The organism is Mycobacterium sp. IDUB_28, from assembly GCF_055419285.1.
The window spans coordinates 1-115,343 of record NZ_JBVAXK010000010.1; the positions used below are offsets into that span (position 1 = coordinate 1).

The 115,343-nt window shown below is 63.0% G+C and carries 92 protein-coding genes and 6 pseudogenes (1 of these 98 running past the window's edge); 51 read left to right on the forward strand and 47 right to left on the reverse strand.

The genetic code is table 11. From position 1 onward, the window contains the following. Positions 1–156: 156 nt before the first annotated feature. From ACZYZ9_RS20050 to ACZYZ9_RS20065, 4 genes are all read right to left on the reverse strand, one after another. A complete protein-coding gene (locus tag ACZYZ9_RS20050; RefSeq protein WP_463828032.1) occupies positions 157–594 on the reverse strand; it encodes a hypothetical protein in 438 nt (145 codons plus the stop codon). A gap of 56 nt (positions 595–650) precedes the next feature. Further along, positions 651–1,715 (reverse strand): site-specific integrase, encoded by a 1,065-nt coding sequence (locus tag ACZYZ9_RS20055; protein WP_463828033.1) that lies wholly within the window; start codon positions 1,713–1,715, stop codon positions 651–653. Between the two features lie 327 nt (positions 1,716–2,042). Next, positions 2,043–2,681, reverse strand: coding sequence for a Fic/DOC family protein (locus ACZYZ9_RS20060; RefSeq protein WP_463828034.1), 639 nt, complete (start codon positions 2,679–2,681; stop codon positions 2,043–2,045). Positions 2,682–2,692: 11 nt separating this feature from the next. Next, entirely contained in the window at positions 2,693–2,875 is a 183-nt protein-coding gene (locus ACZYZ9_RS20065) for an antitoxin VbhA family protein (protein WP_463828035.1), read from the reverse strand. 261 nt (positions 2,876–3,136) lie between these two features. Here ACZYZ9_RS20065 and ACZYZ9_RS20070 point away from each other — a divergent pair, with 261 nt between their 5' ends. The 4 genes from ACZYZ9_RS20070 to ACZYZ9_RS20085 all read left to right on the forward strand — a co-directional run bounded on the left by ACZYZ9_RS20070 (position 3,137) and on the right by ACZYZ9_RS20085 (position 9,798). Next, on the forward strand, positions 3,137–4,420 hold the full coding sequence (locus ACZYZ9_RS20070; RefSeq protein WP_463828036.1) for a ComEC/Rec2 family competence protein: 1,284 nt from the start codon (positions 3,137–3,139) through the stop codon (positions 4,418–4,420). Continuing rightward, positions 4,417–6,900, forward strand: coding sequence for a ThiF family adenylyltransferase (locus tag ACZYZ9_RS20075; protein ID WP_463828037.1), 2,484 nt, complete (start codon positions 4,417–4,419; stop codon positions 6,898–6,900). Before ACZYZ9_RS20070 ends, ACZYZ9_RS20075 begins: the two co-directional genes overlap by 4 nt. Positions 6,901–6,920: 20 nt before the next feature. Then, positions 6,921–7,973, forward strand: coding sequence for a patatin-like phospholipase family protein (locus ACZYZ9_RS20080; RefSeq protein ID WP_463828038.1), 1,053 nt, complete (start codon positions 6,921–6,923; stop codon positions 7,971–7,973). Between the two features lie 394 nt (positions 7,974–8,367). Continuing rightward, on the forward strand, positions 8,368–9,798 hold the full coding sequence (locus tag ACZYZ9_RS20085; protein ID WP_463828039.1) for a tetratricopeptide repeat protein: 1,431 nt from the start codon (positions 8,368–8,370) through the stop codon (positions 9,796–9,798). A gap of 6 nt (positions 9,799–9,804) precedes the next feature. Here the strand turns inward: ACZYZ9_RS20085 and ACZYZ9_RS20090 are convergent, their stop codons facing one another. The 3 genes from ACZYZ9_RS20090 to ACZYZ9_RS20100 are packed head-to-tail and all read right to left on the reverse strand — an operon-like array spanning position 9,805 to position 11,251. Next, positions 9,805–10,428, reverse strand: coding sequence for a metallophosphoesterase (locus ACZYZ9_RS20090; protein ID WP_463828040.1), 624 nt, complete (start codon positions 10,426–10,428; stop codon positions 9,805–9,807). Further along, positions 10,425–10,835 (reverse strand): hypothetical protein, encoded by a 411-nt coding sequence (locus tag ACZYZ9_RS20095; RefSeq protein WP_463828203.1) that lies wholly within the window; start codon positions 10,833–10,835, stop codon positions 10,425–10,427. The genes ACZYZ9_RS20090 and ACZYZ9_RS20095 overlap by 4 nt, the downstream gene beginning before the upstream one ends. Further along, positions 10,754–11,251: a nucleotidyltransferase domain-containing protein gene (locus ACZYZ9_RS20100; RefSeq protein WP_463828041.1), complete on the reverse strand. Its 498-nt coding sequence runs from the start codon at positions 11,249–11,251 to the stop codon at positions 10,754–10,756. Before ACZYZ9_RS20100 ends, ACZYZ9_RS20095 begins: the two co-directional genes overlap by 82 nt. Positions 11,252–12,022: 771 nt before the next feature. Here ACZYZ9_RS20100 and ACZYZ9_RS20105 point away from each other — a divergent pair. Further along, complete coding sequence (locus ACZYZ9_RS20105; protein WP_463828042.1) at positions 12,023–12,319, forward strand: ANTAR domain-containing protein; 297 nt, start codon at positions 12,023–12,025, stop codon at positions 12,317–12,319. Between the two features lie 301 nt (positions 12,320–12,620). Here the strand turns inward: ACZYZ9_RS20105 and ACZYZ9_RS20110 are convergent, their stop codons facing one another. The 4 genes from ACZYZ9_RS20110 to ACZYZ9_RS20125 all read right to left on the reverse strand — a co-directional run bounded on the left by ACZYZ9_RS20110 (position 12,621) and on the right by ACZYZ9_RS20125 (position 20,199). Beyond that, positions 12,621–16,151 carry a non-ribosomal peptide synthetase gene (locus ACZYZ9_RS20110; RefSeq protein ID WP_463828043.1) on the reverse strand — a complete coding sequence of 1,177 codons (3,531 nt, stop codon included), beginning with the start codon at positions 16,149–16,151 and terminating at the stop codon, positions 12,621–12,623. 609 nt (positions 16,152–16,760) lie between these two features. After that, a complete protein-coding gene (locus ACZYZ9_RS20115; RefSeq protein ID WP_463828044.1) occupies positions 16,761–17,555 on the reverse strand; it encodes a CbtA family protein in 795 nt (264 codons plus the stop codon). Positions 17,556–17,564: 9 nt separating this feature from the next. Beyond that, entirely contained in the window at positions 17,565–17,774 is a 210-nt protein-coding gene (locus tag ACZYZ9_RS20120) for a CbtB domain-containing protein (protein WP_463828045.1), read from the reverse strand. Between the two features lie 1,045 nt (positions 17,775–18,819). Then, positions 18,820–20,199: a SagB family peptide dehydrogenase gene (locus tag ACZYZ9_RS20125; protein WP_463828192.1), complete on the reverse strand. Its 1,380-nt coding sequence runs from the start codon at positions 20,197–20,199 to the stop codon at positions 18,820–18,822. A 499-nt stretch (positions 20,200–20,698) separates the two neighbouring features. Between ACZYZ9_RS20125 and ACZYZ9_RS20130 the strand changes: the two genes are divergently transcribed. Further along, entirely contained in the window at positions 20,699–21,631 is a 933-nt protein-coding gene (locus tag ACZYZ9_RS20130; RefSeq protein ID WP_463828046.1) for an alpha/beta fold hydrolase, read from the forward strand. A gap of 598 nt (positions 21,632–22,229) precedes the next feature. Here the strand turns inward: ACZYZ9_RS20130 and ACZYZ9_RS20135 are convergent. Then, a pseudogene (locus tag ACZYZ9_RS20135) lies at positions 22,230–22,379 on the reverse strand (transposase); the annotation flags it as partial. Between the two features lie 692 nt (positions 22,380–23,071). Between ACZYZ9_RS20135 and ACZYZ9_RS20140 the strand changes: the two are divergent. The 5 genes and pseudogenes from ACZYZ9_RS20140 to ACZYZ9_RS20160 form a co-directional block, all read left to right on the forward strand. Next, complete coding sequence (locus ACZYZ9_RS20140; RefSeq protein WP_463828047.1) at positions 23,072–23,383, forward strand: zf-HC2 domain-containing protein; 312 nt, start codon at positions 23,072–23,074, stop codon at positions 23,381–23,383. Positions 23,384–23,875: 492 nt separating this feature from the next. Continuing rightward, positions 23,876–24,173: pseudogene (locus tag ACZYZ9_RS20145) on the forward strand (hypothetical protein). Between the two features lie 568 nt (positions 24,174–24,741). Continuing rightward, the gene (locus ACZYZ9_RS20150; RefSeq protein WP_463828048.1) at positions 24,742–26,328 is read left to right on the forward strand and encodes a PPE domain-containing protein; all 1,587 of its coding nucleotides are present in this window, start codon (positions 24,742–24,744) and stop codon (positions 26,326–26,328) included. Between the two features lie 437 nt (positions 26,329–26,765). Continuing rightward, entirely contained in the window at positions 26,766–27,230 is a 465-nt protein-coding gene (locus tag ACZYZ9_RS20155) for a hypothetical protein (protein ID WP_463828049.1), read from the forward strand. A gap of 468 nt (positions 27,231–27,698) precedes the next feature. Then, a pseudogene (locus ACZYZ9_RS20160) lies at positions 27,699–28,341 on the forward strand (IS21 family transposase); the annotation flags it as partial. Positions 28,342–28,954: 613 nt separating this feature from the next. Here the strand turns inward: ACZYZ9_RS20160 and lpqS (ACZYZ9_RS20165) are convergent. From lpqS (ACZYZ9_RS20165) to ACZYZ9_RS20185, 5 genes are all read right to left on the reverse strand, one after another. Then, on the reverse strand, positions 28,955–29,518 hold the full coding sequence (gene lpqS / locus ACZYZ9_RS20165; protein WP_463828050.1) for a putative copper homeostasis (lipo)protein LpqS: 564 nt from the start codon (positions 29,516–29,518) through the stop codon (positions 28,955–28,957). Between the two features lie 1,179 nt (positions 29,519–30,697). Next, the gene (locus ACZYZ9_RS20170; RefSeq protein ID WP_463828193.1) at positions 30,698–31,012 is read right to left on the reverse strand and encodes a four-helix bundle copper-binding protein; all 315 of its coding nucleotides are present in this window, start codon (positions 31,010–31,012) and stop codon (positions 30,698–30,700) included. Positions 31,013–31,365: 353 nt separating this feature from the next. Beyond that, positions 31,366–32,199 carry a serine/threonine-protein kinase gene (locus tag ACZYZ9_RS20175; RefSeq protein ID WP_463828051.1) on the reverse strand — a complete coding sequence of 278 codons (834 nt, stop codon included), beginning with the start codon at positions 32,197–32,199 and terminating at the stop codon, positions 31,366–31,368. A gap of 418 nt (positions 32,200–32,617) precedes the next feature. Next, positions 32,618–33,085: a putative copper homeostasis (lipo)protein LpqS gene (gene lpqS, locus ACZYZ9_RS20180; RefSeq protein ID WP_463828052.1), complete on the reverse strand. Its 468-nt coding sequence runs from the start codon at positions 33,083–33,085 to the stop codon at positions 32,618–32,620. A gap of 635 nt (positions 33,086–33,720) precedes the next feature. Then, positions 33,721–34,530, reverse strand: a complete 810-nt coding sequence (locus ACZYZ9_RS20185) for a TetR/AcrR family transcriptional regulator (protein WP_463828053.1) — start codon at positions 34,528–34,530, stop codon at positions 33,721–33,723. Positions 34,531–35,128: 598 nt separating this feature from the next. On the opposite strand from ACZYZ9_RS20185, the gene ACZYZ9_RS20190 reads away from it, so the two are divergent. Continuing rightward, positions 35,129–35,419: a metal-sensitive transcriptional regulator gene (locus tag ACZYZ9_RS20190; RefSeq protein WP_463828054.1), complete on the forward strand. Its 291-nt coding sequence runs from the start codon at positions 35,129–35,131 to the stop codon at positions 35,417–35,419. 1,178 nt (positions 35,420–36,597) lie between these two features. Here ACZYZ9_RS20190 and ACZYZ9_RS20195 read toward each other — a convergent pair. After that, complete coding sequence (locus ACZYZ9_RS20195) at positions 36,598–37,104, reverse strand: STAS domain-containing protein (protein WP_463828055.1); 507 nt, start codon at positions 37,102–37,104, stop codon at positions 36,598–36,600. 1,024 nt (positions 37,105–38,128) lie between these two features. On the opposite strand from ACZYZ9_RS20195, the gene ACZYZ9_RS20200 reads away from it, so the two are divergent. The 5 genes from ACZYZ9_RS20200 to ACZYZ9_RS20220 all read left to right on the forward strand — a co-directional run bounded on the left by ACZYZ9_RS20200 (position 38,129) and on the right by ACZYZ9_RS20220 (position 45,205). Then, entirely contained in the window at positions 38,129–39,166 is a 1,038-nt protein-coding gene (locus tag ACZYZ9_RS20200; RefSeq protein WP_463828056.1) for a L,D-transpeptidase, read from the forward strand. A gap of 301 nt (positions 39,167–39,467) precedes the next feature. Further along, a complete protein-coding gene (gene pstS, locus ACZYZ9_RS20205; RefSeq protein WP_463828057.1) occupies positions 39,468–40,583 on the forward strand; it encodes a phosphate ABC transporter substrate-binding protein PstS in 1,116 nt (371 codons plus the stop codon). A gap of 475 nt (positions 40,584–41,058) precedes the next feature. After that, on the forward strand, positions 41,059–43,098 hold the full coding sequence (locus ACZYZ9_RS20210; protein ID WP_463828058.1) for a serine/threonine-protein kinase PknD: 2,040 nt from the start codon (positions 41,059–41,061) through the stop codon (positions 43,096–43,098). Positions 43,099–43,343: 245 nt separating this feature from the next. Further along, complete coding sequence (locus tag ACZYZ9_RS20215; RefSeq protein WP_074343291.1) at positions 43,344–43,748, forward strand: ArsR/SmtB family transcription factor; 405 nt, start codon at positions 43,344–43,346, stop codon at positions 43,746–43,748. A gap of 113 nt (positions 43,749–43,861) precedes the next feature. Next, positions 43,862–45,205, forward strand: a complete 1,344-nt coding sequence (locus ACZYZ9_RS20220; RefSeq protein WP_074343296.1) for an MFS transporter — start codon at positions 43,862–43,864, stop codon at positions 45,203–45,205. 258 nt (positions 45,206–45,463) lie between these two features. Here the strand turns inward: ACZYZ9_RS20220 and ACZYZ9_RS20225 are convergent, their stop codons facing one another. Continuing rightward, the gene (locus ACZYZ9_RS20225; protein ID WP_074343292.1) at positions 45,464–47,452 is read right to left on the reverse strand and encodes a heavy metal translocating P-type ATPase; all 1,989 of its coding nucleotides are present in this window, start codon (positions 47,450–47,452) and stop codon (positions 45,464–45,466) included. A gap of 94 nt (positions 47,453–47,546) precedes the next feature. On the opposite strand from ACZYZ9_RS20225, the gene ACZYZ9_RS20230 reads away from it, so the two are divergent. Continuing rightward, positions 47,547–47,909: an ArsR/SmtB family transcription factor gene (locus tag ACZYZ9_RS20230; RefSeq protein ID WP_074343297.1), complete on the forward strand. Its 363-nt coding sequence runs from the start codon at positions 47,547–47,549 to the stop codon at positions 47,907–47,909. Positions 47,910–48,105: 196 nt separating this feature from the next. Here the strand turns inward: ACZYZ9_RS20230 and ACZYZ9_RS20235 are convergent, their stop codons facing one another. The 5 genes from ACZYZ9_RS20235 to lpqS (ACZYZ9_RS20255) form a co-directional block, all read right to left on the reverse strand. After that, positions 48,106–49,167, reverse strand: coding sequence for a PLP-dependent cysteine synthase family protein (locus tag ACZYZ9_RS20235; protein ID WP_463828194.1), 1,062 nt, complete (start codon positions 49,165–49,167; stop codon positions 48,106–48,108). 235 nt (positions 49,168–49,402) lie between these two features. Beyond that, positions 49,403–49,717, reverse strand: coding sequence for a putative copper homeostasis (lipo)protein LpqS (gene lpqS, locus ACZYZ9_RS20240; RefSeq protein WP_463828195.1), 315 nt, complete (start codon positions 49,715–49,717; stop codon positions 49,403–49,405). A 380-nt stretch (positions 49,718–50,097) separates the two neighbouring features. Further along, a complete protein-coding gene (locus ACZYZ9_RS20245) occupies positions 50,098–51,249 on the reverse strand; it encodes a PPE family protein (protein WP_463828059.1) in 1,152 nt (383 codons plus the stop codon). Between the two features lie 31 nt (positions 51,250–51,280). After that, the gene (locus ACZYZ9_RS20250; RefSeq protein WP_463828060.1) at positions 51,281–51,580 is read right to left on the reverse strand and encodes a PE family protein; all 300 of its coding nucleotides are present in this window, start codon (positions 51,578–51,580) and stop codon (positions 51,281–51,283) included. A 478-nt stretch (positions 51,581–52,058) separates the two neighbouring features. Continuing rightward, a complete protein-coding gene (gene lpqS / locus ACZYZ9_RS20255; RefSeq protein ID WP_463828061.1) occupies positions 52,059–52,508 on the reverse strand; it encodes a putative copper homeostasis (lipo)protein LpqS in 450 nt (149 codons plus the stop codon). 531 nt (positions 52,509–53,039) lie between these two features. Between lpqS (ACZYZ9_RS20255) and lpqS (ACZYZ9_RS20260) the strand changes: the two genes are divergently transcribed. From lpqS (ACZYZ9_RS20260) to ACZYZ9_RS20280, 5 genes are all read left to right on the forward strand, one after another. Further along, the gene (lpqS, locus tag ACZYZ9_RS20260) at positions 53,040–53,411 is read left to right on the forward strand and encodes a putative copper homeostasis (lipo)protein LpqS (RefSeq protein ID WP_463828062.1); all 372 of its coding nucleotides are present in this window, start codon (positions 53,040–53,042) and stop codon (positions 53,409–53,411) included. A 61-nt stretch (positions 53,412–53,472) separates the two neighbouring features. After that, positions 53,473–54,684, forward strand: coding sequence for a PLP-dependent cysteine synthase family protein (locus ACZYZ9_RS20265; protein WP_463828063.1), 1,212 nt, complete (start codon positions 53,473–53,475; stop codon positions 54,682–54,684). Continuing rightward, positions 54,684–55,985, forward strand: a complete 1,302-nt coding sequence (locus tag ACZYZ9_RS20270; RefSeq protein WP_463828064.1) for an MFS transporter — start codon at positions 54,684–54,686, stop codon at positions 55,983–55,985. The genes ACZYZ9_RS20265 and ACZYZ9_RS20270 overlap by 1 nt, the downstream gene beginning before the upstream one ends. Before the next feature lie 186 nt (positions 55,986–56,171). Further along, positions 56,172–57,683, forward strand: coding sequence for a multicopper oxidase family protein (locus ACZYZ9_RS20275; RefSeq protein WP_463828065.1), 1,512 nt, complete (start codon positions 56,172–56,174; stop codon positions 57,681–57,683). Between the two features lie 347 nt (positions 57,684–58,030). Then, entirely contained in the window at positions 58,031–58,786 is a 756-nt protein-coding gene (locus ACZYZ9_RS20280) for a YoaK family protein (RefSeq protein WP_463828066.1), read from the forward strand. Positions 58,787–59,463: 677 nt separating this feature from the next. Here ACZYZ9_RS20280 and ACZYZ9_RS20285 read toward each other — a convergent pair. From ACZYZ9_RS20285 to ACZYZ9_RS20295, 3 genes are all read right to left on the reverse strand, one after another. Next, positions 59,464–60,123, reverse strand: a complete 660-nt coding sequence (locus tag ACZYZ9_RS20285) for a DUF305 domain-containing protein (RefSeq protein WP_463828067.1) — start codon at positions 60,121–60,123, stop codon at positions 59,464–59,466. A gap of 144 nt (positions 60,124–60,267) precedes the next feature. Continuing rightward, positions 60,268–62,520 carry a heavy metal translocating P-type ATPase gene (locus tag ACZYZ9_RS20290; protein ID WP_463828068.1) on the reverse strand — a complete coding sequence of 751 codons (2,253 nt, stop codon included), beginning with the start codon at positions 62,518–62,520 and terminating at the stop codon, positions 60,268–60,270. 28 nt (positions 62,521–62,548) lie between these two features. After that, positions 62,549–62,755 carry a heavy-metal-associated domain-containing protein gene (locus ACZYZ9_RS20295; protein ID WP_463828069.1) on the reverse strand — a complete coding sequence of 69 codons (207 nt, stop codon included), beginning with the start codon at positions 62,753–62,755 and terminating at the stop codon, positions 62,549–62,551. A gap of 437 nt (positions 62,756–63,192) precedes the next feature. On the opposite strand from ACZYZ9_RS20295, the gene ACZYZ9_RS20300 reads away from it, so the two are divergent. Beyond that, a complete protein-coding gene (locus ACZYZ9_RS20300; RefSeq protein ID WP_463828070.1) occupies positions 63,193–63,537 on the forward strand; it encodes an NADH-quinone oxidoreductase subunit A in 345 nt (114 codons plus the stop codon). Positions 63,538–63,803: 266 nt separating this feature from the next. Here the strand turns inward: ACZYZ9_RS20300 and ACZYZ9_RS20305 are convergent, their stop codons facing one another. Then, positions 63,804–64,046 (reverse strand): hypothetical protein, encoded by a 243-nt coding sequence (locus ACZYZ9_RS20305; RefSeq protein ID WP_463828071.1) that lies wholly within the window; start codon positions 64,044–64,046, stop codon positions 63,804–63,806. A 30-nt stretch (positions 64,047–64,076) separates the two neighbouring features. On the opposite strand from ACZYZ9_RS20305, the gene ACZYZ9_RS20310 reads away from it, so the two are divergent. The 8 genes from ACZYZ9_RS20310 to ACZYZ9_RS20345 all read left to right on the forward strand — a co-directional run bounded on the left by ACZYZ9_RS20310 (position 64,077) and on the right by ACZYZ9_RS20345 (position 72,398). Further along, positions 64,077–64,967: a hypothetical protein gene (locus ACZYZ9_RS20310; protein WP_463828072.1), complete on the forward strand. Its 891-nt coding sequence runs from the start codon at positions 64,077–64,079 to the stop codon at positions 64,965–64,967. Beyond that, positions 64,960–65,895 (forward strand): complex I subunit 1 family protein, encoded by a 936-nt coding sequence (locus tag ACZYZ9_RS20315; protein ID WP_463828073.1) that lies wholly within the window; start codon positions 64,960–64,962, stop codon positions 65,893–65,895. The genes ACZYZ9_RS20310 and ACZYZ9_RS20315 overlap by 8 nt, the downstream gene beginning before the upstream one ends. Positions 65,896–65,898: 3 nt before the next feature. Continuing rightward, positions 65,899–66,462, forward strand: coding sequence for an NADH-quinone oxidoreductase subunit J (locus tag ACZYZ9_RS20320; protein WP_463828074.1), 564 nt, complete (start codon positions 65,899–65,901; stop codon positions 66,460–66,462). Continuing rightward, positions 66,459–66,761: an NADH-quinone oxidoreductase subunit NuoK gene (locus tag ACZYZ9_RS20325; protein WP_463828075.1), complete on the forward strand. Its 303-nt coding sequence runs from the start codon at positions 66,459–66,461 to the stop codon at positions 66,759–66,761. Before ACZYZ9_RS20320 ends, ACZYZ9_RS20325 begins: the two co-directional genes overlap by 4 nt. After that, positions 66,758–68,605, forward strand: a complete 1,848-nt coding sequence (locus ACZYZ9_RS20330; RefSeq protein ID WP_463828076.1) for a proton-conducting transporter transmembrane domain-containing protein — start codon at positions 66,758–66,760, stop codon at positions 68,603–68,605. Before ACZYZ9_RS20325 ends, ACZYZ9_RS20330 begins: the two co-directional genes overlap by 4 nt. 1 nt (position 68,606) lies before the next feature. Beyond that, positions 68,607–70,091, forward strand: coding sequence for a complex I subunit 4 family protein (locus tag ACZYZ9_RS20335; protein ID WP_463828077.1), 1,485 nt, complete (start codon positions 68,607–68,609; stop codon positions 70,089–70,091). 21 nt (positions 70,092–70,112) lie between these two features. After that, positions 70,113–71,510: an NADH-quinone oxidoreductase subunit N gene (locus ACZYZ9_RS20340; protein WP_463828196.1), complete on the forward strand. Its 1,398-nt coding sequence runs from the start codon at positions 70,113–70,115 to the stop codon at positions 71,508–71,510. 480 nt (positions 71,511–71,990) lie between these two features. After that, a complete protein-coding gene (locus tag ACZYZ9_RS20345) occupies positions 71,991–72,398 on the forward strand; it encodes a DUF4189 domain-containing protein (protein ID WP_463828078.1) in 408 nt (135 codons plus the stop codon). Positions 72,399–72,605: 207 nt separating this feature from the next. Here the strand turns inward: ACZYZ9_RS20345 and ACZYZ9_RS20350 are convergent, their stop codons facing one another. Continuing rightward, positions 72,606–72,857: a hypothetical protein gene (locus ACZYZ9_RS20350; protein ID WP_463828079.1), complete on the reverse strand. Its 252-nt coding sequence runs from the start codon at positions 72,855–72,857 to the stop codon at positions 72,606–72,608. An 875-nt stretch (positions 72,858–73,732) separates the two neighbouring features. Between ACZYZ9_RS20350 and ACZYZ9_RS20355 the strand changes: the two genes are divergently transcribed. After that, positions 73,733–74,167, forward strand: coding sequence for an anti-sigma factor antagonist (locus ACZYZ9_RS20355; RefSeq protein ID WP_463828080.1), 435 nt, complete (start codon positions 73,733–73,735; stop codon positions 74,165–74,167). Between the two features lie 300 nt (positions 74,168–74,467). On the opposite strand, the gene ACZYZ9_RS20360 is transcribed toward ACZYZ9_RS20355, so the two are convergent. Continuing rightward, positions 74,468–75,232, reverse strand: a complete 765-nt coding sequence (locus tag ACZYZ9_RS20360; RefSeq protein ID WP_463828081.1) for a Mu transposase domain-containing protein — start codon at positions 75,230–75,232, stop codon at positions 74,468–74,470. A gap of 885 nt (positions 75,233–76,117) precedes the next feature. Between ACZYZ9_RS20360 and ACZYZ9_RS20365 the strand changes: the two genes are divergently transcribed. Continuing rightward, positions 76,118–76,486, forward strand: a complete 369-nt coding sequence (locus ACZYZ9_RS20365; RefSeq protein WP_463828082.1) for a BlaI/MecI/CopY family transcriptional regulator — start codon at positions 76,118–76,120, stop codon at positions 76,484–76,486. Between the two features lie 52 nt (positions 76,487–76,538). Continuing rightward, entirely contained in the window at positions 76,539–77,438 is a 900-nt protein-coding gene (locus ACZYZ9_RS20370; RefSeq protein ID WP_463828083.1) for a M56 family metallopeptidase, read from the forward strand. A 969-nt stretch (positions 77,439–78,407) separates the two neighbouring features. Here the strand turns inward: ACZYZ9_RS20370 and ACZYZ9_RS20375 are convergent. Then, positions 78,408–79,671, reverse strand: a pseudogene (locus tag ACZYZ9_RS20375) (IS256 family transposase). Between the two features lie 676 nt (positions 79,672–80,347). On the opposite strand from ACZYZ9_RS20375, the pseudogene ACZYZ9_RS20380 reads away from it, so the two are divergent. Then, a pseudogene (locus ACZYZ9_RS20380) lies at positions 80,348–81,410 on the forward strand (IS30 family transposase); the annotation flags it as partial. A gap of 447 nt (positions 81,411–81,857) precedes the next feature. Here the strand turns inward: ACZYZ9_RS20380 and ltrA are convergent. The 4 genes from ltrA to ACZYZ9_RS20400 form a co-directional block, all read right to left on the reverse strand. Next, positions 81,858–82,856 carry a group II intron reverse transcriptase/maturase gene (ltrA, locus tag ACZYZ9_RS20385; RefSeq protein WP_463828197.1) on the reverse strand — a complete coding sequence of 333 codons (999 nt, stop codon included), beginning with the start codon at positions 82,854–82,856 and terminating at the stop codon, positions 81,858–81,860. Continuing rightward, a complete protein-coding gene (locus ACZYZ9_RS20390) occupies positions 82,793–83,098 on the reverse strand; it encodes a hypothetical protein (protein ID WP_463828204.1) in 306 nt (101 codons plus the stop codon). The genes ltrA and ACZYZ9_RS20390 overlap by 64 nt, the downstream gene beginning before the upstream one ends. Before the next feature lie 639 nt (positions 83,099–83,737). Then, a complete protein-coding gene (locus ACZYZ9_RS20395) occupies positions 83,738–83,914 on the reverse strand; it encodes a hypothetical protein (protein WP_463828205.1) in 177 nt (58 codons plus the stop codon). Between the two features lie 57 nt (positions 83,915–83,971). Continuing rightward, the gene (locus ACZYZ9_RS20400) at positions 83,972–84,754 is read right to left on the reverse strand and encodes a YoaK family protein (protein WP_463828084.1); all 783 of its coding nucleotides are present in this window, start codon (positions 84,752–84,754) and stop codon (positions 83,972–83,974) included. Positions 84,755–85,425: 671 nt separating this feature from the next. Here ACZYZ9_RS20400 and ACZYZ9_RS20405 point away from each other — a divergent pair. Further along, positions 85,426–86,349, forward strand: coding sequence for a cation diffusion facilitator family transporter (locus tag ACZYZ9_RS20405; protein ID WP_463828198.1), 924 nt, complete (start codon positions 85,426–85,428; stop codon positions 86,347–86,349). Here the strand turns inward: ACZYZ9_RS20405 and ACZYZ9_RS20410 are convergent. The 3 genes from ACZYZ9_RS20410 to ACZYZ9_RS20420 form a co-directional block, all read right to left on the reverse strand. Next, positions 86,280–87,563: a DUF6262 family protein gene (locus tag ACZYZ9_RS20410; protein ID WP_463828085.1), complete on the reverse strand. Its 1,284-nt coding sequence runs from the start codon at positions 87,561–87,563 to the stop codon at positions 86,280–86,282. The genes ACZYZ9_RS20405 and ACZYZ9_RS20410 overlap by 70 nt on opposite strands. Positions 87,564–88,031: 468 nt before the next feature. Continuing rightward, positions 88,032–89,276: a PPE family protein gene (locus ACZYZ9_RS20415; RefSeq protein WP_463828086.1), complete on the reverse strand. Its 1,245-nt coding sequence runs from the start codon at positions 89,274–89,276 to the stop codon at positions 88,032–88,034. Positions 89,277–89,288: 12 nt separating this feature from the next. After that, complete coding sequence (locus ACZYZ9_RS20420) at positions 89,289–89,582, reverse strand: PE domain-containing protein (RefSeq protein WP_463828087.1); 294 nt, start codon at positions 89,580–89,582, stop codon at positions 89,289–89,291. Positions 89,583–90,520: 938 nt separating this feature from the next. Between ACZYZ9_RS20420 and ACZYZ9_RS20425 the strand changes: the two are divergent. The 8 genes and pseudogenes from ACZYZ9_RS20425 to ACZYZ9_RS20460 form a co-directional block, all read left to right on the forward strand. Beyond that, a pseudogene (locus ACZYZ9_RS20425) lies at positions 90,521–91,068 on the forward strand (HAD-IC family P-type ATPase); the annotation flags it as partial. Between the two features lie 189 nt (positions 91,069–91,257). Next, positions 91,258–91,533: a DUF732 domain-containing protein gene (locus ACZYZ9_RS20430; RefSeq protein ID WP_463828199.1), complete on the forward strand. Its 276-nt coding sequence runs from the start codon at positions 91,258–91,260 to the stop codon at positions 91,531–91,533. Positions 91,534–92,138: 605 nt separating this feature from the next. After that, positions 92,139–92,546 (forward strand): hypothetical protein, encoded by a 408-nt coding sequence (locus tag ACZYZ9_RS20435; RefSeq protein WP_463828200.1) that lies wholly within the window; start codon positions 92,139–92,141, stop codon positions 92,544–92,546. Beyond that, the gene (locus tag ACZYZ9_RS20440; RefSeq protein WP_463828088.1) at positions 92,470–92,760 is read left to right on the forward strand and encodes a TFIIB-type zinc ribbon-containing protein; all 291 of its coding nucleotides are present in this window, start codon (positions 92,470–92,472) and stop codon (positions 92,758–92,760) included. The genes ACZYZ9_RS20435 and ACZYZ9_RS20440 overlap by 77 nt, the downstream gene beginning before the upstream one ends. 48 nt (positions 92,761–92,808) lie before the next feature. After that, on the forward strand, positions 92,809–93,189 hold the full coding sequence (locus ACZYZ9_RS20445; RefSeq protein ID WP_463828089.1) for a hypothetical protein: 381 nt from the start codon (positions 92,809–92,811) through the stop codon (positions 93,187–93,189). Between the two features lie 358 nt (positions 93,190–93,547). Continuing rightward, the gene (qcrB, locus tag ACZYZ9_RS20450) at positions 93,548–95,167 is read left to right on the forward strand and encodes a cytochrome bc1 complex cytochrome b subunit (protein WP_463828090.1); all 1,620 of its coding nucleotides are present in this window, start codon (positions 93,548–93,550) and stop codon (positions 95,165–95,167) included. 217 nt (positions 95,168–95,384) lie between these two features. Next, the gene (locus ACZYZ9_RS20455; RefSeq protein WP_463828091.1) at positions 95,385–95,609 is read left to right on the forward strand and encodes a hypothetical protein; all 225 of its coding nucleotides are present in this window, start codon (positions 95,385–95,387) and stop codon (positions 95,607–95,609) included. Between the two features lie 1,724 nt (positions 95,610–97,333). Then, the gene (locus tag ACZYZ9_RS20460) at positions 97,334–97,990 is read left to right on the forward strand and encodes a DUF305 domain-containing protein (protein ID WP_463828092.1); all 657 of its coding nucleotides are present in this window, start codon (positions 97,334–97,336) and stop codon (positions 97,988–97,990) included. A gap of 829 nt (positions 97,991–98,819) precedes the next feature. On the opposite strand, the gene ACZYZ9_RS20465 is transcribed toward ACZYZ9_RS20460, so the two are convergent. The 3 genes from ACZYZ9_RS20465 to ACZYZ9_RS20475 form a co-directional block, all read right to left on the reverse strand. After that, positions 98,820–99,785, reverse strand: coding sequence for a PPE family protein (locus ACZYZ9_RS20465; protein ID WP_463828093.1), 966 nt, complete (start codon positions 99,783–99,785; stop codon positions 98,820–98,822). Between the two features lie 503 nt (positions 99,786–100,288). Beyond that, positions 100,289–100,696: a putative copper homeostasis (lipo)protein LpqS gene (gene lpqS / locus ACZYZ9_RS20470; protein ID WP_463828094.1), complete on the reverse strand. Its 408-nt coding sequence runs from the start codon at positions 100,694–100,696 to the stop codon at positions 100,289–100,291. Positions 100,697–100,878: 182 nt separating this feature from the next. Next, positions 100,879–101,541 carry a hypothetical protein gene (locus tag ACZYZ9_RS20475; protein ID WP_463828095.1) on the reverse strand — a complete coding sequence of 221 codons (663 nt, stop codon included), beginning with the start codon at positions 101,539–101,541 and terminating at the stop codon, positions 100,879–100,881. Positions 101,542–102,354: 813 nt separating this feature from the next. Between ACZYZ9_RS20475 and ACZYZ9_RS20480 the strand changes: the two genes are divergently transcribed. From ACZYZ9_RS20480 to ACZYZ9_RS20495, 4 genes are all read left to right on the forward strand, one after another. Further along, entirely contained in the window at positions 102,355–103,038 is a 684-nt protein-coding gene (locus tag ACZYZ9_RS20480; protein ID WP_463828096.1) for a hypothetical protein, read from the forward strand. Positions 103,039–103,273: 235 nt separating this feature from the next. Beyond that, the gene (locus tag ACZYZ9_RS20485; RefSeq protein ID WP_463828097.1) at positions 103,274–103,483 is read left to right on the forward strand and encodes a CbtB domain-containing protein; all 210 of its coding nucleotides are present in this window, start codon (positions 103,274–103,276) and stop codon (positions 103,481–103,483) included. Between the two features lie 8 nt (positions 103,484–103,491). Further along, entirely contained in the window at positions 103,492–104,280 is a 789-nt protein-coding gene (locus ACZYZ9_RS20490) for a CbtA family protein (RefSeq protein WP_463828098.1), read from the forward strand. After that, positions 104,277–104,834 carry a histidine phosphatase family protein gene (locus tag ACZYZ9_RS20495; RefSeq protein ID WP_463828099.1) on the forward strand — a complete coding sequence of 186 codons (558 nt, stop codon included), beginning with the start codon at positions 104,277–104,279 and terminating at the stop codon, positions 104,832–104,834. Before ACZYZ9_RS20490 ends, ACZYZ9_RS20495 begins: the two co-directional genes overlap by 4 nt. 101 nt (positions 104,835–104,935) lie before the next feature. Here ACZYZ9_RS20495 and ACZYZ9_RS20500 read toward each other — a convergent pair whose 3' ends face one another. Together ACZYZ9_RS20500 and ACZYZ9_RS20505 are read right to left on the reverse strand one after the other, a co-directional pair. Further along, positions 104,936–106,195 carry a L,D-transpeptidase gene (locus ACZYZ9_RS20500; RefSeq protein ID WP_463828100.1) on the reverse strand — a complete coding sequence of 420 codons (1,260 nt, stop codon included), beginning with the start codon at positions 106,193–106,195 and terminating at the stop codon, positions 104,936–104,938. 729 nt (positions 106,196–106,924) lie between these two features. Next, positions 106,925–107,665 carry an FHA domain-containing protein gene (locus ACZYZ9_RS20505; protein ID WP_463828101.1) on the reverse strand — a complete coding sequence of 247 codons (741 nt, stop codon included), beginning with the start codon at positions 107,663–107,665 and terminating at the stop codon, positions 106,925–106,927. Positions 107,666–109,106: 1,441 nt separating this feature from the next. On the opposite strand from ACZYZ9_RS20505, the gene ACZYZ9_RS20510 reads away from it, so the two are divergent. Then, complete coding sequence (locus tag ACZYZ9_RS20510; RefSeq protein WP_463828102.1) at positions 109,107–109,727, forward strand: methyltransferase family protein; 621 nt, start codon at positions 109,107–109,109, stop codon at positions 109,725–109,727. A 344-nt stretch (positions 109,728–110,071) separates the two neighbouring features. Then, positions 110,072–110,701: a sensor domain-containing protein gene (locus ACZYZ9_RS20515; RefSeq protein WP_463828103.1), complete on the forward strand. Its 630-nt coding sequence runs from the start codon at positions 110,072–110,074 to the stop codon at positions 110,699–110,701. A 113-nt stretch (positions 110,702–110,814) separates the two neighbouring features. Here ACZYZ9_RS20515 and ACZYZ9_RS20520 read toward each other — a convergent pair whose 3' ends face one another. From ACZYZ9_RS20520 to ACZYZ9_RS20535, 4 genes are all read right to left on the reverse strand, one after another. After that, the gene (locus ACZYZ9_RS20520; protein WP_463828201.1) at positions 110,815–111,630 is read right to left on the reverse strand and encodes a YoaK family protein; all 816 of its coding nucleotides are present in this window, start codon (positions 111,628–111,630) and stop codon (positions 110,815–110,817) included. Between the two features lie 588 nt (positions 111,631–112,218). Further along, a complete protein-coding gene (locus tag ACZYZ9_RS20525) occupies positions 112,219–112,920 on the reverse strand; it encodes a cation efflux transmembrane domain-containing protein (protein ID WP_463828104.1) in 702 nt (233 codons plus the stop codon). 973 nt (positions 112,921–113,893) lie between these two features. Continuing rightward, the gene (lpqS, locus tag ACZYZ9_RS20530) at positions 113,894–114,292 is read right to left on the reverse strand and encodes a putative copper homeostasis (lipo)protein LpqS (protein WP_463828105.1); all 399 of its coding nucleotides are present in this window, start codon (positions 114,290–114,292) and stop codon (positions 113,894–113,896) included. Positions 114,293–114,465: 173 nt separating this feature from the next. Continuing rightward, a protein-coding gene (locus ACZYZ9_RS20535; RefSeq protein ID WP_463828106.1) for a PPE domain-containing protein crosses the window boundary here: on the reverse strand, positions 114,466–115,343 show its 3' portion. The gene runs 490 nt beyond the window's last position; only the last 878 of its 1,368 coding nucleotides appear in the window; the start codon falls outside the window, past its right edge; it ends in the stop codon at positions 114,466–114,468.

The window sequence follows — 115,343 nt, forward strand, 5'->3', positions numbered from 1 at the left end:
ATGTTCGCGGTAGAGGAATCGTGTCCTAACTTTCACAACGAATAGCGCACGTCCGGAATACGCGCACTCCGCCAGTAGCGTGCCAGCACACCGTCTTCACACCGGCGCGCGGGCCCCAGTGCCGATCACTGAATCTCGATGGGCGTTGAAACCCGGTCAGCAGGAAGTGCGGACGTAAATGTGCCGGCCGTGCTGGACGGCCTGGCGGAACAGCGGCTGCAGCAGCGCCATCACCTCCGCGAGCTCGCCGGCGGTGACTTGTCCGGCGAACTCTTCGATCTGCGACCAAGGCTGCAGTGCGGCGCCGAGTTGCTCGGGGCCGGCGGCCGCGATCAACGCGGTGGTGTTATCGGCGATCCGGTCGACGAACACGTTCCACGGCTCGTCGTCGTGGGCAACGACAACGCCGTGGTCGGGACGGTCCATCAACTGCGAGGTCGTTGTCTCGTGGCCAGACGAATTCATCAGCAGGGCTTCAAGACTGACTAACTCAGTGATCGGACACATCCCGATGACCCCGCGCTCAGCCGAGCCGAGCAGCAACGCCCCCTGCTCATCATCATCGCGCACGAAATATTCATGGACGACTCCCACAGAAACGCAGCCTATCTCCCCAACTGACCAGTGGGGCGCTGCGGTCCTTCGGCGAGCTAACGCTCATCCCCGGATGGGGGAGCGGCGTCGACGAGCTGATACAGCGGGTTTACTGCTGCAGCGGAACGGGTTTCGGCCCCTGCGGCGCTGACGTAGCGCTGGGATGTGGCCATGGATTCGTGTCCGAGAAGCCGCATGAGGGTGTAGACGCTGATGTTGGTGTTGGCCAGCTCGGTGGCGTAGGTGTGGCGCAGGGCGTGCACGAGGGCGCCGGGATTGCGGTGAGCGTCCGGGCCGGCCAATTTGAATGCGCGCAGGATCCGGTATTGCAGTTCCCCGCGAGTGATTCGTTGTCCGTTGACGCCGACGAACAGCGGTGCTGTGGCAGGCCAGCGGCGCAGAACCGGAACGTCGCCGGCCTGCCGGCGGCGGGTGGTGGCGGGGAATCGAGCGCCGCGACTGCCCAGGTAGTCACCTAAGACGTCGAGCAGCGCTGCTTCGATCGGGATAGCGCGGTCCTTATTACCCTTGCCGCGCACGTGGATCACCCCACCCTGGTCGGCGAGGCGGACATCGCCGATGTTGGCGGCGCGCAATTCGCCGGCGCGAAGACCCGTGAGCAGGGTGGTCAAAATGAGGGCGCGGTCGCGTTCGGGCCATTCGTTGCGCAGTTTCGTCTCACCGTGGTCGGCGACGGCATCTACGAGGGCCTTGGCGGCCGCGGCGGGAAGTGACTTCGGGAGATTTTTGGCGACCTTGGGTCTGCCCACGAATTGCATCGGGTTGGCCTCGAGGAGCTCGGCGGTAAACAGATAGCTGCACAGCGTGTTCCACGTCGACCAGCAGCGCCGGATAGACGCCGCCTCACGGGAGGCGGCGAACACCGCGAAGGCCTGGCGCATCGAGTCTTTGGTGATCGCGGCACAGTCCAGCGCGCCCAGGTGTTCGGGGCCGCCGGCCAACACGACGGCGATCGCATCGAAATCACGCCGATACGCCGCCACGGTGTGCGGCGAGGGCTTACGGGTGCTCCGGTCAGCCAGAAACGCACGAAACCACTCCGGGCGGTCGGCGTCAGTGCGGACCGGCGGACCTGGCGAGGGTAATTCAGCGGGTGACATAGTTCATGCATAATAGCGGTTATCCATGAATATGGCGCGTCGCCTGGGCAGGGGAGTGTCCGAGCGTTCTGGGGCCAAGACCCGCGATTCCTCGGGCCTGCGCATCACCACAAGGCCGTCCAGGACTACACTGCCCCGAGCGCGGATCAGAGGCATCTCGATGCCACTCCAATGATCATCACCCTTCGACTTTAAGCTGAAGGGACACAAACAGCGACAACACTTTTCACCGTTCAGCGACGGCCGCCGCGTCGGCCGGCTCCGTGGCGATTGCCGAGGTCCACGAGCGGCGGTCGAGTCAGAACGCTAGGCAGCCGCCCTGTCCGATCAGAAATCGTATGCAGGGTCACCGTCGAGGATTCTCGCGAACATCGCTGTCAGCCCTGCGAGGTCGGATTCGGCTCGCGCGGCGTGGCATGCGCTGTGCAACTCGGTCAGGTCGGTCTTCTGCCAGTCGAGGCCGGCGCCGCGTTCTGAGAGGAGGAGGTCGAAGAACTCGCGGGTGGAGCGGCCGTTGCCCTCGCGGAAGGGATGGGCAAAGTTCGCGTAGTCGTACAGGTAGGCGACGGTGCGGGCGAGCTCAGCCTCGGGAACATCCCTGAGCCGGTCGAGCCGGTGGACCTCAGCGGCGACATGAGTCATCGGCTGGCCGATGCTGCCTGGGGGACAGAATGACTCGCCACCCTTCTCGATGCCGACTGTCCGCAGATCACCCGCCCAGACGTAGACGTCTTGAAAGAGCTGACGGTGGATCGCGCGCAGGTATGGCAAATCATATGTACGGTCACCCAGAATTTCGGGGGCCTCACGAAGTTCGATAACCCGAGCCTCGACGAGATCGTTCTCCGCGTCCCGCAGCGCCTCCGTTGTCTCGGCATCGACACGATTCCTCAGAACGTCCGTGCCAGGAATAAAATAACCTCGCCAATTCCGTTCGAGATCGCCGGTATCCCAGGGAGGCGGCACTCCAGGCTCGGCTACGTCAGGTTGTACCGCCGCCGAACGCGATCGCGCAGCTCAGCGGCGGTGATGGTTCCGCGGGCGTAGGCGACCTGGTCGGCGCGCGTGGCGTTGGTGCTGCGGGAACCTTCAAGTTCGGTGCTACGGCGGATCGCCCGCACCACCTTCACCCGGCGCTTGGCCTTCTGCAGCTCGGTCACTCGGAACACCACCTTCAATGGAGTCCCTCCAGGATAGTCGACGCGGCTGACATCGGATGGAAGCGCGGGTGCGCGCGGATGCGTATTTCGGCCGACAGCGAACACCGGCGAAAGGCAGGGTTTCTCGCCTGAGAACTGTCGGTGCCCTCCGCTAGCCTCAAGCTTTGGGCGGGACGCTGCTTTGGGCGCGGGTCCGGAGTGGCCGGGAAAGTGGGAGGTTGCGTGCGCGAATTGCCGTCGCGGGGTGTCGTATTCTGGCCTGTGGGCACCGGGGACAGCACGACCGTCATCATTGACGACGAGGTTGTGTTGCAGGTCGATCTGCACGATATGGCCAAGGCCGATGACGACACCAACCCGGAAGTCCCGGTGGTCGACAAGCTGGCCGATGCCTTGCCTCAAGTCGACGGAAAGCCCTACCTGGCGGTGTTTGCGCTGACCCATGCCGACAAGGACCATTGCCTAGGATTTGCTGATTTGCTGGACCAGGTGCAGATCGGGGAGTTGTGGTCGACGCCGCGGCTGTGGCGCGAGTTCAACGACCCTGACGCCCCCGATCCCTGCGCGGACGCGATCGCCTTCAGGGATGAGTCCGAACGCCGCATCGAGGCGACCAGGGCCGCCCTGGCTACGGGGCACACGCCGGCCAGTGGGGATCGCATCGTGGTGATCGGCTACGACGACGAGCACGGGGCCCACCCCTACGATGAGCTGCCCGACGAGTACAAGGCCTGGCCCGGGCAGGCGTTGACGGTGCTCGACGGGCATGAGTGCGCCGGGCGCTTCGAGGCGTTCGTCCATGCGCCGTTCAAGGATGACTGCGCCGCGGCGCGCAATGAGACGTCGCTGGCGATGCAGGTGACCTTGACCGATGAATCCGGCATCGACGGGAAGGTGCTGCTTTTCGGCGACCTCGCCCACGACACCTTGATGAAGATCTTCAACTACAGCGAGTATCACAACCGCGAGCAGTATCTGGATTGGAATGTGCTTCTGGCGCCACATCATTGCTCGAAAAGGGCGATGTACGAACGCGACGGGGACGGGCAGGAGCACCTGCAGGTCGACGTGCTCAACGCGTTCGAGCGCCACGCCCGGACCGGTTCGGTGATCGTGGCCAGCAGTGCAGTGATTCCCGCCAGTGACGTCGACGGGGCCAACCCGCCGCACCGGATGGCCGCCGACCGGTACAAGGAGACCGCGGAGGATCAGCTGATCTGCACGATGTCGTGGGGTGATGAGGCGGCGCCGTCGCCGGTGGTGTTCGGCGTCGACGCGCTCGGTTCAACTGTGTTGGACGCCAGCATCGCCACCGATACCAAATCCCTGCGCAGCGCGGCACTGGCCGCCGCCGGTGGCCGTTCGCGCCTGGCGGCCGTGGCCGCGGCCGCGGCCACGGTCGCCGACGAGGTCGTCACCGCGATGCCGGGCCTGTACACCGCCGCGGCCGATTCCCGGTCCGGGCCCGAGCGGGTGCGTGAGGCGATCGAGGCGGACCGCGGCGACGCCAAAGCGCCGGATACTCCCGTGGGCTTTGGCCGTTGAGGGAACTGGCACTTCAGCAGCTCGAAGAGCTGGCGGCGGCCAGCGGCGGCGCTGTCACGGTCATCAGCTCACGCGACACTAACGACTATCTGATCATTGACATCTCGTTGGACACCAACGGGATTCGTACGGTGGGTGCCGGCATCAAGGTGCGCCAGCGGGAGCGGTTCGAAATCCGGGTCTCCGACAAGTATCCGTTTCGGCCGCCGTCGGTGTGGGCGAGCCACCGCCGCTGGGCAGGCACCCCGCACGTGCAATGGGCCCGCTACCTGTGCCTGTATGCGGCGTCGTCGGTGGAATGGAACCCCGCTGATGGGGTGCGGGGATTCATCGAACGGCTGACCAGCTGGTTGGAGAACGCCGCTGCCGGCACACTCGATCCTGACGGGCAGCCATTACACCCGCCGGTCACCTATCACGACGAGTGGGTCGGGTTCGTGGTCGTTCACCCCGATGTCGGTGACCGCGTGCCGTGGGGTGACTCGGTCACCCCGGGGCAGACCGCCCAATTGTTCGCTTGGTGCACCAGATCCGGGGACCGGGTGGATGTCGCGGAGTGGATGACACTTCAGGAAATGGGCGCCCGGGTGCTTCGCGACGGTTTCGTGCCCACCGCCGACACAGGACTGCCGTTCATCGTGGCTCCGCTGGTGCTGGCCAGTGATGAACTGTCGATGGAATACCCGGACAAGGGCGCCGATCTGGTGGCCAGCTTGCACGAGTTTGGTTATCCACGTGAGGAACTGCTGTGGTCGATCACCACAGCGGGCACATTTAATACGGCGATCGCCAGGAAGGCCGGTCTCGACAACACCGCGCCCGTGGTGGTGATGCTCGGAACTCCGGCCCGGCGCGCCGAGGGGTCGCGCCGCCTGGCACACGTCACGGCCTGGAAATTCGACGACTTCGGCGCGGAGATCATGGATCTGCTTCGCGAGTTCGAGGATCTCGAAAATGAATCACTGATCGAGAGGGCCACGAAGCTGGCCAATTCGTGGATCGACGACGCCGAGGTCCGCTGGATGGTGATCCATGAAGATCGGCCCGAGGTAACCAACCGTCGCGACGCCAACACCTCGGCGGCATGGCTGCGCGATAAGAAGGTTCTGGTACTGGGATGCGGCGCGCTGGGCGCGCCGATCGCTGAGCACTGCGTGCGCGCCGGCGTGGCTGCTTTGACTGTGGTCGACAACAGCGTGGTCAAACCCGGCATCCTGATTCGCCAGCCCTACCGTGACTTCGACATTGGCTACTCAAAGGCGCAGCAGTTGGCCGGCCGATTGGACGCCCTGCGGTCGGACCTGAAAGTGAAATATCGGATTTGCGACGTGATCGGCATGTTCGTCGGTGATCAAGCCCAGGTACCCGAGTATGACCTGGTGATCGACGCGACCGCCGACGTTGGTGTGCGGGCGGCGATCGAGACTGCGCGTGCCGGCACGCGAGAGCTGTGGCCACCGGTGATCGCCGGACTGTTCGGCCACGACGCGGTGCGTGCCCTGGGCATCGTGTCGCGCCCGGGCGCCACCGGCAGCGCGCACGACATCTTGCGGCGTATCGCCATCGACGCCCACGCGAATAAGGACTCGGGGTTGGTCGGCGACGCCGCCGAGGACTTCTTCCCTGATCCGCCGCGCACCGAGATGTTCGTGCCTGAGCCCGGGTGTTCCTCGCCGACGTTCACCGGCTCGGCGATGCAAACCACCGCACTGGCATCGAGCGTGTTCTGGGCGGCGATGACCGAGCTGGCCGATCCGCAGCGTGAGGACCCGATGGCTGCGGTCGCGATCACGTTGCCAGGCATCGGCACTGCCGCGGCAGGGGAGCATTGGTGGCGCTGGCCCAACGATCACGTGATTACCGACGGTGGCTACGAGTTGCGTATCGCTGCGGCCGCGTTGACCGAGATGCGGGCTGAGACGCGCCGTGGGGCGCGTACTCGAGGGGAAACGATCGAGACCGGCGGGATGCTATTGGGCTCTTTCGATGAGGCAGTGGGCTGCGTGTACATCGACACCGCGGCGGGCCCGTCCCCTGACAGCGCGTTGTCGGCGCTGTTCTTCGCCCATGGCACCCAGGGAACTCAGGAGTTCGTGGAGCACCACCGTAAGCGCTCGATCAATCGTGTTGGGTTCGTGGGAATGTGGCACACCCACCCCTATGGCCCGGCCCGGCCCAGCCCCACCGATGAAAAGGGCATGGGTTGGATGGTATCGCCGTCGGGGACGGGTCGACGCGCGTTGATGCTGATCCTAGGCGGCGACAAGCTGATCTGGGATCGCTGGCGTGAGGACGGCCAGATGCCCAACATGTACGTGCGGGTAGTCGAACGAGTTGACCAGGTGAATCGACTGGCGACCATCGGCCAGGTCAGGCCGTTGGTGATCAACGGGGGCCTGCCCGGGGGGTTTTATCAACCCGTATCCCCGGAGGATCCTGGACGGCCGTGGTGGCGGCGAGCATTGGGCCTGAGGTTGTGAGTGCGGCGCCCAGGATCGGATTGGCGTTGTCAGGTGGCGGGTTTCGGGCCACCGCGTTCGGGCTCGGGTGCCTGCGCGCGTTGGCCGATCTTGACCTCCTGCGCCATGTGCGGGTGGTCTCGGGGATCAGCGGCGGCAGCCTGCTCGCCGCGATGTGGGCCTACGGGCCGCGGGATTTCGCGGAGTTCGAGGCCTCTGTTATCGCCCTGTTGCGCTCAGGGCTGCAGGTCGAGTTGACGCGGCGCACCTTCACCCCCGCGGCCACGATGCGCAACGTGGGCAGCGTCGCGCGAACGCTGGTGTCCAGTCGGGCGCGTTCGCACAGCCGCACCGACAGTCTGGTCAATGCTCTGAGCGCCCGCCCGTTCGGGCAGCGGCTGCTGGGGGATGTGACCTACCCGGACCTGGCAACGGTGTTGTCAGCCACCGATCTGGCCTCGGGTATTGCGGTGCGGTTCGGCAGCCTCGTCAGCTCGTGTTCCGCCTATGGCTTGATCAGCACCGCCGTACCGGTTGCCGAAGCGGTCGCGGCCTCCGCGGCGTTTCCGGTGCTGTTGCCCCCGTTGACACGGAGCTACGAGTTTCGTGATCGCCGCGGTGAGATCAGCCGTCGCCAGCTTGTGATGACCGACGGCGGTGTCTACGACAATCTGGGCCTCGCACCGCTGCTGCCAGGCCGCTCAGCCAACCACAGTGACCACGTCTACGACCTGGACTACCTCGTTGCCGTTGACGCCGGCCGCGGCCGTGCCACCCGACGCGCGGCACGGTATTGGCCGTTGCGGATGAAGCAGACTTTCGACATCACCTACGGCAAGACCCAGGACGCCGCCCGCGCGCGGATCCATCTGGCCGGCGAGAGTGGACAAATCAAAGGGTTCGCTCACACCTACCTGGGGATGTCAGACGCCAAATTGCCTGTGCCGGTGCATGATCTGGTGACTCGAGAACAGGTGGAACGGTACCCGACGAACTTCGCCAAGATGTCCTGGCCGGATATCCAGGCGATCACAGTGCGTGGAGAGCAACTGACCCGGGTACTGCTCGCGCATTATTGCCCTACGCTCCGGTGACAGTGCATGGGACCCCGTTCGTGCCCGCGGAGTGGTCCCATATCCCCGGTATGAGAACGCAAAGGCACCGTTCATGTAATAACGAGTATTCATGAATTTCTTCGAAACTACTGGGGCGGAAGATAATTCAGCTGCGGAGTTGTCACTGTGACATATCCGCCATGTGTCGAGATTGCGCGGACCCGTCGAAGCCTGAGCTAGTCCCGCGGCGGGAGAGCGGCCAATATCATTGGCGGACCCCCACGCCCGAGACTCACGTCCCTTGAGTGTCGCCAGGGATGAAGAAATGTCGCCCGCGAGTTCCGTACTCACATCAGATTCCACTTTGCACGAGTCTTCACGGAGTCGAAACACCCGAGCCGATGCTTGTAAAGGTCCGAGTATGGTGCACGTCATGAATGACGCCCTTCCTCTGCGCGTTTTCGTGGCAACCCCGGGTGACCTGACCAGTGAACGCACAGTGGTACGAACCGCGATTGACGAACACAACCGACGGCAGACCAATGACTCTGCGCGATTTGAGATGGCCGGGTGGGAGAGTGTGCGCGGCACCGCTCGTCGACCGCAGGAGGCGATAAACGAGCTCATTGGTGAGTGCCACTTCATGATCGTCATGTTCCGCAAATCATGGGGCAGTGAACCCGGCAGTCCATGGGGTTACACGTCCGGGACCGAAGAGGAACTCTTCACGGGGCTGCTTCAGTTGGGCGAGGACGACCGACCCTTGCGTGACGTGTGGGTCGGCTTTCTCCAAGATGGTGCGCCGGATCCGAAAATTACTCAACTGCAGGAGCAGATGAAGAGTACCCATGCGATGATCTACGAATCCGCCTCCGATACGGCCGAATTGAAGCGAAAGCTCACGGCGAGGCTGGATACTTGGGCGTCGAAGATTGGTCCGAAGGCAACCCGCTACATCAGTCTGATTCCGTCGTCTGGAAAGGACCTCCTACGCGCCTCGCGCCTGCGCCGAGACGGTGAGAAGCTCGTCGAGCTTGGACAACCCGCCGCTGGTCGCCAAAACCTCTGCGAGGCGGCGGTTTTGGGTGGACCACCGGAACAGCTGGCATATGCGAAGTTCCTCGAGCACGCCGGCGAGTTGGATGCCGCACAGGCCGAGATCGAGCGCGTGGTGGACTATTTCGCGAAGGAGCTGGGAACCTTGCAGACTCCGGCCGCCGCAGAGGCGTTCGCCGCTCTGGCGGGCATTTTCCGTCGCAAAGGCTCCGACGTCGACGCCATCGGCCGGTTGCAGCAAGCGCTGACTCTGCTCTACGGGGACGACCCGTACACCTCGGCCGTGCGGTGCCGAATCTCGGACGAACTCGGTTTGGCCCATCAGAAGATCGGCGAATTAACAAAAGCGCGTGAGAGATTCGAATACTCGCAGAACGAGCGCACCAGCGTCGGTGACGAATTCGGGATATGTCAATCGCTTGTGAACTTCGCACGCCTGTGCGTGGCCGAGAAGGATCTCGATACCGCAGTTAGCTACGCGGAGGACGCACTACTCGGCCTTGCCGGATTCCCACCCAGGGCTCTCCACGCCAACGCGGAGGTTCTGCGGGCGCAGGTGCTTCTGCGTCTGGGCCGGGCAGCGGACGCTACCGGCAACGTGGCCAGGGCGATCGCTATCAATCGGCAGATCGGTTATGCACGCGGAGAAGCCATATCGCTGTTGGTCTCGGCACAATGTCATAAATCCCTGGGAGAAGTGGGACCCGCCATGGAGGCTGCAGAGAAGGCGCTGGCGATCAACGAAAAAATAGGCGACGAGCTCGGCATGGCGAATTGCCGGTGGCAGATCGACCACATGCGTGCATGACTACGGCTACGATGCGTCCCGTCCGACCGGTCGCCCTGTCGAATCGACCTGCGTGAATGTTCGCGACGGCCAGCGCAATGCCGTCAGGCGTCCGGAGAACGAACTGCATCCCGTATCAAGGTGCGCGAAATCCGCACCTACGACTGGATAGGCACCTACAGGCACGTGGGCGGAGATCCGAAACCGTGTCCCACCGTCCGTCTCTGAACGATGTGACGCCACCACCTGTTCCGTCTGATAGACGTCGGGCATGGCCCGCAGGAACCGAACGTGGTCCGCTGGCACACTCGAACGGAAATCGGCGATGACGTCAGCGCCCACGGCCCGACGCACATACGATCTGACCGTGGTGGCTCCGCCCAACTTGAGGAAAGCAGCGAGGTCACCAGTATCGAGAGCCCTGAGCATCTCCGCTTCGTGATTGCCGCGAAGTACCGTCACTGCGTGCGTCTGGGAGATTCGAAGCAGCCTGTCAAGAACCCCAGCCGAGTCGGCGCCCTTGTTCACGTAATCACCAAGGAACACTGTATGTTTCACGGTGGGGTCGTTCAGGATCAAGCGAGCGAGCCCGTCCAACGCAGCGACGTTCCCGTGAATATCACCGACGAACGCGGTCTCTGCAGTCGTCACAGCAGGATCTTTTCGATCTCGGCGTAGTCGCCGCCGCTGCCGACGACACCCAGGGCCATGAACGCGATGGACAGTAGGTCTCCCCGGTTCTCCCATTCGTTCACGATCAACGCCTCCAGAGATCCGTGACGGTTTCTCCGCACCGGCCGGCCGAAAAACGCCTCGAGCCGTTTGACGCATTCGTCGTAGTCGTTCTGCGACGGTTCTCCAGATCTGCGCGAAGCCAGTAACTCGACGAGCGTCGAGTCGGCATGCCGGTGTGCGAGCTCCCGCACCGAGAAACACGGCGCCCCTATCGAGATCGCTTGCGCGTACAGGGAGCTTCTCAGCAGATAGCGCGCCTCGCGCAAGAGTCCCGGGAGGTACTTCGGCAAATCAGGCTGGGGGGAGCCGAATACCTCAGACATCGCCTCCACTCGCGCGAAAAGGCGCGCGGTATCGACATCTCCGAGATCCGCTGGGTGTCGGCTAATTCGTCCCGCGGATCCCACAGCACCTTCGCATCGCGACGCAGGTGAGCGCCGAAGAGGGTACCGATCCCAGTCTTCAATTGCTCACGTGTGTAGAAGCTAACGTTAACCGCGCCCGAGGACTCACTCGGCCTGGCCTCGTCCACGAGCGCAAGAAGGTCGAGGTCTGAGTCGGCCACGGCATCTCCTCGTGCACGACTGCCGTACACAAGGAGCGCCGACACATGCGGGCCGAGTGGAGGTAAGTCCGCGGTGATGTCCTCCGGCACGCCAAGACCGCCGAGGGCATCGACCACCGTTCTCCGCTCGACCGGTGCGCCCGCTACGGTAGTGCCATCGTCCAAATCTCGCATACTGCGAGTTCAACTTAGTCGATGGCACCGGGTGGGGTCAGCGGCGGTAGCAGCAGGAGGCGGCGGGAGGAGAGCATGTCCGTGCAACCTGACACAAGACACGCACAGGTTAGTTGACGTGTTTCATGGATAATGACGATTATCTACTGGACGCACACGAGATATACTGAGCCGCAGCGTGATTAGCTTAAGAAGCGTCACAGTGACGTATCGCTGTCCAACACGATGGCCGGACCGGCAGCGGACCCGGGTATCTTTGTCGGTTGGCCGGGCGTGGGTGGCGAGAACGGTGGCGATCGCGTCGAAGTCACGCCGATGCGCCTTAGCCGTGCGCGGTGAGGTCCTATGAGTTGCCTGGTCGGCCAAACGTAAACAAACCACTGCGGCGAGGGTCGGCGCCGGCGCCACGCAGCGGTAGCCCCAACGGAGGCTCAGCGGTGGTCCGTGTTACATGCATAATATCAGTTATGCATGTTTGCGCCGGTACGTGCGATCGTGCTATCGAAGCCTCGGCGGAGGCATTCCACGTCAACCGTATTGGCGCGCCGACCTACGCCGCGATACCTCGGACGTCACAGGATGCAGTCGGCTAATCCGCTATAACCAAAGCGTGCGGTCTCGAATACTAGTAGCAGAGCTCACAGCGAACATCCGCGATTTCATCTGTATATGTTTTGCCTCTACTACTGCTGGCAACCACCCCCGAATGATGTTCTGCGATCACCGCCTGGCTTCGGGTCAACCGATCTCCATCGGACGGGGTGACGAATAATGGGCCAAAGTGGCGAACTACCGAGCGGCACCTCGCGCAAAATCATCGACCTTGCGACGGGTGTGCTAGTCGGCCTTCGGGGTTGTTCACCGCAAGAGGCTTTTGCCGAATTGGTCGATGTTGTAAAGCGTGCACGCATCGGCATCGGCAGCGTCGCATCACAGTTGGTCGCTCTGGCCGCGGGCGCGCCAGTGACCGACAACGATTATCTCAAGCCCTGGGCGGACCTTGTAGAGCGCAGGCGAGATCAGGACAAGCGTCTAAACAAGTCGGACGCAACCGGCATGCGCGGATAAAAGTAAAATTCGTTGCCGATGATCGTGAACGCGACCGACTCGCAGCGCCCGCGGCAAGTAATCGCATGGAGCCGGTCCCAGTCCGACGGATCACTTCGTGGAGTCGAAGCCATGTCGGTTCGGTCCTCGCCACCGGATGCGGCCGGCAGGAGCCGCATCTATCAAGGTCGAATGATGTGGACCCACGAGCAGATCGCTCCCCTGCACTCAATCACGGCCCGGCGAGAGTCGAAAAATCGCAGGATTGCAGCGTGGGCGGCATCGTCGTCGGCTCTCGGGCGGCGAACTGAGCGGTCTTACATCATTCCAGGTCGAGGATCTCTTCATCGGTCATCGCTGCAACCTCGAGATAGTGATGCGCGATTGTCGCAAGTCGTTGCGGCGTGCCACGGGCAGCTTCCCGCTTTTCCAGCCGGAAAGCCAGACCAGACACCGTTCGCGTAGCAAACAGGTCTGCTACCCCAGCGTGATCGACATCCAACCAATCGCGTACCCGCGCGATAACGGTTGTGGCCAATACCGAATCACCGCCCAATGAGAAGAAATCATCGTGGACGCCGACCGCGTCTGCGTTCAGTACTTCGGCGACAATCTCGGCGAGAGCAGCTTCTAGCTCGTTTCGCGGAGCATGCTCTTGCGGGCCCAAGCCATTATCAGCGTCCGGTTCGAGCAGCGCAGCCACGGCGCGGCGGTCCAGCTTGCCATTGGAGGTCAACGGAATCTGTTCGATAACTACGGTGCGAGTAGGAATCATGTAGTCCGGCAAGAGGTTTGCCACCGCCGCGGTCACATCGCCAATTTTTTCTGCATCACCGGCAACGGCAGCAACAAGCTTCGGCGCGCTAGTGCCAACGACGGCCGCGACGGCATGGCGAACCCCTGGCACCGTACGAAGCGCGCTTTCGACTTCGCCCAGTTCTATTCGCGATCCTCGGATCTGCACTTGATTATCGGCGCGGCCTACGAATTCGATCGTGCCATCGGGCCAGTATCTGGCCATGTCACCAGTCTTGTACCAGCGGATACCGTCGTACTCGACGAAACGCTCTGCGGTGCGTACGGGATCGTTGCGGTAGCCCGCAGCGACACTGGCTCCGCCGACCCACAATTCCCCGCAAACCCAGTCCGGGCAGTCGCGGCCCGAGGGCGCCACAACCCGACACCGCACATTGCGTAAGGGGATCCCGAACGGCACCGTCGCCCAGTGCGCTGGGGGTTCACCGACCACTTCGCAGACGGTGCTATGGATGGCTGTCTCCGTAGCACCGCCCAGACCAGCAAACCGGCATCCCGGCACTTGCCGGGCCAGCCTACGGGCCAGATCAGCGCCCACCCAGTCACCACCGAGAAGAACCGCGCGTAACGAATCACCGAGCCGAGCACCGCCGAGTTCCAACACCATGTCCAGGATGCTCGGCACACAATTGAGGATCGATACCCGGTGGTGGCGAAGCAATTCCACCCATAGCGTGGCCGTACCTTTTTGCGCGACATCGACGGCGACCACCGCCGCGCCTGCTGAGAACATGCCGAAAATGTCATACACAGAGAGGTCGAACTCGAGGGCTGACAGCGCGAGCACTCGATCGGTGCTGGAAATCCCGAACCGTTCGTTGACGGCGTCGATGGTGTTCATCGCGGCGCTGTGCGGTACATCGACCCCCTTGGGTACACCAGTGGAACCCGAGGTGAAGATCACGTAGGCAGTCTGACTGGTATCGGGAAAGACAGGCTGGTGCAACGGCTTTGAATAGTTGCGTGCCGTTTCGATGGACAGACACGGTATCGATGCACCGATAGCCGTGCCCTCGACCGTCAACGCCGCGACGACATCAGCGGTCTGAAGAATTTTGGCGCGCCGGGCATCAGGTTGCTCGTAACCGATCGGCACATACGTGCCCCCGGCCGCAAGCACCCCTAGGACTGCAACGATCTGATCGCGCCCCTTGGGCAGTTGAACGGCGACCGCGTCGCCTTGGCTCACACCATGGGCGCGTAGCGCACCCGCCACCGCCAGCGAGCGCTCGGCGACTTCCTGGTAGCTCCATGCCCCCGCACGGTCACCGACATCCCACAACACGGCTGTTGCCTGCGGATTGGCCGCGGCATGGCCGAAGAATCCTTCATGCAAGCATCGTTTGCTGACCGGACCGTCGGTCGCGTTTATCACGCCACGAACATTTGCCTGGGCGCTGGGCAAGCACACCGTCGCCTGCGTGTCCCAGCCGGCTTCGTCGTCAGCTAGGCGTTGGACCGCCTCGGCGAAGTGGGCGAACATCGTGTCGATCACCCCTTGGGGGAACGCCGATTCGCGGACATCCCAGTTGAGCAACAATCCGCCGCGCAGCTCGGTTATCTGAGCATCCAGGAGTACTTGAGGTCCCTGCGAGACGATCCACACCGGTTCGCCGAAGGTCTGGACGACATTGTCGGCGAATAATTCGCCTAGATCCAAAGCGCTGGTGAACACGATCGGTGCCAGCACCGGCTCGCCGCGATATCTACTGAGATCGCGCAGTACCTCAAGACCGGAATAGGCTGCGTGTGAACCACTTTCGTACATGCTGCGCTGAATCGCGAGGGCTCGGTCGGCCACCGTAAGATTCTCGGTGACATCGACTTCGAGCATGACGGAGGAGGTGAAGTCCCCGATTACCCGGTCGATGTCCGCATGCATCGGTTCACGGTGAAACAACGGCACGTTCAGCAGAAACCTGCTCTGCGCTGACCAGCCGCCGATGGTGTCGGCAAATATCCCAGCCAACGCCATTGCCGGCGTCACGCCCCGCACGTGAGCCCCCGCTATCAGCTTCTGTTTTGCTGCCGGAGGCAGCCAGTGGTCGTAACGAACGGTGCGATGCGGTGCTCGACGCTCTCGCACCGGGACGGTCGGAAGTTCTGGCGCGCGGGGTATGTCAGCAAGCCGCTGCTGCCACCACCGGCGGTCTCGCTCGCGGGCAACGCGGTCCTCGCGGCGCTCGGAGCGATAGAGCCGGTAGCTGCAACCCGGCGGCTGCAGTGTCGCCCCGCGATACACCTCAGCCAGATCCGAAAGCAGCACGCGGTAGCTCATTGCATCACCGGCCAGCATGTCCATGTCCAGGTGCAGTCGGCTACGGTCTTCATCGTACAGAGTCAGGGTCACGTCGATGACCTGACCTTCTTCAATTGCCAGACGTTGGTGAGTCTTGCGGTCACGCAACCGCCTGAGTTCCGATGCGACCTGCGCCGAACTCTGCCTACGCAAGTCAACTAGAGCCAACATCGGCCTGATTGACTTGGACATCGTTTGCTGAGTTCCATCTGGAAGGAATCTGGTACGCAGCATTGAATGCGCTTCGACGAGACTGGCCACCGCCCCTTCCAAACGCAGCGGATCTAGCCCCTTCCCATCAAATTCGACATAGAGATGGGCTGCGACACCGCCCAACTCTTGCTCATCGGAGCGGCCAATCCAATAGGCGTGCTGCATCGCGGCCAGTGGGAACGGGGCTTCTTCGGCAGCGGAATCAACAACGGCGTGGCTGGCCGGTGCGTCAGGCTCAGCTGAGAGCTGCTGTGCTGCTGTTTCGCTCACGCCGCCCGAGAGCAACCCATACCAGGAATCGACGGTCGGACTGGCCGCAAGTTCGGCAAAGGTGATGTCAACTCCTCGTTTACGCCAACCACCCGCCAGCGCCATCATGCGGATCGAGTTCAGGCCTAGCTGGATAAGATTGTCGTGGTTGGCGACATCTGCGGCCGCGCAGCTCAGTTGGGCAGCGATCGCCGCCTTGATCTCGTCCTTGCTGATGCACTCTGCGGGGTCGTCTACATCTAGCAGCGGCTCCATTGCACTCCCTCTCCAGCGGCGTTGGTAGGCCCGCGACTCGCAGGGCTCTTATGCCGCAATAATTGCCAGGACCAGGTATGACGGCCGTCCGGAGATTATGCCGCCGCCCGCCTAGGCTCTCGCCGAGGCTCGCGCGCAGGACTGTGGGTGCGACTCTACAACGCGGTTATAAAGCGGCATTTATCAACTGCCCAATTTTATTAATGAGAGCAATACAGTTGCCAGATCGCGGTCTCGATCGGCACCTATCACCGCGATGTACACGACGTGATTGTCGGGAGTTGGCGCCCGGCATGCTGGCTGGCAGATAACAGTTTCCATCTTTGGCTGTAACTTGGCTGCATTGCCAGGCAGCCACGTCTCCGCCCCAGCCGGTGCTGGCGCACGTGCGGTCGATCCGATCCCGGAATGGTTCACCGCGTTCCTGCACGACCGCCAGACCCGCAACCCCGCGGCACACACCACGAAGGCCTACCGCCAAGACTTCCTAGCTATCGCAAGTTTGGTCGGGGGCGGCGATTCTGCACGGAGGGCCGTGGCTCATGTAAATGCGGACTCAATGCGGCCGCGTTCGGAGGGTCACGCAGGACAACAGCGGTCATGCATTGGTTACGCGACAAGGCTCCCCGCATCCGTCGCGTTCTTGGCCCGCTCGCCCAACAGCCGGTCTGCAAAGGTCGAGAAGACCAGTCCCATGGTAACCCACAGCACCAGCTGCGTACCCAGCGACACCAACCTGAATTGATAGAGAACATCGGCGGGGAAGCCAGGATATGTGATCGTCCCCGCGGAGTCGCGCAGAGGCTTCGGGGTCTCGTCAACAGTCGGCAATAGCAGCATGACTATCGCGATCACGACGACGTAGCCTCCGGCTGCGGCCAGCCCCGCGTTCCACGCACCAAGTCGGGCTGCGAGCAGCCTGGCCAGCAACAGCGCGCCGATCGCCAGCGCAACCGACACCAGCAGCATCACCAGATACCATCGGGTGCGCGCGCCAATCGTGTCCGATTGACCGACGGCCGGCGGATTTGACGGGTATTTCACGAACGGCACCAGGTATACCGCGGTGAAGATTCCGCTCGCCAGGCGGACCGAAAGAGCTCGTGGGCCAACATCTTTCGATCGTCCATGAGCAGCGCAGAAGGCGACAGCGAACAAGGCACCTATCGCGATGCCGAAAATCAGCAAACCGAAACCCAATCCGGCGTTGCCCTGCGTGCTGCGGGTGAACAGTTCGGCGCCGTGTTCGTGAACGCGCAGAGGTTGCGCTGCGTCGACGCGGCCCTCCTCATACTCTATTGCGCGTGCAATAACCCGCTCAGCCAATAGCCGGGCGAAGACGAACGCCAGCACAGCACCAACCGCGCCCGCCAGGACACCGCGCGCTATCAGACGCTTTTCCATCTGCACGGCTTAGTGGCAGGGAAATCCGATCAGATGCCTTGAGTCATGCAGGAACTCGTGCACGTGCGTGTCGTTGCTGACCAGCGATACCGCGCCTTGGTCTATGCCGACTACGTAGAGGGCCATCAGCGCCAACAACGCAGTTGCCGCTAACCAAAGCGCCGAACGCTCCGCCGACAGATCACGCGTTTTGACCTGGATCGTTTGCGAACTCACCATCGTGTGCTCCTTCTGGGAATCTCGCGTCCCGCTCGGGCTGATGACGAGCCGCGGGTCTGACTTTAGACAGTGGCGCGACCGTTCTGGAGTTTCACCAGATTCCGTAGCTCATCTACAACATCATCAGTGTAAACCCGATACAGAACAGCCTACTTCTGACAGGCCGGGGCCTGAGACGGCCCGGCAGCTGCCTTCGTGGCCGCCCATGCGGCTTACCTGGCGTGGCTGGCGCAGGCCAGCGTCGACAGCTCAACATCGCGTTCGCGCTCGGTTACCCGATGGACATCGGTCAGTACGCCGCATTCTTGGCGCAGACGTTCTTTGACATCTCCCCGGATCTCACCGCGGCATTCGCGTCGGGTAACCCTACGACCATCGGTTTCGCCGTTCTCTTCGTCACGTCGACGCCGTCGGCAGATCATCACCGACACCATTGCCTTGCTGAAGGCTCTGCTAGAGCAGACGATCGTGCTGATCAAGGTTCTGGTGCCGCTGCTGACTGCTCCCTTGGCGCCGTTGGCTGCAGGGGTTGTGTTGACACCGGATCGGCGTCAAGGGCCTGGTGACGTTGGCAGCCGTAGCGCCGCCGCCGGCGGTGCCTGCGGTGAGACAGCGCCAATTTGGCGGGCCGCAGCCGTCGTCCATAAGCTGGTGTTTGGTCCCGGGTCGGCGTTCGCGGGTGTTGCCGGGGCGGCTTGGAAACTTTCGCCGAGCTGTTTGAGATGCTAACGCTTGCCAGCACCACCAAATTTCGGATTTTTTGGGTCTGTACGAGGGGTCGCAGCACTGGGTCGGATCGCAGCATTGGACCCGGACCCACCTGTTGAACTGGCGCTGATTTTGGCAGACGACCTGCAGCGGCTCGCAGTTGCCGACGATCGTGACGCGGCACCGAGGGTTGGCGTCGTCGTCAGCCAGGAGATTTACCGTCCCACCGGACCGTGAGCGAGTCGCTCGGGCGGCGCACGCATCGCCGTGATCAGTCCCCGCTATCGGGAACTGAGCTATTGCTAATGAGCGATGCTTTTCAGTACGCGGTGACCCCCTAATGCAAGGCGGTCGAGCCGATGACAATGCTTCCCACACTGCATTCCTGCATTTCGTCAACACCGGTGGCGGTGACGAACGCCGCGGTGTCGCCGAACCCTTGCGCACAAGCGCCGAGACCCATTGCAGTCGCAGCTAAGTAGATCGTTTGCATCAGCACTCCGACATCCTTCAGAATTACCGTGTAAGCGACTTGCTCATAAGTCCACATCATCCGACCGCACCGCGCAGCCATAACGATGAGCACTTGCGGCTCGGCGCCTGCGGCGAGCGTCGCCGAGGCAACCCTCATCAATTGCGACACCGCGGGCGAATCCGCACTGGCTACTGGGAACAACGCATGATCGAAGGAGTCGTAGTGATACATACCTGGCTTTAGTCCGGCGACGTTCCGGACCACCGGATAGAGCTCAAGTTCATAAACACTGCCCCCCGACGGGTATGGCCGCGACACAAGTTCGTCACCATCAGAAACCTGATGAGTGCTCCGCGTACGCGCCGTGCGGTAAAGCAATTCGGCCAATTGCTCGGCGGTGATCGGGCGAGTCTCATCGAATGCCCTTGTCGAAACCCGATCTTCAAGCACCGCCGTTAACGTCGGGTCGTGCCTTCGCCTGGCCCTCAAATCGGGAACGTACAGCGGGATCGGTGCACCCGGATAAAGTTGACGGCGCGCGGGGGGCTGCGGGAAGCGGCCCTTTGCCCACTTGGTGGGACCGAAATGCTCCCAAGTGACGGTGCGTTTGCCGAGGGTGCTGCGACGGTGAAACCATAGATCCGGTGCGCTCCAACTCAGGGCATCGAAGGTGCAGTCCTCGTCGCCGACCGGGACCACGAAACCGCACCGGTGCAGATCCAGAAGGAATCGGGACTGGACTGTGGACCGTGCTTCCACGCCGTTTTCTGTTGTCCCGTCGAGTAGGGCAAGCAAACCACCGTCATGGATGCGCAAATCGCACCAGCCCATTGGATGCTCAAGGATCAAACCGTTCGAGTCTCGGTGCAGCACAGCGAATTTCGACATTATTGCAGGCCGTGTCGTCAGCGGCGGCGCAGGCGGTGATGCGGGTTGCGTAAACGGCAAAATGGAGTAGGAATCTCTTTCGCCATCGCGAACGGTGATGGTGAGCCAGCCGCCGGCGTGAAGCCGACGCATCAGTGCGTTGATGTCGCTTCGGTGTCCTGGTGGGCAGATCTCGGCGACTGTCGCCGGCCCATTGCTAAGTGCGTTGAGCGCTTGGAGCTGTCCGGCCGTCAATCCGACGAGCTTCTCGCGGTGCGAGGGATCCAATAGCACTGTGCCGTCGGGTGTATTCACGCACGTGGCTCCCAACCGGAACGCGAATCTCGTTTGGTGGGGGTACCTGGTACTGGACATAGTCATGGACATTTCGCTCCTCAGTGCCACGCGGACCATCGACGTTAGGTTAGCCAAGGCTAACTACTTGGACAACATTTCGACGGCGCGGCGACAGGCTAAGCCCGCAGCTTTCAATCAAGCTCGGGATCGGCCGAAACCGTTTGATACAAAGCCGTCATCGCGGTGTATGGGCAAAGCAATGGCCGAACCGCTGAGTTCATAACGGTACCCTACCCCCCTAAGGCACATAGTAAGTTTAGTGGTGTGCTGGTGTTGACTGAACACTATCGTCGCGGTGGCTTCGGGCTTCCCTTTTCAGAGCGGATCATCGTGTCTGGTCCCATATGTCCACTTGCCCTGGCGACCGGACGAAAAGGGGACGCAACTGGCAGTTGTGCGTGACCCGCTACCGGTCGATCACCAGCGATCACCGTAGCGATGGCAGGATCGGTGGGACACGATGAGTTCTTCCTACCGACACCGCCGGGGGCAATCTTCTGCGACGGAAGGCAGACCGGTGATACACACTCTGGGCAACAGTAACTTTGTCCGCCTCGCGGATGGCCGCCGACTGCACTACATGACCGCCGGCGCCGCCGGGCCAACCGTGCTGTTCGAGTCCGGTTTGGGCGCATCACGATCGGAGTGGGGACTCGTGCAACCACTTGTCGCGCCGAGGTTTCGTTCGGTGGTCTATGACAGGGCTAATCTTGGTCGCAGTGACGATGATCTCGAACCACGCAGCCTGCAACGCATCGTCAGCGACCTCACCGAGCTATTATTCGCGCTGGATGCGGCCCCATACATCCTTGTCGGACACAGTTACGGCGGAACCATTGCCCTGGCCGCGGCGTCGGCGAATACGTCGCTCATCGCAGGACTGGTACTGATTGACCACGCCGATGAACACGTAGATATTTGCTGCGGGTCTCCGCTTATACGCTTGCGTAAGATCGTGTTGGCTGGCCGGTCAATCATTAGTGTCCTGAGACGCCTGCGCCTGATCAGATTGGTCGCCCGGCATGTCATGCCGGGAATGCCAGCAGACGTGCGAGAAGATCTTGTCAACGAGGACTTCACCGCGCGCGCGGCCAAGGCGGCCGAAATCGAGGAACAGTTCTTTATCGAGGCGCTGCGGAGTCTGCGTCGCAATCCGCCTGAGCTGGGCGCCGTTCCGGTGACGATCATTTCCGGGATGAAATCGTCGATATTTGACAGGTCTATTCGGAGACAATTCGTGACGGCGCACCGCCGGACCGCAGCGCGGATGCACGCACGTCACGTGGAGGCCGCGCGATCGAATCATCAAGTGGTATTCACCGAACCGCTGCTGGTTGCAAAGGAGATCATTCGAATTGCGGGTCGCCGCCGCGAGCTGCACCCCACCGACCGCACGGCACAACATAGCTCGATTAGAGCTCCGGGGCGGTTTGGTCGTACAGGCAAATAGGTCGTGAGGCCGCGATCGAAGCGATTCAGCAGTTAGGGTGTGTGCACGGGAATCAACGCGACAAGTGGCACATCAGCAGGCCCGAACGGCGAATGCCGCGTTAACCGTGACCGCGAGACGGTGACGAGCGCTGCGCAAGCCCAAAGCTACTGCACGCCCGTCGGGCCGTTTGGCGCGGGCCAACACGGCCAGATCGGCGCCGCGAGGGCCTTGGCGGGTGTCGCGCGGCACATGCTTTGCAGCCCCCAGCAACACTGCCGCACCGTTTCGTCAGGCCGAAGCGTCGTTGGCGCACATCTCCAGCAATCGTGACACCCTACCGGCGCGACTCGACCAGGACGGCTCATAGCGCCACCGAAGCGGCGAAGTTTGACAAATGACACCCGGGTACTACGGGACTGTGCCGGGTTCTGATCGTCAGCAACGCCGCCGCCTACCGCCATATGGTGTTGACGTCGGTTAAAGACCCGGCCAGTCGCGACGGTTGAAATGGATGGCCACCCAGTCAGATTAATTTAGTGGTCTTTTTGGGAGACTGGGCCGTGATCCGGCATCTTCACCGCAGCGAGGGTTTGTCGCAGCGGGCCATCGCACGACAATCGACTCGGGTTAGACGGCGCGGCCGCCACTTAACGATCTGCGATCGAAAGCTGCCATCGTCGTTGCGGGATACCGTCATCTCGATCTCACCGACTGTGTCGGTGAGCACTGTTTCGGTGGGAGTGCCGTTGCGCGATCTGACGCGATTGGGGGACCTTCCTCGCCAGGCTCACACCCGGCGTGTCGGGCCACTTGCAACGCAATTCGGATACTTCCCTGCCGAACGTCAACGAGATAGCACCACTGGTGGGTTGCAAGGACCAACTGTCTATGTAAGCAGTCGTATTGCGTCGAGTTTGGTCGTGGGTGGTTGCCGAAGGCTGGCTCTTCCGATTTAGACACGCGAACCCGGTTGAACTCGGATCGGCGTAGAAATCGTGTTACAAGCAAGGAGGTGTTCGAATGCCCAGGGCCGTCGCGCCGATAGCAGTAACAGCAAACAGGACCCTTCACGGGGGCTCGCCACAGGGTTGCGGTGTTGTGCAAAGCGAGCGCAACGGGAAACGGGCGCGCCGCCGCGCTTTCCCGGCCATAGGCCAAAGAGGTGCGAGGTGGTGCGCGAGGCGTTGGCAATGCCGGGTGGCGCCAGAGCTACTGTGCAACCTTTTGACGAATGACACATGCCAGGCGGGCATTCACGGCTCAGGCTGCACTTTGCGATGTTCAGGCCAGCGCCCGCTTTCACACTGCACCGTTCCTTGCCTTGGCCGAAGAGCCAAAGGCTACTCGCTCTCAGGCCAGATCGGCACTGCGCGCCGTCAGCCCAAATGCTTAAGTGCCGAAGAAAGCTGGATGATAATCACGTCGATAAGGGGACCTGACCCGCGGGATGACTGGCACATGAGTGTAAACGATGATGATTGCTATGCGATTTGGGACGCGGCCTACGTCCTCGGATCCCTATCTGCGGCCGACCGCCGTGAATTCGAGACGCATTTGACGCACTGCCTGGCATGTCGGCAAGCCGTCGATGAACTGGCCGGCATTCCAGCTTTGCTTAACGAGCTAGACTTTCGCACGGCCACTGCGATTGATGACCTAGGCACTTCTCGGCAATGTTACTGGCGTCGGCCGAGCTGCCGTCGGTGCGGTGGATCCAAAGACACCGCGCGCCGCCGGCTTTGGATATTTCACGGTGTATTCGCAAGATAGATCACAGGACTGCCCAGTCTCATTAAAGTCCCGTAGCTGCGCGTAAGGAGGCTACGTTCCGCACTGTACAAGCGGCCAGACTAAACCTCACCCCATCCGTCCGCGTGCAGCTATGCAGTCCCGAGACTAGCTGGTGTGCGTAAAGACGACTTGACATCTGCTATTTTGTGAACCCATTCTTTCCAGTACGTGGGAAATCACTAACAGCGCCCGCGAGCACGGCATTTCCGATGAATATGTTGCACGCGATCGATTTCGCAAGCCGCACCGTCGAGTAGAAGTACGACAGCGAGGTTCGTTTGCTCATTATGGTGCAGACTGCACCGGGCGTCTGCTCGAAATCGGCGTAGTTACCGATGAGCTCGATCAGATCATTTACGCCACGTCCTGCGTCCGAAGTTCTACGACTACCTCCGCTGAGCGCAACTACACCGACGCGCACACCTGCCCCCACGCACATGCACACCAACACCTCGAGATTGGTCCGTATCCATGGCACCTGAACACTCCACCCCGTCCGCTGCCGAGGATTGGCTCGACAAGCTCGAGTGAGCCCGGCCAAGGCGCGCGACGCCAGTCACATGCGCCGCATTGCCGCGGCTGTCAAGGTCCTCGATGATGCCGGCGCCGAACTGCTCGCCGCTGTCAAAGCCGCCGCGCCGCCGGCGACTCCTGGTCCATGATTGGCACCACCATGGGCGTCAGCCGGCAGGCCGCCTTCCAACGATTCGGAAATGTCGCACATGACCCCGCAGCTGTTCGACGTCGTCATACACGTTGCCGTCAATAACGACCGGCCACCTGGAACCCTTTGACGTTTCGGCCTGCACAAGAGTTTCGTTTACCGACTCTTGAAACGGCGCTTCTTTCCCCACGGTCACGATGACCTTCTTGGGCGTCGCACCTGCAGTAACTCCGGCGGCTGCGGCGGTCGCGGCCTCGACCGGGTCACATACGTGAGTCGCACCAAACTTCAGCGCTCGTTCTAGTATCCATCGACGGGCCCCACACATTAGGTGGCGCCTGCCGCGATTGTTCCTGCGCCGCGGGGTACCGCTGGCGGTATAAGCGGTAGTGCGACCGAGGTTGAGCCATGGCGCGAATGCGGTTGCCCAAGATAGAGACCGCACGATCGATTGTCGCGGTCGTCGGACGGTCGAGACTCGAAGGTGCGCAAGTCTGCGACCGATATTTCGTGCTCGCGTGGGCCGGCCCGTATTACCACGCATCAACGCGCCGTAACCTCTCCCCGACTGCAGCCACCACCGGACTGCCTAATTCCCGCGGACACCATATTGAAAATGGTTTTCAAAGTCAGTAAGGTGTCCAGTTGGGGTTCACGGGGAGGAGGGTCTCACATGGGCACGCTGTGGATGGCGTCGCCGCCAGAGGTGCATTCGACGCTGCTCAGCAGCGGCCCGGGACCCGGCCCATTATTGTCGGCCGCCGCGGCGTGGTCAGCGCTGAGCACCGAGTACACGCAGGTGGCCGCTGAACTCACGGCAGTGCTGGGTGCGGTGCAAGCCCAAGCCTGGGAGGGGCTCAGCGCCGACCTGTATGCGGGCGCGCACATGCCGTACCTAGCGTGGCTGACCCAGGCCGGCACGAGCAGCGCGGAAGCTGCTGCACAGCACGAGATCGCGGCGGCGGCATATACAACCGCGCTGGCGGCGATGCCGACGCTGCCCGAGCTAGCGATCAACCACGCCATCCACCAGACGTTGGTCGCGACCAACTTCTTCGGGATCAATACCATCCCGATAGCGCTCAACGAGGCCGACTACCTGCGAATGTGGATCCAGGCCGCCACCACCATGGCGACATATCAAGCAGTGTCCGACGCGGCGGTGGCGTCGACACCGCAGTCCAATCCCGCGCCGCAGATCGTGCAGCAGAGCCCTGCGGGCGGCCAGGCGGCTGAGGTGGCGCACGCAGATGCGCCCACACCTATCGACTACGTCGTCGCAGAGTTTTTGCGGATCATCTCTGGTGGCCGGGTGAACTGGGATATCGCTGAAGGCACTCTCAATGGGATTCCTTTCGAACAATATACGAATGCGGCCGACCCGTACTGGTGGGTTGCTCGCGCTATCGAGTTCCCGAAAGATTTCGAAACGTTTATTCAGGAGCTTTTTACCAATCCGCAACAGGCTTTGCAGTCCTACTTCGATCTTATTTTCTTCGACTACCCCGAGCACATACCGCAGATTTTTCAAGCGGTGAACCAGGCCCCGCTGTTACTGGGGGCCGCGCTCGGTGCCGCTGTCACCAATCCGGGCGCGGTCACCGGTTTGGCCGGGCTTTCCGGTCTGGCTGCCATTCAGCCTACGGCGATCCCGGCCGTTGTGGCGCCGCCTGTCGCCGCCGCAGAACCAATGTTGCCGGTTACGCAGATGGCCCCGGTAGCGTCGGTCGGGCCCGCGACGCCGGCGCCCGCCCCTGCGCCTGCTGTAAGCGCGGTCACCAGCGCGGGGCCGGCACCCCCGCCGCCGGCCCCGGCCGCCGCGAGCGTCGGCTACCCGTTCCTAGTGGGCGGCGGCCCTGGTGCCGGCTTCGGGTCGGGGTCCGGGATGGGCAGTAGCGCCAGCGCCAGTGCCAAGAAGAAAGCGCCCGAGACCGATGCTGCCGCAGCGGCAACCGACGCGTCCGCGCGTGCGCGGGCCCGTCGAAGCCGACGCGCTGCGCGGCACGACCACGGCGACGAGCTGATGAACATGGACGTCGACGTCGACCCGGACTGGAGCGTGCCGCCCAGTAGGGAGCCGAGACTGTCGACCGTTGCCTCGGATCAAGGCGCCGGACATTTGGGTTTCGCCGGCACTATGGTCAAGGACGCAGGCGCGGCGGCGGGCCTGACTACGCTGGTCGAGGACGAATTCGGCAGCGGACCGAAGCTGCCGCTGGTTCCGGGCACCTGGACCCCGGACGAAGCCGGTGCTTCGTGAACCCGGGGCCGTGCCGTGGGGTACGGAGGGACCTTTACAGTTGGGGTTTCACGCGTGTCGAGTCGACGCACTCTTCGCAGCGACCGGGCGGCCGTTAGCCGGAAACGCCTGATCCGCGCGCAGGGCTCCGTTCGCCAAGGAAAGCCGGACATGTAGGCGCCGTCGATAGGCACTACTTTACGCTTGGGAGAATGCTGACTTTCGTCAACACGAGGCTTCAGTTTTCGATCAGCACCGAGGTCCGCCCCGCCCGCCACGGGCGCGTTGTCGCATACGTGCTCGGGAACAGTGGCACGCACCCCCGCAAGCCAACCAGACACCAATGCACTCCTCATGTCGCACACCGTCGCCGCGACCGATCGCAGCGTGACCGCAGAAGCTAGATCCGCGCCACCTTCGACAACAAGTGAACAGTCCGTTGAGAAGTAGGTCCGCCAATGCCAACCATCGCGCATAACCCGGACGTCGGCGCCAACCGCTGGGGCCCGCTGCGAGTTCTTTTAACCATGCACGGCGTCGCGAGCTTGGCCGCTGCTGTCGTGCTGGCCGTAGCTCCCGCCGCCATCCCGGCGACAGTGAACATCACCTTGGAGCAACGAGGCTTCCTGCTCTCCTATCTTCTCGCCGCCGCCGAATTGTCAATCGGCTTGCTGTCATTGGGGGCTGCCCGATTGAACGACAAATTAGCTCTGCGTCTGATTGTCGCCGTCTTGGTGGTGTTCCACCTGGCGACCGGTGCTCTTGAGATCCTGTACATCATTGTCACTGCCCCCAGTGGCACTTTGCTCTTCAACGTCGTGACCCGGTTGGTTGCGGCCGCTTTGTTCGTCGTCGGATGGCAGATGTCCCAACGGCCATTGCGTGATGAGCCCAGCAGCACGCCGAACGTCCTAGGAAACTGACTGGCGTCGAGGGGCCTACGCGACAGTCACTTTCGGCCACCGAAGCCGCCCATGCGCCCAATAGCCGGTATCGGAAAGTTCCAGACCAAACGTCAGGCGATGGACGTGTCCCACAGCGGGCAACTTCAATCCACCGAGCTCTATGTGCGATTCGCCGCGCAGCTCGACTTGCGCTCAAAACGGATAGTCTTGGAAGATTAGAACCGCGGCAGTTCAAGCCGCGCTGGCGAGTCCCCGTCATCAGTTCGCCCCGACTCCCGAGTCAAAGCCGTCGTCGATTTTTAGTATCTTTGCAGTCCAAATTCCCGTTACTGAAAGCTGTAGCGATGAAACGCGTCCGTTGACGGAAGGCGATGGGAACTGGGCCGAAGTGTCTGGCGCACTTCGTAAAACAACCTACCGTTACCGGACTTCGGCGAAAAGGTCATCAAGCACCCATTGGGCAATGGCGGCTACCGTCCACTGGCGCCCGGACGGCATTGGGTAGTACCCGACGATGCCGGCCCGGCGCTTGCGCAGCGGGTCGGCTGGACCGTTAGGCATTCCCGGTTCGCCGGGTTCCCCGGCGCACTAACGCCCAAAGGGGTCGCGGCGTATCCCCGGTGCATCGCCGCGATGATGACCGCCGCTGGTCACGGGAGGGAGGATCTGCTGGCCGGGATGTGGCCGCCTCAGGGTGTCGTCGTGGTGCTTCGAAGACTGTTGTGGGACAACGAGTCCGTCGTCGGCCAGCGCGGTCGACTCGCTAAGGGGTGGCGAATGGCCGGATCCTGCGGGGCTACCGACCCGGTTGATCCAGACCCGTTCCATACGACCCCGAACCCAAAGGGCATAGTAGAGCGCCTATCTGGAGACGCCGTTCTTGCCCGGGCGGGCTTTCACGTCGGCGGCGGACTTCAACGCCCCGCTGTGGGCGTGGCTGGCTGCGATCGCCAACGCTGCATCCACGCCACCACCGGACTAATCCCCGCCGATGCACTCGCGGCGGATCTAGGGGCGATGCCGCCCTGCCACCGGTCGCTCCGGCAACGGGGGACGGTGCCGTTGAGGCGCGATTACTACGTCAGCTGCGGCGGTAATGCCTGATTCGGTGCATTCGGAGGTGATCGGTGCGCCTAGCAACCAGGAGCCCTAGTGTCGCCCGCCGCCGTGACCTCCCCCGCCGTGACCGCCACCGCCGTGACCGCCACCGCCGTGGCCTTGACCGCCGTGGCCTCCACCCCCGTGGCCCCCACCGCCGTGGCCTCCGCCCCCGGGGTGGCCGTAGCACACGGGCCACACACACCAAGGGTCATTCGGGAGGGGCCCAGGTTGCGCTTGGGCGCCGGATGCGGCGCCCAAGCCGGCCAGCCCTAATCCGGCGGTCATCACCACTGTTGCTGCGGCGGATGCGAACTTTTTCTTCATCGTGTTACCTCTTTCTTGTGTTTACTGCTTCTCTGCTTTTCCATCGCGGTGGATTGCGCGATGCAGTTACGGTTGGTTTCGGTGTTCTTTCGGGTGGCGTGGCAGTGCGGTCCGAGGTCGGTGAAGTGAGTGTGGCTGTCGGACAAGACATTCAGGGGACGATGAGGATGAGGCCGACCTCGCCGGCGGGGGCACTGAGTTGTTGCGCCGGCTTTTTGGGGTCACCGCTTTCGCGCATGTGCCTTTAAGGGGCAGCGTCAAACGTCGCTCAGCGCTCAGCGGTCGTTCGTTTTAAGGCACGACGTGGCGCTGACCGGTCAGCGGCGAGCCGTGCAGAGTCGCGTTAACAGGTCTTGCCCGTTGAGGACAGGGCCGAGCACTTGCGGGGGGCCCCGTTCGCCCGGCACCCGAGGGTTGGACGGCATGGCCGCACTGGCGACAGCCGCCGCCGCAAGCTCAACTAACCGGATAGTGGAGGGCGGCAACGTCGCCAGCACGTCGTGGCATTGGACCAACGAGCCGTCGAATAGGTGCGCGTGGTCGATGTTGACAGTGAACTCATCACCCGGCCAAGACATCACCGAATGGGTCTGTTCCGTCGTCGTAGGGATTGCGGTGCGCAATATCGCCGAGTGACCGATCAGCACGAACAGCAACACCACAACAGCGACCGCGCTTACTGATCGCCACCGCGGGAGCCGGGGGACCTGGCTCATCGCCGAAAGGCTGTCATAGCAGCACCGCGAAGATATGGGCGACGCGGAGCGGCGGGGGCCAGCCTCGGATCGACTCGGCACGCGCGTTAGGGGCGGGGCGTCCCACGCAACGGTGGCAAGCCGGGCAATACGAGCCGGTACCAGCTGCGCGCCCACGAACCTCATACCCCTACAGGGTACTACGCGGGCCGGCCTATGCCAACCGAATGTTGGCGTCGCCGTGCGCTTTAACTAGCGCGGTTCGATGCAGATGTAGTTGACCTACCAGACGTCCAACAACTTATCTGGCCACCGAATTATTAGGTGCCCTGCGGCATGGTGGGGGTCTTGCATTCAAACTGCTTGCCCGCATGTCGAATTCGCGCTGCGGTAGCTATCGTCGGCGTTGGTGCGCTCAGCGCCGCGCTGGCCGTAGGCCCCACCCGCATTGCGCGTCGCCCTTCGCCCCCATCAGTGCGCGCACGGGGTCGTCAGCGATTCGCGCAGTATGTCGGGCTGAGTGGTAGGCAGTCGCTCGCCAGCTGTGCCGAAACCCGATATCGTGGCACGGTCATCGCGTTAATTCTTTGCTCGAGTGACTTTGGACGGTCTCTTACAGGATTAACGCGATGACCTTATTTTTGCAGTACGCTTGCCGGGTTCAGGATGAGTCTCTGCGACAGAACCTGATGCGCGTCGGGTAGCAGGCGCGGTAATTTGGAAGATAGCTATCGATGCGCGCAGATTAGCAAACAATACGCTCTCAGCGCGCTTGCGGATCTGCACCGGGTGTGTTCGCCGCCGGATCCCACTCGTGACGCCGACCCATCGACTCGGCGTCCGACCCTCAGCGAGTTTCAAAGCAGTCGGCTGCAGCGTCCCCGGCACGCCGTCCGCCATGGCCGGTACGAACGAGCCGAGGCCGGTCGAGCAGACCGCCGTTTCCGCCCTGCTGATAAGCGGACGCTCCGCGCGGTGATGGTCGGGCGCATGCGAAACCCCGTGCAAGAAAACGATTTCGCCTATTGCGACCCACCGGCGACGGGCAAGCTCGCTGCGCACACTTTCCTAGTCATCGTCCACGATTTCGGCGAGAAATTCGCCTGCATACTTACGCCGATTGACACACGTCGTCTCTAAGAAAGAGGAAACCAGTCACTTGCAGTGCCTCAACAAACAGCAGACGTTGGGCGCGCTTGTGCTGTGCTCAGACCCAGCCAGCCGGGCGCTGCTGGATCACTGCTGCCTGCAAGCTTTCGGCAGGCTATCGATTACGGCGCGAAGGCGAGCAACGCAGGAAGCGTCCTTGGCCGCTCCACTGGGTAGGGCGCAGCGGCCAAGGACGGGTGGTGGTGCTGGGTCGGATCAGGCCATCGCCCGGCACTCCTGCGCGCAGCGCCGACACGATTCTGCGCAGGCGCGGCAATGATCGTTGTCGTGTTGGTCGCATTCGGCCGCGCACGCATCGCAAATCTCTGCGCACAACTGGCACAACTGAGCCGCCCATCGCGACCCGCGCGAGACTAATGCTACGCACGCCGCGCAGATTGCCGCGCAATCCAGGCACAACCGAACGCAATCGGCCATCTGCGCCTCATTAAGGCAACACGTCGCGCACGCCTCACATGCTGCCTGACACTCGGCGCATGCCTCCAGGCAGGCCTGGTTTGCTACCGTCATGACGCAATCTCCTTGCTCGTCAACCGTGGAGCGGTTGTGGTCATCTTTTGACTCTTCCCCAGCGCTGCTTGCGCGGGGGTCCTGATCTGTCACAGCAGTACCCAACGGGGGTAGGGTCTTTCGTCCTGAATTTTCAGTCGTGGGTATCTATGCGCCGGCAGGACCCGATGGCGTTGCGTGGGGTCGCATGGCGGGTCCTTGAGCCGAATCCGGCGACAAACGCCCGGGCGCAGCTCCGCCGTCTCGGCACCCGTGGCCGGTAGTAATTCGGCGGGAAAGCGAATAGACGCGTCTGCCTAACGAACCCAGTTGCCCGACGGTGCTACGCGCGAGGGAGTAGGTGGTCTTGCCGTCTACCGAGGACTCACTGACGTTATGGCCTTGGCGAAGTCGCGGCAGTGACGGAAACGATTGTCAGGTCGCTTGGCGAGAGCGATCGCTAATACGGTGTCGAAGGCAGCCAGGTCGGGGCGCGTGTCGGCAAGCGCAGGAGGCATGGCGGTGAGGTGACGGCCGAAGGCCTCAGCTGCATTGGAGTGCGCAAATAACCGTGATCCGCTCAGCAAATGGTATGTCGTGGCTGCTAGTGAATACTGGTCAGCGCGGCCGTCGAGCTGCTGCCTCATCAGCTGCTCAGGGGCGGAGTAGGCGACACTGTTAACGGTCAAGTTGGTGGTGGTCCATTCACTGATGTCGTCGCACCTGCGGGGGATCCCGAAATCAGTCAGCAGGATACGTTCCTCGTCAGCGGCCAGCATGATATTGGACGGCTTGACGTTTCGGTGCAGCAGTCCACGAGTGTGAGCGTAATCCAGGGCGTCGGCGACCGCGGTGACAATCGCGGCAACTCGACGCGGATGAAGGCCTCGCGGGAATTGCGCATCCAGAAGGCGGCCCGCGTCCACACCGTGGACGTAACTCATCGAGATCCACAGGTGGCCATGATTGTCCCCGCGGCGGTAAACGCGCGCGATGTTGGCGTGCCAGAGTCTGGACGCTAAATCGGTTTCACGCGCGAAGCACGCACGATAGTCGGCATGGGCGGACACAGAGCTGGCCAATACTTTAAGGGCTTCTCTACGCGGCAACTGCAGGTGCTGCGCCAAGTAAGTTTCCCCCACGGCTCCGGACCCCAGCCAACGCAGGATTCTGTAGCCAGCGAATGCCCTACTGTTTGCTAGCGGCATGATTCACAGCAGTAGGTCAGGAGCGCAAAGCCGCACAACAACCGCTTGGCGGTGCCCGGCCGCCCGGAGGTCGCGGCGCTCGAGTTGTCCACGCCGCGGATCAATTTCCGGTGGTAAACGCAATGGCGCCGCGCGCACCACGCCGGGCGAGTGACCTTCCGCATCCACCGGGCAGACGTGAGGTCAGTGCTTACCACCGGGTCAAACTCCTCCGGTGCCACCAATTGGTAGCAGTCAGAGTCGTTGTGCTGGTGGGCATTCCAAGCGTGCGGGTCTGCCGTCATCGGGTCGGGTAGTAGGGCGTTGCGGAAAAATTCTTCATTCGATCGTCGCTTTCGCTATGCGCCGCAAGGCAGTCTTAAAGTCTGTAAGCGGTCATTGGCCGTCGTGCGTGGCACGGCAACCGGACGCTGATCGATCAGCGACGAGCCAGGCAGAACCGCGTCAGACGGTCCTGACCGGTGAGGGCGGTGAATAGCCCGCTGGGCGGACCCCGCTCCGATGGCGCTACACAACGGGCCAGCATCGTCGTAGTCGTAGAAACTGCAGCTGCAAACCCGCATGCCACCAACATGGTTGCTGTCCACGGCAACACCGCGGAGGTGGCCAGGTGGTGGCACGCAGTCAACGACTGATTGCGATGGGCATGGTCGACATTGATTGCCGATTCCCCTACCAGCAAGGAGACCTGAGCATGCCAGCGATGGGGGCGAGGATTCGCAGGATGCAGCATTGCGCAATGGCCGACAAAGACGAGAAGCAACACGGCCGTGGCCGCGGCGATCACCGGCCGCCACCAGGGCCGCCCCGAAGGGCTACCTACCCCCACCACGACCCGTGGGCAGTGACGAGACCGACGCCGAAAGCCCGACAAGGTGCGGTACACCGCGTGTAGAAAGATCGACCAACCACAAGATTCCCGACGACAGCAACAGGCGGCGACACAGCATCAAACCGAGCCGGCAATTCCCCCGTCAATCCCATACCCGCAGGCTACGTCCCAATTATTCTACTAGCAACCACCTGGCACTATCGCACGCCGTTTGCCCTCGTCCCGAGGTTGCACCAGGAGTTTGATATCGCAATGCCGTGTTCTTATGGTCGCGTCGCGGTTGCGGTACGACCGGCTGTGGCTTGCCACTCGAGCACAGATACGAGTCGATGCGTCTACCGGGTTCAGGACGCTTTGCCGGACCGAAAAAGCGCCGCGCATCCCGCTGTGCTGGTCCAACACATGAATCGCAGATTGGACGAGCAATTACTCAAACGGTTACGGGCAAACAACTGTTGATGCTTAGTGTGGACACGAATTCAGCGTCACGACGACGAACGGCGCGGCTCCCCGCAAGAAGGTCGACGCCCGCACCGCCCGCGAAATTCTGACAGGCGTTTAAACCGTAGACATTCAGATGGGACAGGCCTGGCACTAGCCTTTGAAGAGCACATCTCTGAGGGGCCTGGGTGAGCAGCGACTGAGACGTGTTAGCAGGGGATGTCATCTTGGCCAATTTGTCTTCGCGTTTAGCTTAGCCGTCTTGGCTCCGGCGACAGATCTGCTTGGCGCAACAGGCTGCCAGTCAGCAGCCGGCGTAGCGAATCGATGATGGCTTCCGTATCGCGCGACCCTCTCGGCAAGGCGGGGTAAAACGCTACGGCACACAAGATCAGCAGTAGAACCTCGACGTACGACGCGACATCGGTATCGGTGTCGGTGGCAAGTTCTCCGGAGTCGACCGCTTCGTTGACAGCCCGTGTGACAAGATCCCGGGTGGTTCGCTCAAGTTTGTTGTCGATGTCCCGCAAGTCAGGGTGCCGCGGGAACTCCAGCGCGGCCATGGCCAGAAAAGATGCAGTAGAGGGATTTTGGGCATCGGCCTCTGCCGCCGCAGCAGCGAACGCAGCGATTCGGCCCAGTAGGGTCCTTTCGTGGTTGACCCGTTTCAGGCCGGCGGCCAACACGAGGTCAGTGGTCACGTTCGTCACTTCAATGTATAAGGCGCGCTTACTGGAGAAGTAGTAATTGATCGCAGGGCGGGTCACACCGGCCTGAGTAGCGATAGCCGTAAGACTAGCTCCCTCAAGACCGCGTTCGCTGAACATCTGCCTGGCGACACTGATTATCCGACGTCTCGTCTCTTCGGCCTTCGCAGCGGCGGGGCGTCCTGGTCCGCGGTTCGCGGTCGGCGGCACAACTAAAGTGTGCCACTCTGACGGAACGGCGTTGATTCTTTGAGCTCGCGGAGAGCAATTTGCTGGTGTACTAGCCTCGCCCGACCACGCTTGATGGAGACTCCTCACCACACCCCGTACTGGGGGCGATTCGCAGTTCATCGGAGAGGAGGATGTCTCGCAACGTATTTTGTACCTTCGGTGCAGAAATTATAAGGCATTCGTAGGAGTATTCGCTTCTGCAAACGGAGTATTTTGCGCCAATAAAGCACGACTAAGGACTAGGCTTAGGTTACGCAAACTACTGATCCTCGCTGACGTAATTCGACGCCACAGTATTGCTCGATCCCGGTTGCTCGCCGGTGCGCCGGTATCAATACGAACCGGGCGGCTTCCTTCGTTGGCCCTTAGTCGAATTTTTTCACTTTACTACCGACTAGGGACTCCTCAACATACAAGGACAGCCGGAATAACATCTTTGTCGTCGTAAATCTAATTCAACTCCGCGCGGTGTGTCACCTGCCGGTAAGGCGACGTCCTCTACGGAGGATGGGGAAGGCCGAAGCACACCTCTGCCGCGAAAATGTTTCCCGGGCGTACCATTTTGCGCCGTCGACGCCTGCCCGGAGGGACACGAAGAACAAAGATCATTAGAACGTTAGGTACGATGGCCACACGAGCGCAGACGTCATTGGATGTCAACCCTGCCCACCACGCGGCACTGCAGCGACGACCCTATGATCGGAGTCCAGGAGTTCAAATGAAGCCGACGTCCGGATATGCCACAAATAAGGACGGTCATGCCAAACGATTGCGCAAAATTGAAGGCCAAGTTCGCGGCATCGCGAAAATGATTGACGAGGACAAGTACTGCATCGATATACTCACTCAAATTAGCGCGGTGAGCAGTGCTTTGCGGTCCGTGGCACTCCACTTGCTCGACGACCACCTCGAGAACTGCATAACCGAAGCAATTCAGAAAGGAGGAAGACAAGCAGACGAAAAACTGGCCGAAGCATCCGCGGCTATCGCACGACTTGTTCGCTCCTGAGTAATCATGGTAACGCGGACCATTTAACCTCGCTGCTGGCGCGCAGGTGCTTGGCTTCTGTTTTGCAACTGCGGACGGGTGCGATGCTGCCTCCAAATGCCAAAGGTTCGCACCATATGTAATGTCTCCTGTCGGTTCACGTCACCGTCGCCGGTCTCGGCCAAGTAGACCGGTGTAGATCCAATCCCGGCAGCCCCTATATGTCCACTCGGCGTTTTCGTAGATCCGTTTGCGTATCGCTTACTAGGAGCCCCGGCCAAGGACTGCAGACCCTACCCCCGTCGGGTACCGCGGTAGAGGACTAGGTGGGAGCCAGCACGCAGTGCGGCGACGGAGCAGAGACGGCGACAACGGACTCGGCACAGCTACCGCTGCTCGCGGTCGGCGGATTGCTACACCCACCAGCGATCAAAGAAATCTTCGGCGGCTTATACCCAATGCATTGTCAGCTAGAATTCGGATATTCGCCGCAAGGCTTGCTTGGCGCCGAGAGCTCACCTTCCAGCACTCCCAGTTCTATCTCTCGTTTGAGAGCCACGGTGCCAGGCGCATGTAATTCCCGACAGTCGCCGCTGCAACTGAGCACGCCGAACGAGGGGGGCTCTGTAGAGATCGTCGGCGCCAACCCGACAGAGGCAAACGCAACGACCGCGGCGCTGATAATGATTTCCGTAATCATTGTGTACGTGTCCCAAAGTATGCTCAGAGCCATCATACACGGGAATTCGCGGACACCGGCGCTCTACTGCACGTTAAAATGGTCGTACCAGTGATTAAACGGCAGATAATCAGAAAAGGTACCCAGATACGCACCGTTGCAGTACGTCGGTTCGCGAAACTGGCTGCGCCAGCCGCATAGCGTATGTCAGCGCGAAGCGGTGGCGCTGTGCCGTTTGTTGGCCCCGGTACAGAACCAGCGGGGTATCAGACACCAGAAAGACGGTATTGCGACGGTGACCTAGTCACCCTCGCGCGGCAGCACGCCGGTCTTGGCGCGCGGTTGACGAACGTGCTGACTGCTCTCGGCGTCGCGGATCTTCAGTTGGCAGGCCGGCATCAGTGCCGGGTGCGCTCGCGGATACCAAGGCGTCGTTGACGACGAACTCATTGGTCGCGGCGGGCCCCGCCGCCCCCCGCATCACCGGATGGTAGCGGCGGTAGGCGGTTCGTGTGGTCACTCATCTCGGAGTCGCGATTGACCCCGTAGCGGCTGCGGTCCAGGGATTGGGGTTGCGTTGGCGGCCTGCGCACAGTCGCGGGGATCGTCGTCTCACTTTTTTTGCCGCTATCGCCACGCGGCCTAGCGCTTCACCTAGCGAATCCACGAGCGGAAGGGACTGTTCATTGCGCAGTGCCCCCGATTCAGCGTTGACGATCAGCGCCCAGTCGGTATCTGTTCGCAGGCAATCTTCAGCGATTACGGATAAGGCGCGCACGGCCGAATTGCCGACGAAAGCAGCATCGTACAGGTCCAGTACGAGGGGTCGCCCCGTTCCGACAAAGCTGCGAATGAAATCGCTTACTGGGTCCACGTTTGGGATGTCGAAGACGCCGGTGAATGCTAATAAAACAAAGGATTCGCAGCGCGAATAGGCTCTTATGTAAGCGCCGCGACAGTCGAACGGCAGACTCTGGGCTCGCGGTGATTGGGCACCGGAGGCTTGCTTGTGATAGGCGATTGGCATGCGAACTCCACAGGACCTAATTGCGGCCGTCACTTAAGACGCGGCCACGGCATATTCGGCATTTTTGCGAAAATCTCGCTGAATTCGGCACACCTCAAACTGATCACTCAACCTGCAGGCAAGGCATTCCCTGTATCCGTCGATCAAAACGTGAACCTCGCGTATCATGTCGAGTCGGCTTGTCACAGCCCGGGTATGGCTACGTTCACCGCGACATCCTTGGTTGCTGCCTCGCGGACATCATTGGATTCCGATCGATTGGTGAACATTACAGCCGAGTCGCGACGTACCCCCGTTACCACCGAGCCGGGATGCCGGATCGTGCGCGAGTTAGCGGCGTCGGATCCTGCGGGCGATGCGCGCCGGCACCCAGGCGCGAAGGAATGCCTGCCGGCTCGACAGCGACTCACGGCAAACCGCTTAGCGCTTCGGCTACATCGACGGCGTAGGTCGGCGATAAGGACCGCACCCGCTCCTCCTCCCTCTGATGGGAACCTACGCGTTAGGGAAACCAAACATATTGGTCGATATAGGATTTCGACGGTGCTACGAGCCGACAGTCCACGACCTAGCTAGTTGCACGAGCGCGGCGGCGTCTCTCATACCTTCGACCCGCCAACCGCCGTTGACGTGCGCCATAGTGTGGTGCAGCTCGACCACTCCGACCACCCCTCGTCTACTATACCCCCCTAGGGCACCGGCAGTCTGATCTATGATGTTGGTACGTAGATATGCAGTGTCTGTCCGGGCGGTGAGATGCGTCCGCTGACACCCTGAAACCGCGGAGAAACCCTGATGGCACGCAGCAGTCGGTGTACAAGGTGGATTGGCGCGCCGCTGGTGGCGGCGGCAGCATTGATCGCAGTGGTCGCGGCTCCCACGATGTGCCGTACGCAGTCGTGTCCGGCCGGCGCCGCGCCGCGCGCTGTCGCACGGTCTCGCGCCAACCGTCGCCGCATCCCGCAACAGTGACGATCTCTCCGGCTCCGGCGCCCGTGACGTCGACCCGCGGACCCCCGTCGCCGTGACCGCTACCGCGGGCTCGCTGGTGGCAGTGCAGATGGTCAATGAAGCCGGTAACGAAATCGATGGTGTCCTGACATCCGACAACAGGACCTGGAAGCCCAGCATGCCCCTAGGTTTCGGGCGCACCTACACGCTGAAGATCGTCGGCCGCGGCAGCGATACCACCATCACCACGACCCTGACATCCAGCTTTTCCACGGTTGTGCCGGTCAGACAATCAGCGGTGCGGCTCACCACCACCGCTGACACCCCACTGCGCGACGGCGACACCTATGGCGTGGGCACCGTTGTTGTGGCCCGTTTCGATGAACACATTCCCAATCGTGCGGCCGCGGAGCGGTCTCTGCGAGTCATCACCAATCCGCCGCTTGACGGGGCCTGGACGTGGGTCGATGAGCAGACTGCGCATTGGCGCCCGCAGCGTTACTACTCGCCGGGAACCATCATCACCGTAGCCGCCGATCTCTACGGTGTTGCCCTCGGCGATGGGCTCTATGGTCAAGAAGACGCCCGAGTGAGGTTGCGCGTCGGCGATGCCCACCTGACGGTCGCCGACGATGCCACCAAGCAGGTCACCGTTTATGAGAATGGGAATCTTGTGCGCACCATGCCGACTTCCATGGGCATGGGCGGCAGTCAAACCATCGGCGGGCACACATTCAGCTTTTGGACCCAACCCGGTGTCTACACCGTTATGGATAAGGCCAGGGCCGTCGTGATGGACTCGTCGACCTACGGTTTGCCGCTCAACTCGCGTCTCGGCTACCGCGAAACCATCAATTACGCCACCCGCATCAGTACCGACGGTATCTACCTCCATGAACTCGACGACACGGTGTGGGCGCAGGGCAACACCAATGTGTCCCACGGCTGTCTAAACCTCAACGCTGACAACGCCCGCTGGTTCTACCAGTTCTCCCAGCCAGGCGACGTCGTCGAAGTCCGCAACACCGGAGGCGCGCCCTTGGCTATCTGGCAAAACGGCGACTGGAGTGTGCCGTGGAACCAGTGGCTGGCCGGCAGCGCTTTGAGATGACCAGCCCAATCTGCGCTCGTCCCAGCGAAACGCCCAAGCTCAAGGACGCCTCCCATGATGCGATCCATCCGCGGGCAACAGACCGCAACCGCAGGAGTTCACGATTACGTCATCAGCGCCAGCGCGAACCGCTAATGCTCTCGACGCTTCCGATCAGGTGCTCGTACGCGAGTCGAGCCACCGCCTCCACCGCTGTCACTATCAACGGTGCGTCCGCGCGAACCACGATGGCCCGCAGTCTGTGCTGCTCGGTGGCGACGAACTCGACGTCTCAGCTGCCGCGACCTCTCCAAGGCGTGCTGTGAACGGCCGTCGAATGAGCGCTGCGGTCAGCCTGGTCGTTCTTAGCGTGCTGGTGTCCTCGGGCTGCGACAGCAACACAAGCCCCTCGTCATCGTCGCGGGCCAGTATCGGGTCGGCGCCGGCGAACTGCGGCGGCAAGAAACAACTAGAGGCAAGCGGGTCAACCGCCCAAAAGAACGCGATGGAACATTTGGTTGTCGCTTACATCCGAGCGTGTCCGGGCTTCTCGCTGGATTACCACGCTAATGGATCCGGTGCTGGGATGCAGGATTTCATTGCCGGCGAAACCGATCTCGCAGGTTCCGACTCACCGATGGACCCATCGAAGGGCGAGCCAGACAGTGCCGCCAAGCGCTGCGGTTCGCCGGCATGGGACCTGCCCATGGGATTTGGGCCGATCGCTGTGGCGTTCAACATCGGCGGCGTCGTTTCGTTGAATCTGGACGGTCCCACGATCGCGAAGATCTTTAACGGCACCATTACTCGTTGGAACGATCCGGCGATTAAGGCGCTCAATTCCACTGCGAATCTGCCCACGACACTCATTCACGTCGTCTTCGACAGCGAGTCGTCCGGCACCACAGACAATTTCCAGCGCTACCTCGACGGTGCATCGAACGGGGCGTGGGGCAAAGGCGCCGGCCAGACATTCAACGGCGGCGTCGGCGACGCTGCCAGCGGAAACGATGGCACCTCGGGTGCAGTGCGCAGAACGGAGGGATCGATAACCTATACCGAATGGGGTTTCGCGATGGCCCGTCAGTTGAACATTGCCCAGATTGTTACCTCTGCGAGCCCTGATCCGGTGGCCATCACCACCGACACGGTCGGCAAAACACTTGCCAGTGTCGCGTTCACGGCTGCGGGCAACGACTTGGTGGTTGACACGTCCTCGTTCTACCGGCCGACGCAGGCCGGCGCCTACCCAATTGTGCTAGTGACCTACGAGATCGTCTGTTCCACTTATGTTGAATCCCGGACCGGCGCAGCGGTCAAAGCGTTTATGCAGTCCACTATCGGTATCGGACAGCAGGGATTGGACCAGTACGGTTACCTTCCTCTACCGAGTTCGTTGCAAGCGAAGGTGACGACGGTCGTGAACCTCATCGCATGAAAACAGGTCACCAGCGCCTCGCCGGCGGACGGCGAATCAGCTCCGCTGATGCGGCGCCCCGTTTGGGCTGTTCCACGACGGCCGCCGACCCTGCGACCCAAAGTTGGTTGTCGCGACAGTGCGATCATGCTGACAGCAATCAGTGTCGTTGCGGGCGACGGCGCCTAGCGGAGCACGCGTGCTGGTCGGCCGGTTCGCATCACGAATACGGCCAAGTATCAAGGATGATCACATCGGTGCCATTAGACACACACCGCACCCAACCACGCCGCCGACCGCGCGACGTCGAAATCCGCCCGGCGCTCGGCCAGGGCATCTACTCCCCCGCCTCGGGTAACGATGGCGTCGGTGGCGTGCTGTCAGTGGCAACATTGGGAGGACCTTTCATGCCCCTTGGACATCATCAATTCTCCCGGCGAGCCGCTACCGACTCCGAAGTGAGGGCAAGCGCGCTCGGGCGTGTGGAGTGTCCACGGTGAGCGGCACCGAGCCGGGTGCGCGGGCAGGGTCGCGTTTCGGTCACTACCACCTGATTCGGCTTCTGGGGCGCGGCGGCATGGGCGAGGTTTACCAGGCCCAGGACACGCGCAAGCAACGGGTCGTGGCACTAAAGCTGATCTCGACGCGCTATTCCGACGACCCGGTGTTGCGGGCGCGAATACAACGCGAGGCCGACGCCGCGGGACGGCTGAACGAACCTCATGTGGTGCCGATCCATGACTACGGCGAGATCAACGGGCACTTCTATGTCGAGATGCGCTTGATTGACGGCATCGACCTGTCGACCCTTCTGCAGCGATCCGGCTCGTTAAGTCCTCCTCGAGCGGTGGCCGTCGTACGTCAGATCGCCGCCGCGCTAGACGCCGCGCACGCGATCGGTGTAATCCACCGCGATGTCAAACCGGAAAACATCCTGATCACGGCCAGCGATTTTGCCTATCTGGTGGATTTTGGTATCGCCCGCGCGGTCAGCGATCCCGGACTCACGCAGACCGGGACCGCGATGGGAACCTACAATTACATGGCCCCGGAACGGTTCACCGCCGACGCGGTCAGCTATCGCGCCGACATCTATGCATTGGCCTGTGTGTTGAGTGAGTGTTTGACCGGGGGGCCGCCGTATCGGGCTAACAGCCTCGAACGCATCGTTGCAGCGCATTTGCTTGAACCGCCACCGCAGCCCAGTCGGCTGCGACCCGGCGTGGTCCCCGTGGCCTTCGACCCGGTGATCGCACGAGGCATGGCCAAACAACCCGAGCATCGCTTCCGCACGGCAGGTGAACTGGCCGCCGCTGCGCACGACGCGCTGACCGCACCCGAGCGGCAGCAAGAAGCCACCATCCTGCAGCACGGCGATAACCCGACGCTCGCGGCCCGCGCCGTCGATAACGGGCCGGCTGGTCTGTGGGCCCCTCACGCAGTCTCAGATGTCGATCCTTTGCTGGCGAAACCGTCAGCGGTCGCCTTTGAACCCGCGCCAGGCGCCGAGACGATGGCCCGTCCCGTTGTACCAGAGACCTCCACTAGCAGCTGGGGTCAACCACGGCTCCCCTACGCCGCTGGCTCGGCGAGCTCGCCGCCCGTGAGCCCACCTCCTCACGCCTTCGAGCCCACCCTCACACCCGGTGCGCCCCGCGCGCGCCGCACAGGCAAGCGTCGGGCCGTGATCGGCGCCGCTGCACTTTTGCTGATCACTGCTCTCGGCGTCGCAGGATATCTGGGAACGCAGCGCGCGACCCCGTCGAAGCCAACCACTGGGCAAACCGTGGTGGCGTTCGCCGGCCTCAACCTCAGCCTCACCCCAGGAGGGGTGGCGGTGGACGGCGCCGGAAACGTATACGTCACTAATCAAGGCATGTACGGACGGGTGGTGAAATTGGCCGCCGGGACAGGAACCGCAACATTGCTGCCCTTTAACGGCCTCTACGAACCCCAGGGCGTAGCGGTTGACGCCGCGGGCAGCGTCTACGTCGCCGACTTCAACAACCGAGTGCTGAAGTTGACCGCCGGATCACACACCCAAACTGAGTTGCCGTTTACCGGTCTGAATTATCCCGAGGGCGTGGAAGTTGACAGCGAGGGCACCGTATACGTTGCTGACCGGGGCGGTAGCCGGGTGCTGAAATTGGCGGCGGGATCTAGCAACCAAGTGGTGCTGCCCTTCGATGGCCTCAAGAACCCCGATGATGTGGCGGTCGATACCCTAGGCAACGTCTATGTCACTGACTCTGATAACGACCGAGTGGTGAAGCTGGCCTCGGGGTCCACTGCGCAAACCGTGCTACCGTTCACCGGTTTCACTTTGCCGTGGGGTCTTGCGGTCGATACCCGTGGCAACGTCTATGTCACCGATCAGGAGAACAACGAGGTCGTAAGATTGGCGGCGGGGTCGACCGCCCAAACCGTGCTACCGTTCACCGGCCTCAACACCCCCCTCGCAGTGGCAGTGGATCACGCCGGCAATGTCTACGTCGCCGACCGGGGCAATGGCAGGGTGGTCAGGCTAGCGGGCTAAGGAGCGGCGGGGACCCTGCTGCGCCGACCGTATCGGAGGTCGCACGAGCACTTCGTGTGTCAGCTACCGATTTCTGGTCGCCAACCGCGCAGTGTCAGACAGGTCCGGTGCGCGCAATCGGCGGCAATCCTACCCGCGGCGACGAAGCTATTCCGGAATCGCCGACTGCTGTTCCTGCCCAGACCGACTCGGCGCGCTGAGACCGGCCGCGCTCCAGACCATCCTGCGTAGGCTATTATCTGCGTATGAATGCAGGTAACGCACGTGACTGCTTGGACGACGACCACGCCGACCTTATCGTCGAAGTGTTCCGAATGTTGGCCGATCTCACTCGGATTCAGTTGTTGTGGGCGCTGACTAGTCAGGAGTTGTCGGTCACTGAGTTGGCCGAGCGACTGGGCAAGCCTGCGCCGTCGGTGTCTCAGCATCTGGCCAAGCTGCGCATGGCGCGGTTGGTGTGCACTCGTCGATCGGGCACGACCATCTATTACAGCCTGGAAAACGAGCATGTCCGCCAGTTGGTAACCGATGCGGTGTTTAACGCTGAGCATGCCGGGCACGACGTCCCGCCGCATCATCGCGCCGACGCTGCTGTGCACCCACTAACCAGACAGCCGGCCAGAAAAGCCCACAACCAGCCGTCGCCCTAGCTCGCCGTTGGCCTCCTGGCTGGCGAGTCCACCCTCGCGAGACTCGTTGGTGGACAAGGGTTCTCACTGGCGACCGCGCCGTCGTGGCCTGATGAAGCATGAAAGGACTGAGCATGTCGTTGTTCAGCTACCGCGACTACCGGCGTTTGTTCGCCGCCCAAGTCGTCGCGTTGTTCGGGACCGGGCTGACCACCGTGGCGTTGGGATTGCTGGCGTACCAGTTGGCCGGTGCTGACGCCGCCGCTGTGCTGGGAACGGCGCTGGCGATCAAAATGATCGCCTATGTGGCGGTGGCGCCGATCGCCGCGGCACATGCTGACCGGTTCCCCCGCCGGCTCATGCTGGTGAGTTTGGATGTGATCCGAGCAACGGTGGTCATGGCGCTGCCGTTCATCGACCAGGTCTGGCAGATCTATGTGCTGATCGCGGTGTTGCAGTCAGCGTCAGCGGCGTTTACCCCGACCTTTCAGGCGGTCATCCCCGAGGTGGTGACCGATGAATCTGACTACACCGCAGCACTTTCGGCCTCCCAGCTTGCCTCCACCATGGAAAACCTGCTCAGCCCGGTGGTGGCCGCATTGCTGTTGACGGTGATGAGTTTCCATTGGCTGTTCCTTGGGACGGTGATTGGGTTCTTGATCTCGGCAGTGTTGGTGATCGGCACCCGAATCCCTGACGCGTCTCGCAACCCACGCGCGAGCGCCTGGGACAAGATCGCAGCCGGGATCCGCATCTTCGCCGCGACCCCGCGGCTGCGAGGTGTGCTCGCCCTGAACCTGGCCGTGGCCGCAGCCGGCTCCATCATCATGGTCAACACCGTCAACTATGTGCGCGACGCACTGGGTCGCTCTCAAGCCAATGTCGCGTGGCTGCTCGCCGCCGGCGGGACCGGCACGATGCTCGTCGCCTTGCTGCTGCCCCCGGTGCTGCGCCGGGTGCCCGAGCGAAACGTCATGATGGCCGGCGGGGTGCTGCTGGTCTTCGGCGCCGCTGGCGCGATCGGCCTGACCGCGACCCACGCAGATCAGCGCTGGAGCGCGGCCTTGGTGATCTGGACGCTGATCGGGGCCGGGATGAGTCTCGTCTTGACCCCGGTCGGCCGGGTGTTGCGCCGCTCGTCGACTCCAGCGGATCGGCCCGCAGTGTTCGCCGCCCAGTTCTCCCTGTCGCACCTGTGCTGGCTGCTGACTTATCCGATCGCAGGCTGGGTCGCCACCTTGGCCGGCTTCCGCACCGCCTGGACGATGCTGGAGGCGATCGCCGCGGTGGGCGCGGTTGCTGCGCTATTGCTGTGGCCCCGAACCGATCCCGAGGAACTTACTCACACCCACGACGACGCCACGACCGACTCTCATCATCTCGACGACGCCACGACCATGCAGGGCGGTCGCGTGCAGCACACCCACGTCTTCGTCATTGACCGAAACCACCTACGCTGGCCCGACCCGACCAAATAGCCGACCGGCTTCTTCTGCCCTGGCTCGTTGATACCCCACGCATGAGGTCGGCTCTTCACACCGTGACCGCTGGCGGCCATCGGGCCCGCGACGCCGGAGCCCACGAGTCATCAAGACCCGTCAGTACAACGGGAGCCCCTGAGCGCGGCCGGCGCGGTGACGGCGACGATGATGTCGCTGCCGATACTGACCGCAGGCTGACTCGACCGGGACGGATGCGCCGGCTCCTGCGCGGCCAACCGCCGGTCAGGCCAGCGGCTATGCGCGACTCGCCGACCGGGTCGGAAGTCGCCAGGCGCGGCGGGACAGCAGTCGCATTCCGTTGAGGCCCACGATGACGGTGGATCCTTCGTGTCCGGCGACCCCCAGCGGCAGAGGTAGGTGACCAAGCAGGTCCCACAACACCAACACGGTGATAAAGCTCGACGCGATGACCAGGTTGGCGATGACGACTCGGCGCGCCCGCCGCGACAACATGATCACCTTCGGAATGGTCGCCAGCTCATCGCGGACGACGACGGCGTCGGCGGTTTCCAGCGCCAGATCAGAACCGGCCCGGCCCATGGCGATTCCCGTGTGCGAGGCAGCCAGCGCTGGGGCGTCGTTGACGCCGTCGCCGACCAGCAGCACCCGATGGCCGCGGTCATCGAATTCGCGCACGGCGCCGACCTTATCCTGCGGCAGCAATCCGGCGCGCACATCGTGGATGCCAACCCGCCCGGCAAGTGCGGTGGCGGCGCGCGCGTTGTCACCGGTCAACAGCACCGGCGTCGCACCGGTCAGCGCGGTCAACGCGGTCACGGTCTCAGCGCCGTCGACACGGACTTGGTCGTCGAGGCCCAGCACACCGACCGCGTCGTCGTCGACCAGCACGACGACTGCGGTCTTGCCTTCGGCTTCCAACCCGGCCACCACCGCAGCGGCCCGGGCCGACGCCGCACTGCTCGGACCGGTGGCCAACAGCTGCGTCGGGCTGCCCACCACCACCTGGCGGCCATCGACCACCGCGCGCACGCCCCGGCCGGGAGCCGATTCGAACGCGTCGATCATCGGCAGTGTCAATCCGCGATCGGTGGCCGCGCCCACCACCGCGGCGCCCAGAGGATGTTCGCTAGGGTGTTCGGTGGCCGCAGCCAAGGTGAGCAATTCCTCGGCGTCCAGGCCGGCGCCACGAAGAGGTCGGATGTCAGACAGCTCGGGTGTGCCTCGCGTGAGGGTGCCGGTCTTATCGAACGCCACCAGGGAGACCGACCCCAGCCGTTCCATCACGACCGCGGATTTGACCAATACCCCGTGCCGGCCGGCGTTGGCCATCGCTGACAGCAAGGGCGGCATGGTCGCGAGCACCACTGCACAGGGTGAGGCCACGATCATGAACGTCATGGCCCGCAACAGCGACGGTTGCACTGCGGCGCCGAGCGCCAGCGGGACGAGAAAGACGAGCACGGTAGTCGCTACCACCCCGAGCGAGTAGTACTGCTCGACCTTCTCGATGAACAGTTGCGCGTTGGCTTTGGTGGCCGAGGCTCCTTGCACCATCGCCACGATGCGGGCCACCACAGTGTCGGCGGCGGCGCGGTCCACTCGAACCCGCAGCACACCGGTGCCGTTGAGGGTGCCGGCGAACACTTCATCGCCGAGCCCTTTGGCGACCGGGAGTGGCTCGCCGGTGATCGAGGCCTGATCGACGTCGCTGGCACCGAAGGTGACCTGCCCGTCGGCGGCTATGCGTTCCCCGGGGCGCACCACAATCACCTCCCCCACCGCCAGGGCCGCCGCATCCACCACCCTTTCATCTCCCGAGGCGGTGATCACGGTGGCGCGCTCGGGCGCCAAATTCAACAGGCTGCGCACCGAATCGGCGGTGCGTCGGGTCAGGAACGCTTCCAACGCGCCGGACGTGGCGAAGATGACGATCAACAACGCGCCGTCGAGGACCTGACCGATCCCCGCCGCGCAGATGGCCGCGACAATCATCAGCAGATCCACATCCAGCGTGCGCCTTCGCAATGCCCGCACACCGGCCAGTCCCGGTTCCCACCCGCCAGTGACATAACACGCCAGATACAACACCCACCACACCCAGACCGCGGCGCCGCCGTATTGAGTGGCGACCCCGAGCGCAAACAACACGGTAGCGACCGCTGCCCACCGCACCTCGGGCAGCGCGAACGCCCGCGTGCGGACCGCGGTGCCCTCGCCACCGCCGGCGTGGACAGGGCCGCGGCTTAGCACCTGAGACGACATAGAACTACCTCCGGGACAAGCGGGTGGGGGCGCCGTCAATATACAGGATCATATGAATACGTCTTCATTCGTGCACGTTGATAGGATGATGGACATGGGTCACGGAGTCCAGGGCAAGTCCACCCCACCCGCGCAGTTGGACGCTGACTCGGCCGCGTCAGTGGCGGCCACTCTGCAGGCGTTGGCGACACCGAGCCGGCTGCGGATCCTGACCCGCCTCCGCCACGGCGCGTGCTCGGTCTCTGAGCTGTCCGATGCCGTCGAGATGGAGCAGTCCGCGGTGTCGCACCAATTGCGGCTGCTACGTGCCCTAGGCCTGGTAAACGGCACTCGTACAGGGCGCAGCGTGGTCTACAGCCTCTATGACAACCACGTCGCCATGCTGCTCGACGAAGCCGTCTATCACATCGAGCACCTCGGTAGCGAGATCACAGACGACCCCGCTATCAACGCTTGATCCGCAGCGATTCAGCGATGTGTCCCCAAGTTGCCCCCCGCGCAGACGGCTTGCGCGACCGAGGCCGGCGGTTGGCACCGTAACCGAGTCGCCGGACCAGAGCAGGTGTGAGGGGTTTGGCGGCCGGCCTGCGAGAGAAGTCAACGAGATCCCGCTTCCGCAGTGATACGTCCGCGCGTTGCCTGTGCCAGCGCCGCTACCGCTGAACGACGGATGGATCAACCACCGTGGTGCACCGCGTCCAGGATTGCACCACCTTTGCAGCTGGAGTTCTGATGACGGCGGGGTGGCTGGGCCGGGCCTCGGTCAGCAGATCGTGTTCGCGGCAGTAATTGTCGTTGTAGATGGTGTCGAAGTAGCGCAGCGGACCGTCGGGGAAGACCGCAGCAATCGTGGTGCCGCGTCGGTGGGTGCGGGCCGCCCACCCGGCGACCAGCGCCACCGCGCCCACACTCCATCCTCCGCTGGTGTAGTAGGTGCGTGCCAGCGTGCGGCACGCCCACACCGCTTCGGCGGGCGCTACCCAGTGCGCCTCGGCGAACGCCGGATAGTCGACGTTGCGGGGATAGATGCTGGATCCCAGGCCGCGCATCAACCGCTTGGCGGCAGCTGGTTGACCAAAGATTGTCGAGCCGACGGTATCCACCCCGATCAACTTGAGGCTGGGGTTGGCTCGGCGCAGCACGTGGGCCACACCGGCGGAGTGACCACCGGTGCCCACCGAGCAGACCAGGACATCGATGCTTCCGAGCTGATCGAGCAGTTCCAGCGCCATCTCCTGGTAGCTGTCTACGTTGTCGGGGTTGTTGTACTGGTCGGGATTCCACGCGTTCGGGTCTGCGGCCAACAGCTCAGCAACTCGGGCTTTGCGAGCCTGCTGCCATCCGCCGCTGGGATGCGGCTCGGTGACGATGTCGATGCGCACCCCGTAAGCGGCCAGCATGTGTTGCACGATCGGTTCCATCCCGGGGTCGGTAACCACCGTCACCGGATGATCGTGTACCTGCCCCGCTAGCGCGAGACCCAGGCCTAGTGTGCCGCTGGTGGATTCGACTATCTGGGCGCCGGGGCGCAAGACGCCGCGGGCTCGCGCGCGTTCCACCATGTGTAGGGCTGGGCGGTCCTTCAGTCCGCCGGGATTGGCGCCTTCCAGTTTGGCCCAGAAGCCTCGGTGATCGTCACTGAAAGGCTCGGAGATCCACAACACCGGTGTATTCCCTACCAGGTTGGCGGGTTTGCGGTGCCGGCCTGCGTTGATGCGCCGCCTCGCAGAGTTGAGTTCCCTCCCTAAGTCGTGCGGCCGTGGGGTCAAACCCCCGTTGCGGTGCGGTTGCGCAGTATTTGTCGCGGGATTTAAGCGTTCACAAGGTGCTCCGGGCAGGTCATTGTTCATTTGATCGTCGCTTTCCCAGGTGCGCCGCATGGGGCGGCATTGAACGTCGGTCAGCGGTCACCGGTCGTCGTGCAGAGCACCACGAAGTGACGCTGATCGATCAGCGACGAGTCAGGCAGAAACGCGTCAAGAGGTCTTGCCCGGCAAGTGCAGCGCGCGGGACTTTGGGCGGCCCTCGCACGAATGGCGCTCTCAGACTGGCCTGTACCGCGGTGATCACCGCCACTGCCACTGCCACGCCCAGCTCGATCAACGTAGCGGCTTCTCGCGGCAACACGACAGCTGCCAACGCGTCGTGACATTCGGTCAATGACTTATGGAAAAGATAAGTGTGATCAGCGTGGGCGGTGAACGCATCGCCCGCCGCGGACAGCAGCGCCTGTGAGTGGTTGGTGGGACCGGTGAGTCTCCGAATGCAGCATTGCGGCGTGGTCGATCAAGGTAAGTAGAAACATCGCGATGCCGGCCGCAAGCACCAGTCGCCACCGCGACCGCCGGGGTGCGTTGCCTGCGCGTAGCACGCCGGAAGCGCAGCGGCGCAGGACAATGCCCGAAGTTGCGCGCCGCGGCGTGGACCGCGTAGCTGTTGATTGGCCGTCAGAACTGCACCCGTCGGGCCCAATGGTGCGCAGCGAACTTATTCGAGGCGGAACCGCCTGTTTCCGCGCGAACCTCATACCCCCATAGGGTACGGGTGGAGTGCCGTCCTGGCAACCGGACGCGCCAACTGCTTTGGTGGCATTGAGCTGCAAGTTCTCGTTTCTGTATGTCTACTGGACTTACGCGCGAGCCCTGCTATCCCAGGCCGGACCAGCGGGGCACCATTGGGGGGCGTTCTAAGAACCGCGCATCGGGCACGATACCGGCTGCGCCGCGTTCGGCTGCACCCGCCAAGGGCAGCCCGCCCAACATGGCTGGCCCGGCTGCGTCGGCCGCTGGTACGGCGCTCACATTGGCGCCGGTGAGTCCTGCGGCCGCTCTGGCTGGTACGGCGGTGGTCCAACTCGGTGGCACCGACAGCGGCCCCACCAATCCCGCCCGGCCCACACCCGCCGAGACCGCCGCATTGGCACCGCCAAGACCTGCTACTCCCCCAGCCTGCGACCCCAGCACCCCCGAACCGAGCCCGTCAGCAACAGTCGGCGTCAATGCCGCGGTGGCCGACGGGAGCAAGTTCTTGAGTTTCTCTCCGGTCGATAGCCCCGCACTGGCAATCCACGCGGTTGAACTTATCGTTGACAGCTCTGGGTTGATCGCGCTGAGCGCCGAGGACAGCGACCCCGACGTCAGCGGTGAGGCGAGACCCTGCAGTGCCGTGGGTAGCGACGACGTCAGCTGCGTCAGTGCCGCTTGCGTATCCGTTGCCGCCGCAACGCCGGTGACCTGCGCAACAACTGCACCTTGCGCAGCCAGTCCGCTCGGATTGGTGATCTGCTGCGGCGCGGTGAACGGCGTCAACGTTGACGCGGCTGCCGACGATCCGGCATAGCCATACATCGCCATCGCATCTTGTGCCCACATCTCCGCGTACTGGGCCTCGGTGGCCGCGATGGCTGGGGTGTTCTGCCCGAAGATGTTGGTCGCCACCAGCGACATCAGTAAGGTGCGGTTGGCTGCGATCACCGGCGGCGGCACGGTTGCCGCGAACGCCGCCGCGTAGGCCCCGGCCGCGGCCCGGGCCTGGTCGGCCGCGTGCTCGGCCTCGGTGGCGGTCATGCTCATCCACGCCACGAACGGCGCTGCTGCAGAGACCATCCACGTTGCCGCCGGGCCCTGCCAGGACAGAGCCGCCAACCGCGAGATGGTCGCGGCATACGAGGTTGCCGCCGAAGATAGTTCTGCGGCCAGCTCGTCCCAGCCAGTCGCGGCAGCAAGCATCGGCCCGGAGCCGGGGCCCCAATACATCCTGGCGGAGTTGACTTCCGGCGGGAGCGCACCGAAATCCATTCGCGTGTCCCTTCGAGTGTAGTGATCCGCGTCAGCGGGTCGCGGCGGCGTTAGCTGCCTCGGTAGCGGCATAGGAGCTAGCGCTGGTCGCCAAGGCGGCAACAAACTGGTCATGAACGGCTGTGGCCTGCGCGGAAACTTGCTGGTAAAGCTGCGCGTACGCAGCGAATTGGGCCGCTGTTAACGCCGAGACTTCGTCAGCGGCCGCGGGGACCACCCCGGCCGTCGGGGCGGCCGCCGCCGCGGTTGCGGCCCCCACCGCTACACCCACGGTCTGCAGATCGCCTGCCGCCGACGCAAGCGCTGCGGGATCTGTCGTCACAAAGGACATGTGTGTGCCTTTCTTGAGAAACCTCCGCCGCGTGCATGATTCACGGGAGCGGGCGGCGCTGATGTGAGTGTCATCGGATCCCAGGCGGTTACAACCCGCCGATCGGTTGCTAGCCGGTTACCGGGCGTGGCAAAAAGTTGACATACCGCCACTATCTGGCGCGTCCGGGTGAGACGAGCTACCGCATTTGCTTGCGGCTTCTCCCAGCTGAGCGCCACCACGCGGTCAGTAGCCGGCACGTGGCAGCACCCCGGGGAAGCGCAGCCGAATCGGCCACGTCGGGCGGTGGACTGTTTTTTCGTCTGATGAAGGCGCCAGCAGCCACACGGTTCGGTGGGATTGACGAGACACGTGAGGTCACCGGACGTTGAATATTGCATGAGATCGTCGCTTGGGTCAGGCCGCGACACAACCGCGGCGTTAGACATCGATCGAGTCGTGGTCGTGGGGCATGGCCCCGCGACCTGGCGCTGACCGGTCAGCGGCGAGCCAGGCAGAACCGAGTCAGGCGATCTTGACCGGCGAGAATGGCGGCCGGTGCCCCCGGAGGGCTCCGCCCGGCCGGTACAACTAGTGGCGCCAGCCATCCCCTAACCCCGAGTGCCACCAGACCAACGCCGAGCGCGATTAACGACGCAGCCGCCGGCTGCGATACCGCCTCAACCGCGGACATCTTGGACGCCTTGCATGCGGGCAGCACGTGATCAAGAGACGGCTGATTCGCGTCCGCACCGAGCGCCACGGGCAGCGATGTCGATGAGAGCGGCTGCTGGGCATGCGAAGGCAACGATGGGATACGCGAAGGCACGCAGTGGCCAAGAATCGCTAATCCTGCTACAGCGCCCACGACAACGACCGCCAACCGCAACTTGAGCGGTCGGCGTGCCGCGACACCTCGGTCATCCGACCCTAATCGGATGTTCCCCATACCCGCATAGGGTACACCATGAGTGCCGCTGCGAGGCTTTGCCACCGTGCGCCGCGTCACCGACGATGACACTGAGCAGTGTGACTCGGAGTTTCGGCACCACGATGGACAAATCGGCACCGCCCTGGACGTCGGCTACTTGTTCGCGACGGCGCCGCGCAGTCCACGGACGCCGCGCACCTGACACGTGGAGTTCTACGCAGCGCGGGGCCGGGAAGCCGGCGCCTAGGATCGCGTCATTGACCATCCTTTGGTGATGCACCCAAAGCGTGTCTTCGGCAATTTGTGCGGTGCGAGCTGCGCCCTTGCCGAAACGTTCGACTGCCCGTACCCTCAGGGGGTATGGGGTACTTAACGGCGGCGACTGCAGCCATCCGGTACGTGCTACCTAGCCGCATATCCCGGACCCCGCGCCTCATCGGGGTGCAGCCCCGAGGCATGTTTTCAGTGCCCGGTGGCCGCTGGTACCCTAAAGCTATTGTGAATGCCCAAGTTCCGCGCCGGCGACCCCGGTGGCAAGTCATCGCGGCGATGACTGCTGCTGTCGCCGCGGTTGCGATGTGGGTGCTGGTCCAAGGGCACGCCGTGGTGCGGTCTGAGTCTTCTGCGTCTCATCCGGCGCACGTGTCGGTGAGTTCGCACAGTACTGACTCTTCGGTCCACAGCGATGACGCCCATCTGGGCCACCCGTCACCAGGTGGTCACCATGAGGCGTTGGTTACCGCGGTGCTACCCCATTCCCCGGCCCCGACGGTGGCAGCCCTCACTGTGCTGGTGGTCGCGGTCGCTGTTGCTTTCTTCTGGCGGCAAGCGACCTTTTCCGGACGCGGTCCGCCACGAAGACTCGCTGCTGCGGTGACCGGTCAAGATCTATTGACACGGTTCTGTCTTTCGCGTCGCTGATTGGTTAGCGCCAGGCCGTTAGTGCATCGCCACGACGGCCGGTGGCCGCTGCCCGTTGTCAATGGCCGCGCTGGGCGGCCTCACGCTAGAAAGCGACACTTCCATGAACAACTCTCACTCTCGTCCGTTGACCTCGTTGGAATCCCGTCTGTTGTGCAGTTCCCGGTCATTGCCGTTCGTGAACCGCGCACCCAGTGCTGGACAGTGCCACCCCGCCTTGGGTAGCCACCGCCAGCCGGCTGGGCTGGTGGGTAACACCCCGGTATTGCGCATCTCGGAGCCGTTAACCGCTGCAGACCGCGGATTCTGGGCCAAGTTGGAAGCTTTCAACCCCGGGGGCAGCATGAAAGACCGCCCCGCCGTGCACATGGTGGAGCGTGCCCGCGCCCGCGGCGAACTGCGCCCCGGAGCCCGGATTGTGGAATCCACCAGCGGGTCACTGGGTCTGGGCCTGGCACTGGCCGGCATGGTGTACGGCCACCCCGTCACGGTGGTCACCGACCCAGGCATGGAACCCATCGTGCAGAACATGCTGCGCGCGTATGGCGCCGAGGTCGACCTGGTCACCGAAGCGCACCCGGTCGGCGGATGGCAGCAAGCCCGCAAGGACCGCATCGCCCAGCTACTGGCCGCCGATCCTGATGCGTGGTGCCCCAACCAGTACAGCAACCCCGAAAATGTCGATGCCTACCGACCGCTGGCCCTGGAGTTGCTCGACCAACTCGGTCGCATCGACGTGCTGGTGTGCTCGGTGGGCACCGGGGGGCATTCGGCCGGCGTGGCGCGGGTGCTGCGCGAGGCCAACCCCGATCTGAAGGTGATCGGGGTGGACACCGTCGGTTCGACGATCTTTGGTCAACCCGCGGCCAGTCGACTGATGCGGGGCTTGGGCTCGAGCATCTATCCGCGCAATGTCGACTATGCGACGTTTGACGAGGTGCACTGGGTGGCGCCGGCTGAGGCGGTGTGGGCGGCCCGCGCTTTGGCGGCTACCCACCACGCCAGTGGCGGCTGGAGTGTGGGTGCGGTCGGTTTGGTTGCTGGGTGGGCGGCGCGCACGATGGCGCCCGATACCAGCATCGCGGCGGTTTTCCCTGATGGGCCGCAACGGTATTTCGACACCATCTATAACGACGACTACTGCCGCGACCACGGGCTGCTCGATCAGCTACCGCCCCAGGAGCCGGACGTCATCGACCACCCTAACCAGCGGGTAGTGCAATCCTGGACTCGGTGTGCCACCGTGCTTGATCCCACCGGAGCGATGCAGTAATGGAATTGATCACCCAATTCCGCAGCTTCGACCGGCCCAGCCGGATGCTGATGATCAACCAATTCGGCATCAACCTCGGCTTTTACATGCTGATGCCGTACCTGGCGGCTTACCTCGCCGGCCCCTTGGGGCTGGCGGGGTGGGCTGTGGGGCTGGTCTTGGGTATCCGGAACTTCTCCCAGCAGGGCATGTTCATTGTCGGCGGCACGTTGGCCGACCGAATCGGCTACAAACCGTTAATTGTTGCAGGGTGTGTGCTGCGCACCGGCGGTTTCGCCTTGCTCATCGTTGCGCACTCGTTACCGGTGGTGTTGATTGCCTCGGCAGCCACCGGTTTCGCCGGCGCGTTGTTCAATCCGGCGGTGCGCGCCTATCTGGCCGCCGATTCCGGCGCTCGCCGCGTGGAGGCGTTCGCAGTGTTCAACATCTTCTACCAGGCCGGGATTCTTCTGGGTCCTTTGGTCGGAGTGATGTTGGTGGCTATTGATTTCCGCATTAGCGCCGCGGGTGCGGCCGGCGTCTTTGCGGTATTGACCGTGGCCCAGCTGCTGGCGCTGCCGCAGCACCGTGCTGATCCGGCGCGGGAAAAGACGTCGATACTTGATGACTGGCGAGTCGTCGTCGGCAACCGGTCTTTTCTGTTGTTCGCCTTGGCGATGGTCGGTTCTTACGTGTTGTCGTTCCAGGTGTATCTCGCCCTTCCGCTGCAGGCCTCACTGCTGACTAAGCGCTATCAAACGCTGTTAGTGGCAGCGGTTTTCGTCGTGTCGGGACTGGTTGCGGTCGCCGGACAGCTGCGCATCACCCGCTGGTTCGCCGCTCGGTGGGGCCACGGGCGCAGTCTGGCTATCGGCCTGGCCATCATGGCGGCCTCGTTCTTGCCGCTGCTTGTTATCCCTGATAGTTCTGGGGTCGGCGTTGTCGCGGCGGTAGTTGCGCTGCTGGTGTCAGCGGCCATGCTTGCCGTCGGCTCCGCCGCGGTCTTCCCGTTTGAGATGGACACGGTCATGGCGTTGGCCGGAGGCCGGCTCGTGGGCACCCATTACGGGTTCTACAACACCATTGTTGGCGTGGGAATTTTGGGCGGCAATTTGCTCACCGGGTGGGCGATGGGTGCTGCGCGGCAGCTGGGTGTGGGTGCATTGGTTTGGGCAGGGTTGTTTTTGGTCGGCGTCACCGCCGCGCTGGCCCTACACGTCCTTGACCGCAATCATCACTTGGAGCCTGCAGCTGCCGACGAGTGCCCGGCCGGGCCGACCAGCGCTCGAGGTGCTAGCGAACCTGGGCGGGATCGGATCTAAGGCGCTGGTGCGTGCCGCGGTGGTGCGGGCTAACAGTGAATCCGGACACCGGTTGGACGACACCGCGTTTCGCGCGAGCGCCGTTCTGGGCCACTGCGCTGCGGCGAACATCGGTGTGAGTCGAGAGGTTTCGGCGACGTGCCCACGGCAGAGGCCGAAGGGGGAAAGTTTGAGGAGGGACTCGTAATGAGATCGGTGTGGAATGAGGGTCTGTTGAATCGGCGTGCGTTTGTCACGGCCTCGGTGGCCGGCGGGGCCGCGGTGGCGCTGGGGGCATGTGGGCGAAGCAATCCTGCGCCCAGCGCGGAACGAGCTATCGCCGCGGCCGAGGCCGCGCGCCCGCACACCGGACGCACCGTTACTGCCACGTTCACGGCGCAGCCGGCCCCGATCGACCTCGGCGGCCCCATCGCAGGCACACTGGCCTACGGCGACACACTGCCCGGCGCCCCCCTCCGCGCTAATGTCGGCGACGACCTGGCGGTCACCGTCAGAAACCGGCTCAGCAACCCCACCTCGGTGCACTGGCACGGCATCGCGCTGCGCAACGACATGGACGGCGTGTTCCCTGTTACCCCGAATATCGCGGCCAACAGCGACTTCACCTATCGGTTCTCAGCGCCGCACCCCGGCACCTACTGGGCCCACCCGCATGTCGGCATGCAAACCGACTACGGGCTCTACCTGCCGGTGATCATCGACGACCCCGCGGAGGCGGCACGCTACGACGCCGAATGGGTTGTCGTCCTTGACGACTGGACCGACGGCATCGGCAAGAATCCGCAACAGTTATTCGACGAGCTCAAGGGCTCGCACATGCCGGCTCACGGGTCCGGCCAGCAGGAGATGGCTGGGATGTCCGCGGTGGGTAGCAGTGCGCTGCTGGGCGGCGACTCCGGCGACATCGACTATCCGTACTACCTGGTCAACGGTCGGATTGCGGCGGCGCCGACTACCTTTGATGCTCGGCCGGGCCAGCGCATTCGCATCCGCATCATCAACGCCGGCGCTGACACCGTCTTCCGCGTGGCCCTGGCGGGCCACGTCATGACGGTCACCCACACTGATGGTTTCCCCGTTGTGCCGACCGAGACCGACGCTTTGTTGGTCGGCATGGCCGAACGCTATGACGTCATCGTCACCGCCAGCGACGGGGTCTTCCCACTCGTGGCCATGCCGGAAGGTAAGCAAGCGGTCGCGGCACGGGCGCTGCTCAAGACGGCCAATGGCAGCGCACCCGATGTGAACTTTCGGCCCACCGAGCTCAACGGCCGAGTCGGTACGGTCGACACCTTCACCGCCCCGCCGGCCGCCAGTCTGGGCTCGGCGGCCTCAGCGGTGAATCTGGACCTGGAATTGACCGGGTCAATGATGAAGTACGACTGGGCCATCAACGGCAAGCCCTACCCGGACAGTCCGCCCGTGAGCGTCAAGCAGGGCCAGCGCGCCACGCTAGTCTTCACCAACTCCACGATGATGTATCACCCCATGCACCTGCACGGCCATACGTTCCAGATGATCAAGTCCGACGGCAGCCTGGGTGCGCGCAAGGACACCGTCATCGTGCTGCCCAACCAGAAACTGCGCGCCGTGCTGATCGCCGACAATCCGGGTTCTTGGATGATCCATTGCCACCACGGCTATCACCTGGACGCCGGCATGATGACCACTTTGAACTACACCGCCTACACCAGCTAGCGGGTGGCGCGCTCTGCAGCACCAACTCGGCCACGCCCGCACGGCGCCGGCCTGGGCGACCGGTTGCGCAGCGACCGGGAAGGCAGTGGGTAAGCAGATGACTACACCGCAGTCAAGCAACGGCCCGGCCATTCCCCTTGAACCGCGCGGGAAAGACGCGTCGGGACGGCCGGCTGAGGGCTGTCGCGGCGATCGCACTGCGACGTTGCGACAACGTTTGTTGTGCCGCTCGGCTCCGCTGGCCCTACCGGCCCCTCGCAACGACGACCGCGCAGGCCTGCGGGTTTGTGGTACGTCGTTGCCTTCCCCCGTCGTTAGCGCCATCGTAGAAAGGGATTGATGCTCGAATGCGCAGACAGAAACGTTGGCTGCCACCCCGGGGACTTTTGGTCGGCTACAGCGGGGTGCTGGCCTCGGTGGCCGGTTTTGTCAACGCGGTGGCCCTTCTGGTTTTGGCATTTCCGGTGGGCAATATCACGGGGGTCACCACTCAATTGGGCATGGACACGGCCAACCCATGGCTCTATGAGGGTCACGTGCTCGCGGCGGTTCTACTCGGCTTCTTGAGCGGCACAACCGCGGCCGGTGCCATCCTGGCGCCCACCGACTCGCAGAGCGGCTCGCGGCATGCTGCTGTGCTGATCGCAGAAGCGGGCCTGCTGCTTGCCGCCGCCATCGGAGTGCAGGACGCCGTCGTCAAGGCGCAGCTCGCCGCGCTGGGGATTCATCGTGCGGTCATCCAGGCGCTGTTCGCCGCTGCGGCGCTCGGGCTGCAAAACGGGTTGACTTCAAGCGTTCGCGGAATGGCGATCCGCACCACCCACTTCACCGGCACCATCACCGACCTTGGGCTGATGCTGGGCCGCAGCCGCCGCCACGGGATCGACAAGTCGAAGGCTGCCGTGTTCACAGTGACGCTGGTGCTGTTTTTGGTGGGCGGCGTTGCTGGAATAGTGAGCGGTGCGCGGCTCGGCGGATACGCGTTGATCATCCCGGCCGTGATCTGCATCGCTGTGGCCGCTGCTAGCCTGCTTCACGGCCGCAGGCGACGCCTGTCATCGCACGTCGCATCCGCCGCGCCGACCTCGGTGAGCTCCGACTGAATGCTTATCAGCGCGATATCCCCTTGCTTGCAACAGCACGCGGCATCACCAACATCATGACGTACCTTTTGCATACCCAAGGCCCGCGGTTCTGCGGTGACTGCTTTGACGTGACCGCCCCCCTGGCGCCGCCGCCCCTAACCCGGCATCGTGTCGTGCTTCGCGAATTGTGTTGCAGCGCGTGGCTTTCCGCCGATCGGCCCATCGTGGACGAGAAGAAGCCCCGTGTGCCGACTAGAAACCTTGGTGCGCGGAGTGCAGGGTGGCGATCTGCTGTTCGTCGTCCGCCGGTGATCGGCTGTGCCAGCGCTATGGTCGACGGGATATTGGCCCGGATCGAATGTCGCCGAAGGATAGCGATCGCCGTTGATGGGTGCTGATCGCCTGCGGATAAGTGGAGGCCTGTCCACCGCAACACCGCGAGTGTCCAGCAGAGCCTGGCTGCATAGCCTGCTCGCCTTCGTCTCTGTTCTCCGACCCCTTTCGGGCAGTGCCGGTGGCTCGGCATAACCCGGCGCCGGGCTCTCGGCTGTCATGCTGCTCAGGTCGGGGTGCAGAGTCGTCCGCCTCTGGCGAGGATGCCGTTTGAGGATGGGTCGAGTGTTAGCCAGATCCGGTGAACAGCGGATTCTTGCCGCGCACACTAGTGCTTGGGCCAGCGGTCGCGATGCCGGACGCTAGAGAGACTTCAGTATGGTTTGCATGGTGTCGATCTCGCGTTGCTGATTAGCCACGATCGATTGTGCCAGCGTGACCGCCGGGGTGTATTGGCCGGAATGAATCTCGTTTTGCGCCATGGTGATTGCGCCTTGGTGATGCGCAATCATCTGGGTAAGGAAAAGCCGGCTGGCCTCCACGCCCTGGGCGTTTTGCAGAGCCTGCATGTCCTGTTCCGACATCATCCCTTCCATTCCGGGCATGCCGGCGTGGCCCGGCATTCCCGGCATCGTGGTCGTGGGTGTGCCGCTCAGGGTAGTTGTCGCAGGCGTTTGCTGCGTCCATTGGTTCAACCAGGACTGCATCTGTTGGATCTCGGGGCCTTGGGCCGCCTTGATATTATTGGCGAGGTCGATTACGCGAGCGTCGATGCCCTGTTTGCCGAGGATGATCTCGCTCATCTGAATTGCTTGCTGGTGGTGAGCAATCATGCGCTGGGCGAAGGTGACGTCGTCAGCATTGTGCGCCGCAGGAGTGCCCTCAGCCGGACTTGACGCTGTATTAGGCATGCGAAAGGTGTTGCTCGGCGCGGTAGGGTTATCTGAGTCGCCGCACGCTGCCACGGTCAGCAGCACCGCAATCGCTGCTGCAGTGAAAGTAAATAACCGTCGCCTCACCATGACTTCCTTTCGGGACTCACGCACACCATGTTTGGGTATACCGGGTATAGGTACAGTACCGTTGCACATCCCGTACCCGATGAGCATGCCGTCAAACCCCAAAAGTTGGCTGGCCGGCAAGGGGTGTGTGGTTGGCTGCCGCGCTCACGTCAACGGCTCGAACCTACGCAGTCGCAGGCTGTTGCTGACGACGAATACCGAGGAGAAGGCCATCGCCGCACCGGCCAGCATGGGGTTGAGCAGCCCGGCCGCCGCCAGTGGCAGCGCAGCGATGTTGTAGGCGAAGGCCCAGAACAGGTTGCCCTTGATGGTGCTTAAGGTCTTGCGGGACAGCCGGATTGCGTCGGTGACAACGCGCAAGTCACCGCGAACCAGTGTCACGTCGCTCGCCTCGATGGCGACATCGGTGCCAGTGCCCATTGCGAGACCGAGGTCGGCTTGGGCGAGGGCAGCCGCATCGTTGACGCCGTCACCGACCATGGCAACGACTCTGCCGTCGGCCTGCAACTGCTTGATGGTCTCGACCTTGTCGCGCGGAAGGACGTCGGCGACTACATGTTCGATGCCGACCTGGCGGGCGATCGCAGCGGCTGCGGACCGGTTGTCGCCGGTGAGCATGATCGGGGTTAAACCCAGCGCGCGCAGCTGCGCGACCGCCTGGGCTGACGTCGGTTTCACCGCGTCGGCCACGACCAGCACCCCGCGCGGCTGGCCGTCCCAACTAACCGCGACCGCGGTCTTGCCCTGCGACTCGGCCCGGTGCATGGCGGTGGCCAACTCCGGCGCGAGCTGCTGCGACCACTCAGCGAGCAAGAGGGGCCGGCCTACCACCACCGCATGACCATCGACGATGCCCTGCACCCCAAGTCCCTGTCGGTTGGCGAAACCCTGCGCGGCTGGTAAGTCGCCGACCTTCGCCCGGGCGCCGTCGGCGATAGCCCTGGCGATCGGGTGCTCAGAGGAGTCTTCAAGCGCGCCGGCTAACCGCAGCACCTCGTCGGGGTGCTGACTTTCGGCGGTGATCACCTCGACCAATGTCATCGTCCCAGTGGTGATGGTGCCGGTTTTGTCCAGCACGATCGTATCGACCTGCCGAGTCGATTCGAGCACTTCTGGACCCTTGATCAAGATTCCGAGTTGGGCACCCCGGCCGGTGCCGACTAGCAGCGCGGTGGGTGTGGCCAGTCCCAAAGCGCACGGACAAGCGATGATCAACACCGCGACGGCCGCGGTAAACGCCCCCGACATTGATCCTCCGGTACTGATCCACACCGCGAGCGTGGCCGCCGAGAAGGCCAGGACCATCGGCACGAACACCGCCGAAATCCTGTCGGCCAATCGCTGCGTGGCGGCCTTGCCGGTTTGGGCGTCCTCGACCAGCTTGGCCATTTGCGCCAATTGGGTGTGCGCGCCGATGCGTGCGGCGCGCACGACGACGCGACCACCCACATTGAGGGTGGCACCCACCACCAAATCCCCGGGTGCGATTTCTACCGGCACGGATTCGCCGGTCAACATGGAAGCATCCACCGCCGAGGAGCCCTCCATCACCACGCCGTCGGTGGCGATCTTTTCCCCCGGGCGGACCACGAATTCGTCCCCGACTGCGAGTTGGTCGATGGGAATGCGTTGCTCCACACCATCTCTGCGCACTGCCACATCTTTGGCCCCCAGCTCCAGCAGTGCGCGAAGCGCGGCGCCGGCGCGCCGCTTCGCACGGACCTCCAGATACCGGCCGGCGAGGATGAAAGCCGTAACTCCGGCAGCAGCCTCCAAGTAGATGTTGCCGGTGCCGTCGGCGCCGTTGACGGTCAACTGAAACGAATGCGTCATGTTGGCCATCCCAGCCCTGCCCCAAAACAGCGCATACACCGACCAACCCAGCGCGGCGAGGGTGCCCATCGAGATCAACGTGTCCATCGTGGCGCTGCCGTGGCGCAGATTGGTCCATGCAGCCCGATGGAACGGCCACCCACCCCACACCACCACCGGTGTGGCCAGCGTCAGCGACAACCACTGCCAGTTGGTGAACTGCAGCGCGGGAACCATCGCCATGGCAATCACTGGCACGGTCAGCATCACCACAATCACCAACCGCTGCCGCAGCAACACCAGTGAATCGGCGTCAGCCGCGGCGGCGCCCGCCCCGTCGCCGACCGAAGTGCTTGCTGCTGGCACGGTCGCTGTGTAACCGGCTTGCTCGATTGCCGCTACCAGTCGATCGGACGAAACACCTGCACCGTAATCCACGCTGGCCTTGCCGGTCGCAAAGTTGACTGAGGCGCTGACCCCGTCGAGCTTGTTCAGGGTCTTTTCGATTCGGGTCACGCACGAGGCGCAAGTCATTCCACCGATCTCGAGCTCAATGTGTTGTGTCGATGTGGTGGCGGTCCCCATGGCTGCTTTCCCTTCCTGGGCGAGGGGTTCAGCCGGCGAGCTGATAGCCGGCTTCTTCGACGGCGTTTTTCAGCGCATACGTATCAACTGGGCCGTCGCTGTCGATAGTTACTGTGCCGCTTGCCAGATCGACGTCGACCGATTTGACGTGCGACACGTGCGCAAGCTCCTCACGCACCGAGGACGCGCAATGTCCGCAGGACATTCCAGCCACGGTGACTGTCATAGTGCTCATCTTTTAGCCCCTTTCCGTACCCGGGCATTCCGCTCACAGTCAAGGATACTTTACCCCCCTGGGGTATGCAAAGGTGGTGTGGGTCACGGCGGTCGGGCGCTTGACCAGTGGCACGGGCTCATCGCCGCGCAGCGTGCGTGGGCCCAAAGAATTTCTGTCAGAACCTGGTTATTCAATACCTTAGCGGGGTACCGTACGGCGGATGCGAAACTTGGGCGCCGACGCCGGGGCGAGGGTTTCCGGCAGCCGCCGTGCGTCTGGTGACCGCCGTACCGAGCGTTTATCTGCCTCGGCAACCTCATGTTGCAAGGTGTCAGCATTGGGGCGCACGAGCATCGCGTGCGCTGGGACGCAGTCACCAGTCAGCCGTTCGCGGCCGCGGTTTGCGAATCGGGGACTGCTGATTTGTACCCGTGATAGCACGCTTTAGAACCGGGATGGAAATGGGCATGGTATGGATGGCGGTGGTTGAGGTGAGCGGCGTCGCCATGCTCTACTGGTTGCACCGTTTCACCGCGACATCGCCTAGTGCGCTCAGCGTGCTGCCGTTCCAATCAGGATGGCGGCCGCAGGAGCACGCCCTATCCAGGTATCACGTGCGGTGGTATCTGGCGACACTGGTCTTTCTGGCTTTTGATGTCGAGATGTTGTTCATGTACCCGTGGGCGTTGGTAGTTGCCAAGATGGGCGCAGCGGCAATCGTCGAGATGTTCCTTTTCCTGGCAGCGTTGCTGGTGGCCGTGGGGTGGGCGTGGCGGGAAGGCGCGTTGCGATGGGTGTGAGTCAGTTGCTGGCCCGGTACGCGACCCGGCGGGCGCATGTTCTCACCGTGGAGGTTGCTGGGTACTGGGTGGTGCGTGCAGAGGCCGAAAAACGTCTCGTTGCCCGTGGATGGTGCCTGGCGGCGTCACCGGCTGATGCCGACATATTGGCAGTCTGCGGGACGCCAGGACCCGAGCTGACTGGGGCTATCGATCGGGTGTGGGAACAATTGCCCGGGCCCAGGGCTCTGGTCGAGATCCCGAATGCGGAATCGGTGCAACAGGCGCTAGAGCGTGCCCTCGCACAGTTGAGCGATGTAAATACACAACGCACCGACGCCCGTAATCGCGAGTCGCCGGTCGGTGAGCGTGATGACAGCCATCGCCATCACGACGATCACCATCCGATGACCAGCGGCGGGGATGAGAACCATCTTGCAACCCAGTGCGGCCGTGGGCATTTGGGGCACGACGTGATGGATCCGCAAGGCGTGGATCGCGGTCAACACCACCATGACGCGGCGGACCACGCCAGAGACCGGCACCTAGATCCCAGCGCGATGAGCCACAGCGACCACCACCACACGGACCCCAGCGCGATGGGCCACAGCGGCCACCACCAGATGGACCCCAGCGCGATGGGCCACAGCGACCACCACCAGAGGGACCCCAACGCGATGGGCCACAGCGACCACCACACGGACCACGGCAGCATGGACCACGGCGCACATGGGCACATGCACCACGGCGCCATGGACATGGCGCCGGCGGGTATCGCTTTGGCCGCAGGCGGTGAGGACCGCGATGGTCTGGAAATGGATGTCCTGCGAGTGCGGTTGGGTCCGGTTTGTACCTCCTGGCCTGCTGGACTGGTGCTGGAATGCGCACTTCAAGGCGATGTCATTACCGAGGCGGACGCCTGGGTCATCGATAGCGACGCCATGCGGGAGAACCCGCGGCCGCACGTGGGTGAGGATCAGGTATTGGCGGCGGCACGACACTGTGACCACGCCACAGATCTGCTGCTGTTGGCCGGGTGGGCGCGTGCGGCCGCCGCCGCCCGGCGGGCGCGCGACGCTCTCCTCAGCGAACCAGCTCTCCAGCGGGGCACCTCGGCGCTTCAAATCCTGCACCGACAGATTGGCCGGTCACGAACGTTGCGTTGGTCGCTGCGCGACCTTGCACCGATGACCATCGAGGACTGTGACCGCCTGCAGCTGCCTACAATGTGGGCCGGCGACTGTTACGACCGGCTTCTCGCGCACGTGGACATAGCTCGGCGGATGGTGAACGATCCGCTGTGGGCCAACACATTTCATCCGTCGGGCAGTGTGGTCGTTGCCGCACTGCCGGGTTTGGTGCGTGGTCTGGATTTGGCGACCGCTCGGCTGGTGATCGCCAGTCTCGGTCTTGAGACCGCGCCCGAGGCCGCGGGTGGTCGCGGTGGCTGAGAGCTCCGTCACGACGGTGTCGGGCGTGTGGGCGCCGGCTGCAGCGGTGCTGCTTTTGAGCCTGGGTCTGTTTACGGCGACTCTCGACGGCGCGCTTGCTGCACGCGGGGCCGGGAAGGGTGCCGGCGCCGCGAGTGTCGCGGTTACTGAGGTTGCTCGGCTGATGCGCCAGCGCCGGCGCGCCACGGTGGCCGCCGACACGCTGCTGTGGCGGGTGGGGGCCACCGGTCTGCTCGTGGTGGCGTCGCTGATGGTGGCGGTGATTCCGCTGGGGCACTGGACATTATTCGACTCTGACGTGGGAGTCGTGTGGTTCACCGCGATGGACGTGACGGTGTGGGCTTTGGTGTGGCTTGCCGGGTGGGGGCCCAATTCGGTGCATTCCCTGGTGGGGGGCTATCGGTTCCTTGCCCACGGTTTGGGCTATGAGCTGCCGCTGATGTTTGCCTTGGTGGCCCCGGTGATCGCGGCACGAAGTCTGCGGGTTGGCGAGGTGGCCGCTGCTCAGCGTGGGTTGTGGTTTGTGGTATGGATGCCCCTGGCGTTTGTTGTGTACTGCGGTGGCGTCATGGCGTTTTCGGTGTGGGGCCCGTTTTCCCCAGCGATGGGCGCCGATGTTCTCGGCGGTGTTGCCGCGGAGCTGGCCGGGGTTGATCGACTCGTATTTCAGGCCGGGCGCTATGCGTTGTTGGTCGCCGGTGCTGCGTTCGCGGTGCCGATGTTTCTGGGCGGCGACGCGGGTCCGTGGTTACCGGGCTGGGCATGGGTGTTGGTCAAAACGCTGGGGTTGTTGTCGTTGCTGGTGTGGCTGGGCCACCGCTTGCCGGCGTTGCGGCCGGACAAGTTCATGGAGATCGGCTGGATTGTGTTGGTACCGCTCACAATATTGCAAGATCTCGTCGTTGCCGTCATTGCAGTGAGGACGTGAAAAATGATCGTCGACATGGTCTATTGGGTCAGCGCCGCCGTCGCCGTGGTGGCGGGGGCAGCGGTATTCATCGTTAATTCCATGGCCCGCGCCACCTATGCTCTTGCGGTCTCGTTCATCGCCGTCGGTGTCGCGCTGGTGTTGTTGCAGCAGAACTATATCGGCGTGATCACCATCTTGATGATGGTGATGGAGATGGCGGTGATGGCGGTCTACATGGTCATGTTCATGGGCATGAATCCGGCGTTGATGCCGATGAGCATGGTGCACGACAAGCGGCGGGCGCTGGCCGCCGCGGTGGGGACATTCGTCATGTTGACGTCGGGAATCCTGCTGAGCGACTGGCCGGCGCGGCGCGGGACACCGCCTCCGGACATTACGGTGGCGCTGGGTGAGGAATTGATGGGTCCCCAGATGTTGGCTATGGCGGTGATCAGCCCGGTGATGGTGGCTACCATCGTTGCCGGCATCGTCCTCGCGGCTCACCGCAGCCGCTACGACCGGTTCGGCGATGACCTCAAACGCCGACCCGCCGCCGATCCGCAACCCGGCGGAGTCGGGCGGTGACGCTGCAAACCGTGCTGCTGATGGCCGCGGCGGTGTTCTGCGTCGGGCTCTATGGCGCGCTCTCGCAGCAGGTTGTGGTCATGGTGATGATGGGCCTGGAGTTGATGATCAACGCGGTCATCCTCGCCGCCGGCGGGTTTTGGTGGTTTGCCGCGCCCGCCTCGGCCGGGCAGGTGCTGCTGCTGGTGATTATCGCTGCCATGACGGTGGAAATGGCGATGGGGTTCGCGGTAGCCACCGTGCTGCACCGCGAGCGTAAGACCGACATGACCGACATGGCCGCAGACTTGGCCGGATGAACGGGGTGAGCGCGTTAGCGCAGCTGGCACTATGGCTGCTGATCCTGATTCCGGCGGTCCTCGGCGCAGCGTTGCTGCTTATCCGCTGCGGCGATCGGTTCGCGGCGGGGATCTCGGTGGCGGCGTCGGCAATTGTGGTGGCTTTGTCGGCCGTGGTGGCGTTTGCCCGTCCCGCTGTCAGTGTTTCGTTTGTGGCTGGCGGGCAGTTCGCGTTGACCGTGGATGGTCTGTCGGCGCTGGTGGTCCCTGCGGTTGCGGTCGTCACCCTGGTGGTACTGATGTTCGCCGCGGTCGATATCACGGTAGCTGCGGCCAGATTTCACGGTTGGATGCTGCTGTTTGCTTCTGCCGCGATCTTGACGGCAACTGCGGCGACGCTGCCCGCGCTGCTGGCGGCGTGGGAGGTGATGGGGGCCGCGTCCTATGCGTTGATCGGCTTTTGGTGGCGCGATGATTTCCGGATGGCAGCGGGGCTTTCCGCCTTTATCACGACCCGCACCGGGGACCTGGGGCTGTATCTGGCCGCCGGCGCGGCGATGGCCGGCGGCGCCAGATTAGAGTTGTCGGAGTTACCTCACGCAAACACTTTGTGGCGCAACGTAATAGCATTCGGGGTGTTGATCGCCGCCCTGGGCAAAGCGGCGCAGCTGCCGTTCTCGTTTTGGCTCTCGCGGGCGATGGAGGGTCCTAGTCCGGTCAGCGCATTACTGCATTCGGCCGCCATGGTGGCCATGGGTGGGTACTTGTTGCTGCGCGTCGAGCCGCTGCTGGCGGCCACCGGATGGGCCGCGCATGCGGCGGCGTGGAGCGGCGCGGTAACGGCGGTGCTGCTGGGCGCGGTTGCGCTGGCCCAACGCGATCTCAAACAGTTGCTGGCCGCATCGACTGCGGCGCAGCTGGGGTTCGTGGTGATGGCAGCCGGTGTGGGTGCGGTCGGGGGCGGCGCAGCCCAGCTGATCGCCCACGCCTTCACCAAGGCCGGGCTGTTTCTGGCCGCTGGGGCGTGGCTTTCACTGCTGGGCACCAAACAGCTTGAGCACTTACGCGGTGCGGCCCGGCGATGGCGCCTGGTCGGCTGGACGACCACCGTGAGCGCTGCGGCGTTGGCGGGAATCGCACCGCTGTCGCTGTGGGCGACAAAAGACGCGATCCTGACGGTCGCCCTTGTCCACTTTGTAGGGCTGTACGCCACCGGGTTGGTGGCCGCCGCGTTGTCGGCGGCCTACGCGGCAAAGATTCTGGTCGCCATCTGGAGCACATCATCGCCGGTCGAGGATGAGAAGGAGGCAAATCGCAACGCGCGGAACGTTTTAGGGCGATTGCCGCTGATGGTGTTGGCTGCCGGCGCCGCGGGGTTGGGAGTGTTGGTGTTGCCGCCGATTGCGTCGCCGGTGAGCCGTGTTCTCGCTACCGGGCCGATTGCGCATCCGGGCGTGCTCGAGCTGGCCGGCTCAGCGCTGCTGGCGTTGGTGGTGGTGGCCGCGGTGATTCGCTGGGGGGTGCCCGAACCCCGATGGGCTGCCGACTGGCTGGGTATGGAACGCGCCGCCCACGCGGTCGTTGTCCGGCCGACGATGCGTCTTGCCGCGGCATTGGCCCGCTTCGATGACCGAATTCTCGACCGGGCCGTGGACTGGGTCGCCGCCGAATCGCTGCGCGCTGGCCGCTGGACGGCCGACGTTGATGAGCACGTTGTTGATGCGGCGGTGCGGGCGGTAGCGATGCGGACGCGTCAGCTCGCTGAGTTGGCCCGTAGGCCGCAATCCGGCCAGCTACACCAGTACTACCTCGCCGCGGTGGTGGTGGTTGCGCTAAGCGTGCTGCTTCTGGTGGCGGTGCGGTGAGATGCTGAGTCTGATCGTCTTTTTGCCGCTGGCTGGCGCAGCAGGAATGCTTGGGCTACCGCGTGGCGGCGCGGCGGTCCGCTGGGTGTGGGTCGGAGTGACCGCCGTCGATCTGGCGCTGGTGGCGGCGGTGTGGCTGCGCTACACCACTCCCGGGGTTAACGGGCTGGCTTTCGAAGAACGGGCCCGCTGGATCCCGGGAGTCAACAGCAGCTACCACATCGGCGTCGACGGCTTGTCCTTGCCGCTGGTCCTGATGACCGCGCTGATTTTTGTGGCTTGCGCGCTCTACGGGTTGCGCGGCGACCGGCCCCGATCCCAGGCAGCGCTGTTCCTGTTTCTGCAAAGCGTCAGCCTGGGGCTGTTTGTCGCTGCGGACCTGATCGTGTTCTTCGTGTTCTTCGATCTGTCGATCGTGGCCATGTACTTCGTGATCGCCGGATGGGGTCACGGGGATGCCGGCCGCTCGGCACTGAAATTCTTCCTCTACACCTTTCTGGGATCCCTGGCGCTGTTGGTGGGCTTCATCGGCCTCTACATCGCCGCCCGTCCGCACACCTTCGACATGCTCGAACTGATCGCCGCGACCCCGCTGGCCGCTCGCCCGCTGGCCGGCGGGCTGGTGCTGGCGGCGATCCTGGTGGGTCTGGCGGTCAAGACGCCGACGGTTCCGTTCCACACCTGGCTGCCCCCGGCCCATACCGACGCGCCTGCCGTCGGCTCGGCGGTGCTGGCCGGGGTGTTGTTGAAGATGGGTACCTACGGATTTGTCCGCATCGCGATGCCGATGCTGCCGCAGTCCTGGCGTGCGTGGGCCTGGGTCATCATCGTCGTCGGTATCGTGTCGGTTCTTTACGGCGCCCTGGTGGCGTTGGCGCAAAACGACTTCAAGCGCATGGTGGCTTACACCTCAGTCAACCATATGGGTTACATCGTGTTGGCCGTCGGTGCCGCTGGCCTGGTGTCGTCCAGCACCGCCGACGCGCGTGCGGTGGCGATCAGCGGCGCCGTCACGCAGATGGTCAGTCACGGTCTGATCACCGGGGCGCTGTTCTTGCTCGCCGGGGTCTTCTATGAGCGCACCGCCAGCTACGAGATGAACGCCTACGGCGGTCTGGCCGCACCCGCCCCGAAACTGGCTGCGGTGTTTGCGGTCGGGGCATTCGCCTCCCTCGGGTTGCCCGGTCTGTCCGGTTTCATCGCCGAATTCCAGATTTTCACGGGCAGTATTGCCGCTACTGCGCTGAGTGCGCTCGCCCTGCCCGGCATCGTGCTGACCGCGGCACTGTTCTTGCGGGCGTTGCAGCACATCTTCACCGGCGACACCCGAGGCCTCTCGCAAGGCTTTGTGGATCTGCGGCCTTCGGAATTGGGCTCAGCGGGAATGCTTGTGACGCTTTCGGTCGTGATCGGCATCCTGCCGCGGCCCTTACTGGACGTGATCGAGCCGGCCTCGCGCACGCTCGTCAAGCTTCTGGGGAGATAACCGGTGAACACCGAGGGCGGCATGCGGCCGCTGCTGCTGCTGCCCGAGATGCTGACGTTCGGCGGTGGCCTTCTGGTGTTGATTGCCGGGTCGTTTCTGCCGCGACCTCGGCAGTGGTGGGCCCGGATCGCCGCCGCGACAACCCTTGTCGGTGTCATCGTGGTCGCCGCGATCGCCATCGCGGCCCCGGATCAGACCGCTTTTGAGGGTTCCTTCGTCCTGGACACGGCCACCGCCGTGGCGCGGGTGACCGCCGCAGCCGGCGCGCTCGTCGTACTGGCGATAGCCGGTGACGAGATTACGGGCGCGGCCCGAGAAAGCGACACCTACGCGCTGGTGCTCTTCTCCACCACCGGCATCCTGGTGCTGGCCGGGACCAGTGACCTGCTTGTCCTGGCTGCTGGCTTTTTGCTGGCCAGCGTTCCGCTGTACGGACTCATCGGGCTGCTGCGCTCCGGGCAGGCAGCCGAGGCGACGATGAAGACGTACCTGATTGGTGCCCTGTTCAGCATCACGTTGCTACTGGGAATCACCGTTGTCTACGGGCTTAGCGGCGTCACCCGATATGACCAGCTCGCCGCCGGGCTCCGCGGCGCCCCAGGCGCGGCCGTAGCCACTGGTGTCGTCGCTGTCCTGGCGGGGCTGATGTTCGAAGCCGGAAGCGTGCCCGCCCACTTCTGGGTGCCCGACGCCGCCCAAGCCGCCAACGGCGTGGCGGCCGTGTTCTTGACGACGGTGCCCAAGATCGGCGCGCTCGTTGCGGCATACCGCGTGGCTGACGTGCTGCCCCACACGGTGGCATGGCCGCTGCTGATCGCGGTATTCGCCGTCGCGAGTATGACATTGGGTAACTTGGCTGCCTACGGCCAACGCGATCCCCGCCGGCTCCTGGGCTGGTCGACGGTCAGCCAAGTGGGCTATCTCCTGGTGCCGGTCGCCGTGGCCGGGCGCAGCCCGCTAGCCCTCCCTTCGTTGCTGTTCTATCTCGTCGGCTACACCCTGACCAACAGTGCCGCGTTCGCCGTCAGCACCGCGCTGCCCGATCGGCGTGACCTCGATGATTACCGCGGCCTGGCTCGGGCGCGGCCCTGGCTCGCTGGGGCATTGGTGGTGGGCGCGCTCGGCCTGGTTGGCACCCCACCGACCGCGGTCTTCGTCGGAAAACTGACCACGGCCACGGCTGCGTGGGACGGCGGTCAAGCGTGGCTGGCCGTAGCGGTGTTCGCCAACAGCCTACTGAGCCTCGTCTATTATCTGCGCTGGATCGCCCCGGTGTTCCGTAAACCATGTAGCGCCACCGAGTTCATTCCCCGGAGTTGGTCCACCGGCACCGCGGTGATCACGGCCTGCCTCAGCCTTGCACTCGGTATTGCCGCAGGACCGCTCTGGGACGTCCTTGCGCCGGCACCGACACGGTGAGCCAAAAAGCTGGCTTCCCGACGGCGCACATCGATGCACTGGCGATGCGTGTCAGGAACCGACTAAAGACGTGGGCGGCACAATAAATGATTTGCCATCCCCTGGACCGAACCTCGACGCGGAGGCGCGGCAGATGCGGGCGGTTCAGCCGCGGACGAAGAAGGTACCAAACTACTATCTACGTACACAACCAGTAGATAGAATGACTCAGTGCCCGGCGGCGATCGGCTGGCGTTCCACCGCGAGGGAACTCGACGCTGGTGTGCACGCGGGACCCACAGCGCCCGTGTGCAGCCGCGACATGGTGTGGCATGACAGCGTTGTTGGCGAATTGAAGTCTTCGTCGCCGGATCCAATGCGACACAACGGTCGTGATGACCATGTGTGGGCTCACCGAAGGACTTTGTACCCTACCCCTGTGGGGTACGCGCCCGGATAGTTGGGTCACCAGATAAACAATTTCTGGGAAGGAGCAAGGATATGACGACCAAACTCATGCGTCGGGCCGCATTAGGGGTAGCCGGGCTGGCCGCTGTCGCCGCGACAAGCGTCACGCTGGTGGCAACGGCTGGCGCCCATGACGTTTCGATCCCCGAGCTGCCCATCCCGCCTCGCATCTACTACGGGGCGATCGCATACGCTCCCACCGGTGAGGTCGGCATCGCGCGGCGCAAGGTATCTTCAACGCTCGCGGAGATAACGGCCCTTCGGGAGTGCGGCGTGAGCAGCTGCGCCGTCCTGAGCAGCTTCACCCGATGCGGCGCAGTCGCCTACGACGGCTCGAAGTTTCAAGGAGCAACCGGCTATACGCGCGCCGCGGCAGAACAAGCCGCCATGGAGAGCCTGGGCGGCGGGCGGATTGTGACCTCGGCGTGCAACCATCCGTAGGACCCTGACCGTCGGGCCCGAACAGACCCTAGCCAGGAGCCCGGTGAGCGGCTGTGCGGTCATGCAGCACGTTGGCGAACACGAATGCCCGGCACGCGACGGCCGCCTGGATCAGCGCATCGTCGCGTTGCAGCCGCCGATCACTACATCGGTGGCGGCGACACCGCGCTCCGTTGGAGGGGCGCCTAGCTCAAGTTGCCGATTGGGTCAGCGGAGGTGGTCATCGCGGATAAGTTCTTGAAAAAGCTCGCAATCGACTGCATGCCACTCGCGAATGAGGATCTCATTTGTTTGCGGATCGCGCACCACTTCTGCACGCCAGGGCAGACAGTCTGGGCACGCCAGGATCTCATAAGCGATCCCTGCGTCGTCAAAAGCGCGCAGGTCGACGCTGCCAATCGGGGCATCGAAGCGAATATTCGGGCGCGCGTCGTGCGGACGATGTTGGGGGTCGGTCACGCGCGGCGAGGCTGGTCGGTCTCTCTGAATGTCGTCACCGACAAAATCGCAGGGTACAAGTGGCCGGTGTAAGCGCCGTTCAAGGCAGCTGATACAAAGGCGGCCGCCGGTGTTTCCCGCTGCCGCCCATACTCGGTCGTTCACCCTGTACGTTTCATCACGGGTGTCGTGTCCGCATGCGGCGCAACGAAAATCGCGCAAAATCATATTCCATCGATACGATATGACGTTGCCGCTTGAGAGGGTGAATTCGCGCCATCCGTGGCCGCCGCGAACGCGGGTGATTGCTGCCGCGTTGCCGTGGCAATAGGCACTGATGGACTGAGCTACAGCTTTTTCGACCTCGCAGAGATCGTCAACGACGGCATCGGTGAGAGGGCTTGGACTTCTAAGTCGCCACCCGAGGCGGATTCCGGAGGCTGGCCAATACGGGAAATGTGGCACGCGACTTAGTCCCCGTGCACCCGCGGACTCAATGCCCGTATTCTGTGTCGCGACCGTGTACTGCAGCGTCTGCAGTTGACGGCCGGGTTCTTGGATCGAGACCTCTGATCCACGTTCAACCCTCCCGCCGGAGCGCTACCACGGTAGTGACGTCCCCACAAGTGAAATCCGGCTACCCGTTTACACGAGAAACCCTTCGGAGGTAAGGTAGCGCGGCACGCCTCCCACGTAAACCCTTCCGGGGTACGGGTAACCCTCACGGGTTTAACAACACGAATCACCCGGTGAGACACACCCGGGTCCGGGCCCTTAAGCAGCGCAGGGGCAAGCATCCCTTCACACTTTTCCATGGCACACCTTAAGGGGAATGTTGTGTGCTGCACTGAAATGTTTGATCCCGCCCCGCAATCCGCGACGCGCTAGGCCCTGTCGTGAGCACGGAAGACGGCATGTTGCGAGCCACCACCGAGCGCATCGGCTCGGCGATGATGGTGCACGCCAGCGGGGAGATCGACGCGAGCAATGTGCGGACCTGGAGGCTGCTGCTGCGCGACACTGTGCGCGCTACCGCCGCACCGGGCCCTCTCATCGTCGAGACCAATGGAGTGGATTTTATGGCGGTGTGCGGCTTTGGCGTCTTGGTCGAAGCCTTGGAACATTGCCGCAACCAGGGCGTTCAGCTGCGCCTGGTCAGCAGCCATCCCATCGTGGCGCGCATTATTGCTGCGGTCGGCCTCCAAGCCGAGCTGCCGGTGTATCCGCACGTCAGAGCGGCGCTGCATAAGCATTTGCGCACCCGGCCTGTCGAACCGTCAACCCGAGGCCCCACCGCACCGTCACCACCGTGGCGCTGGCCCCGCTGGTGACGGGGTTGCTGCGATCCTCAGACCGGCGTGAGTTCGCTGCCGCATTCGGAGGGTCCGCCGGGCTAGTCGTGCGTGGATGTTTGTCTGGGATGGCTTTTATCGGTGGTGGAGCGGCCCGAAGGTGGTGACCGCCGCGGTCGTTGAGTTAGCGTGCCACGGACGGCGTCCGTCCAGCGCGCCGGCTTCCCAGCGCGGGGACCGGTTGCGCCGCGCAGCCATCTATCCCGCACCGGGGGCGCCGCCTGAGCACGGAGGCAGCGAGCCTGCGCTGCGTTCGGGTCTCACTTGTGCACACCTGGTTTACAGCGACCCGTCCGTGAAGTTGGTGCGCCGACCACCACACCGCGCAACGTCATGGACCCCGATTAGTTGGCCGCGCCAGTACAAACTGACCGTGCGCGCATCGGCGCGGGCGTCGAGTCGGCGTCCGACCAGTTCGCCGGGCGCGTTGTAGAAGGCTTTGGCGACCCGCACCTGCCCGCTCGGGGCGACCCTGGGGTGGGTCCAGGTCGGGATGCTGAACACTGCGTCCGGTGGGGGGGCCAGGGTGGGTCGCTCGTCGGCGGCGAAGACCTGCGCGGGGCGCCATCCGGTGGTGCTGTGCACCCGCAGTCCGGCGACCGCGGCACACCAGTACTGTGCTTGTCCACGGCAGTCGGCGAGATCCCGAAATGGCACGCCAGCAAAGAATTCTGAGCGCACGTAGGCGATGTTGTGTTCCACTGGCGGTATGTCATGCGGGCTGCGCGTCCCGGTGAGGGTCACGGTGAAGCACCGCGCGTCGGCGTAATCGCGGAACACGTCGCTCAGCGCCGGGGCAGTGCCGTAGGCGCGGTCGACGATGGCCGCAATATTGTTGGGCACCGCCACCGCGAACACCCCGCCGAAAAATCCCCACGCGGCCTCGAATCCCTCGATGACCTCGCTGGGTGTCTGTCGATACATCGGGTACACAAAGATCTGTCGGGAGTACACCGCAGTGAAGATCAGCCCGTGCGTCACTCGACGCCGCCCGTCTGTCGTGTCGGTCAGCATGCCGAGCCGGCCGAGAACGACTTGCACCATGCGCCCAGGTTCGCACGCGGACAGCGACAGGATGTCTTGTTGCCGCCCTATCTTCGATTGCGCCGCTGCATACTGGCGTAGCGCCCGAAAAGGCACCACGACCCCGCGCCTGCTTAGCAGACCGTGCACGGTCTGCAGCGTTGTACCCTGATCGAGCCACGCTGTGATGAGCTCGGCCTCGGCGGCCAGCGTCTCCCCCACCGCATTGCTTTGAACGCTCCGAGTTGGACAGACGTCAAGACTCATCCTGGTTCGCAGATCATCGGCGACGCGCAGGCACGATCGGCACTGTCGGCGCTGTCGGCGCTGTCGGCGGACCCTCGGACACGGCCCTCCCTTCGTCACGGCCGTGAGCCGTGTCCACGAAGTGTTACTACCTAGGTACAGAGATAGTAGATAGGATCAGTCTGAATCGCAATCATGTTTGCGGCGTTGACAATCGGCGCGCCGGCACCGCCACCGGCCGGTTGGTGAACGCCGGCGCGGTGTAGGTCGACACTGGTGCGCGTTCCCGCCCCGGCAGCGAAGGATTTCGCGTCGACGGCCGGCGGGCGATTAAGGATCGGGTTGGAGGCGCCGTCCCACAGCGTATGTCGCGACCCGTCCGGACCGCTCGCCGGTGCGGCTAGCCTACGCGATCGACATGGTGTATCCCGTCGCTGTGTCGTCATTTCGCGGACACTGGGGTGTCGCGTCATGCTGGCGTGGGGCTGGACTAGTGGCCTGTTTGCGCGGGGCGTCGGGGCCATAGCGGCCTACCGGTGGCACTGCGCTGCCGCCCCGCCTGCCTTACTATCTACGTACGGAGGGTACTTATCCGGTCGTCGATGCCGCGCAGCATCAAACGCAGCACGACGACCGATGCCGCCACCTCGGGAGGCCGCTTTGAGGATTCGAGGATTCGGGGAGCTGGAAGCGGTCGTCATGGACCGGATCTGGAGCCGCGACCCGATCGTCCCGACTACGGTGCGCGAGGTGTTCGACGAACTGGCAGCCGAACGCACTATTGCCTATACGACGGTGATGTCCACCATGGACAACCTGCACACCAAGGGCTGGCTGAGGCGAGAACGTGCGGGTAAGGCTTACAAATACTGGGCCACTTTGTCCCGCGAACAGCACAGCGCTCGTCTGATGCGCGAGGCGCTGGACGGGGGCGGGCACCCTGATCTAGTGCTTCACCACTTCGTCGCGCAGATCGGCCCGGAGGAATCGGCGCGGCTACGTGCTGCACTGCGGCGGCGATCGAAGTGAGGGTAGCTCAGCGGTGATCGTCGCGGTCTGCCTTCTGTCGTATAGCGTTGCCATGCTCATCGCGGGACCGCCGTCGCTGGGCGCGTTGACCCGCCATGGACTTGTGCCCCGGTGGGGGGTTGCGGCGTGGTTGCTCGCCATCGGCACGGTGTTGCTGAGCTGGCTGGCGGCAGCGGGGATGATCTTGGTCGATCTGGTCATCCACTGGCGCTACCCGCGAGCGCTCCTCCATTCGTGTCTGACCTGGCTGCACGTCATCGTCAGTGACAACGCCGGGCTGGCACCGACCGCGCTGGGCGTCATAGCAGTGACGCTGGTGCTGCTGGCCGTGGTCTGCAGCGTGCGACTGGCCAGGACCGTAGCGCGGATGCGCGCGCGGGCCTTCGCGCATGCCGCGGCTGTGCGTCTGGTCGGACATCACAATGCAGACGCCTACCTGGTGGTGCAGGCCAACGCGCCGCTCGCCTACTGCGTCTCGGGTCGGCCGCCGGCCATCGTAGTGACCAGCGGTGCCCTCTCCGCGCTCGACGATCAACAGCTGGCCGCCGTGCTTGCCCATGAACGGGCCCACCTGCAGGGACACCACTTTCTGGCGGTCACAGCGCTGCGCGGTCTGGCCGCGGTCTTCCCGAGGCTGGGCCTGATGCACCAAGGCGCCGCCGAGGTGTCGCGCCTGCTGGAGATGTGCGCCGACGACGCCTCGGCCCGCCGACACGGCTCGGAGGTGTTGCTGTCTGGTTTGATCACCATGTGCCGTGCCACACCGGCCGGGACCTTGGCGGCCGCCGATGTGGCCGTGCTGGCTCGCGTCGACCGGCTCGCCACGCCACCGGGAGGCGTTGCGCAAGCACGCGCCCGCGCAGCATTGATCAGCCTCATCGCGGTCATGGTTGCCGCGCCCCTCACGATCGCGGCACTGGCCGCTTCGGGCGTCATGATGTGTGGAATGTAGCGGTGATGACCGAGTGTGCGCGGCACAAAAACGGTTCGAACCCATCAGGTTTGTGATGCGCACCGATGCGAGAGCAACGACACCGCGTGCGCGCCTTCCCCAAAACAAATCATCTGAACTCCGGATGGGAGTGGCGCCTCGCACGGCTAACATACTGACCTACTAAGTAGTATAGTACGTTCAGCAGCGTTGCCGAACCGAAGGAATCCAATGAGGACAGTCACAGCGCCCACCGCCTCAGTTCAGTCTCACTGGCTTTACCAAACCCTCGCGATGGTCGGTATCGCAGTCGGCATCTTCATCATCACAGCAGGCGTGTACCTGCTCATCTATCCCCCATCTTGCTGCGCTGGCATGTGAGCGGCCCCGATTTGCCCCTCCCCGCGGTGAATCAGCCTGGGGCACATAGCCAGAACCCCAGGCTGGCGTGCACCCGACGTCGCCCCTCCGCTCGCCCAGCGCCCCAGTAACCGACCGGACGCACCGTGGGCATGGACTTTCCACTACTGCAGCAATACATCAGTCGGCGCAACTCAGAAGGACTCACCATGTCGGACCCTGACCAACCCACCCCGGACCAAGCTGTGACAGACGCAGGCACCACTAGTCCTACTACCACGCGCCCAGCTCGGGCACGCTGGCTGTACCCGACGCTCGCCGTGACAGGGATCATGGTAGGGATCTTTATCGTTGCAGCCGGTCTATTTATGCTGTTCGCACCCTCGAGCTGGCACCCCGCGAAGAGTTGCTGTGCACCAATGGAAGCACAGATGAAGACCATGGAGGACGATATGAAAAAGATGCCGTGTATGGGCTCAACCGCTCCGATACCAAGTATGAGCCCAATGCCTCACATGCCGTCATCGCCACCAATGCCGAGCACGTCCCCCATGCCAAGCATGCCCATGCCCTCGCGATAACAATAAGAGGGGACTGTCCGATTAACGGTGGATCCGACCCTGGCATTGGTTAGTTGCCGGTCGGGGTGATCCGGCCGTTGAAGGTGATCGCGAACGCATTGAGCGCGGGCTTCCACCTCATTGCCCATCGTGCCTTGCCGCGGCCGGTGGGGTCTAGGGAACGGGTCACGAGATAAAGGCATTTCATCGCAGCCTGTTCGGTCTTGAAGTGCCCGCGGGCACGAATAGCGCGCCGGTAGCGGGCGTTGATCGACTCCACGGCGTTGGTGCTGCAGATGACGCGGCGTATCTCGACGTTGTAATCCAGGAACGGCACGATTTCGCTCCAGGCGTTCTCCCACAGCCGGATGATCGCCGGATACTGCGGACCCCATGTGGCGGTGAACTCGACGAAGCGTTCCTTGGCCGCAACCTCGGTCGCCGCGGTGTAGACCGGCCGGATATCTTTAGCGATCTGATCCCAGTATTTGCGTGAGGCGTAGCGAAAGGTGTTGCGCAGCAGATGGATTACGCAGGTCAGGATCAGGGCGCGATCCCACACGGTGTTGACCACCTCGGGCAGCCCTTTAAGCCCGTCGCAGACCACGATGCACACATCACCCACACCGCGGTTCTTGATCTCGGTGAGCACCGACAACCAGAACTTCGCACCCTCACCGCCCTCGCGGCCCACAGCCCCAAAATGTCGCGCTCGCCGGCGCAGGAGACCCCGACCGCGACGTAGACGGGCCGGTTGGTGACTTGCCCGTCGCGGATCTTCACATGAATCGCATCGATGAACACCACCGGATACACCGGCTCCAGCGGCCGGTTGCACCACTCGGTCATCTCCCCGACGACCTTGTCAGTGATGCGGCTGATGGTGTCCTTAGACACCGTGGCGCCGTAGACCTCGGCGAAGTGTGCGGCGACCTCACCGGTCGTCAATCCCTTTGCCGTCAGCGACAAGACGATCTCATCGATCCCGGCCAGCCGCCGCTGACGCTTCTTGACGATCTGCGGGTCAAACGAGCTGTTGGTGTCTCGGGGGGCACTTCGATCTCGACCGGGCCGATCTCGGTCAGCACCGCCTCAGCCCGGGTGCCGTTGCGGGAGTTGCCGCTGCCCCGCCCAGCCGGGTCGTGCTTGTCATAGCCCAGATGCTCGGCCATCTCCGCATCCAGCGCGGTCTCGAGCACGTTCTTGGTCAACTGATTCAGTAGCCTACTCGGACCGACCAGCTCGACACCTTGTTCCTTCGCCTGCGCCAGCAGCTGCTCAGCGAGCTGCCGCTGATCCAATTCCCTCACCACGGGATCGAGTGTTTCTGACATCGTCAGTCCTTCCCGCCAAGCTCACGCCCGGCGCGTCAGACCAAGATCAGATCCACCGTTTTTCAGACAGTCCCAATAAGAGTGACTATCTGGCACCCAGCCGGTAAGGGAATTGTCACCACGCCGTCAACAGCGTACCGATGGTCAGTGGCTATGGCTGCGGGGTCTGGGGTGCCGTCTTTGAGGGGCCCCAGTTAAAGTCATCGGGGCCCGGGTTCTTTCATGTGCCCCGTCATCGAACAGCTGTGGTCCATTCCGGCGTCATGGCCTCGGTGCCAGCCATAGTGGCTGCCCGTTGACCAGCCAAGAAAGAACCCCGAGAAAAAGATGACTGCAACCGAGAGCACTATGCCAGCAACTATGCCAATCCATGCTGCGAACTGGACTACCCGATTGGGTTGCTTGAGTCGCTCCCCGTAGTCAGCGTGCTCTGTCGCGGTGGTCGGTTCAACTGGGAAAGAGTGTGATCCTGTCATGCTTCGAAACGGTGTCATACGCATACCCCACCCCGGTAGGGACTAAAGACCTGTCGCTTGCCATGAGGATGGGACCAGTGTGACCTGATTGTTGCCAGGGTGATGGGACCACCTGGATCGCCAATTATGGGACCACCGGCGCGTCGCGTCGGTGGTCTTTTCGTGCGTTCATTCGATCGCGGTGACAGCTCAATGAACTACAGGGTGCCGGTGTCCGTGAAATTGCGCGACGACTCGAGCGGGGCACCGTCGACAATATCGCGGGAGCTGCGCTGCAACGCCTCGACCCGAACCTACCGAGTCGAGTACAAGGCGTCGACCGCTCAGTGGCATGCCGAGCGACGGGCCCGCCGGCCGAAGACGGCCAAGCTGGTTACCAACGATCGGCTACGCCACTACGTCCAGGACAAGCTCTCCGAGGTGGTGCGAGATGCTGATGGCCACGTCATGGTCGGTCCCGCCAGCTCGCCGTGCAAGGGCCGCAACAAGCCCACCGTGGTGATCGAGCCTGGGTTCAGGCGTGGAGTCCCGAGCAGATCGCCCGTCGCTTGCCGGTGGAGTCCCCCGATGATGAGACCATGCGGATCAGCCACGAAGGCCATCTACCAGACTCTATATGTCGAATCGCGCGGGGCGCTGAAACGGGATCTGGTCAGCTGCTTGCGCCGGGGCCGAGCGTTGCGGGTGCCCCGGGCGCGGACCCGGTCCAAGGCGTGGGCACACGTCACCCCGGAAACCTTGATCAGCCAACGTCCACCCGAGGTGGCCGATCGCCCAGTTCCGGGTCATTTGGAGGGCGATCTTCTAATTGGGTTGCAGCGCAGTGCAATCGGTACTCTGGTGGAGCGCACCAGCAGGTTCACCATGCTGAATCTACCTCCCGCGCGAAGTTGGATATGGGGTGATCCCGCGGACCACGAACGGCCCAGCTTTGGCCGGCTACGGCGCGATCACCATGGCCACCGCCCTGGAACAGACGATCACCACACTGCCCGCCGAGCTGCGCCGATCGCTGACCTGGGACCGTGGCAAGGAACTGTCGGCGCATGCCCAGTTCTCGATCGCCTCGGGTGTCAAGGTGTACTTCGCTGATCCGAAGAGTCCGTGGCAGCGCGGCACGAACGAGAATACCAATGACATCGCGGCCATCGCTCACACCCTCAACACCCGCCCCGCATAACCCTCGGCTGGCGCACTCCTGCCGAAGCCTTCAATGAACATCTAAACTCGCTCCATCGAGCCGGTGTTGCGACCACCGATTGAATCCAGCCTGCGATCCGCGGCCGAAATGATGAACCAACTCACATAGATCTGAGTTGGCCTGCCACACAGCATGATTGAATGCCTGCAGCGGCAGGTCCTCGGTGCGCATACTGGCTGCGACGGCGCAACCGGAGACCTTTCGGCTGCAGGCGTCGGTGCCGAAGGCGGTGTAGCAGAATCCCTGCCAGGTGCGCACAAAGGTGTAGGGGTCGGACCGGGGCGCCCTGTCAGCCTTGCGGCTGGTGGGTTTCCCCGGCCCGCCCTCCGAACCGGACGTGCCCATTCCTGAGCATCCGGCTCTCCCTCTGATTCATGCCGCTGGGATGCTCGTCCATGGGTTCGGGATCCGGGTTCCTCGGTAGCGATACCGGGTCACTGGGACCGTGGGTGCGCTGAAGAACTCGATACCGTCCGCCGCGATGTGCCACCCGGGCAGGTAGCGGCGGATCACGGTGTGCACGTTGAGTTTGGGGTGGCGTTCTTCAGCCAGCCGACGATGCGCCAGAAGGCGAAGTGGTCGACGTAGGAGAAGGTTCGCTTGGATACCCCATGCTGGAAGTACGTGCACCAGCCTCTGATGGCCGGATTGAGCCGACGCAAGAGATCTGCGAGCGTGCGATGGGCGTTCCGGCGAGTCAAGAGACGGATCTTCTCCTTGATCGAAGCCAGAGACTTCTTCGAGGGATAGGTGTAAACCGTCTTCTTGATTCCGCAGCGTCCTTGCCAGGTCCGGCGCTGGATACGCCAGCCCAGGAAGTCGAACCCGTCATCGATATGGGTCAGGTGGGTCTTCTCCTCCGACAGGCGCAGACCCATCGGAGCCAGCACTATGGCCACTTCGCCGAGCAGCGCTTCAGCCTCGGCGCGGGGTCCGCGGACGAGGACAACAAAGTCATCGGCATAGCGGATGAGCTTCATCGCCGCGCCCCCGGCGCGCAGATGCTTGGCGCGGGTCCAGTACGGTCCGAGCGCTTCCCACTTCGCGGTGAAGTGCTCGTCCAGCACAGACAAGACGATATTGGCCAGCAGTGGTGACAAGATCCCACCTTGCGGAGTGCCGGTGCGGGTGTCCCTGTTGAGGCCGTCCTCGGTGAGGACGCCGGCCTTCAGGAACGACCGAATCAGCGCCAGCACACGTTTATCGACGACCCGACTACGCACGCGCTCCATCAGGGCGGTGTGGTCGATCTCGTCGAAGCACGCCTTGATGTCACCCTCGAACACCCACTCATAGGAGCGGTTGCCCGTTGTGTAGTAGTGAATCTCGGCGATCGCGTCCTGGGCTCGTCGTCTCGGCCGGAACCCGTAGGAACTGGGTTCGAAGTCGGCTTCGAAGATCGGCTCCAGCACCAGCTTCAAGGACGCCTGAATGATCCGGTCGGTCATCGTCGGAACCCCCAGCGAGCGCGTCTTGCCGTTCGCTTTAGGGATCCGGCGCTCCCGCACCGGCAGCGCGTGGACTCCCCGGACTTCACCTGCAGACAAAGCTCGGCGAGCATCTCGGCCACATCCTCGGCGGGGACATAGCGGGGAATGACCCCATCCACACCGGCGGTGCGGCCGCCCTTGTTACCCCGTACCCGATCCCACGCCGCCAGCAAGAACGCAGGATCGTAGACGAGGTTGAACACATCATCGAAACGTCGGCCGGAATCGGCCGTCGCCCAACGGTGCAGCTTCGTCTGCATCGCAAGTATTCGGTGCCATGCCCACGTCGTGTCAACGACATCGGCAGGCCACGAAACACCCGTATTCACCGGTGACTCCTTCCCATGCATCGGTTGCTGCGCAATCAAACTGAGCCCCTTCGCCATGTGGCCGGCTTTCCCGGCCTCGGACTACTACGAGCTCTCCGCCCCCTGCCGCCGGCATCAGTCGGCGACGGTACCTTCCCACTCGCCCGAACCGGCTGCCCGGTTCGAGTGGGACCCACGGCAGGGTTCCCGCGTTCACTGTTGACCGTTCGACGGGATCGGCATCCAGCTATGCCCCTGCACCATCGCCATGGTTACGCCGCAGGCTTTCACCATGGCCTCCCGGACCGACGACATTCTCCGATCCGGCGAGTTCCCCACCTGGACAACCACATCCGTTTACACCGGACGCGGTGACTTCAGTCAGGTGGGCACGCGGTGCGACCCAGCCCATGTCCGCCAGGTTCAGGGCTGGTGGGTACGCTTGAGGGGCGTTCGGACACTGGTTCCTCACGTATACCTCTCCGTCTTGCTAGCCGAGCCCGCACCATCTGGCAGTCCTGGTGCGACTCGTCGTTGTCAGGGCTGCTGTCCACCCTTACCCCCGTCCGGGGGATCAGGCTGCCCTCAGCTTCAACCCGCTGCTGCGACAGCGAAAACGTGGTGGTCTCTCACCTCCACTCGGTCAAACAGCGCCTCGCGGCGCACGATGTCGGCGACCCACAACCGGTTCGGGGCGGCCGTCTTGAACTCCCGATCGACCAGGTCTGCCGTGCGTTGCCCGGTCGGGTCAGTGATGGTGGTGAACACCGTTCGGCGTGCTGCAAGTCACTGTTGAGTGCTTTACTTGCTGTCGAGTCAACTCCGCTACCGGTCTTGCGCGGTTGTCGGGACGGGGTCCTGAGCTGTCGTTGTCGGCGGCGTGCGCCGCGTGCGGCGATGCAGCACGCTGACCCCCGCGACGGCCGCGCAGATCGCGGCTGGGACGATCAACGCGTATCCGCCGAGCCAAGCGCCGGCGAGGACTCCTGCGACCCCGCCAGTAAGAAACAGCAGCAACGTTGCGGTTAGGACGGCAGCTTTCCATTTGTCGATCCCGTGGCTGCGGCTGCGGCCCAGCATCAGTCCAAGGTCGGTAACAGTGCCGGTGAAGTGAGTAGTGCGGATTGCCATACCGTGAAAACTGGACGTTAGCCCATTTTGCAAGCCCAACGCAGCGGCGGCGAGCAACGCCTGCACAACGGTTTGTTCAATTCCCGCCGTGGCGATAACCGCCTTAACGGACACCTCTTCTACTCCGGCAGCGGCTAGCAGCAGCAGCACGGCTTCTGCGACGAGGACGGTGGCGTGCCGCCGGTCGGTCTGGACCTGCGTGCGCGCCAGGATTGCACCGGCGGCAGCCGTGCCGGTCAGAAACCCGAACAGAATTGCGGTGAGCACGTGGCCCTCGTACAGCCAGGGGTTGGCGGTGGTCATCCCCAATTGAGTGGTCACCCCGGTTAGATTTCCTACCGGAAACGCCAAGACCAGCAAAGCGACCGCGTTGACGAAGCCGGCGACAGAAGCTAGCAGCGCGCTGTAGCCCAGCACCACAGCCGGTGTGGGGGGCCAGGGCGAAGGTATCGCCGTCTCGGGCAAGGTCGTCTCCATCCGGTGGGGCCGCACACTAATTGCCATCAGCACGTGCGTGCCGGGAGGCTTACCAAGTCATCTCGGCGTCATCAACTTCCAGTTCCTGTGTAGATGTTTTGGCCACAGAGCGCAACAAGTGCATTCACCCGCCTATCGAGGAGCTGCGCGCTGAGCGCAGCACGTTAAGAGCAGAAGCAGGACGGAGCATGCCGGGGAATGTTTACAGCCTTCCGTAGAGGTTCTGCATCGCAGCGACCTGCTGCTTCTGAGATTGAGGTGAGTTGGCCAGAGCGACAGCCTCCCGGTTTTTGACTGCAGGCGGTCCTTGGTCGGCCATGCCGCCGACAGCGCGACGATGGTGACCGTTCGCAACCTTGAAAACGCCGAGATGTTGGTCATCTTTGCGCTTTGCAGCGCGCCAAGTCAAAGTTATTGGTCCAACACCACGCCGCGCTTGCCAAGGATGGCGTTGAACGTGCCTGTGTTTCTTGGCCCGCCTCTAGAGGCGCGGGCAGCCCTGCATGGACGCGGTGTGCGGCGTCCGCACGGCCTGAGATAGCCCCCGAGTGACCACGATGCTGCGTCGTCGACGTAGATTACCGGTGGGAATACCGTGGCCAGCCCGTACCCCATGCCTGGTAACCCGAAGATGTTGAATGGCACCGGCCTGCGACTCGATTGAGGAGGTCATGGTGGGTGGACACAGCCACGAGAGTTCGCCTGCGGGAGAGAACTTGCCGACCGGTTCGGCTGGGGCGGACCACAAAAATCGGCTGGCGCTGGCCCTGACGATGACCGCCAGCTATATGCTGGCCGAGGTAGCAGGTGGCATCCTCACCGGGTCGTTGGCCTTGATTTCAGATGCCGCGCACATGGGCACCGATGTGCTGGGATTGGGTTTGGCGCTGGCGGCGATCCATTTGGCCAGTCAGCCCGCCGCGGGGCAACGCACCTACGGTGCCTATCGCCTTGAGGTTCTTGCTGCCGTGATCAACGGACTGTTGCTGTTCGGTGTGGCTGGCTACGTGCTCTATCAGGCTTTCCAGCGCATTCTTAAGCCCCCAGAGGTTTTGGGCGTGCCGATGCTGGTAGTTGCAGTCATCGGGTTGGCGGTAAACGTAATCAGCTTCCGGTTGCTCTCCACCGGCGCCAAAAACAGCCTCAATGTCCGAGGTGCCTATCTGGAGGTGCTCTCCGACATGCTGGGCTCCGTGGGCGTGATCGTCGCCGCCGTGGTGATTTCGACCACGGGCTGGCCGTACGCGGACGCAATCGTCGGCGCTGGTATAGGCCTATTCATCCTGCCCCGCACCTACCAACTGACGAAGCAGGCGCTGCGGATCATCATGGAGGTGGCACCTCCCGACATCGACATCGCCGAGGTACAACGCCGGCTCACGGCGATCACCGGCGTCGAGGCCGTCCATCATTTGCACATCTGGACCATCACCTCCGGTATGGAAGCGGCCACGGCTCACCTCGTTGTGCCTCGTGATGAGGACTGGCACAGCGTGCTCGATACCGCTCACGACATCCTCGCCGGCTACGGCGTCACCCACCCCACCATCCAGGTCGAACCCCCCGACCATATCGAACGCGCCAGCGTTGTCTGAACCGCCGCATCTCCGCGTCCTGCGTGGACTCTCACAAGCCGCCGAGATGGCGAGTTGTTGGCACTGGGAAAGGCACTTGACGCAATTATCGGTAATTCGGTTCTGCCGCAACATGTTCGAATTTCAGTTCTGTCGTGACAGATGATCGGACGTGACGAGCCGATGACAACTGTATCGTTGTCGTCAATCCCATAGGGTGTCCGATAACCCTGAACAACGGCGAAAACTGTCAACGCGTGGCTGTTCGCGTCTCGCGTCGGCGGGCCACCGCCTGACCTCTGCAACGGCCACCGGAGTCGGTCAGGCAGTTCAGGCTGGGAATACAGCCATGAGCGGGAGACGCCAGCGTGGGCGGCAACCTGCGTGACGGTGCGCCGCTCGCCGGTTTCGCCGAGTTTCTGCAGGGCTTGTCGGGCGCGTTCGAGGGTGTCTTTGCGACGGCGTTGGGCGGCCTCGACCAGGTGGTGGCTGTTGTTGCGGCGCATCGGATGAGTCCTTTCACAGCATGTTTCACCGACCGCTATGGCGCAACGGCAGTCGTGTCGGTCGGCTTCGAGGGTAGCGATGATGGTGATCAGGTTGGTTTCGACCGTGCGGTTCATCTCGGCCGGGCGGGTGTGGCCGTCGGTCTCCGCGCGGGCGATCAGTGCGCGGGTGTCATCGAGTTGCCTGCGGTGGTGAGGCGGGAATTCGGCGGTCGTGACTAATAGCGGGCAGGTCAGGCATGCGTTGGCGTGTGGGCACGACTTTTGCAGCGGTAGATCGCAATAGCCGTTGGGCAGCGCCATCTCCGCGCGAGTGAGGTTCTGTTCAATCCATTCGCCGTCGGCGAGTGGTGCGTCGATCGTGGTGTCGACGGGCTCACCGTGGATGTTGATCTTTTGGGCACGTTCCCACTGCTCACGAATCGTGCTGTCGGTCGGCCGGGCATACACGGCGGTCATGGTGTGGTTGGTGTGGTCGAGTAGCCGTCGGACCACTTCATGGGGCACGTCATGGTCGATCCACCGAGTGCCTGCCGTGTGCCGAGACTGGTGAGCGGTGACATGCACTGGTTTACCGACTTCGTCTGTAACACAGCATGTTTCAAGCCACCGCCCCGTCGCCGGCTCTTCGCTTAGTGCATTGAGTGCTTGGAGCTGTCCGGCCGTCAATCCCACGAGCTTCTCGCGGTGCGGAGGATCCAGCAGCACTGCGCCGTCGGGTGTGTTCACGCACGTGACTCCGGATCAACCGGCACGCGAATTTCGTTTGGTGGGGGTACCTGGTACTGAAAATAATTACCCGCCATTCGCTCCTCATCGCAGGCGGACATCGCAATTAGTAGCCTAAGCAAACTACTCCATCGGCAGGAAGAAGACGGCTAGGCATTCTTCGATCCGCGCGGTCAGCTGCGTATTTGTCACAGGCCAATCTGCCGGGTAGAGGCTTTACCCGCTCGTAAGCGAGTTCGCCTCTGACGGGATTCCGCTGAGGTTTCCGGGCTGGCGATAAGTGCTAACAACGCCACCGCCTCGGCGCAAACATGCCCCAAATGCCACACCAACCAGCGCTTGGTCGCGATCCAGCTAATTCCCCACCAATTATAAAGCAGCAATCGCTTTGCGAGGCGTTTGGCTCGCAGTTGTCAAGAATTCCGTTGGTGTGCTCACAGCATGCGCGCACCCATGCCTGGCTGCGTGCTATCCGCCGGACGGCGGTTGCGCGATTACGGTCGGCTTGAAGCCGTAGCGGGGAGCGGCGAAGTTCGCCACGCTGCGGCCAGTGCCGGCGCCGGGCGCCATCGGCAGCCCGCCGAATGCAGCGGTGGCGGGTTCTGCGGCAGCCGCACCAGCAGCGCTATTGAGCGCCACGGCGATGGGGGTTGCCGCCGGAGTAGCCGTCCAGCTTGCTGGAACCGACACTGCCCCAACCTTGGCCGCGTTACCGACCGCTCCAGTGATCCCGCCCAACCCGCTTCCCAGACTTGGCAACGCATTAGCCGCGCCGCTCGCGGCGCCAGCGGCGGCCTTGGCGGCACCCTCAGCGGCCTTTCCGAAGCCGGGGAACGCGCTGTGAAAAAGGCCGTCGATGTCCTTCATCGCGGTGGCAGTCAGACGCAGCGGCGAAACCAACCGGATGTAAGTGTCAAAACCGGTGCTGCCATCTATCGTTTGCGAGCCGGTGATGCCTTCCATAATGTCGCCGAACACCCCATTAAGGACAATCCCGTCACCGTTGGAATTCCAGGCCAGACCCGTCGAACCCAGCGCCGCCTGCGGGTTGGTAAGCCAGGGCGGAGCATTTGTCAGCCCGCCCGCCTGACTCAGCGCTCTCACCACATCGTGATACCCCGCTGCCGCGAGAGAAGTGTTGAGGGCGTTCACCTGGGCGTTGATCTGACTGCCGATGCCGCTGATGGAGGTGGCGATGTACTGCGGGGTCGGCGCCGGCAGGTCCGCTGCCGCCGCCGAAGCACCCGAGTAGCCGTACATCGCGGCCGCGTCCTGCGCCCAGAACTCGAGGTACTGGGCTTCGGTGGCGGCGATGGCCGCGGTGTTCTGGCCCAGGAAATTCGTGGCCAACAACCCAGCCAACAGGGCACGATTGGCTGCGATCACCGGTGGCGGCACCGTCGCCAGAAATGCGGCCTCATAGGCAGCCGCCGCTGCGACAGCCTGCGCGCCGGTTTGCGCGGCCTGCTCGGCGGTAGTGGTCAGCCATGCGATCTGCGGGGTGGCTGCTGCCGCCATAGACGCCGCCGAGGGCCCCAGCCACGGACCGTCGGTCAAGCCGGTGACAACCCCTGCGTAGGACGACGCGACGGCCGCCAGTTCGCTGGCCAGCCCTTCCCAGGCCGCGGCGGCGGCCAGCATTGGCCCCGACCCCGGTCCCGCGTACATCAGCGCGGAGTTGATCTCCGGCGGTAAAGCTGCGAAATCCACCATTAAGTTCTTGTCCTAACCGACCGCGGCGGCGTTGGCGGCCTCAGTGGTGGCGTACGAAGAGTCACGACCCAACGTGGCCGCTAACTGCTCTCGGACCGCCGCGGCCTGCTCACTAATCTGCTGGAACAGATTCGCGTGGCTGACGAAGTGGTTGACCGTGATCAGCGCCAGCGGGTCAGGCGAGGCTGGCACAACCGCATCGTTGGGCCCGCAGCGGCTGGCCCGGCGGGGCATTCCCGATCTGATGAACATCAGTCCATCGGAAGCACCACCCAGTGCGTCCGGCTTTGCGAAAACAGTCAACATTCCCGCCCTCCCCCAGATTCACGTTGCATCGCAGCATGCAGCGGCTAGTGACCCCCACCGTCGCTCGTCGCTTAGCCGATCCCTGGCCACGTTATGCCAGGCTTACACGGATCACACAGGCTCCGGAAAGCTTGTTCACTGCTCAGCCAGTAACTGTTCATTTGCCGCGCCGGATCCGTAGTCACCGCAGGAGCTCAATCTCAATCAAACATATTCATTTTTATTATCAGTTTGAAACGAACCATCTGAGGGTGCTCGCATACGCGATTGGAACGTGCATCGGCAACTCAACAAAAGTGCTGCGAGTCAAAGGATCCCTTGGGCGTTCTGACAACTGCGACGCGCTACCATGGGGTCCGGTCCCCGGGCGGCGAGCCGACGGCCTTGTGTGATAACCGATTCGGACAATAGGGCCTAAATGCGGAGTGCAGCCGACATGGGTGACCTGCCCATATCTGGGTTGTTGCGACGACTTGCTCGGCACGCCATCCCGCTCGGCCGTGCTGATGCGGTCCGCTTGCGAATCACACAAGCCATAGTCCTGCCCAACCGTGAGTTGATGAGTTCGACCTGAACCACAGGCGACACCGTTAGGCACGCTGTCGTCGTTTCAATGTTTGCTGTTGGCAATTCTGCACGCGCTCACTGCGCGGCATCGAGGGGCCGCGAACGAATGCGGTAGACCGCGACGACATTGGCGACCGCGTCGACGATCTCGCCGCCCGCCTCTGCCCGGCAGGGCCCACTTACATGGCGGCGACCACGACAACACCGAATTGCACCACTCAAGGTTGGCAAACTCAAAGCACGATCTTGCCAATCTCTCTACGGTAGGTGCTCAGCGCGCTGCCGTGGGTTACCCCCACCCACAGCTGAGACGATTAGAGCGCGTGCGAGCGGTGGCGGTCCAGGGCGGCAGACCTCTTGCTGGGCAACCAGGTCTTATTATCCTGCGCGACGGAATCCGGCCCGAGGCCGCCGAAGTGCTGACGCGGTTGCGGGCTAACGGGATACGGCGCATCGTCATGTTGACCAGAGATCACCCTGACACCGCCGAGGTGGTAGCCCGTAACTAGGTATCGACGAGTGGTGCGCAAGGTGATGCCCGTAGGACAAACTCACCTCAGTGCGCGACGTTCCAAATGACAGATACGCCGGGAGGGTCGGTGACGGCGTCAACGATGCGCTGGCGCTGGCGACCGCTGACCTCGGGATCGCAATGGGCCTGGCCGGCATCGATGTCGCCGCGGAGACCGCGACATTCCCCTCGCGAACGACATCTCGTATGATCGCAGATGTCTTGGTTTTGGGCGCCGCGGCGGTCAGAGTCATCTGGCAAAATTGCGGAATGTCCAGCGCTGTCAACGCCGCGGGGCTGCTGATCGGCCTCGGTGCAGCATTGTCGCCCGTTCGGGCCGCGATCCTGCACAACGCGTCGTCGGTGGCAGTCGTCACGAAGAGCTCGCGTCGGATCCGTTGTCGGCTTACCTATGACCGAGAGCAGTCGACGCCCGCTGAAGACGAGCTCAAGCAACCGGCCTCAGCGGTGGCTGCCTCACGCGCGGCAGCGGCAGCGGCAATGAAGCGTCCGTCGCCCCAGCCGCGCATACCCCGGCTGTCGTTGAGCGGCGCAAGATTGTCGATGCTGCTAAACGCAGCGCTGTCCGTGGCTGCAATGATTGTCGCGGCGCCAGTCGCGGCCGATGCCACCGACGACGCCTTTATTGCGGCGCTGCAACGTCACGCAATCCCCGTCGCCAACTCCGAGAAAGCGGTCGCGACCGCTCATACCGTTTGCAGCGATATCAGCACAGGTCATACCGAACGCTCGCTAGTACTGCCGCTGGCCCGAGCCGCGCAACTCAGCGCGCATGAAGCGGGGTATTTCATCGGCGCTGCGATCGCGGCCTACTGTCCGGCTAACAGCGACGGCTCGGACGTTGGCGGATAGCGCCCCTACCGTCCAGCGCTTACTTGTCACGCTCTGCCGAGCATCAGCGCCACTACAACCAGCGTGGCGATCGCGTCGGCACTGAACCGCCGTGGCAACAAATGAACCGCCTCGGGGTCTGTTCCGGTCTTTATTGGAGGATCAGGAGCATGCCCGGTCAGTATTCGCCGGAGTTTCGCGATCGTGCGTTGCCGTTGTTGGACTCCACGCTGGAGCTTCGCAAGTCGGAGTTCGAGGCGATCCAGTAGGTGGCCGAGCCAACTCGGCGTCTCGGAGGAGTTGGTGCGCCGGTGGCGGCGTAAGCCCCAGGTTGATGCCGGCGAGCGATCCGGCACGACGAGTTTCGAACATGCCGGATTCACCGGCCGAAGCGAGAAGTTGCCGACTTGCACGAGCCAACGAGATTTGGAAGTCTGCATCTGCGTTTTTCGCAGTGGAGCTCGACCCCGAAATGATCGCGCAATTCGATGCACATCGCGATCAGTTCGGGGTCGAGCTCATCTGCGGTATTGCGGGCAGCAACCCCGGGATTCCTGTCCTCTCGAAGCTACCGAGCCGCGCGGACCCACCCGGCCTCAGATCGCGAAATCCTCGACGCACAGCTGATGGCCGACCTGCGGGAGGTGCATGGCAAATACTCGGTCTACGGAGTCAAAAAGATGCACCACACCATGAAACGTCGCGGCTGGCATCTAGGCCGCGAACAGACCCGACGCTTGATACGCCGGCCCGGCCTGCGTGTCGCCACCTGCGCACCGCGGCGGCCACCTGATAGGCAGGAAGCCAAACCCGAAGAACATAATTTTCATGCATACATGCGCATTTCACTATTCTTTGTTAGTCTGGGTGGAGGTGGTACTCGACCAGGGAGGGCCTATGGAGTCCAGGCGTGGATCAACGGAGACTGGGGAATCGACGCTGCTGTGCCCACGGTGTGTGTCGCAGATGCTGCCAGTGCAGCGGTTCGGGGTGACGATCGATCAGTGCACCGGGTGCGGCGGCATTTTCCTTGACCGCGGCGAGATGGAGCAGCTCGCCGAGGCCGAGGGCAAGTTTTACGCCACCCAATCCCAGCAACCGCCCCCGGGAAGCTATCCGCCTCAGCAGCAGTTCTCAGCGCGGCCGGTCTATGCAGAGGCTCCCCGTCCACGGGGCTTTCTCGGTGGGCTGTTCGGCGAGGGCTACTATGGTGGCCACCGCGGAGGTTATCGTGGCGGCCACCACTGATCGTACGGGCGAAGCGAATCCTTTCGGCGCCGCCAAACGCATCCAGGCATGGCATCAACCACGCGGATGGGGGTGTCGGCGGACGCGGACAGCAAATGGTTATCGCCAGCGCAGGGCCTTATCGTGGCTTTTGTGGCCGTCGAGGTGGTCATCGGCCGTCGCGAGTCGCTTGTCGTTGATCCCCGACACGGCTCAAATGCTCACGAGCGCAGTGTCGCTCGTGTTGGCGCTGATCGCGATCCGGCTGGCGCGGCGTGTGATGATGCCGAGTCTCGCACGGTCCGCTCCCGCATCGAAACGGTGCCGCATGGCGAGTTCGGGCTCGAGCACACCACACCGCAGGCTGATTATGCTGTCGCCGATGGAAGGCAGGGCGGCGACGAACGTTGCGCCGAACCCTACGGGCCAATACACCGCCCTGACCGGTGATGGACCGTGCCACGACAAGCCTGTCACCCCCGACGTAGCCACAGGTACTCCAGCTCGCGGACGTAGTGCCCAGCGCCGGGTCCGTGGCGAGACGGGTGACGGTCGAATGACTAGATACCGGTCGACCTCGCGGCGAAAAGCGCGGTCATGTGACCCCGGCGCCGACCGGGCGATGGCGAAGGCGCAACACCGGACGCTATGCATACGTCGCGCGGTCGACCAGTCAACCGGCGCCCCAACTGCGCTGCACTACGACGTCACGTTGACGTCGTGCGCGATTGAGCTTAGAGGCCCGTGGGAACGCCGATCCACCCGACGCTAGTGTTCCCGCGTCAACACCGAAGGGACGAGTCAAGTTGTGATCGCGAAACTTCGCGAAATTGTAGTCCGCCAAGGGGAAGCTATCGACGAGCGCTGCCATCCCTCAGCAGCGATGCGACGCCAGCTGAACAAGGTGTTTCCCACCCACTGGTCGTTCCTGCTCGGTGAGATCGCCCTATACAGCTTCATCGTGCTGCTGATCACCGGTGTCTACTTGACGCTGTTCTTCGATCCGTCCATGGCCGAGGTGCGCTACAACGGGGTCTACCAGCCGTTGCGTGGCGTGCAGGTGTCACGGGCGTACGAAAGCGCGCTGGACCTCAGCTTCGAGGTGCGCGGCGGGCTGTTCGTGCGCCAGATCCACCACTGGGCTGCGCTGATGTTCGCCGCGGCGATCATGGTGCACCTGGCGCGCATCTTTTTCACCGGCGCATTCCGCAAACCCCGGGAGGCGAACTGGATGATCGGTTCGCTACTGCTGATCATGGCTATGTTCGAGGGCTACTTCGGCTATTCGCTGCCCGACGACCTGCTCTCGGGTACCGGGTTGAGGATTGCGCTGTCATCGATCACTATGAGCGTGCCGGTAATCGGCAGCTGGCTGCACTGGACGCTGTTCGGCGGCGACTTCCCTGGCGACATCATCATCTCGCGCCTGTACACCATCCACGTACTGATATTTCCGGCGATCTTGGCGGCGTTGATCGGGGTGCACCTGGCGTTGGTGTGGTTTCAGAAGCACACCCAATTTGCTGGGCCCGGTCGCACCGAGAAGAACGTGGTCGGCGTTCGCGTCATGCCGGTGTTCGCGATTAAGTCCGCCGCATTCTTCGCAGCGACCGTCGCCGTCCTCGGACTGATGGGCGGGCTCTTGCAGATCAATCCGATCTGGAACCTGGGGCCCTACAAGCCGGCCCAGGTCTCGGCGGGTTCGCAACCGGACTTTTACCTAATGTGGACCGAGGGACTGGCCCGGTTGTGGCCAGCATGGGAGTTCTACATTTGGGGCTACACGGTGCCTGCGGCTTTTGCCGTCGCAGTGATTATGGGTGTGGTTTTCGCGCTGCTGACCGCCTGGCCGTTGCTTGAAAGACGACTGACCGGTGACGACACCCACCGCAACCTGCTGCAGCGGCCTCGCGACGCCCCGGTGCGCACCGCCATTGGGGCGATGGCGATCGCGTTCTACATGGTGCTCACCCTGAGCGGCATGAACGATATCATTGCGCTGAAGTTCCAACTTTCGCTGAACGCGACGACGTGGATTGGGCGCATCGGAATGGTGGTGTTGCCGCCGATCGTGTTCTTCGTCACCTACCGGTGGTGTCTCGGATTGCAGCGCAGTGACCGCGCGGTGCTCCAGTACGGCGTCGAAACTGGCATCATTCAACGGCTGCCGCACGGCGCCTATATTGAGCTTCACCAGCCGCTGGGTCCCGTCGAGGATGGCCATCCCACTCCGTTGGCATACCAGGGCGCCCCGGTTCCCAAGCGGATGAACAAACTGGGCCTGGCTGGCTCACCCGGTAGCGGCAGCTTCCTATCGCCCGATGCCGTGTCAGAGCGTCAGGCCCTGGCCGAAGCTGCACACGCCCGCAAGCATCGGGCGATCAGCGCCCTACGCGACTATCAGGAGAGCATCATCCGGTATCGGTGAACAACCCACGGGGCCGCCGGACGAAAACGCTGATGAGCTTGGCGCGAGTAGCCCACGTCCTGGCTGCACGACTGCGCCTATTGGCCAACGCTGATCGCCCGTCTTCGAGGACTCGGCGCTGATCTTGGATGCCAGCGACCGCTCGCCTATAGGCGCTGGCATTCAACGCCCAAATAGATGCTGACGGTCGTCTTCGCCTGGATCCTGGCCTCGGTCATTGGCCACGCGGATCATCGGCACCGGGTTGTGCTCGGCGCACTCGGCTTCGACGTCGTCGGGAATCAGCTCGGGGGTGCCGCCGATTCGGGTGTTGCTGTCGTCTTACCCGCAGATGCCGGCGGCGGTGCTTGCCGAGTGGGGCGGTGCGGGCGGGTTCGAGTTCGTACTTGCGAGAGCGGGTCCCAAGCGATCCGCCGGAGTACCTGCCCGCCGATCCGGTTGACCGCCTCGAGTATTTACCGGGGCGAGCGATTCAGTGGGACCTGTGGTTCCCGGCACCCAGGATCGCGGTCGGGTTCGGCCAGGAGGCGGTGCTACCGGTGGTAGTGATGGCGGCGTTCTCCCGGTTCGTCGCCCTGGTAATGCTGGGCCTCGCGTCACACCATGGACCTTGTGGCCGGGATGTGGCAGCTACTTCCGGGCGGCTTCGCCGCGGCGGCTCCTGACTTGTGGGGGACAACGAGGCCGGATCGGGCCGAGGTCGGTTGACTGGTCCGGTCACGGCGTTGATGGGCAGGCTGGGTTCGCGGTTAATGCAACTCAAACCATATGATCCCGAATGCAAGGGGATTGTGGAGCGAGCAACCGCTATCCGGAGACCTTGTTCCGGCCGGGGCTCAGCTCGCTTTGCCGGCGGACTTCAACAGTCAACTGGGCCAATAACTTCCGATCGCTAACGCCCGTCGGGTGCTCGCCTTAGATCATAGTCCGGTCGACTTCCTCGATTCCCATCGAGCCCAAATGCTGGCGTTGCCGCCCGTGGCGCCGGTCACTGGACTCAGGAGGACTATCTGCCGGTGCTCTCCCGGGAGGTCGCGGCCCCGCGAGCCTCCGGTGCGCCGCCGGCATCCGCTCGGAGGGTTCCCAACCCGTTAATTGTTGGAGCACTTTGACTTCGATCACCAATCGGTCTTGCACCGAGACATTGTCGCCCACCTGGGCACAGTGTGCGTTCCTGGCGAAGTCCGCGACGTGGTGCTGCTCGGCCCCACCGGGAACCGGCAAGACCCACGAGAAGCACCCAGTCGTCAAACCTATTGCCAACGGCGTACGGGGAAAAGCTTAGTGATCTCCGCGGCAACGGATTTCGCTAACCGTCAAAGATCTGGCATCGGAGACGTCATCCTGTGGGTGGTAGGCCGCCCTCGACTGCAAACTGAGTCATCAGAGCAGCTGCCGGAGGTGGTAGCGCCAGGCACCGGGCCGTGTCGCGCCAAGACCGCGGTAGCAATCAGCTGGGACGGCCAGCCGCGCGTGGTGCTGGACCTGGCCGACGCGGTGAAACCTGACGTCAGCCGAGGCTGTCGACAGCTGCGCGCGCTGGGATTGAACCGGTCATGCTCACCGGTGACGCAGGTCCGCCGCCGCCGCGGTGGCCGGACAGGTCGGCATCGAAAACGTTGTCGCCGACGTCCTGCCGCCCAAAAAAGTCGAGACCGCCAGGCGATTGCAATCGACGGCGAATCTTTGCATGTTGTTAAGGCATCAATGATGCGGCCCGCCCTTGCCCCGGCCAATGTCGTTCTCGCCATGGGCACCGGCACCGGTGTTGCCACCGAGAAAGCGGCTCGATGCTGGTCCGCGTAGTTATGCGCGCAATCCGCCTGTCCCGCAGCACCTTAGCTCCATCGAGCGCAATCCGTTCTGGGCCTTCGCCTATAAGATCGCTGCGCCGCCACCGGCGGCGGCCAACCCTGCTCAAATCTGATGCTCAGCGGTGCTGCGATCGCCTTTTTCTTCGGTACCCTGTCGTTAGCAGCAGCCTGCGACTGCACGGGTTTAACCTGCTGACGTGATCGCGGCAGATTACCATTCAACGATTGCCCGGCTAGCCAACATAGTCCGTGGGGTTTGACGGCATGCTCTTTGGGTACCGGATGCGCAGCGCTGATGTACCTATCCTCGGCATATTCAACACGGAATGCGTGAGTCCGAAAGGAAGTCACTGTGAGGCGACGGCTATTTACTCTCGTTGCAGCAGCTATCGCGGTGTTAGTAACGGTGGTAGCGTGCGGCGACTCAGACAATCCTTCCGCGCCCAGCAATACCTTTCGCATGCCTTCCGCAGCGTCAAGTCCGGCCGAAGGCACTGTTGCAGCGCACAATGCTAACGACGTCACTTTTGCCCAGCGCATGATTACTCACCACCAGCAAGCAATTCAGATGAGCGACACCATCCTTGGCAAACAAGGCATCGATTCTCGCGTGATCGACCTCGCCAATAAAATCAAGGCAGCGCAGGGCTCCGAGATCCAGCAGATGCAGTCCTGGTTGAGCCAGTGGGCGCAGCAAACGCCTGCGACAACTTCCCTTAGCGTCACACCCACAACCACGATGCCGGGGATGCCGGGCCACGCCGGCATGCCCGGGATGGAAGGCATGATTTCTGAACAGGACATGCAGGCTCTGCAAAATGCGCAAGGCATCGACGCCAGCAAGCTTTTCCTCACACAAATGATTCAGCATCACCAAGGCGCAATTACCATGGCTCGAGACGAGATTCATTTCGGTCAATACACCCCGGCGATCACGCTGGCACAGTCGATCGTAACTAATCAGCAAAGCGAGATCGACACCATGCAAGCCATACACAACTCGCTCTAGGGCAGGCATCGCGACCGCTGGCCAGAATAATCCGCAGTTCATCGGATCTGTCTGATGATCGATGATCTTCGAGATTCGTGCATCGCCGCGACAGGCGGACGATCGGCTCCGACCTGCCGGCATGCAGTGGGGACCCGGCGTTACGGTAACGCGGAGCCACGAACACATTGCCCGAAGGAGGTCGAAGAAGATGGACGAAAGCGGGAGGATATGCAGGCATACTCCGACATTCGCGGCGTTGCGGTCACAGGCTTCACTTACCGACGGTGATCAGCACCATCAAGGGCGAACGCTATCGTCGATACAGCATTTCGGTCAATTATCCCTCTTAGTCATAGCGGCCGGATAACCGGTAATCGCGGTCGACTACCAATAAGTGATCGCCACAGGCACCGAATTTTCTGTTTGGCCGCTGCAAAAGGGCTATTTATCAGCCGAGATTGCTTGAATTGGGCAAATTACGGCATCGCAGCGGAAGGCGGACGCTAACCTCATAGCAGTAACCACAACGCCAGGACAACGTGAGGCAGCGCCTGACTGCTGAGCGCGAGGGGCAGTCACACCAGAACTGTTTGGAACAGCCCGCACTCTCGCGGCGGGAGCGACACCTACCCAGCCATCACATTCTCGGCCCGCTGCGCTGCGGTGAGCCGCTACAGTCCAAACCGTGAGCTTGCCTGCGCGGTTCGGTGGTGATGACGACGGTCGAAATCTGGGTACTGTTCCGCTGCGGCGAAGACATTGACTACAGCCCTTCCGCGAATGGGTCGACTGTGTACTCCCCGTTCCCCTACTACGTATCTTACCGCGAGGCAAACATTTTCACTGACTAGCCTCGTCTCAGGTATTCGATCCAAGCTCGCGGCACCGAGAGTTCGCCGACTGCGGCCGCGGGCCCGACACCGCCGCGCGTTGCTGGTAATTGGCTGCCAGAAGTCGTTCCCAGACGGCACTTCCTGGGCACGCAGCGACCGCTGTACCAAGCCTGTACCGACATCGGCGATGGCCAACCGGAGGTGTCCCCGCGATCGTTGTCAGGGTTTGTTAGCGTGGAAACCAAATCCAGCACTGCCGACATGGGCGAGGGTGTTCCACAGCCACCGGGATTCGTGGGATTCTGGACGGGAGTTGGCAGTTTTTGTGGCGTGCGAGGTGAGCTTGCTGGTTTTGCCAGCGTTGTTAACGCTTCTGAGACCACGCAATACGTTTGTCCATCTGGCGTGAGCTGGGTTTGCGTTGTCGCGGTAGGTGCGTCCGCGGATCCTGCAGCGATCGGTTCGATACCTGGCATTGGGAAGGGATTCAGCCGCGTCGCCTTTGCCGCATCGCGCGCGTAAGCGTACATCGCACCGGCGTTGCGCGCCCACATTTCGTTGTAGTTTGCCTCGAGAGCGGCGATGACATGCGCGGACTGAGCGAGTTGGTTCGCGGCGGCAAGCCAACGCAACTGGCTGCGGTTTGCGCTGATCTGCGGCGGCAGCACCGTCTTCATCAAGGCGGTTTCGTAAGACTTGGCGGCAGACCTTGCTTGTGCTGCAGTGTGGTGGGCGCCCAAGGCTGCTAGGCCGATCCATTCCAGGTAGGACTTGACCGCCTTGATCGTCGATGTGGTTGAGGGTCCCTGCCAGGCCTCGCTGCCCATACATGAGATGGCTGAGATGATAGAAATCTCTGCGGCATACAGTGCATTTCCGAGCTCGTCCCATGCCGCGGCGGCCGCACGCAAAGGCTCCGAACCCGGACCACGAAACATTTTGTTTGAAATGATCTCCGGCGGTAGCAGTCCGAAATCCATCGTGTCGACTCGATCACACAGGCGCTGATTCGAACGGAAGCAACCGTCGGAGTGCGTTGCTTCGCGTGCCGTCAGGCACGGGAATCCTGGACCTGATCGCGGCGGGCGGCTCCGTGGTGATGCGAGCCGACAAGAATGTAGAGATCAGGACGCGCCCAACAACGGCAGTGCGGTTGCCGGCAGCGCCTAGCGCCTGCTTGCGGCTCGGCTGCTCGTGCTGACAGTCATATTCCAAGAAGAGTGTGGTGCGGACGTGAGTGTCCTTTCGCAGCGGCGTCGGGTAAGCCCCCAAACGAACATGTCTGCGCGGCCAGGCCCCGGGCGCCGTATCGACAGCAAATATGCCCCGTTCGGGAATGGCGTCAGATCAGTTGGGCGCAAGCCGTATACAGAGGCCGAAAGAGAAGTAGGCCGGCACCGCCACGCAACAATGGGGTCAGCCCGGTCGCCGATTCAGTCAGCGATGCCATAGCTGCGCAGCGCCTGATGATGACGCCGACCGGTCAGCGACGTGCGATGCACAACCTGCTCAACAGATCTCGACCCGTGATGGCGATGCCGCACATTGATGGCGGGCTGCGTCCGGACTGCGGCATGCCCCCGACATCCCATCGCGCGATGACGGCTGTGAGGGCAACCGTCCACAGCGCGATCAGGCCCGGCACCAGGCGAGGCAAGATTGTTGTGTCGAACGCCTTCGGACATTTCGGCGATGGGAACTGGTTCAGATGCGTGGGATCACCGTTGACGGCGACCGCACCGGTGAAGGAGGTCAGCGTGGAATGGGCGGTGTCGCGTCTCGGCGGTGCGGTGTGCTCAAACTCCGCCGCGGGCCCCGCCAGTAACCACAGTATTGCTGCAATAACGACTGCGGATCGCGACGACGACTGCTTCAGTCCGCCGGTGAACATGATGCGTCGAATCTAACCGGTTTTCGGCACAGCCGTCCATATTGTGTGAACTAGTTTCGTCATTTAGGTCAGCCGAAGTATCGGGCGAGCAGACCCGGCAGGCGCGACGTGTGCGCGGCTCAATGGGTTAGGTCTATGGGGCATTGCCTGCCTCGGCGGGGGCGTTGATGCTCCTATAGTCGTCAAGCGGCCAGTTGGTGGGCTTCGGGAACGGTGCGCAGTGGGCGCGTGAGTGCCCAGATTTCTCGGGTGAGGAAGCGTTTTAGGCAGCGGATGATCTCGGCTTGGGTCTTGCCTTCGGCAGTGCGGCGGGCCACGTAGGCTTTGGTCGGTTCATGGTGTTGCATGCGGACAACGACAGCGCGGTAGAGGGCGGCGTTGGCTTGGCGGTGACCACCCAATTGAGCCGATAGCGGACGGTTTTGCCGGTCGATGCCGGGGCACCCCAACTCATCGCTGTAATGGGGATCGGCGACGACACCGCTGCCCAGATGCTCGTTGTCGCCGGCGACAACTCTCACCGATTCAGCACCGAGGCCGCCTGGGCCAACTGTGCGGTGTCTGCCCTCAGCAGTCGTTCGTGTTCGCCGATTTCGTCGTTGAGTAGCAGCCAGCGGCGGGCGATCGAACGCAAGGTGTGTTTGGTAGCGATCGACGGTGGTGATTTGGCCGGGCCGCAACCCGCCGCAGCGGCGTATCAGCACCATTTTCGTCAGGGGCTGTAGTTGTTCGCGTAGCTGGGCCAGGGCGCATTGACGATGATTGTCTTCAGCGGCACCTTTGCTGCCGTACGGGCTTTGACGGCAACGTCTTTGGCGATTTTGATTTTGGCGGATCATCTTCACCGTGCCGTCGTTGGGTTTCGGGGTGGCGGTAGCGTGTTCGCCCAAAACGGTGCGTGCGGCGTTCTCAGCGTCTAGGAAATCAGTGTCAATGTGTGTGATTACCCGCGAAGCGGCCTACGCGACGGCGTCATCGACGCCCGATGGGGCACTGGACCAGAACGCTCCCGACTAAGTGAGTCGCCGTCATCGGCGCTTGCCAGGAAGCGCTGATTAAGCGCGGTGCTACGTGGTGTTGCGCGCGCAGTCACCCGCTGTTGCTTCGATGCGAAGAACTGGCGGAAGGCGACGTATCTGCAACGGTGTCTGGTGACGGGCCCCGTGTTCAACCGAGTACGAGGACGTCCTCACCGGCACCTGACACCCCGCGAGCCAGCCCACCCCGGTTTTCGCGACCGACTAGGAACAACACGGGTAGTTCATCATCAGTCTCGATGAGAGGACAGTTGGGCAATAGGTGTTCGTGTTGTATGGAACACCGCAATTGTTGGGGCGGCATCTGCGTAGACGCGGGTCACCGCGTTTGCCCCGGGCAGCGCACCTGTGCTGCGTTGGCATTGAACCTCGGCACTGATGACTAAACTGAATCCAGCCTGTCGAATGGCGGCGGCTTGGCATACGAGAAACCTGTGGTGTGAGGCAACGGTGAGGGATTGCGCTACTGCAATTCGGCGGGGCGAAAGGTCCAGCTGTTCGCGAAGGCTACGATCCCGGCACACGACTGGCAAGGTTTCCGCGCGGCATGTGGGGCCGCGGCGGCGGGAACACCGTGTGCGCAACAGTTCTTCGGTGCGCAACAGCTAGGGGCGAAGGACGATGACGGAGTTCGAGTATCGGCCATCCCCCGGTAACCGGGTGGTGTGGTTAATCAACAGCGGTGGCGGCCTCGTGAACACCGTTGACAGCCTGGCGGAGGTCGAGAGGGCTATCGAGGACACCATCGCTGCCTACTGCCGCAAGCAGACGTTGACCGTGGTCGCTATTCGCGGCGGCCACGGATGGCGTGACTTCATCACCTCGAGAGGTGAGACGGTCTCCCTTGAGTGGTCGATGGAACTGCGGAAAATCTGTTGTGCCGATTGCGGGCTTGACGGGGATGAAGCGCGCCGGGTAGAAGACGAAGTGCGGACCGCCGCAGGCGATAACGACGGCCGGCTCTGCACCGGCTGTCTTGAACAGCGACTGCACCGTCGGATGACAACCGGGGATCCTGCCGGAAATCTCGCACGGAACCCCCAACCGAGCTCGCAGAGGTTGAGCGACCGCCAACAATCCGCTCGGCCGCCACGGCCTGATGTCAGTTTTAGCGCGCCGATCGGAAGCGTTGATCTACGGGCTTTCAACGACGATGGTGATGCATGCGAAGTGGTGGCTTGCCCGGATTGCCTACCTTGGCGAGCAGAAGTGGCTCGCGACCCCGTAAACAATGAAATTGTCGTCCGCGAGTGGCATGCAGTCGAATGTCCGCTGTTTCAGGAATTAATTCAAGACACCGACTGATTTTGAAGGGTGGCCTATCTCGGTCTGTGGCACAAACAGAAGCATCTGAGTTGGCTCGCCCTGGGGTGGTGGGCTAGAAGGATTGCTGTTGAGCCGTCTAGACTGCCAAGTCGACGAGCTTTCGAAAGCTAGCGAAACTCCGGAACGGTCGCGTCACCGTCTACGGTCAGACTTGGCGCCCGTGAGCTACCTCGGCAACACCAAAGGGGACGCGTAATCCCAGCAGGAGGCAATTGTGGCGAACTCTTCATCGATCCCAGCCGAACCTATTGATCTGACGGCGGCAAAGGCGCCGCTGTGGATGGCGGCGACGGCGGCGCTGGCGATGGTGGCGATCTACTTCATCGGCATCGACCAAGGCGCAGTATCATTGTTTGGCAGCGACACTCACCTGCACGAATTCTTCCATGACGCTCGGCATTTGCTCGGGTTTCCCTGCCACTAAGCCGAGTCATGGAGAAGCGTTTGATTGCGCGTGGCGTCCTTGCGGGGGTGGTGGGTGCCGCTATCGCGTATGTCTTCGCCCGTCTGTTCGCCGAACCCGCCATCGGCCGCGCGATTGAATTTGAAGATGGCCGCACTGAGGCTGCGCATGCTTATGGCGTCCATCAGCACGGGGGGGAGTTGTTTTCCCGCGGCGTACAGGGCAACGCGGGATTAGGATTCGGGCTCCTGATTTTCGGCACCGCGATTGGCGCGTTGTTGGCCGTGCTGTTCTGCGTTACCTACGGTCGCTGGAAAAGCGCTGCGCCGCGGCCTCTTTCGATTCGCCTGACTGCCGCAGGTTTCGTCGCGGTGTACTTGGTGCCGTTTGTGAAGTATCCGCCGAATCCCCCCGCCGTGGGTCAGGCTGACACCATCGCAACGCGGACCCTGTGCTACTTGGGGATGCTTTTATCTTCGGTGCTTTTTGCCGGCCTGGCGGTGTGGCTTGGCCGGCGTCTGTGCAGACGGCAAGGCGCGTCCAACGCCACTCTGCTCGCGGCCAGTGCTTACACGGCGGCAATCGTAGCCACGATGCTGATCCTGCCGGACGAGACCGAGACGCCCGGGCCGATGCGTGATGCTGCCGGTACGATCATCTTTCCCGGGTTTCCCGCCGATGTCCTTTATCAGTTCAGGCTGGCCTCGTTGGGTACCCAACTAGTGATGTGGGTGACAATTGGCCTGGTCTTCTCGATGCTCGCAGGGCGGGTACTGGCCCCGCGAACGCAGCGCGAACGGGTCTCTACCGCGAAGTGACCGGTGTCTTGCGACTGGTGCTGGTGTCGCACGGAATGACCGACGCGATGGCAGCGCGCCGCTTTCCCGATGACGAACCGCTCAACGACATCGGCCGGGCGCAGGTCGACGCAGCTTGCACGACCTTCGATGTCAGCGGCCAAAATCGCCAATTCACCGCACCTGAGCAACGCACTCGCCAGACTGCGACGTTGTCCGGCCTGACGGCGGCAACCATAGAACCTTGCTTAAGCGACTTGAATTGCCCAGCCTGGCGTGGCAAGTCCTTACGCGGCCTCAACGATAACGATTTGCAATCCTGGCTCACTGACCCGGCAGTGACTTCACACGGCGGCGAATCGATCTATGAGCTGATCGAGCGGGTCTCGGGCTGGTTAACATCTTTGACCGACGCCACCCAATCGACGGTGGCCGTGACCCATCCCGCAGTGATCCGAGCGGCGATTCTTGCAGCACTCGGTCTTCCGCCAGAATCATTCTGGCGCATTGACATCCACCCCGCTAGCCGCACTGTCCTGCACTTCCGCGGTCGACGCTGGGCTCTGCGTCTGTGATGATCGACGCGGCCGGTTACTCGTTGAGCTCTGGCCAGCCCGCACATGCTCTATGCGTCTAGTAAGGTTGATGCCCGATAGGATCGGCCGCTTGATTCAAGTTACCTCTGCGCGCTGCCGGCCAGCCACAGGTCCCAGGGCACACTCCAGTCGCCGTTTTGGTCGATGGTTAAGGGCGCGCCTCCGGTGTTGCGGACTTCGACGATGTCGCCGGGCTGGGAGAATTGGTAGAACCAGCGGGCGTTGGCGGCGTTGAGGTTCAGACAGCCGTGGGAGACGTTGGTGTTGCCCTGCGCCCAGACCGTTGCATCGAGCTGGTGTAGGTAGATGCCGTCGGGACTGATGCGCGTGGCATAAGAAATGGTCTCGCGGTAGCCGAGCCTGGAGTTGATCGGCAACCCGTAGGTGGATGAGTCCATGATGACGGGGTTGGCTTTGTCCATGACGGTGTAGACACCGGGCTGGGTCCAGAAGCTGAAGGTGCGACCGCCGATGGTTTGGCTGCCACCCATGCCCATGGAGGTCGGCATGGTGCGTACGAGTTCCCCGTTGTTATAGACGGTCACCTGTTTGGTGGCGTCATCGGCGATGGCGATGTGGGCGTCGCCGATGCGAAAGCTGACCTGGGCGTCTTCTTGGCCATAGAGTCCCTCGCCGAGCGCTGTGCCGTACAGACTGGTGGTCACGGTGATATTGGTCCCTGGGGGGTAGTAGTGCTGCGGGCGCCAGTGCGCGGTCTGATCGTCCACCCAGTTCCATGCCCCCTCGAGGGGCGGGTTTGTGCTGATTCGCAGGGACCTTTGGGCGGCGGCGCGATCGGGAATGGCTTGATCGAAGCGGGCCACCACCACCGTGCCCACACCGTAGATGCCGCCGTCACGAAGAGAGGTGTCTGCGGTGGTGGTGAGCCGCACCGCGGTCTGTCTAGCGGGCATCACGGTCGAAAAGGTTGTAGTCCAAGTCGTTGTAGTCGTATCGGTGCCGCGACCGGTGGTTGTCAGCGTGTAGGTGCGGCCGTACCCCAGAGGCACGGCGGGCTTCCACACCTTTTGATCCGGTGTCAGGACACCATCGATGACCTTGCCGGTCTCGTTGACCATCTGCACCGCGACCAGCACGCCTGTGCTGGCCGTGACCACAATCGGAGTCGAAGGATCGACATTGCGGCTGCCGGGTGCAGGATTGACGGTCAATGTAGCCGGCCCTCGCGGCGCGCTCGCGGCCGGTGCAACTCCAGGCGCTGGCGTGACCGGTCGTTGCTGCGCAGGGCAGATGGCCGGTGACACGGTGACGTCGATCAACACCGCCACGGCGATCACCTGCACAGCGATGCGCCACCTACCTCGCTTAGGTTGGGTCACCGCGGCCCACCTCCCAAACCGTTCAGCGGTTACCCTGAGTGATCTCACTACACGTCACCAACTGCACGACAACGGGGCGTTCGGGTGGCCGATCTTTAGGGCCCTGGCCAGGTCGACAGAGACGAGCGCGGGCCTCATCGGCCAACCTGCCGTGTGCCAGGTGTTGCGCTGGGGACAACGCTGGTCACAGAACCGCGTCCACGGCAGCTCACGCACGATCTAACCGAGCGTTTCGGAGCGGCTGCTTTGACGCACCGCCAACGCGAGCATGACGAGGTGATTGCGATGTGCTGCCCCGGGTATCGCTGGGCGAGCATGCGCGCGTTGGAGGTGGCGCCAGCGGGTATCGCCGAGTGTTGAGGCTATGACGGTCGCCCTCCCGCGTCGATATAGGTAGGGTGCTGTGCCCGCTGCGGTTGCCATCACGGACTTCTTTCTTGCTGATCGTTGTTCGCGCACGCCTGCCTCGACGCTGTTGCCTTCTAGCAGCCGGTGGCGGCGTGCAATTGAGATTTCCCACCCAGCCACCAATGCTTCCTTTTCCGCGAGGACGGCGATAGAGAGGGCTATGTTCGACGACCGCCTGAACAGGTCGTTGAGCACCGCCCTAACCAGCACAACCGCACTCATCAGCGCAAAGCGGGGTTTGTTCACATCAGCGACCCGCCGGTTCAAGGAGCTGTGTCCGCGCCCAACGCCGCGTTGCGCGCTCAACCGGTGTCAGCACGATCATCGGATCGGGCGCCGCCACGGTACCAGGTGGTTTCCTGACACCACTAAGTGGGTGTTGCCGATCGTGACGTTGTCACCTTCGCGCAACCGGGCCCGGGTGATCGACACACCATTGACACAAGTCCCGTTGGCGCTGTTCAGGTCGCGGATTTCAAGACCCGTGCCTGTCCGAATTAACATGGCGTGTGCGCGTGATACGTAGGCATCGTCGATGACGAGCTCATTGGTCACAGCCCGACCAACAGTCCCCCGCACCACCGGGGCAATTGACGTCGGCATGCCTACCGTGTCACCGACCCCGCCGACCTCTGCAAGCCGCGGATGATGTTGCGGCCGGGTTAGTGGCGTCGTGCTGGCGGCGTCAGCCGAGGTGTGAATGGAAAGTGAGGCAGGTATCCGTTTGAGCGTTGGCAAACTACAGGGTATCGAAGCAGCGCCGTCGGTACCGATACCGAAGGTCAATTGGGGTCCATATGGACCACCAAGCGTGATGGTCTGGCGATCGCGAATGACGAATAGGCTGACGCGAACGCCGTCGACAAATATGCCGTACCGGCTGAGGTCTACGACTTTCCACTGCGGGCCATCGAGTTGCAAAAGCGCATGTCGGCGCGAGACCCATTGGCGGACTACTGGGTCAGCGTCGCGCAGCCAGATGTCGCAGTCGTGGTGGCGGCCCACACTGACTTCCCCGCAGTTGAAGGTGTACCGCGCCGAGCCGAGCCAAACCGTCAGCACACGCGACCGGCCCTCCCAGGGTTGCTGGTCCCGCCTCGGCAGATGATCCGGTCCGATCGGTGTCACTGGAGACCTTTTGACCCGATGCGGATGGTCCTTTCCGCACTCGCACCCCTGCCGATACGGTCCCAACGCTGAGACCAGCACAGATTTTCGATGCGGTCTCTGCAGCCCAACACTTTTCGTGACCTGGTGACCGGCGGCCAGCCGGATGCGACGCTGGGTGAGCAACATCGAGTTCGGAACGGGGACTTGTGCACACCCTTTTTCGCTTTGCGTTTCCGAGTCGTTTCGCAAAAGCGTCTGCTGCAGTTGTGAGGCACGGAACTTTCCATTTCCGCCGGGTCTGGATAGCTTGGTGCGGGCCAATCCGAGGTGCTCACTGGGAGTGTAGATGTCGGCCCGAAGGCCTGGCTGGTGCGAACGCAAGACCGTCCAGGAGTCCGAGTTCCACCTCGCTGCCGTGCACGGGCGCTACGCGCATGTCGGCTCGGATTGCACATTGACAGCTGAGAACCCCAAACGATGGTGGCTCGTCGCCGGTCGTCGGTGCACACCCGAAAATGGCGGCGAATACCGCTACAAAACCGACAATGATTTTCGTAACCATTTATGCATCCCTCGGCTTTGTCATTGCCCTCATACTACAGACGCTGTCCCTGGGTGCCAGGCATATTTGATTGCTGGTTGATCTATCGGCTACCGCACGGCACGGGTTTCCAGAATCTGCAACTTGGCCGCACTTCGGGATCTGTTGACTCTCGGACGACGACGAATCATCAGTTAGGCGCCTTGGTGGCGCGGGTAGTTAGATCAAGGCCTTCGCGATGGCGCGTTTCTAAGCCGTATGCGTCCGCCGGTGTGCGGGAATGAGTGAGCGTGAATGATTTTGCGTAAGCAGAATTGTCGCGTGTCGTCCGAATAAAACGATTTAGCGATCCCAAAACGGGATTGAAGTCACTATGGCTGGGTACAGGGCGGCGCTCCACTACCGGAACAATCTGGTGGGCGCCGGACAAAATTTGCTGGGCGCTCAGTCGCCGAGTCGCGTTGCTTCGTCCCGTCACATCGAATCCCGGCAGGAAGCGGCAGGACCGGTTCGATTGGCCGACGCGACGATGTCTGATCCAGCACAACACATACACTCGCACTCCCCTGCGGCGCGCGGCGCGTAGCGATTGCCCATCACAGCGCCGACGTCGTGAGTAGGTAATGAGCAAGCTGATTCGCCGGGAGGGGGCACACACGTCCTTTTCGACGCTGAACCTACAAACCAACGACCTGTGAGGCAAGCGGGCAGACAGTACCGGAGCGAGGCGCGCTTATCCCCCATTGGCGGCGGTTGATCGCCCATCGTGCCTGCGCGACGGGTGTTCAGCGGGCCGATGGTCACGACCCAGCCACACATGCTTAAATAAGCATATACTGATAGAATGAGATGATGGCGAGTCAATCGTGGACGGCCCTGCTGGCGGTGCTGCTTTATGCCGTGTTCGGAGTAGTGGGGTTCGGGTGGCGCAGTTGGCGGCAGCGGCAGAGGACAGGCTCGACCGGCTTTCGCGGTGTCCAAGGGCGGTTCGGCTCGTTGGCGTGGATCGCCGGCGCCGGGTTCGTTGCGGCGATCATCATCGGTGTCGCAGCCCCGCTACTGCAATTGGCTGGCATACTATGCCCGCTCGCAGCGTTGCAGGCGAGTTGGATCCAGGTAGTTGGCATTGTGCTTGCTGGCGGCGGCATCGGTGCGACCGTCTATGCCCAGAACGATATGGGTGAGTCGTGGAGGATCGGGGTGGATCCGGAGGAGACAACGAGCTTAGTGCACGACGGTGCGTTCGCCGCAGTGCGCAATCCCATCTTTTCCGCGATGCTTGCCTTTGCTGCAGGAATAGTGCTTTTGGCCCCGAATCCGTTGGCGTTTGCCGGTCTCGTACTCCTGTTTGTGGCGATTGAATTGCAGGTCCGCGGTGTCGAAGAGCCTTATCTGCGAACGGTGCATGGTCAGCAGTACCGCGACTACACGGCTGCAGTGGGGCGCTTTGTCCCTGGAATTGGGTTGTCCTAATGTCGGGCACGGACGCGATCACTTGTCGACATCTAGCAGCGGGTCGAGAAAGAACCAGCAGAGTTTTGTTGACAATAGTTAAATACTAGGTTGTCGGGATACCCAAGTCGGCAACCCGGACGCGGGATGTAGATATACCTATTTCTGAAGTCAACACAGAAATTGATGCTTGCAGGGTAGGATAGTCAATGTGCCGTCGGCAAGAGCTTCGCTCCCGTATATATTTCGAGCCTTTTTGCGTGACCGGCCGGGGCCGCGCTGTTGCAGCAGAAGATTTAGTGATGACGAGGTTTGACATTCCACACTTGCCTCTGTGTTCGCAGCCCAGTCGGTGGAAGCATCGAATGGCAGTGCGGGGTGCCGGTCTCCTGTTGTGCTGCGTGCTCGTTTCCGTTGCCGTGTGCTTGGTCACCAATAAAGCAGCTAGCCCGGCCAACACCGCATCTGTCGTCGATGCGTTACTGGTCGGCGTCGAAGAAGTGCGTCACATCGCCAACTACGAGGAGCTCACTGTCCGTTCCTACGCCGACGCGCATAATCCGCCGGCGGGAAATCAGAACGCCCCGGGTACCTGCCGGGCCGCAGGTATTAGCGATCTTACCTTTGCCGCTGGTTGGTCAGAGTTTCGTAGCGTGGGATATAGCGGCGTTACCGACGACATAGATCCCGGCGGTATGGCGCTGGTTTCTTCGGTGAGCCAAGCTGTTGCTATCTATCCAGACTGGCACGCGGCGCACCAAGCTCTCGATCAGCTAGAGTCCTTGCTGACATCCTGCGTCGCCCTGCAAGATCCCCAGTATCAATTCACCATTGACCACCCAGATTCTTCGACGTTAAGGATCACCGCCCCGCGTTGGAGCCATTATTACCGTGTCAAGAAATCGGCACTGGTATCGGTGGGCGTGGTGGGCATTGAGCCAGTAGAGCGGATCGCCACTGACGTTCTGCAGATCATCACCGATCGCATCAATTAGCGCGCCAACGTCTTTCGCCTCAAAAGAGCAGCCGACGATCGCCGTTGGACGGCGTGTGCTGTCAGAACGGTCGTGGGACGCAAAAATGCGGAAGTGAGACACCGTGCGCCCAGCTAGGTTCGCCGGACCCGGCGGTCGGCATGAAAATGTGTGTACCCACTGGTTACTGCGCTCGCGAATGCCGCAACAGCTAACATCTGGGATCCGCTAACGACCAGACTGATGCACCCGCCCGCGGTCGCCCCACTGACGAAGCTAAACCACAACCAGAAATATCCGAGCCACTCACCGGCCCGGCCGCCGCTGATGTGGCGCTCGATGCCTTGACCGAGTTTGACCAGTGTCCCTGTCACATAGCTCAACGGGATGGATACTTCACCGTTCTTAACGAACGAGGTGTTTAGTGCGCCGATACCAAAGGCCGCAAACAGCACCGGCACAAACGAAACCTGATTGGTCGACCACCCATCCACGCCGACGTCGACGATGGCCGCCACCAGAACCGACAGGGCGGTCAGCACCGTCGGGCCATGAGGGTGACCACCTTGCCACAGGTGGCGTCGACACAACGATGCGGTGACTACGCCTGCGACAAAGGACAACAACAGCAGGCCTGCAGCGATCGACAGCCACGCTTCGTGGCGAAAAAATCCCAGGATGGCGCGTTCGCTGTTTCCGGTCATGAAGGTGACGAAGTAGCCGGCGGAATGAGTGAATGCGGCCGCTCCGATCAGCCCCGCTAACGCGGCAAGAAGCCAGGACAGCCGCGCTTCTCGTGTGCAGATGCGGCCCTTCGCGCACTGTGGGCTCGGACTCTGCTGTCGCGCCACGGTGCCCGATGTGTCGCTGACGGGAACCAGGGCAGCTCTTTGGCTGCCCGCGCCAACCGGCGTTCCGCAGTGGGTGCACTGGGCAGCTTTTTGTCCGATGCGCCTACGTGGCCGAATATCCGGAGCGCACCGTGCGCAAATCATCACATCCCCGTGTTGACTCGACCCCTCATCGTTCATTCGAAAGCGCCCCTCTCCGCGCAATTAATGACTTGATCCGGCACGTGGAAGCCACTGATGCGCCGCTGGGACGGGTTACGGGTATCTTTCGCGGCGAACAGCGCGCTGACGGTGCCGAATGGCTACCGATAGGGCTTCGCGAGCCTTCCCGGCAAGGGCTTAAATCGGTCAACGGTGGCACACGGGCGCCGCGACGCGCCGTGTCGGGGACCATGATTTGTGGCGGCCGGGCGATCCGAGTGGATCTATTTGTGGCGACCAACTTGGGCTGATCGGCAGCTCGACGCGGGCACCGCGTCCACCTGGTCGGGACAAAGCTGGGCTCGCCGACCCGTCGGTTGCCGGCTTTGTCCATGCCTGGCCGGCCTGGCCGCGGCGATGCCGCGATCAGGCGCCGCCTAGCGATGTGTGCCGGTGACGACTTCGAAGGGCTCGACGTTCGTTGTCGACGCAATACTGTCCACGTCACAGCGCGGCCCATCCGGTCGATGATCTGCTTTTGGGGCGCTAGCACCCGCAGTCCTGACCGCGCCAGGACCGGATGCCTTGCCAGGTGGCCGCCGCGGCGATGCCCAGCCCGATCGCGGGGTCAAGCCACCATCCGGGGGGCCATGTGGCGGTGACGGCCAGTCCGATGAGGACCGCGGCCGCCTCGGCAGCGCACAAGTAATTCTGCGTCCCTTTGCCAACGGTGGCAGCCGAGCCTAATCGCTTACCGAGTGCGTGTTGTGCGCGGCCCAGAATCGGCATCTGCACTAGTGCCACCGCGGTCAGGATGATGCCGATCACCTCGGGGCGGGCTTCATGCCCGTCGATGAAGTGGTGTATCGATTCGGTCGCAATATAGGGGGCCGTGAGCCAGAAGGACACCGCCACACCGCGTTGGGCGCGCCGTTCGGCGATCTCAGATAATGTGCGCCAGCCGCTGAATCGCCAAATCACGATGATGCTGCCAAGGGCCTCCGGGGCGCTTCCCAAGGCCCACCCGGTCAGTGCAATCGAATCGGCCGACAACCCTTGCCACACGCCGATGCCGCCTTGCACAAGCACGAAAGTCAGGCTCACCACTGCCAGCCCGCGCGCCCACCGCGCCGCTCGATGCCATCCGACGTCTCGCGTCGTAGTCGTCGGCTTTCCGGAACACTCGGTGGCACAACCGGAGTCATCAACCACCGGCGTGGGATCGCCGGATGAGTTGCGGGTAGTCATGACGCGCACTCCGGCCTGACGCGATATCCGACCCAAGCGCGACATAACGGCCCGCCGTCGCGACGTATTTTTCTGAACGTGTGCCGGTCATTAATCATTCTCAACGTCACCTCCTTCGGCGCGGTGCGACGCGCCAGCTGTTGCTGATACCAATCATCGGGGTGTTGACCGGGCGTTGCGTGGGGCCAGTGCGCCGCGGGTAGTCCAGGCACTGCATATCGTGGGGGTGAGATCCTCAGCATGGTCGACCGTCCGGTCGTGCGTGTCTGCTTGGTGGTGTGGCGCCGCGGGGAGCCGGTCTTGGCCACGCCGCGATCACCGTGAGGGGTATCGGAGCCGTCCTGCACCAGATTGGGGGCACCGACCGCTCACCAATCCGGGCGGCCGGACCGATGGCGCGCTGGCCTAGCACGCCTGCGGCGCGTGCGGATATTCCCGGTCGGACTTCACAGGCAGCATGGTCGCTTCCAAACCCGCCCCGCATCACCCCGAAATCAATGCGCATTCCCCGGCCTCCGAGCGCCTTGCACGCGGTAACTACCTGCGCTGCAATGAGCCGCGCACGGCAACCGCCGGCGCCCAGGCGCGACCGCACGAGGGTGGTTGTCGCTCACCACGTCATGGCGATGGTCGGCCCCTGACTGTGCGGCAATCGGCGCCGCGAACATCCGCGTACCGCGAGGGACAGTCTCGAACGTGACCGCAACAGTCACGGAAGCGGACCAGTACGGTCCTGGTGTCGTCAGTGACATGATGTCGCTTTCTGGCGTATGCGCCCCGCGACTGGGACGAGCCCTTCATCGGGCTGCAGGGCGCTGAGGCATTGACGGCCGTGGGAGTGTGCCGGTGGGCGCCAACTCGCATGTTCGTCATACGGGTGAGGCGCTAGGTGCTGAAAGAGGCCACCGCGGCAGTCAACTGGGCCAGCGATCGCCGGTCGCGCGGTAAACCGCCACGACCTGACGCTTTCCGATCAGCGACGCGAGAGACAAAGTCGGGTCAGGAGGTCCTGACCAGAGCAAGCAGTGCTGAAGCCATCAGGGGGTCCGCGCCCCGCAAGAAGGGGACGGTCAACGAACAACGTCGCAACCGCACCCACGACGGCAATGATCTCCATAGCGACTAATGTGGTCGCCCATTGTGGGGCGATCGCCGTCGCCAGCGGTTGCGGACCGTCCCACAACGAGTGCACGTCGACTCGTGTGTGATCGGCGTTAAGGACTGCGGCTTTGCCGAACGAGGCAGCCGCGGTGTGCAGCGCAGCGTCGGAGCTGCCGGTCACCGACCGCTCTAGCTCACCGGCACCGCCACAGATCAGCCACAATATGGCGGCGAGGGCGACAGCCGATCGCGCGAAAGGGCGTCTACTCATCTTGCTAACCACAGTGCTTCAAATGTAGCAGCCGGTGCCGCGCCCACAGATAATGTCATGGCTCTGGCGTCGTGTGTGTCCCAAGATGATGGACTGAGTCTTGTGCCGCCTACCATACGGCCTCAGCAAGCAGGACAACCTGGAGGGCATCGCGCTGTCGATCGCCGAGTGACCTACTGCCCGAACGAGATCTCGAGCAGCCTCTTTTTCTGCTCGGTATATTCCTGTTCGCTCAGCCGTCCAGAGGCGCGCTGTGCGGCGATCTCGCGGATCGCGGCTGCAACGCCGGTCATGACGGTCCGCGGCGCGGGATAGGCCGCGGCGTCGAAGTCGACCGGTGCCGCTATGGCGCGGCCGGTGAGCGGCGCCGGTCTTGCGTTGTGCTGCTCGTTGGCGGTGGCTGGCGGTCCAGCCATAGCCTGTCCGGCCATTGCCCCAATTCCCAACTGATTGAACGTGTTTGCCGCGCCGAATTCTGCTGCCGGGCCCGCCGCCGCGTTCGCGCTCGACAGCGGCGTGGTGAACGCGGCAGCGCGCACCCCGGGTACGGCGACGGTCCAAGTTGGCGGCACCGCCAATCCCCCGATGATGTTCGCCGTCCCGAACGTTGCTGACATCGTCGGCGCAGGAATCCCGCCACGGGGCAGGTTCGGAAGCGGCGCCCGAAACGGCTGCACCGGTGCCGGTCCGGTACCCGGCCAGGCTTCTTCACCGTTCCAGCCGCTGACGGTGTCATCGTCAATAAGACCCGAAGCAGTGTTGAATGCGGAGGCAGGAAAATCTCCGAATGCAGTCAGCAGATCTGTCGGTAGGAGCACGAAAAGGTCAGCCAAGTCGGCTGGTGCGAGGAGAAAGACCGAGCTTAGAAGCGCCAGCGTGCCAAGCGTGTCGGCCTGGGCCGGTGCTGCCGCTGCGGACAACGCCTGCGGTACCACCCACATGGCACCAAGTTCATTGTCGGCGACGGTGCCGCCGAGTTGGCTAACCGCGGCGGCTTGGCTAGCCGTGGCACCCGGGTCGGTGTTGGGGTGCGGGGAGGTAAAGGGAGTCA

What these genes read in the sequence shown, in the direction of transcription:
- ACZYZ9_RS20055 (WP_463828033.1), bottom strand. Translation starts at nt 1,715, where the DNA reads ATGTCACCCGCTGAATTACCCTCGCCAGGTCCGCCGGTCCGCACTGAC.
- ACZYZ9_RS20085 (WP_463828039.1), top strand. Translation starts at nt 8,368, where the DNA reads ATGAATGACGCCCTTCCTCTGCGCGTTTTCGTGGCAACCCCGGGTGAC.
- ACZYZ9_RS20095 (WP_463828203.1), bottom strand. Translation starts at nt 10,835, where the DNA reads ATGTCTGAGGTATTCGGCTCCCCCCAGCCTGATTTGCCGAAGTACCTC.
- ACZYZ9_RS20100 (WP_463828041.1), bottom strand. Translation starts at nt 11,251, where the DNA reads ATGCGAGATTTGGACGATGGCACTACCGTAGCGGGCGCACCGGTCGAG.
- ACZYZ9_RS20105 (WP_463828042.1), top strand. Translation starts at nt 12,023, where the DNA reads ATGGGCCAAAGTGGCGAACTACCGAGCGGCACCTCGCGCAAAATCATC.
- ACZYZ9_RS20110 (WP_463828043.1), bottom strand. Translation starts at nt 16,151, where the DNA reads ATGGAGCCGCTGCTAGATGTAGACGACCCCGCAGAGTGCATCAGCAAG.
- ACZYZ9_RS20115 (WP_463828044.1), bottom strand. Translation starts at nt 17,555, where the DNA reads ATGGAAAAGCGTCTGATAGCGCGCGGTGTCCTGGCGGGCGCGGTTGGT.
- ACZYZ9_RS20120 (WP_463828045.1), bottom strand. Translation starts at nt 17,774, where the DNA reads ATGGTGAGTTCGCAAACGATCCAGGTCAAAACGCGTGATCTGTCGGCG.
- ACZYZ9_RS20125 (WP_463828192.1), bottom strand. Translation starts at nt 20,199, where the DNA reads ATGTCCAGTACCAGGTACCCCCACCAAACGAGATTCGCGTTCCGGTTG.
- ACZYZ9_RS20140 (WP_463828047.1), top strand. Translation starts at nt 23,072, where the DNA reads ATGAGTGTAAACGATGATGATTGCTATGCGATTTGGGACGCGGCCTAC.
- ACZYZ9_RS20150 (WP_463828048.1), top strand. Translation starts at nt 24,742, where the DNA reads ATGGGCACGCTGTGGATGGCGTCGCCGCCAGAGGTGCATTCGACGCTG.
- ACZYZ9_RS20155 (WP_463828049.1), top strand. Translation starts at nt 26,766, where the DNA reads ATGCCAACCATCGCGCATAACCCGGACGTCGGCGCCAACCGCTGGGGC.
- lpqS (WP_463828050.1), bottom strand. Translation starts at nt 29,518, where the DNA reads ATGAGGTTCGTGGGCGCGCAGCTGGTACCGGCTCGTATTGCCCGGCTT.
- ACZYZ9_RS20170 (WP_463828193.1), bottom strand. Translation starts at nt 31,012, where the DNA reads ATGACGGTAGCAAACCAGGCCTGCCTGGAGGCATGCGCCGAGTGTCAG.
- ACZYZ9_RS20175 (WP_463828051.1), bottom strand. Translation starts at nt 32,199, where the DNA reads ATGCCGCTAGCAAACAGTAGGGCATTCGCTGGCTACAGAATCCTGCGT.
- ACZYZ9_RS20185 (WP_463828053.1), bottom strand. Translation starts at nt 34,530, where the DNA reads ATGAACTGCGAATCGCCCCCAGTACGGGGTGTGGTGAGGAGTCTCCAT.
- ACZYZ9_RS20190 (WP_463828054.1), top strand. Translation starts at nt 35,129, where the DNA reads ATGAAGCCGACGTCCGGATATGCCACAAATAAGGACGGTCATGCCAAA.
- ACZYZ9_RS20195 (WP_463828055.1), bottom strand. Translation starts at nt 37,104, where the DNA reads ATGCCAATCGCCTATCACAAGCAAGCCTCCGGTGCCCAATCACCGCGA.
- ACZYZ9_RS20215 (WP_074343291.1), top strand. Translation starts at nt 43,344, where the DNA reads ATGAATGCAGGTAACGCACGTGACTGCTTGGACGACGACCACGCCGAC.
- ACZYZ9_RS20220 (WP_074343296.1), top strand. Translation starts at nt 43,862, where the DNA reads ATGTCGTTGTTCAGCTACCGCGACTACCGGCGTTTGTTCGCCGCCCAA.
- ACZYZ9_RS20225 (WP_074343292.1), bottom strand. Translation starts at nt 47,452, where the DNA reads ATGTCGTCTCAGGTGCTAAGCCGCGGCCCTGTCCACGCCGGCGGTGGC.
- ACZYZ9_RS20230 (WP_074343297.1), top strand. Translation starts at nt 47,547, where the DNA reads ATGGGTCACGGAGTCCAGGGCAAGTCCACCCCACCCGCGCAGTTGGAC.
- ACZYZ9_RS20245 (WP_463828059.1), bottom strand. Translation starts at nt 51,249, where the DNA reads ATGGATTTCGGTGCGCTCCCGCCGGAAGTCAACTCCGCCAGGATGTAT.
- ACZYZ9_RS20250 (WP_463828060.1), bottom strand. Translation starts at nt 51,580, where the DNA reads ATGTCCTTTGTGACGACAGATCCCGCAGCGCTTGCGTCGGCGGCAGGC.
- lpqS (WP_463828061.1), bottom strand. Translation starts at nt 52,508, where the DNA reads ATGGGGAACATCCGATTAGGGTCGGATGACCGAGGTGTCGCGGCACGC.
- lpqS (WP_463828062.1), top strand. Translation starts at nt 53,040, where the DNA reads ATGACTGCTGCTGTCGCCGCGGTTGCGATGTGGGTGCTGGTCCAAGGG.
- ACZYZ9_RS20265 (WP_463828063.1), top strand. Translation starts at nt 53,473, where the DNA reads ATGGCCGCGCTGGGCGGCCTCACGCTAGAAAGCGACACTTCCATGAAC.
- ACZYZ9_RS20270 (WP_463828064.1), top strand. Translation starts at nt 54,684, where the DNA reads ATGGAATTGATCACCCAATTCCGCAGCTTCGACCGGCCCAGCCGGATG.
- ACZYZ9_RS20275 (WP_463828065.1), top strand. Translation starts at nt 56,172, where the DNA reads ATGAGATCGGTGTGGAATGAGGGTCTGTTGAATCGGCGTGCGTTTGTC.
- ACZYZ9_RS20280 (WP_463828066.1), top strand. Translation starts at nt 58,031, where the DNA reads ATGCGCAGACAGAAACGTTGGCTGCCACCCCGGGGACTTTTGGTCGGC.
- ACZYZ9_RS20285 (WP_463828067.1), bottom strand. Translation starts at nt 60,123, where the DNA reads ATGGTGAGGCGACGGTTATTTACTTTCACTGCAGCAGCGATTGCGGTG.
- ACZYZ9_RS20290 (WP_463828068.1), bottom strand. Translation starts at nt 62,520, where the DNA reads ATGGGGACCGCCACCACATCGACACAACACATTGAGCTCGAGATCGGT.
- ACZYZ9_RS20295 (WP_463828069.1), bottom strand. Translation starts at nt 62,755, where the DNA reads ATGAGCACTATGACAGTCACCGTGGCTGGAATGTCCTGCGGACATTGC.
- ACZYZ9_RS20300 (WP_463828070.1), top strand. Translation starts at nt 63,193, where the DNA reads ATGGAAATGGGCATGGTATGGATGGCGGTGGTTGAGGTGAGCGGCGTC.
- ACZYZ9_RS20310 (WP_463828072.1), top strand. Translation starts at nt 64,077, where the DNA reads ATGAGCCACAGCGACCACCACCACACGGACCCCAGCGCGATGGGCCAC.
- ACZYZ9_RS20320 (WP_463828074.1), top strand. Translation starts at nt 65,899, where the DNA reads ATGATCGTCGACATGGTCTATTGGGTCAGCGCCGCCGTCGCCGTGGTG.
- ACZYZ9_RS20330 (WP_463828076.1), top strand. Translation starts at nt 66,758, where the DNA reads ATGAACGGGGTGAGCGCGTTAGCGCAGCTGGCACTATGGCTGCTGATC.
- ACZYZ9_RS20335 (WP_463828077.1), top strand. Translation starts at nt 68,607, where the DNA reads ATGCTGAGTCTGATCGTCTTTTTGCCGCTGGCTGGCGCAGCAGGAATG.
- ACZYZ9_RS20340 (WP_463828196.1), top strand. Translation starts at nt 70,113, where the DNA reads ATGCGGCCGCTGCTGCTGCTGCCCGAGATGCTGACGTTCGGCGGTGGC.
- ACZYZ9_RS20345 (WP_463828078.1), top strand. Translation starts at nt 71,991, where the DNA reads ATGACGACCAAACTCATGCGTCGGGCCGCATTAGGGGTAGCCGGGCTG.
- ACZYZ9_RS20360 (WP_463828081.1), bottom strand. Translation starts at nt 75,232, where the DNA reads ATGGTGCAAGTCGTTCTCGGCCGGCTCGGCATGCTGACCGACACGACA.
- ACZYZ9_RS20370 (WP_463828083.1), top strand. Translation starts at nt 76,539, where the DNA reads ATGCTCATCGCGGGACCGCCGTCGCTGGGCGCGTTGACCCGCCATGGA.
- ACZYZ9_RS20390 (WP_463828204.1), bottom strand. Translation starts at nt 83,098, where the DNA reads ATGCAGACGAAGCTGCACCGTTGGGCGACGGCCGATTCCGGCCGACGT.
- ACZYZ9_RS20400 (WP_463828084.1), bottom strand. Translation starts at nt 84,754, where the DNA reads ATGGAGACGACCTTGCCCGAGACGGCGATACCTTCGCCCTGGCCCCCC.
- ACZYZ9_RS20405 (WP_463828198.1), top strand. Translation starts at nt 85,426, where the DNA reads ATGGTGGGTGGACACAGCCACGAGAGTTCGCCTGCGGGAGAGAACTTG.
- ACZYZ9_RS20415 (WP_463828086.1), bottom strand. Translation starts at nt 89,276, where the DNA reads ATGGTGGATTTCGCAGCTTTACCGCCGGAGATCAACTCCGCGCTGATG.
- ACZYZ9_RS20420 (WP_463828087.1), bottom strand. Translation starts at nt 89,582, where the DNA reads ATGTTGACTGTTTTCGCAAAGCCGGACGCACTGGGTGGTGCTTCCGAT.
- ACZYZ9_RS20430 (WP_463828199.1), top strand. Translation starts at nt 91,258, where the DNA reads ATGATTGTCGCGGCGCCAGTCGCGGCCGATGCCACCGACGACGCCTTT.
- ACZYZ9_RS20435 (WP_463828200.1), top strand. Translation starts at nt 92,139, where the DNA reads ATGGCCGACCTGCGGGAGGTGCATGGCAAATACTCGGTCTACGGAGTC.
- ACZYZ9_RS20445 (WP_463828089.1), top strand. Translation starts at nt 92,809, where the DNA reads ATGGCATCAACCACGCGGATGGGGGTGTCGGCGGACGCGGACAGCAAA.
- ACZYZ9_RS20465 (WP_463828093.1), bottom strand. Translation starts at nt 99,785, where the DNA reads ATGGATTTCGGACTGCTACCGCCGGAGATCATTTCAAACAAAATGTTT.
- lpqS (WP_463828094.1), bottom strand. Translation starts at nt 100,696, where the DNA reads ATGTTCACCGGCGGACTGAAGCAGTCGTCGTCGCGATCCGCAGTCGTT.
- ACZYZ9_RS20480 (WP_463828096.1), top strand. Translation starts at nt 102,355, where the DNA reads ATGACGGAGTTCGAGTATCGGCCATCCCCCGGTAACCGGGTGGTGTGG.
- ACZYZ9_RS20490 (WP_463828098.1), top strand. Translation starts at nt 103,492, where the DNA reads ATGGAGAAGCGTTTGATTGCGCGTGGCGTCCTTGCGGGGGTGGTGGGT.
- ACZYZ9_RS20510 (WP_463828102.1), top strand. Translation starts at nt 109,107, where the DNA reads ATGGCGAGTCAATCGTGGACGGCCCTGCTGGCGGTGCTGCTTTATGCC.
- ACZYZ9_RS20515 (WP_463828103.1), top strand. Translation starts at nt 110,072, where the DNA reads ATGGCAGTGCGGGGTGCCGGTCTCCTGTTGTGCTGCGTGCTCGTTTCC.
- ACZYZ9_RS20525 (WP_463828104.1), bottom strand. Translation starts at nt 112,920, where the DNA reads ATGACTACCCGCAACTCATCCGGCGATCCCACGCCGGTGGTTGATGAC.
- lpqS (WP_463828105.1), bottom strand. Translation starts at nt 114,292, where the DNA reads ATGAGTAGACGCCCTTTCGCGCGATCGGCTGTCGCCCTCGCCGCCATA.